This is a genomic window from Vibrio algivorus (assembly GCF_030161215.1).
GTDB lineage: Bacteria > Pseudomonadota > Gammaproteobacteria > Enterobacterales > Vibrionaceae > Vibrio > Vibrio algivorus.
The window spans coordinates 115,343-230,685 of sequence record NZ_BSPV01000001.1 but is presented as its reverse complement, the minus strand read 5'-3'; the positions used below and the strand labels follow the sequence as shown (position 1 = coordinate 230,685).

The window sequence follows — 115,343 nt, the reverse complement described above, 5'->3', positions numbered from 1 at the left end:
AGAGCAATCAATTAATTGTAAAGGCTCTAAATCTCTTACCACTTGACCAACTACAATCTGTTCAGCAGGCTTACCTAAAATAATACCACCATACTTACCTCTTGTTGCTTGAATATAACCAAGCTGTGCAAGTTTATTTATGATTTTAATTAGGTGATTTTTGGGAATAGAAAATCGCTCACTCACCGATTGTATATTAGAACGTTCCCCCTCAGGCAACGCCGCTAAATAAAGTAATGACCTCAAACCATAATCAGTAAAAGATGTTAATTGCATATCTACTCCCAACTTCGAATTACAACATTATATACCCAAATGACTTCAAGATGCAGAATTCAGAGCTATCATCCAAACCTTTAGGCAAGAAAGATTGGCGAAGGAATGTAAGCACCTTTCAAACCAATCTAACGCGGCATAAAGGTTTGGATGAAGCTCCCGAAGGGCAAGTTAAAACAAGCTTTATGCCGCGTTAAATTGAGTAGAGATAGAATAACTATGATCATATTCAATTTGCCTTGCCTAAAGCTTGTTTTATTCTTGCTGAAACACGCATCTTGAAGTCACTTGGGTATATACCCAAGTGACTTCAAGATGCAGAATTCAGAACTATCAGCCATGCTTTTTTTCGAAGAAGAGTGAATACCTTAAAGTTATTTGATAAGTATTAGATTGACTGAATGATACGTTTAGATAACAATAAAGATGCATTTAAAATACAACTTTAAAAAGGTACGGATATGTTAAGTCAATCAACCATCGATATCGTCAAGTCTACCGCTCCACTTATCGCGGAAGCGGGCCCTTCAATGACCGCTCACTTTTATGATCGTATGTTCAAGCATCATCCTGAACTAAAAGATGTATTTAATCTTACCCATCAAGATACAGGCCGTCAGCGTGAGGCTCTATTTAATGCAGTTTATGGCTACGCTGCCAATATCGATAATATTGAAGTCTTGCTACCTGTAGTTGAAAAGATCGCACAAAAACATACAAGCTTTAACATTACAGCAGCACAATACGACATTGTTGGTACACACCTACTAGCAACAATTGATGAATTAATGAGCCCAGGACAAGCCGTCCTCGATGCTTGGGCTGAAGCCTATGGTTTACTCGCAACCATATTCATCAACCGAGAAGAAGAGATTTACCAACAAAACGAACAAGAAACTGGAGGCTGGCGTGGAACCCGTGAGTTTAAAGTCATTGAAAAAACACCTGAAAGCAATGTGATCACCAGCTTTGTTTTTGAACCAACTGATGGACAAGGTGTGATTGGTTACAAACCTGGACAATACATTGGCATTTATCTCAACTCAGACAAACTAGCAAACCAAGAAATCCGTCAATATAGCTTATCAGATGCACCAAATGGTAAGACTTACCGTATATCGGTAAAAAGAGAGGACCAAGGCGTAGCATCTAATCACATTCACAATGAAATCCAAGTCGGCGATACCGTTCAGCTTGCCGCCCCTGCCGGTGACTTCTTCTTTACTAGTGAAAGTGATAAACCTATAACCTTAATTTCAGCCGGTGTAGGATTAACGCCAATGCTAGCAATCTTAGAGAGCATTAAAGATACACATAATGCCAATATTCATTGGTTACACGCGACAGAAAACACAGAACGACATGCTTTTGCTAAAACTGTTTCTGATTATGCCGAACAACAAGAAAATTTAACTCAGCAGATTTGGTACAAAGATCAACAGGGTCTTATGGATTTAAATGAAGTGAATTCAATTGATTGGCAAGCGACTGATTTCTATTTATGTGGCCCAGTTGAGTTCATGCAATTCATAGCTAAACAATTAATCGAAAAACAAGTACCTGAAGCCAACATTCACTACGAATGCTTTGGCCCTCATAAAGTACTGTAATACTAATATACCCAAGTAACACGCAACAAAAAGCCGACGGTGAAGTCGGCTTTTTTATAGCTCAATTTAATTCACAATTAAGAATTAAATGGGTGAACCTTAATAATAGTCTCATTACGATCTGGACCGGTTGAAATAATATCAACTGGTACACCCGTTAGATCTTCAATTCGCTTGATGTAATCAAGAGCCGCTTGAGGAAGCTCATCAATAGATTTAGCACCGAAAGTATTTTCAGACCAACCTGGCATTGTTTCGTAAACTGGTGTCGCTCTTTCGAAATCATCAGCTGACATTGGAGACACTTCTACAATAGAGCCGTCATCCATTTTGTAGCTAGTACAGATTTTAATTTCTTCTAAGCCATCAAGTACATCAAGCTTAGTTAGGCAGAAACCAGATAATGAGTTAATTTGAATAGCACGACGCATAGCAACTGCATCAAACCAACCTGTACGACGTAAGCGACCAGTGGTTGCACCAAATTCATTACCAACAGTACCTAAGTGCTTACCAACAGGATCTTGCTTCTCTAAGCCATCGTATAACTCAGTTGGAAATGGACCTGAACCCACACGAGTACAATAAGCTTTAGCAATACCTAAGATGTAACCTAAGTGGCGAGGACCAAAGCCAGAACCTGCCGCAACACCACCAGCAGTCGTATTTGAAGAGGTTACATAAGGATAAGTACCGTGGTCGATATCAAGCAATGTACCTTGTGCGCCTTCAAACATGATTTTATCACCACGTTTACGAGCAGAATCAAGCTCATCGGTCACATCAATCACAAGTGAAGTCAGTAATTCAGCATAACCTTTTACTTGCTCCAGCACTTCTTCATAGTTCACTTCATCTACTTTGTAGTAGTTCACTAATTGGAAGTTATGATATTCCATCACTTCTTTTAGCTTTTGCGCGAAAGATTCCATGTCGAACAGATCGCCGACACGTAAACCGCGACGAGAAACTTTATCTTCATAAGCTGGACCGATACCACGACCAGTTGTACCAATTGCTTTTTTGCCACGAGCTAATTCACGAGCTTGATCTAAAGCAATATGATAAGGAAGAATTAGAGGACAAGCTTCAGAAATGTATAAGCGTTCGCGAACTGGAATGCCACGCTCTTCAAGCGGTTTCATTTCTTTTAATAAAGCGTCAGGTGAAAGTACTACGCCATTACCGATAATGCATTTTACATTTTCGCGTAGAATACCTGATGGAATTAAGTGAAGAACGGTTTTTTCACCGTCAATGACTAGAGTGTGACCTGCATTGTGACCACCTTGATAGCGAACCACATATTTTGCATCTTCAGTTAAAAGGTCAACTATTTTACCTTTACCTTCGTCACCCCATTGGGTGCCCAGAACGACTACGTTATTTCCCATCTTTCTAAGTCTGCTTGCTAGTTAAAAAAGGATTCTAGCATAGCCTAATAGCATCTTGCAGTCATTTTTTAGATGATTTTTTATGCAAGTTGATTTTGCGACAAATATTGCATGCTAAGTTTTACAAAATTGAAGTGTAGAGCTTAGCTCACCACCAATAATACAATAGCAGCACCAACCAGAATCAAACTGGTGCCAATACGCTTTAATTGCTGATCTGGTTGCTGAGCCATTTGACTCACCATATCACGCCACATTTTTGGAAATAATGCAGGCCCCATCCCTTCAAAAATCAACAATAGACCAATTGCGATCATTAGTGCGGTCATCTTCAACCTCTATTCTTTGTATCCAAAAACAAGAAAGACCCACGAAGGGCCTTTCAAATCTTACAACCGAATAAGTTCAATCAACTTATTTTCGGCCATTGCTGTCATTCATGTACTTAAAGAAATCACTTTTAGGATCAAGTACTAACAAATCACTCTTATTGCTAAATGACTTCTCATACGCCTTCAATGAACGTAAGAAGCTATAAAACTCAGGTGACTGTGTATAAGCTTTTGAGTAAATATTCGCAGCAGTTGCATCAGCGTCACCTCGTGTTACACGAGCGGTTTTATCAGCTTCTGCAAGAATAGTCGCCACTTCTAACTCAGCTTGAGCTCGAATGATCTCTGCTTTTTCACGACCTTGAGAGCGGTGTTTACGAGCAACAGACTCACGCTCTGCACGCATACGGCGGTAAATAGACTCACTGATTTCATCAGGTAAGTTGATTTTCTTCATACGGAAATCAACTACTTCAACGCCCAGATCTTTCATCGCACTACCACGAGTATCTTCCAATACATCTTGCATGATTTGATCACGTTCGCCATCGATTTCAAGTGCTTCTTTCGCTGATTCAGGCAGTACTTCATTATCATCGATAGAATCTACCGCAACAACATCACTACTTGGTCCAGAAACAATTTGCTTAATTTCACGCGAACCAATTTCAGAACGAAGTACATCTGTCACTTTACGCTCTAATAGAGTTTCAGCAGTAAGAGTGTTACCACCACCCGTTGCTAGGTAGTACTGACCAAAGTCACTGATTTTCCACTTCACATAGGTATCAATAATAACGTCTTTTTTCTCTGAAGTTACGAAACGGTCAGAGCGGCCATCCATGGTTTGGATTCGCGCATCTAACGTTCTTACACTATCAAAGAAAGGCATTTTAATGTGTAACCCTGGTGGGTAAATCTTAGAGATTTCATTAGTATCTTTAAGTACACGACCAAAACGGATCACGATACCACGCTCGCCTTCCGGGATCACGAACACCGACATTAACGAAACGACAATTAAAATCGCAACTAAAGGGATAATTAACTTACGCATGCTTAGAATCTCCCTTGACGTGTAGATGTTGAGTTAGTGCCTGAATCTTGAGATTCACTGCTGTTTTGTGGATCCAACTGAATACCATCATAGGTTGGTTGCGTTTTATCTTTAGCACGAGTTGAACTGTTGTTTTGCTTAGATTCTGAAATCAACTTATCAATTGGCAGATATAACATGTTGCCTGATGAGTCAGAGTCAATCAGCACTTTCGAGCTATGAGAATAAATCTTCTCCATTGAATCTAAGTACAAACGATCACGAGTGACACCTGGTGCTGCATTATATTCAGGAAGTAATTTCTCAAACTGAGCAACTTGACCTAATGCTTCATTTACCGTGCGTTCAGTATAACCTTGCGCTTCTTTCTTCAAACGTTCAGCTCGACCGGTTGCTTTCGGTAAAATTTCATTTTTATAAGCTTCTGCTTCACGGATGAAACGCTCTTCATCTTCTCGAGCGGCAATCGCATCATCAAACGCATCTTTTACTTGCTCAGGAGGACGAGATGATTGGAAGTTCACATCAATAACCGTTAAGCCCATATCGTACTTATCGATAATTTGATTCAAGGTTTTTTCTGTTTCTTGACGAATCGCCTGACGACCACTAGTCAAAATACTATCCATTAATGAATCACCAATCACAGCACGTAATGCAGAATCGGTTGCTTGACGTAAGCTATCGTCAGCATTCGTCACACGGTACAGGTATTTATATGGGTCTGATACGCGATATTGAACACCCATTTCAACGGTAACCACATTTTCATCTTTAGTCAGCATCAAACCGGATGCTCGTAAAGAACGAATAGCTTGTACGTTTACTGCAGACACTTCATCAATAAATCGAGGACGCCAGTTTAGACCAGGGTCAACCATACGCTCATATTTACCTAAGCGTAAAACTACGCCTCTTTCTGCTTCACCGATAGTGTAGAAACCAGAGAACACCCAAATTAAAATGGCAATAATTGCAATGGCACCAAAGCCCATTACACCGCCACCACCAAAAGAAGGCCCTTTACCGCCCCCTTTCTTACCAAATTTTCCGCCTAACTTTTGGCTGAGTTTATTAAACACCTCATCCAAATCAGGTGGACCTTGTTCACGACCGCCACGATTATTGTTCTTACCCCAAGGGTCATTATCGCGGCCGTTATTGTCGTTATTATTTCCAGGCTCATTCCACGCCATTAGAAAGCTCCATCGTATAGATATGACGTTATATCAATCTGTCTCGTAATAATTGATATCATACTGTAGCAGTGATGTCTGTGACGATAAAGTCACTCATTACTGCCCCTTCTCTTTTCACTAATCTTAACCAATCAACTTGTTGCATTCTAATATCAATCAATAAATTGCCTTTTTCATCATACTCTTCGGTTTGAATTGCATTCAATTGGAAAAATAGGCTACGAATTCTCCCTTGATTCATAGGAGGAATACACAACTGATATTGAACAATTTGAGTTGCTAAACGTTCTGTCAGTGCAGCAAATAGCAAATCAATGCCTTGCCCTTCCATCGCTGACACCCACACTGTGCGAGGTCTACCTTCATCATCACGGTCGATTCTTGGTTTCTGACCGTCCATGCTATCAATCTTGTTCATCACCAATAGCGATGGAACCTCATGGGCATCGATCTCTTCAAGAACTTCGTTTACCGCATGAATATTCTCACGAAAACGGTCATCACTTGCATCAACAACATGTAACAAAATGTCAGCTTCTTGCGTTTCTTGCAAGGTCGCTTTAAATGCAGCGACTAAGTCGTGTGGAAGGTGACGAATAAAACCAACGGTATCCGCTAAAATTGCCCCACCAACATCCTCTAACTCAATCTTACGCAAAGTCGGATCTAGCGTCGCAAACAGTTGATCTGCTGCGTAAACCCCTGCCTCGGTAATACGGTTAAACAATGTAGATTTCCCCGCATTGGTATAACCCACTAATGAGATAGTTGGTATTTCTGCACGTTGACGAGCCTTACGCCCTTGCTCACGCTGTTTAGCCACTTTCGCTAAACGACGTAAAATGGCTTTAATACGTTCACGCAATAATCGTCTATCGGTTTCAAGCTGAGTTTCCCCCGGCCCTCTTAAACCAATACCACCTTTTTGACGCTCCAAGTGCGTCCAACCACGAATCAATCGAGTAGAAAGATGGCGTAATTGCGCCAGCTCTACTTGCAATTTACCTTCATGGGTTCGAGCTCGTTGGGCGAAGATATCGAGAATTAACCCAGTACGGTCCAACACGCGACATTGACACAAATACTCTAAGTTCCGCTCTTGAGCAGGGCTTAAAGCATGATTGAAAATGACAATTTCAGCCCCGAGAGCTTTAACTGTATCTGCGATTTCTTGAGCTTTACCGGTTCCGACATAGTATTTTGTGTGCGGAGATTGGCGGCTACCTGTTACAACTTGTAGCGATGTGACGCCAGCGGAAGATACCAGCATTTCAAACTCGCTGAGATCTTCCCACTCACCTTCTTGTGTGAAGTTGATATGAACAAGTACAGCCTGCTCACCGGCTTCATAACGGTCAAACAAGCAGCTCGCTCCTTAGTGATTGATAGTTCAAAATTAGATAGATATTAATCTTCAGAATTCTCTTGTTGAGGACGCTCCGTACGCTCACCTTGTGGGCGTTCAGCCGTATGATGGCTAACCGCACGAGCAGGAACGACGGTAGAAATTGCATGCTTATAAACCATTTGGTTTACTGTGTTTTTCAATAAGATCACAAATTGATCAAATGATTCAATTTGGCCTTGTAGCTTAATGCCATTCACGAGATAGATTGATACTGGGATACGCTCGCGACGTAACGCATTTAAGAACGGGTCTTGTAAAGATTGCCCCTTAGCCATTTTATATTCCTTATATTTGTTGTTTATTTTATTTTTAGCTAACTTTCTCTTTTTACTACCTTCCAAATTGGACATAGAGTAGAAATCAAAAGTACTTACTTACACAAAAAGCAGTGCCAATTCTTATCCATAGTGCTTGTTTCTAAGACTAAGAAATAAGTCATGCATTAACGGGTGAATTCACCCGACTGCTAAAGTTTCTTTTATACCAATCAATATAAGTAAATGATCTAAATTAGCGTAGGAAAAAAGCTTGATAACAAGGCATAAAATTTCTGTTAGTAGTGGTTCTACATACAAATTTTATAACGTAGTTAGCGAGTTTTTTAACAAGCTAAGATGATCAGTTACTTATTGCGATTGGTACTATATAGCGATTTCAACCTTGAAGTCGCTTTAACATACGCAAAGTACTTGAGTACAAAGAGTATGAGCAATTACAGTATATACTCAAACTTATTCAAGATGCTTGCATCAATCAGAATTTACTTACAATTTGATTGAGAAACCCAAGTCACTGAGTATAAAGCTATCAATGTGAATAATGTTCAATTTCAGCCGAAATAATCTTAACCCCCGAATCGATATCTTCACTATCTAACCAAGTTAAGTTACTCCAACTGCGTAACCAAGTGATTTGTCGCTTGGCCAATTGACGTGTGGCACAAACCCCACGGAAGATGGCCTCATCCAATGTACCATTGCCATCTAAATATTCCCACACTTGTCGATAGCCTACACAACGAATAGAAGGAAGATCAAGATGTAGATCACCTCTAGCATGCAAAGCTTTCACTTCATCTTCAAATCCGGCGGCTATCATTTTTTCAAATCGCAGTTCAATCCGGCGGTGTAGCTCTGTACGCTCTTTTGGCATAATTGCGAATTGTTTCACTTGGTAAGGTAAGGCCTCACCCTTTTGTTCTGTCAACTCAGTTAGGCTTTTTCCTGAAATACGAAACACTTCTAATGCACGAGACAAACGTTGTGGATCGTTAGGGTGAATACGCTTAGCGGAAACAGGATCAATTTCACTTAACTGTTGATGCATTACATCCCAGCCTTTCTCGTTGGCTTCTTGTTCTATCTGCTGGCGAATATCCGGATCGGCTGCTGGCAATGGTGATAACCCTTCCAGTAAAGCTTTGTAGTACAGCATCGTCCCGCCAACCAACAATGGGATTTTACCTTGAGAGACGATTTCATCCATCTGCTGCAACGCATCACGACGAAAATCCGCAGCCGAATAAGCTTCACTAGGATCAAGAATATCAATCAATCGATGTGGTGCGAGTGATAATTCCTGTGCGTCAGGTTTAGCTGTACCAATATCCATGCCTTTATAAATTAACGCAGAATCAACACTGATGATCTCAACCGGATATTTTTGCCTTAAACGAATCGCTAGCTCAGTTTTACCTGATGCGGTTGGGCCCATTAAAAATAATGCGAGAGGTAATGGTTTTTTCATGATTGTAGCGCCGCTATTGATTCTGAGAAATTCACAGGTTGAATCCAGTTATATTGATGGTAAGGCAAATAAGCACCCCAGATTTGTTCAAGTTCTGCGACCAACTGAATCGCTTCAGAAAGACTATATTTGGGTTTTGCTACCACAATCTTGCTTGTGAGCCATTGAGTTATCAAGGGTAGTTCAATATTTTGTTCTTTTTGTAATTCAGCCAATAGGTCTGGTATTAACTGCTGTAAATTTTGCTGACGTAATGGTTGCGGTACCCCCATCACCATCACACTACTTTTCCCTTTCGCTTTTAATTCAATTCCTAGGGTAAGTAATCGTTTCTGATAAGTTGTTAAAGTTTCAATATCTCCAGCCGACATTGGTATATTTAAAGGGATCAATAAAGGCTGTGCTTTCAGCATATCCCCATTTATAAGGTTAAATTGGCCTTGAACACGTAGCGCCTCTGCTTTATTTAAATCAACCAAATGACAACCTTGTTCATTTTGCATCAACAAATAAACATCTTGAATCACCGTTAATGCTTTACCTAGGTTGGTGATACTAGTCTCTGAACTCTCATGCGTGCTGTCATATAAACCTGAAGCGGGTGCAATAGCTGTATCAGCTTCTTGATGAGAGGCATCTAGCTCAAGCTCCTCATTCGACTTATCAACAACACTCGCCAAGGGTTCAAATAAAGCACGATAAGCATCGGTTTGCTTTTTCTGTACCACGGAAGATGGACGCGAGCTTGGATAAGAGGTAGGAGAAGACGATCGCGAATGTCCCGATGAGACACGAGATGAATCCCACGCTTGAGTGCTAGCACTAGAGTTAGATCTTGTATGCTGAGGTTGATGGACTGGCGCTGACTCTCGAATCGAGTAGTCATCACTTCCAACGGGCTCAGTTGCGTACGCCGATTTAGATATTGATGGTTTAACGATCTCAATACTTTGCGCCAGTGCATCACTTAACGCTTGATAAATAAAGTCGTGAACTAAACGGGCATGATGAAAACGTACTTCATGCTTGGCGGGGTGAACATTAACATCGACTTGATGTGGATCGACTTCAATAAACAACACATAAGTGGCAAATTGCTCGGGACGCAGTGCATTTTCATAACTTTGACGGATCGCATGATTAATTAACTTATCACGCATCATTCTCCCATTCACATAACAATATTGGAGATCACTTTGGCTACGTGCGCCATCCGGTGTGGTGATCCAACCTTTAAGCTTTAAATCATCATGTTTAAGTTCAATTGAAACCGCATGCTCCATAAAGTTATTACCGCACACCGCTGCCACTCGCTTTTCAATTTGTAATTCTGTCTTGGCTGAGCGATATTGGCGTATGACTTTTCCGTTATGGCGTAAAGTAATTGAAACAGAAAAACAGCTCAACGCAATACGTTTAAGCAGTTCATCAATATGAGAAAACTCGGTCTTTTCAGTACGTAGAAATTTACGCCGAGCAGGAGTATTAAAGAAGAGATCGACTACTTCAACAGTAGTTCCAATCGGGTGAGCAGCAGGCGTTAATTGTACCGCCATATCTCGACCTTCAGCATACGCTGCCCATGCTTCAGCTTGAGTTGCAGTACGAGAGGTCAAGGTTAAACGAGAAACCGAACTGATACTGGCCAGCGCTTCACCACGAAAACCAAGGCTAAGAATGGCTTCAAGATCATCAAGAGAATGAATTTTCGAGGTAGCATGACGACTTAGCGCCAAGCCTAACTCATCTTTTTCAATACCCGAGCCGTTATCACGTACTCGAATAAGTTTGCTGCCCCCTTTTTCAATATCAACATCAATACGCGTGGCACCTGAATCGATACTATTTTCAACCAGCTCTTTCACCACCGATGCAGGGCGCTCAACTACTTCACCTGCCGCAATTTGGTTGGCTAATCGAGCGGGTAAAATTTTTATCGCCATAACGCTACTACACCATTTAATCGATTGAAATTAAGAGTGAACTTAAGATTGAGGTATGGTCAACTTTTGCCCAACTGCTAGGCTATCGGATCTCAAATTATTAGCTTTACGAATATCAGAAATACTGACGCCATATTGGTCAGCGATCTTACCTAAAAAGTCACCGCTTTTTACTTGATAGACCGTGGTTTTTACCGGAACACTTATTTGTAATTTCTGGCCAACTTTTAACGTATTGGAACGCAAGTTATTCTGCTGCTTGATACTGCTAACCGATACTGAATATTGCTCGGCAATTTTGCCTAGGTAGTCACCACTTTTAACCACATGAGTCACGACCGTATTACTGGTACTACCGGAAGTCGTTGAACCACTATGACTAGATGTGGCGCTCGGTGAGGCAACTTTCAACTCTTGGCCAATAAATACCGTCGAACTTTTTAAGTTATTCCACTTCATCAAATTTGCAGTGGTGGTGCCATAATTATGAGCAATCACCGAAAGAGACTCGCCACTTTTCACTTTATGCGTCGAACCTGACGATTGATTCACGACAATCATACCTTCTGGTGGATTGGCTCTAAAGTACTCAACTACCGCATTTGAAATTGCATCTGCCAATTTATTTTGATGGTAGTTCTGAAATAATAGCTTCTCTTCTTGTGGGTTAGAAATAAAGCCCGTTTCGACTAATATTGATGGAATATCTGGAGACTTCAATACCGCAAGGCTGGCATAAACTGGCTTAGAGGTGTGCATACGAGTCACTTGTTTTAACTCTTGGATCACCTTCAGCGCGAGTTTATTCCCTTCTGTCTGCGAGTGACTAAATTGCAAATCTAATACCGTTTGGCTAACGTTTTTATCATTGCTATTTTTCGATAACAGAACACCGCCACCACCTAGAAGTTCAGATTGCTCTTCTTTTTTGACCACCCAACGACCAATTTCGGTATTGGCACGACGAGTACTTAATACGAAAACTGAAGCACCGCGAGGCCCTGACGTCGTATAACTATCCGCGTGAATCGAAATCAATAATAAAGATTTATTTTTACGGGCAATTTCCGAACGTTTATTCAAGTTAACGTAGTAATCACCAGTACGAGTTAAGACCGCATGAATATTGGATGTTGAATTCAGCTTAGCCGCTACTTTTTTAGCAATAGTTAATGTGGCGTGCTTTTCATATTTACGCGTTGGTCCAATAGAACCAGGGTCTTCTCCCCCATGACCGGGATCAATCGCCACTACAATTTTAGAGGGTGGAATCGCGCGTGTTGTAACCGCTGGAGCGGATGCTTTTTGAGGAGCACTTTTCGCAGCAGTAGCATTTTTAGCAGCGATAGCATTTGATAATGTCGAGGTCGTTTCTTCATGTTTAAAATCAACCACTAACCTATGCCCATATTGACCATCTGCGGTTGGCGCTAGTGTGAATATTTCTGGTTTTTGTGCTGATTTCAATTCAAATACTAAGCGATAACTTGATGATTCAGCTGGTGTGCTATGACGAATTTTAGTCAATACCGGGCTATCTTTGATAACAATAGGTAACTTGGTTTTAAGTTGAGTTTGCTTTAAATCAAGCACCAAGCGATCTGGCCCACTTAAAGTGAAATAACTAAATTTAGCCTCGCTTGCCATATCCATCACCACGCGCGTGTCATGAGGGGAAGGCCAGACTCGAATACTATTTAAAGAGTTGGCATTAGCACTAGAAAGAGCACCAAGCCATAACATCATGAGCAAACACAGCGCTCGAAAATAAGAATGTTTCAACACAGCTCCAACTTACTTACCAAAGATTGCCCATATTCATTATTCGCCGAGATCACAACCTGACGTTGCACATCGACATAACGTAATTCTATATCCAAATCCGCTCGAGGAAGCAAACCTTGACCTTTTTCTGGCCATTCCACCAAACAAATTGCATCAGGGGTAAAATAATCTCGGATCCCCATAAATTCGAGCTCTTCAGGATCCGCAAGACGGTACAAATCAAAGTGATAAACTTGCCAGTTATCTAACTGATACGGTTCAACCAAAGTATACGTTGGGCTCTTTACATTTCCTTCATGGCCTAAAGCACGAATGAAACCTCGGCTAAAGGTCGTTTTCCCCGCACCAAGATCTCCATGTAAGTAAATAGTAGTTTGTTGAGAGCATAACTTAGCAAGTTGTGTTCCAAGCGCGATGGTCGCTGATTCATCACTTAACATAGCTTGCTTTATCATCTGCTTGGTCGTCATAAAGTTTCGTCATCCGTAAAATAAATGGCCTATCGGCAGTTTATCATTTCATAGAAAAAAATAGTAAACAGACTGAGTCAAAAGCCGCAAGACTCAGTTGTCTATTATTCTATATATTGACGATAAATTCTAAACAAAGTGTCAAAAAGAAATAGAAACTTAGTCAAAATTACGTTATTAGCTGAATAGAGATCATAGTTACTACTGAATAGCACTCCTAACTCATGCTAGAATTCTACTATAAATCTTACCGAAATAGCCCGTCTAACATGAACTATCAAGAACTTGCTAATAAAATCAAACTATGGGGTAAAGAGCTCGGCTTTCAGCAAGTTGGGATCACCGATGTTGACCTCTCGGAACATGAAGCCCAATTACAGCGCTGGCTTGATGCCGGTTTCCATGGTTCTATGGATTGGATGGCGCGACACGGCATGATGCGAGCACGCCCCCAAGAACTCCACCCTGGTACAATCCGTGTGATCAGTGTTCGTATGGACTACCTGCCTCCAAAGGCACAGTTTGCTTCAAACCTATCCGATCCCACTCAAGCTTATATTAGTCGTTATTCACTAGGGCGTGACTACCATAAACTCATCCGTAATCAATTAAAAAAACTCGGGCAACGGATTGAAGAAGAAGTAGGTAAATTAGGTTATCGACCTTTTGTTGATTCCGCGCCTATTTTAGAGCGCCCCTTAGCACAAAAAGCAGGATTAGGTTGGGCAGGAAAGCATTCCCTCATTCTTGATAAGCAGGCAGGATCTTGGTTTTTTCTCGGCGAACTATTGGTTGATATTCCCCTTCCTATTGATGAACCGCAAACCGATCAATGTGGCCAATGTAGAGCTTGCATGACATCTTGCCCAACAGGAGCGATTGTCGAAGAAGGAGTTGTTGATGCTCGTCTATGCATTTCCTACCTCACCATTGAGCTTAATGGCGTTATCCCCGAAGAACTACGTTCAAAAATAGGCAATCGAATTTATGGTTGCGATGATTGCCAGTTGGTATGTCCATGGAACCGAGCGGCAGAAGTCACTAATGAAGCAAGTTTCCATCGACGTGACATATTCAATGATGCTGACCTCATCCATTTATTTCAGTGGAACGAACTTCAATTTTTAAAAAATATGGAAGGCTCTGCTATTCGTCGTATTGGTCATATTCAGTGGTTACGTAATATTTCAGTTGCCTTAGGTAATGCACCCTATGAATCAGCGATCTTAGAGGTATTAACTGCCCGCCTGGGATTAGATGATAATTTAGATATTCATATTCAGTGGGCGATAGAGCAGCAAAATAAAAAGAAGAATGCTATTGAAACTAATACAGCACGAAATACTAAATTAGAAAGGCTAGTTAGAATTATAGGAAAAGGCTTACCAAGAGACGCTTAGTGATACTTATCCCAAAAAATATTAGAAATGTGGAAAAAGTGACAAAAGTGGGAGCGTGACAGGGCGTAACAAAAAGTTAAGCACATTCAAAAGAAATGATAAAGATCAAGTAAAAATCAAATAAAGATCCTTACGTGGTACTGTTCTTCCATACAGTAAAACCACAAAGACAAACAAAAACAACAAGTTACAGATTTGTCATTTAATTTGTGATTTTAATCAACTTTAGATGATCCATTTAAAATGGATTTTATTACAACTAAAAAACAACTTACACACCAAGTTATCCACAAAAAAAACATGTGGATAAGTTTGTAGATAATTATAGATTTTAGTTAGATCGAGCCTGTAAGAACACCAGAAAAGCTTCGATGTTAAGCCGCCGAACTGAGTTGGGAAATATAAACTGTAGCAATCAAAGAGCAGAAATCCAGTAAAACTAGATTTATTGTTGAATCGTGACGCCAATAATATCCATCACTGAATTACAAAGAATAAAAAACGATCTCCAAAGAGATCGTTTTTTATATATTTGAAGGAAGTTAGAATTTTAATTCCTAACCTCTAGGGTTCCAATTATCGACACCTAGAAACTAGGGGTCATAAACTAGAAACCTTCTTTATTTGGAGCGACACACGAGGTTCGAACTCGTGACCTCAACCTTGGCAAGGTTGCGCTCTACCAGCTGAGCTAGTGTCGCATTGAGGAAGCTAGGATTCGAGTTCCTAGTCCCTAGGTTTTTAGTTTTCCCTAGTAACTAGGGACCATAAACCAGAAACCTTTTTAATTTGGTTGCGGGAGCAGGATTTGAACCTACGACCTTCGGGTTATGAGCCCGACGAGCTACCAAGCTGCTCCATCCCGCGTCCGTGTTTTAGGTTGCTAGGATTTTAGTTCCTAGTCCCTAGGGTTCCAATTTTCGACACCTAGAAACTAGGGACTATTAACTAGAAACCTTTATAATTTGGAGCGACACACGAGGTTCGAACTCGTGACCTCAACCTTGGCAAGGTTGCGCTCTACCAGCTGAGCTAGTGTCGCATTGAGGAAGCTAGGATTCGAGTTCCTAGTCCCTAGGTTTTTAGTTTTCCCTAGTAACTAGGGACCATAAACCAGAAACCTTTTTAATTTGGTTGCGGGAGCAGGATTTGAACCTACGACCTTCGGGTTATGAGCCCGACGAGCTACCAAGCTGCTCCATCCCGCGTCCGTGTTTTAGGTTGCTAGGATTTTACTTCCTAGTCCCTAGGATTCCAATTTTCGACACCTAGAAACTAGGGACTTTAAACTAGAAACCTTTAAAATTTGGAGCGACACACGAGGTTCGAACTCGTGACCTCAACCTTGGCAAGGTTGCGCTCTACCAGCTGAGCTAGTGTCGCTTTGCGTTTCTCGTGGTCATAAACTTCACACTTCGAGAATCGTCAGCCTGAACGTCTTTCGTTGTTCAGGGCTGCGAATTATAAGAGCATTTTTTTTTGATGCAAGTACTACTTTCAAAAAAGTGCAAATATCCATTCAATCGTCGAAAAATAAATCAACCTGCGGTTTATAACCGCACTTTTTATAGCAACCAACTGAGAATTATTAGATTTTAAATACGCTTGAACGATAATACTGCAATTCTGCAATCGACTCACGAATGTCATCAAGTGCTAAATGACTACCTGATTTAGAAAAACCATCAAGTACTTCTGGCTGCCAGCGACGAGTTAATTCTTTAATTGTGCTGACATCAACGTAGCGATAATGGAAATACTCTTCAAGTAATGGCATATGCTTATATAAAAAACGACGGTCTTGACCAATACTATTGCCACAAATTGGCGACTTACCCTTTGGTACCCATTGCTCTAAAAATGCAATAGTTTGAGCAACCGCATCATCTTCTGAAACCGTACTCTCTTGAACACGTTTAACTAAACCACTATTAGTATGTGTATTGGTGCACCAGTCATCCATCTTAGCCAATTCAGATCCTGACTGATGAATAGCAAGCACAGGTCCTTCAGCTAAAATATTCAATTCACTGTCAGTCACAATGGAAGCGATTTCAATGATTTTATGTGTTTCAGGATCAAGTCCTGTCATTTCTAAGTCGACCCAAATTAAGTTTTGGTCACTGAAAGACGCATTTGACATAGATCTTTGCCTTTTTTATCTAGAAAAGAGGTATCATACTCTGCTTATATACCCAAGCAACTCCAAGATACAGAATTCAGAGCTATCATCCAAAGGGCAAGTTACTTGGGTAAATAGAAAAAACATACGTAGAGTATCCAATAGGGAATAAGTATAACCTGTGGCAAAAAAGAAAAAACTCACTAAAGGCCAAGTTCGCCGAGTTCGAACCAATCAAAAAAAACGTCTGACTCAAGAAGATTCCATCCAATGGGATGAAAATATGTTGGGTGGTATGCAAAAAGGCTTAGTGATCTCTCGCTTTGGGCAACATGCCGATATTGAAGATCTTGAAACTGGCGGCATTCAACGCTGTAATTTACGTCGAGGCATTGAAAGTCTAGTCTCTGGCGATCGCGTTATTTGGCGTCCGGGCCTTGAATCTATGGCTGGCATTTCAGGTGTGGTTGAAGCAGTTGAACCCCGTAGTTCTGTACTTGTTCGTCCCGATTACTACGATGGTGTAAAGCCGGTTGCTTCCAACGTTAACCAAATGGTGATCGTATCATCTGTATTGCCAGAGTTATCACTTAACATTATTGACCGTTATTTGATTGCAGCTGAAACACTCAAGATTGCCCCACTCATCGTATTAAATAAAACAGATTTAATTCCTAAGGGCGAAGAACAACAATATCGCCACGCGCTTAGCCACTACAAAAAAATTGGCTATGACGTTTTATTTGTCAGTCGTGAAACCGAAGATGGCCTAGTAAAATTGCAAGAAGCGCTCAAAGATCGTTTAAGTATCTTCGTTGGTCAATCCGGTGTAGGTAAATCAAGCTTAGTCAATGCCTTAATGCCGGAACTGAAAGTACTCGAAGGTGATGTATCGGAAAACTCAGGCTTAGGTCAACACACCACCACCACGGCTCGTTTATACCACTTCCCGAAAGGAGGCGATCTTATCGACTCTCCAGGAGTTCGTGAGTTTGGCTTATGGCATTTAGAACCAGAAGAAGTGACGCAAGCTTTTGTGGAGTTTCGCTCTTATCTTGGCGGCTGTAAATTTCGTGACTGCAAGCATAATGACGACCCAGGTTGCTTATTGCGAGAAGCGGTAGAAAATGGTGAGATCACTCAAGTACGCTTTGAGAATTATCATCGCATCATTGAAAGCATGACAGAAAACAAAGCCAACCGACAATTCTCTAAGAATAAGAAAGACTTATAAAACTAAGCCAACACTCTATTTCAAAAGCTGACAACGAGTTCGCTTTTAAGTAAAATCGGCTACCTTTTTCGTAACTCAGACGAAATGTTCAACCAAAACGGATATTCACGTGATAGATAAAATTAAAGTGACTCTGCAATATTGGCTCCCACAGCACGGCTTAACTCGCCTGATGGGCAAGTTGGCCTCCGCCAAAATGGGTAGCCTCACTACCGCCGTTATTCGCTGGTTCATTAAGCAATATAACGTCAACATGGATGATGCTGTACATTCCGATCCGGCTTACTTCAATAGCTTTAACGAATTTTTTGTTCGTGAATTAAAAGAAGATATTCGCCCGATTGCCGAAGGTGAAAACGTATTAGTTCATCCTGCTGATGCACGCACCAGCCAATTTGGCCCGATAGCTAATGGCCGTTTAATTCAAGCAAAAGGCCATGATTTTTCAGCCAAAGAATTACTTGGCGGTGATGAGACATTAGCACAAGAATTTACTGATGGTGAGTTTGCGACTTTATACCTATCACCAAGTGATTATCACCGTGTTCACATGCCTTGTGATGGCACGCTACGTCAGATGATTTATGTTCCTGGCGATCTATTTTCAGTTAACCCACTAACAGCAGCGAACGTACCTAATCTATTTGCTCGTAACGAACGTGTGGTATGTATTTTTGATACTGAATTCGGCCCAATGGCACAAGTACTTGTTGGTGCAACTATTGTGGGTAGTATCGAAGTTATTTGGGGCGGCACCATTACGCCACCAACAGGCTCATCGGTACACCGCTGGAACTACGAAACCACTGGTGATAAAGCGATTCATATCAAAAAAGGTGAGGAAATGGGTCGTTTTAAACTTGGTTCAACTGTGATTAACCTATTTGCCAAAGATCAGATTCGTTTCGATTCAACCATGGCTGAAGGTGAAAAAACAGTTCTCGGTACCGCTTATGCGCATCGCTTAAATGCCGATAATCAACAAGAGTCACACTCTGTGGAAACAGAATAAGAGTAGATACTCACCCTATCCCCCTCAGGGCAGTGAGATTTCTTACTGCCCTTTTGTATGTCTAAAATTTACTGGCTATCCGAATAGTCGCTGATTACTATAGCAATTCATCCATCCAAAGGGCCATGTCTATGCTTATCATCGCACACCGAGGTGCTCGCTCCACTCACCCAGAAAATACCTTATCAGCCATTCAAGCGGCTATAGATTTGGGTTGCAAAGCGATTGAAATAGATGTGCATGAACATGATGGCCAATTTTGGGTCATTCATGATAAATGGCTTAACCGTACTACGGATCATATAGGCAAGTTGCATTGGATGAGTGCCGATAAACTCAAACGTGTGAGAGTCGAGAAAACCGAACCCTTACCCACTTTATTAGATGTCTTGAAGTTGATGAAAGGTCAATGTGCATTAAATATCGAGCTCAAAGGAATTCAACATTTTGATTTTCTCTATCACCACCTGCAATTTGCCATTGAATCGTGTCAGTTTGAACATAAGCAGCTAATTATCTCTTCGTTCAATCACGATTGGTTACACACCATCAAGCAAGAGCAACCTCAATGGCTCATTGGTGCATTAACTGCCTCGAAAGGCATTGAAAAATCGATGTTTGCGAAAAACCTTGCCGCCACCAGCTTAAATTTAGATATTGATGTCGTAGATGAAGATTATGTACAACATGCCAAATCGCTAGGGCTAGCGGTGTATGTGTATACGGTTAATCGCCCAGAAGATTGGCAATGGCTTAATGATATCGGTGTAGACGGTGTATTTTGTGATAGTCCAGCTGAGGCTATTGCACTCTACCCGCAAGCTGAAACCTTTCATTGGTAACCTAACTTTTACTCTCAAAACGGAACGATATGAGTAATACATTATGAGCTACGAATGGTTTGCGCTTGCCGCTGCTGCATTATGGGCAATATCCAGCCTGATTTCAGTCACTCCAGCTCGTCACTTAGGCGCATTTGCTTACAGTCGATGGCGTATGGGTTGCACAGCACTAATGCTCAGCAGCATGGCGTGGGCGGTAGGTGGCTGGCAAACCGTCGATACATCACATGTTTTGCCAATGGCGCTATCGGGTTTTATTGGTATTTTTATCGGTGACACGGCTTTATTTGCCTGTATGAATCGGATGGGGCCTCGTATGGCTGGTCTACTTTTTTCCTGCCACGCGGTTTTTTCCGCCCTACTCGGCTATTGGTTGTTCCATGAAAGCTTAAAAGGCTTTGAATTAATTGGCGCTATTTTGGTTTTTTCAGGTGTGGTAATCGCTATTTTCTTTGGCCGAAAACAAGCCAATCAACATACTTGGGAAGTGGTACAAGGCAAACTTTCTATCGCCATCGGATTAGGTTTATTGGCGGCATTTTGCCAAGCGATGGGTGGGATCATTGCCAAACCTGTCATGCAAACGGCGGTCGACCCTATCGCAGCCTCTGCCATTCGGATGATCACTGCATTTTGCGCCCATTCATTACTACGTCTCAGTGGTGCACACATCGCGAAACCAGTACAGATCATCAACCTAAAAATATTAGGCATCACTGCTTTAAACGGTTTTCTTGCCATGGCAGTGGGGATGACTTTCATTCTTTATGCACTGCAAAAAGGTCATGTCGGAATGGTGGCACTTCTTTCCTCTACCACGCCAATTATGATTTTACCTTTATTGTGGCTCTACACGAAACAACGCCCTTCCCCTTTTGCTTGGTTAGGCGCATTATTAGCAGTGATTGGCACCGGAATTGTCGTGAGTGTGTAAGACCATCATGCCCTTGGAAAGGGAAATGCCGTCACCTGATCAATATGATCTGCACCGATCGCCAACATCACTAAGCGATCAATCCCTAATGCAACCCCTGCACATGGAGGCAATCCTACTTCTAACGCAGCAATCAAATGATGATCAATCGGTTGTGGTTGTAATCCCATTTCTACCCGCTGCTGATTATCTTGCTCAAAGCGTGCCAGCTGCTCTTTAGCATCATCTAACTCATGAAAACCATTGGCCAGTTCAATACCTTGAAAATACACCTCAAAGCGATCAGCGACTCGTGGATCTTGTTGACTAATCTTGGCTAAGGCAGCTTGCGATGCAGGAAAGTCATAAACCATCACTGGTACTTGTTGGCCAATATGCGGTTCAATCCCAACACTGAATAACAATTGTAGTAAAGTGTCACGATTCTCTTCTGATTCAGCAATATCGGATAAACCTAACGTCGTTGCCACTTCTTTTAATTGCCTCATTGTCGACTCTAACGGACAAATATCGAGTACTCGCAGAAAAGCTTGTTGGTAAGTGATTTTTTCGCAAGCTTCACAGCCAAGCACCATTTGTAAAAGTGCATCCATTTCAGACATTAAATCATGGTGATCAAAACCAACACGGTACCACTCCAACATGGTGAATTCTGGATTGTGATAGCGACCATTTTCTTCATTACGAAATGCTTTGTTGATTTGATAAATCGAACCACTTCCTGCCGCTAATAAGCGTTTCATGTGAAATTCAGGGCTCGTCATCAAAAATACGCTTTTTCCAAATGCGTATTCTGGACCAATAAACTCTGTTTTAAATGTATGTAAATGCACATCAGTCACAGTGGCGTGACTCATTGCTGGGGTATCCACTTCTAACACATTACGTTGAGCAAAAAATTGACGAATTGACGCCATAATCACAGCACGCTGCGCTAATTGTTCAATGGAAGCAGAAGGTTGCCAAAGATCCATATTGTTCTCGATTTCAACCAAAGAGATAAATAACAGTGTGCTCAGTTTAATCAAACCCAAATGAATAACCAACTTTTTAAGATGGATTATTCCTTGTCTCACGAACTGAATGAAAATCATTCTTAAAAAGGCACTTCTTATTTAAAAACAGGGGAATAGTTCAACTCACATTCTACTACTTTAGAGGGATAAAGTTGGGGTTTACCCTTGTTAGATCAATTTATTATTCAGCATTATTTCCTACACTAAATGTGCACAAATTAATAATTACTATTTTTCCAATCGTGCTCGTGAAACAAAGCTCTTATGAGCACACCTACTCTGGAGGATAACTGTGAAAGTCATAACCACAGATATCGCAGTCATCGGCGCTGGCGGCGCTGGTTTACGTACTGCAATTGCGGCAGCAGAAGCAAACCCTGAACTTGAAATTGCATTGATTTCAAAAGTGTACCCTATGCGTTCACACACGGTTGCTGCCGAAGGCGGTTCAGCGGCAGTTATCAAGGAAGAAGACAGCTTAGATAATCACTTCAACGATACCGTTGGTGGTGGTGACTGGCTATGTGAACAGGATGTTGTTGAATACTTCGTAGCAAACTCAACCCGTGAAATGATCCAAATGGAGCAATGGGGTTGTCCATGGAGCCGTAAAGAAAATGGCGACGTCAACGTTCGTCGCTTTGGTGGCATGAAAATCGAACGTACTTGGTTTGCGGCCGATAAAACGGGCTTCCATATGCTACACACCCTTTTCCAAACCTCTATTAAATATTCAAACATCAAACGCTTTGATGAGTACTTCGTGGTTGACCTATTAGTTGACGGTGAAGGCGATACGAAAGAGGCGCAAGGTATCGTGGCAATCCACATGTCTGAAGGTGAGTTAGTGGCGATCAAAGCGAAATCAGTGGTACTTGCCACCGGTGGTGCAGGTCGTGTTTACAACACTAACACTAACGGAGGTATCGTAACCGGCGATGGTATGGCAATGGCTTACCGTCACGGCGTGCCACTACGTGATATGGAATTTGTTCAATATCACCCAACCGGACTACCTGGTACCGGCATTCTCATGACTGAAGGTTGTCGTGGTGAAGGCGGTATTATCGTCAACAAAAATGGCTACCGTTACTTGCAAGACTACGGGATGGGTCCTGAAACACCTGTTGGCGAGCCTAAAAACAAGTACATGGAACTCGGTCCACGTGACAAAGTGTCTCAAGCGTTCTGGCACGAGCAACAAAAAGGCAACACCATCAAGCACCCACTTGGTGATGTGGTGCATTTAGATCTTCGTCACTTAGGTGAAGAATACCTACAAGAGCGCTTACCGTTTATCTGTGAACTAGCAAAAGCTTACGTAAACGTTGACCCAGCGAAAGAGCCAATCCCAATTCGTCCAACGGTCCACTACACCATGGGTGGTATTGAAACGGATGGTCAATGTGAAACTCGCATTAAAGGTCTATTCGCTGTGGGTGAATGTGCGTCAGTTGGCCTGCATGGTGCGAACCGCCTAGGTTCAAACTCATTAGCTGAATTTGTGGTATTTGGTCGCGTCGCTGGTGAAAACGCCGCTGAACGTGCTAAAGCATTCAAAGGCTGGAATGAAGACAACATCAAACGTCAAATCAGCGATGTAGAAGCTCGGATTCAAGCACTATTAGACAACGATGGTACTGAAAGCTGGTCTGATATTCGTACAGAAATGGGTCACACCATGGAAGCAGGTTGTGGTATCTACCGCAAAGAAAACTTAATGCAAACGACGATCGATAAGCTCACTGAACTTAAAGCACGCTACAAAAAAGTGGGTATTAAAGATAAAGGCAAAGTGTTCAACACTGACCTACTTTACGCTATCGAAGTGGGCTATGGGTTAGAAGTTGCAGAAGCGATGGCACAATCAGCCATTCGTCGTAAAGAATCGCGCGGTGCACACCAACGTTTAGACGAAGGCTGCACAACACGTGATGATGAGAACTTCTTGAAGCATACACTATCTTTCTACCAAGAAGATGCCGCTCCTGTGATCGATTACAGCTCAGTTAAGATCACTAAGTCTCAACCAAAAGCTCGCTTGTACGGTGCAGCGGCTGATGAAGCTGCCGCCAAAGAAGCAGCCGAACAACAAGCGCAGGAGAAATAATCATGTCTGCGACTGCAATTAATTCACCAAGAGAAGCTCGTATCCAAAAAGTCAGCATTCTGCGTTACAACCCAGAGACTGACAAAGAACCTTATTTACAAACGTTCGACGTACCTTGTGATGACACTACATCCATCCTAGATGCGATTGGTTATATCAAAGATCACCTAGACAAAAATCTGTCTTACCGTTGGTCTTGTCGTATGGCAATATGTGGTTCATGCGGCATCATGGTTGACAACGTACCAACGTTGGCTTGTAAGAGCTTTATGCGTGACTACCCAAATGGCGTGACCATCGAGCCTCTTGCTAACTTCCCTATCGAGAAAGATCTTATCGTTGATATGACACCTTTCATCGAGCGTTTGGAAGCAATCAAGCCATACATCATTGGTAACGACCGCAAACCAGAAGACGGCACTAACAAGCAAACCCCAGCGCAAATGGCGAAATACAAACAATTCGCTGGCTGCATCAACTGTGGTCTTTGCTACGCAGCTTGTCCTCAATTCGGTTTAAACCCCGAGTTTATCGGCCCTGCTGCATTAACGCTTGCACACCGTTACAACTTAGATACTCGTGATAATGGTAAAGCTGAACGTATGAAGCTTATCAACAGTGATAATGGTGCTTGGGGTTGTACTTTTGTCGGTTACTGCTCAAAAGTGTGTCCTAAGCACGTTGATCCAGCAGCAGCGGTAAACCAAGGGAAAGTGGAGTCTTCAATGGATTTCGTGATCTCTATGTTCAAATCACAGGAGATCTAGAATGAGCAATCGTAAACCTTACGTTCGTCCTATGAATCGTACTTGGTGGAGCAAGCATCCGTTCTACCGTTTTTACATGCTTCGTGAAGCAACGGTATTGCCGTTAATTCTGTTTACCTTATTCATGCTTTGTGGTCTAGCAAGCTTAGTAAAAGGACCTGTAGCTTGGCTAGAATGGCAACACTTTATGCAAAACCCACTAGTCATCGCGATTAACATCGTGGCACTAGCGGGTAGCTTATTCCATGCGGCCACTTTCTTTAGCATGATGCCACAAGTGATGCCAATTAAAGTCGCTGGAAAAAAAGTCGAGCCGAAAATGATTATTACCGCACAATGGGGCGCAGTTGCTGTGATCTCACTGATTGTATTGGTATTGGTGTAGGAGAAAAGAGATGATTAATCCAAACCCTAGACGTTCTGATGAGCCAATTTGGTGGTCACTATTTGGTGCTGGCGGTACTTGGTTTGCCATGATCACCCCTGTCACTGTTTTAGTGCTGGGTATCTTAATGCCGTTAGGTGTATTTGATGCCGATACTTTTAACTTTGTACGCGTTCATGCCTTTGCAAGTAGCATTATTGGTGGGCTATTTATTATCGCCTCAATTGCACTACCAATGTGGCATGCAATGCACCGTGTTCACCACGGCATGCACGACCTAAAATTCCACACTGGAATCGTCGGTAAAATTGCTTGTTACGCAATTGCCGCAATCATTTCGGTATTAGCTATCGCTTATATTTTCCTTCTGTAATAGGAATTTATAACTTATTGAAAAGCCAGCAGTCCTTGCTGGCTTTTTTGTTTTAGGGGGAAGAATTTTCGGATGGCGTGGCTCGACCGCTGCACTGCTCGTGGCTAGGAAAAGATACAAGAGCAGAAGCTGAGCCGGGGTTCAGGGATGCTACACTCGAGAGCCAAAAGGCATTATCGTTTATCGGTATTCGGCCGCGTTGCTACTCGTGATTCGAAAAGGACTTAATCTCCTAGCTTTTAACTGAACCGTCATCCTGAAAAGCGACGTAGGAGCGCAGTTCAGGATCTCCTAAAACGTATTGATATTTAATGGTTTTAAAGAAGTCACGAGCTGTTGGAGATCCTGAACTACGTTCGTGCCTCACTATTCAGGATGACGATCCATTTTTTATTCTGGCTCTAATCTTTTACTTTTATTCTTCTCGACTCTCGCAACATCTTTTCTACCAAATAAAAAAACGGGCCGCTGAATGATCAGCGGCCCATTTATTATTCTTCGAGTGTTACCTTTCGAGCTACGAGCAGCGAAGCGGCCCGAGCGACGAGAAACGTAACTTATTTTACTCGACCTACATACTCACCAGTACGAGTATCGACTTTCACTACTTCACCAATTGCAATAAATAGTGGAACGCGAACAACTGCACCTGTGCTCAATGTTGCAGGTTTGCCGCCTGTTCCTTGAGTATCACCTTTAAGGCCTGGGTCGGTTTCTGTTACTTCAAGCTCAACAAAGTTTGGCGGAGTCACAGAGATAGGGTTATCATTCCACAACGTTAGAGTACAAACGTCATTTTCAACTAACCATTTAGCCATATCGCCGACGGCTTTAACGTCTGCGGCAATTTGCTCAAAAGTTTCGTTGTTCATGAAATGGTAGAATTCACCATCGCTATATAGATAACCTAGTTCTACATCAACTACGTCAGCCAGTTCAAAGCTTTCACCTGACTTGAACGTTTTCTCTAACGTTTTTCCAGACAAAAGTTTGCGAAGCTTAACGCGGTTAAACGCTTGCCCTTTACCAGGCTTAACGTATTCATTTTCGATGATTGAGCAAGGCTCATTATCCAACATGAATTTTAAACCACCTTTGAATTCATTGGTGCTAACTGTCGCCATGATTTCCTCTATTATTCTTCGAGTTCAATTTAATGCCCGATATGATAACCCGAAAAGTCATTTCTGTTGAGCAAAAGTGGCGTAAAACCTCGCCAAATACCCGACAAAATGATCCAACTCGACAAAATTCTTGGTTAACCGAATTAGCACAGGCGATTTCAGATCCCATGCAATTGCTTGAATTATTGGAAATTGACCCTACGCCGTGGTTATCAGGGTTGAAAGCACGTCAGCTATTTTCCCAACGTGTCCCTAGAAGTTTTGTCGATAGAATGGAAAAAGGCAATCCACACGATCCTTTATTGCGCCAAGTATTACCTTTAAATGAAGAATTTAAAGTGCATAACGGATACTCAACTGATCCCCTAGATGAGCAAGACAATGTACTGCCCGGTTTATTACATAAGTACACTAGTCGAGTACTGATGATCGTAAAAGGCGGTTGTGCGATAAATTGTCGCTATTGTTTCCGTCGCCATTTTCCTTATCAGGACAATAAGGGCAATAAAACCACTTGGCAGCAAAGCCTTAACTACATTCTCGAGCATCCTGAATTAGATGAAGTGATTTTATCTGGTGGCGATCCGTTAATGGCCAAAGACAGTGAACTGCAGTGGCTTATCGAAAATATCGCTCAAATAAAACATATCAAAACGCTACGAATTCATAGTCGTTTACCGGTAGTGATCCCATCGAGAATTACTGATGACTTATGCAAAATCCTCCAGCGTACTCACTTAAATGTTGTACTAGTGACGCATATTAATCACGCGAATGAAATTGATGATGAACTAAATATTAACTTAAGCAAGCTGCGCCAAGTTGGTGTGCACTTACTTAATCAAAGCGTATTATTAAAAGGGATTAATGATTCGGTAGAGGCTCAAGCAGCATTAAGTCACGCTTTATTTAATGCTGGTGTCCTACCTTATTACTTACACTTATTGGATAAAGTACAAGGTGCTGCTCACTTTTATGTGTCAGATGAGAAAGCAAGACAGATCATGTCTGAATTACTCAAGCAAGTATCAGGGTACCTAGTCCCTAAACTGGCACGAGAAATTGGTGGTGAGGAGAGTAAAACACCAATCGATCTCCATCTATCTTAATAAGGCATCATTATGGAATTGGAAGATATTTATCGCCGTGATCTTAACTTACTTATTGCCTTACGTGTATTAATTGAAGAAGGCTCTGTAAGCAAAGCAGCTCAGCGTCTTAACCTTAGTCAATCAGCTATGAGCCGAGTTCTAGGTCGCTTACGAGTGTTACTCGACGATCCTTTATTTACTCGCCAAGGGCAACATCTCATTCCCACTCAGAAAGCCTTAGATTTTGATCAATCTCTTACTCAACCACTTGAGAATATCCGCGATATCTTATCCCCTCAAGAATTTGAACCCAAAGCGTGCCGCCAAAAATTCACTATTGCCACCACTGACTATGCGATGCAAACCATTCTACCGTTTGCTTTGCCGCGTATTTATCAAGAAGCACCAAACCTGCAACTTGAGCTAGTGCCATTGCAACATAATAACCTCGCCCACCAGCTGACGACGCAAGGTGCCGACATAGCAATCTGCCGTCCCACTTATTCGGTGGCCCCGTTGCATAGTGATATCCTCGGCAAAGTCAGTGTCTTTTGCTTATTGTCGAGTAATCATCCATTAGCCAATGTTGAACTGACATTGGATGATTACTTAAATAGTCGTCATGCCATGATTGCGATCAGTGATGGCGTTAAAGCGCTGATTGATGAGGCGCTTTCTGACTACCCTAGCCCTAATTTAGTTCTGCGTTCTTATCATCTAGAAGCGGCATTAGCGGTAATGGATACTCTACCTTTGATTGTCACTGTACCCGCCGATCTTGCCTACTTAGTCGCAAAGCGCTACAACCTAGTGATTAAGCAACTACCTTTTAACTTAACCCCATTCGATTACTCGCTAATTTGGCACTCTCGTTGTGATCATTCCGCCTCACAACAATGGCTTAGAGGAGTATTAAAACAAGAATGCGGTAAATTAATTTCGGAGCGAATTAAAGTGATGGGAATAGAGTAAGGAATTAAAAGTTTCTGGGAAAAGAATATAGTGGCTCGGGCGCTTCGCTGATCGTGACTCGAAAAAATAAAAATCCCTAAGCTGAGATCGCTATTACTTTCACATATCACTAACAGCAAAACCTCGTTCAAATAGCATAATTTTTAATCTATGATACACTTTGTGTGAATAGTTAACACAAGGTAAATCCCATGGGACGAACAACAAGTGTCACAATCGGCGAATCACTCAATAGCTTTATTGAACGTATGGTACAAAGTGGCCGTTACGGCTCAACCAGTGAAGTAATGAGAAGTGCCTTACGTTTATTGGAGCAACAAGAAAACCAGCAAAATATGCTACGCAATGCGATTGAGGAAGGTGAACAAAGTGGTGAAAGCAACTTATCTTTAAAGCAGATTGCTGTGCAGCGCAAGGCTAAATTGAGTGTATAAATTATCCAAAAAAGCCGAAGAAGATTTTGGGGCAATATATGACTACACTTGGCTAAATTTTGGTGAAGATCAGGCGGATGACTACACCGATGATATGGAACGCTGCTTACTTATTCTATCTGAAGCGCCTTTGCTTGGCCGCGATTACAGTCAGCTCAAACAGGGAATAAGAAGACATGATTATAAAAAACACACTATTTTCTATCGAATAAGAGAACAGGATATTTTCATTCTGCGCATTTTACATCAACAAATGAGCCCTATGCTTCACCTATAAAAAAAGCCAAGCAGCGACTCATGTCAAAGCACTGCAAGGCTTTAGTTTTTTTTCTAGGTACTAGGAACTAGCCCGCTAGCTCCCTTATTTCTTTTAAATCTTAACGACTACTCGGCCAGTTACTTGACCATTAGTAATGTCTTCAGCGTATTGTGGTACTTCTTCTAACGTAATTTCTGAACAGGCTTGTTCAAAGTAACTTGCTGGAAGAATCTCAACTAATTTATTCCATGCGGCAATACGCTTCTCTGCTGGGCAATTGACTGAATCAATACCTTGTAGACGCACATTGCGTAAGATGAAAGGCATCACTGTTGTCGGTAAGTCAAAGCCAGCAGCTAGACCACATGCAGCAACGGTAGAATCGTAATCCATCTGGGCCAACACTTTAGCTAAAACTTTACTACCAGCGGTATCAATCGCACCAACCCACACTTGTTTTTCAAGCGGACGAGCGGGTTCTTCAAATTCTGAACGGTCAATAATACGAGATGCACCACGAGCTTCAAGCCAAGGGCCGTTTGTTTCTACACGCCCTGTAACGGCAGCCACTTTATAACCAAGTTGGCTTAATAAAGTAACAGAAACCGAACCAACACCACCACTTGCGCCAGTCACTAAGATCTCACCATCTTCAGGTTTTACACCCGAATCTAAAATGGCTTGTACACATAACATGGCAGTGAAACCTGCGGTACCAATCATCATCGCTTGTTTTGGATCAAAGCCTTGTGGTAATGGTACTAGCCAATCGGCTTTTAGGCGTGCTTTTTCAGCCATACCGCCCCAGTGATTTTCACCAACCCCCCAACCGGTTAGAACGACTTTATCGCCTTCAGAATAACGGTCATCTTGAGATTCTAAAACCGTACCGGCGAAGTCAATGCCAGGAACCATTGGAAAGTTACGAATAATTTTGCCTTTACCTGTTACAGCGAGGCCATCTTTGTAGTTAATTGAAGAGTAATCAACCGCAACCAGTACTTCACCTTCCGGCAATTGGTTTTCATCTAAAGTTTCGATATTTGCAATCGTACGTTTGTCTTCTTGGTTTAACACTAAAGCTTTAAACATAACATCTCCAACGTGTGGGTGAGCCATTCGACTTAATATGTTGGCAGTATAGGTAATAAACCTTAATAAAAACAGTGATAACAACGCATACATATTATGTATAAAACGCATACTTAAATTAAGTAACAATGTGTTTAAGTCATTACAAATAAACTAACGATGATAAAAACTATTTACCTTAGAGATAAAAAAATATCATCAAAAATCAACTAGATCTCTTATTCAAAAATCATCATATTCCAACTTCTTACCACACCTCTTTTGTTATCAATTTCATTAACGAATTAATAAGGACGAAACACTCCAATGTACCCTGAATGGCTTAATATCGACCCCTTTGATTGGTGGTCTCTCGCGGCCTGTGCGATTAATGGCACTTTAATTGGTTTAGAGCGTCAGCTTCGTGGCAAACCTGTCGGTATTCGCACCGCGATATTAATTATTTCCGGTACTTACTTATTTATGGCGATGGCCGTGTCTCTGTCTCCGAATACGCTCGATCAAGCTCGGGTATTAGGGCAAATTATTACCGGTGTCGGCTTTTTAGGTGCCGGTGTAATGATGACTATGGATGGCAAAATTCATGGCGTGACTTCTGCAGCCGTGATTTGGGTTCTAGCAGCACTAGGATTAATGATTGGCCTTGGCCATGAAACTCAATCCATCATATTTACCGCTTTAGCACTCACCGTGTTATTGGGGGTAGATAAAGTCGAAAAAAGCTTTCAAAGCCTACGTCGCGGAGTTCATCAAACCATGCAAAAACGCCGTCGACCTAAGACGATTAATATGAATAGAGTAATAGCTAAAGAAGAACAAAGTAGCGAAGATTAAATGAATGGCAAAGATTAGCTTATAAAATAAAAATGAGCGTCGTAACGTAAACTTGCTTCTATAACATTGCCCCAAGTAACCCGCAAATTCTGTATGCAGGGTTACTTGGGGATATATCAAAGCGTCTTTATTTCAACTTGGTATCCCATATCTGAACTACCAACAAAATCCACATAGTTACGGATCGCCGGCAGTGCATCATCGCTATGATGAGAGACATACAAAAGTTGGCTCAAGTTTTCTTGCGCTATCATATTAAGCGTATTCATCACCAGTTTACGGTTAATAAAATCTAACCCTTGATATGGTTCATCGAGAATCAATAACACCGGTTGTTTAATCAACGCGCGCCCAATTAACAACAAACGCTGCTGACCATAGTCGAGTTGTTTAAAACTGGTTTTCTCAAATTGGCTCATATGCAAAATCGCCAGCCAATCTTTCGCTAAATCCATCTGTTTTTTACTTGGTTTTTGGTAGAGTCCTATCGAATCGAAGAAACCGGAAAGCAAAACTTCCATAGCGCTACAATTAACTCGATATTGCAAATGTAAGGCGGATGACACAATGCCGATTTGCTCTTTTACTTGCCAAATGGTTTCACCACTACCACGAGGCTTACCAAACAAGGTAATGTCATTACTATAACACTGTGGGTGATCGCCGAGAATCAAACCGAGCAAGGTACTCTTACCACAACCATTCGGGCCACGCACTTGCCAATGCTCACCATTATTGATTCGCCAATTTACCTCTTTGAAAATTAAACCATCGGTGTATTCAACTTTGCCATTTTTAAGCTCCATTAAAGGATCCGAATATTTAGCTTTATAGCGCTGCTGTTTAATTAATTCGAGTACTTGTTGGCTACGTTGCTGCGAGAGCGCATTGAGCTGAGCCATGACGGGATGATCATTCCATTCACTGATAGTCATAGGCTCACTTAGGCGATGGATGATATTACTATCGTTATCTGTCTTAGTATTAAGCACGCCTGTCTTAGTAACTTCTACGTTAAACATCGCCACATGAGTAATACAGTCCGGTAATTCATCTTCACGGGAAGTAATAATCAACAATTGAATGGACTTCGACAGTGTTTGCAGTAATTGCGATAATTGCTGTTGATGAGCAATATCAAGCCCAGCGTAGGGTTCATCGAGTACCAGCAATTCTGGTTCAATTGCGAGCGCCCGAGCTAACATTACCCGACGGGTTTCTCCTGTTGAAAGCTGACGAAAACCACGCTGACGTAAATGAACGAGATCAGTTAAAGCTAACAGACTCTCTAATTGCTCAGGATCTGTGCACATTTCAGACACCAGAGATTCGACACTCGAACCATAATCAAAACGGTCCATGAAATCAGTATCATCATCCGCCAGCTCTTTTTCGAGCAACTGCTGTTGAAGGTACAAAGAGACCCAACCTACTTTGTTGGGTCTACCTTCAATTAATGCCTGTTCTAGTTTGAGATCACCGGCTAATAAACGACCCAGCAAAGATCCGGCATGACTATAGGTTGAAAATATCCCCCAATGTTGGCCTACTTCCATCGTCCAATCGTCAATTCGCAATCCATAACAATTATCAATAAGGTTTTTTATTCGCATCGCCAAAATAATTTCATCCCTATAAAAACAAACACCAACGCAGCACGCACAAACAAAAAATTAACACAAAAAACACATCATTGAACTATCTTTTATTCATCGCTAAATCAAGACAATAAATGACATTAACTTTACATGCCTCCTTAATTTTGGAGTAAGTTACCCCTCATTATCTACTCAAATATACAGGTATTTATCATGTTAAAACGCACTCTTGTACTATCACTCGCTATTGCCTCTACTTTTGCTTCTGCGGCAACACTTACAGACAAGCAACAGAAAAACATTGATGATATCAACGCCCAACTACAACAAGTTGAAGCGACAGCGGCTTCAAATATCGAATCTTTAACTAAAGATCTTGATGTTGCAACTGAGAAAAAAGACCAAATGAAGCTCAATGCTCAAATTAAACTAAATGAACAAGCAAAAGCGAACGCTGAAAGACAATAAAAGCAAATGGAAGAGTTTACAGCTAAAATTGAAAACTTAACGGATGACCAAGTAAAAGACATCCAAAACAAAATGGACGAAATGAAAGAAAAAGCAGACAAAATCGCAGAAGATCTAAAATGATTCGCGATTTAAGATAAAAAACTTATAACAGACATCCTCTTACGCTGATAAAAGCATAAGGGGATTTTTTTGCTTGTGAATCGGCAGATAACCTCAGATTTAGATAACTAGAGCGACTCAATACCGTAACTAAACTTAATAAAAAAAGGCTCACAACCTTAGCTGTGAGCCTCAATACTTTGAGCTATGAATCTAGATAGCTAGTGATCGGTTGATCACATCATGCCACCCATACCGCCCATTCCACCCATGCCGCCCATATCAGGCATTGGCGCTGCATCTTGTGGCTTATCTGTCACCATCGCTTCAGTTGTGATCATAAGACCGGCAACAGATGCTGCAAATTGTAGTGCAGAACGAGTTACTTTAGTTGGATCCAAAATACCCATTGCGATCATGTCACCGTATTCGCCTGTTGCCGCGTTGTAACCGTAGTTACCTTCGCCAGCGCGTACATTGTTAGCAACCACTGATTCTTCATCACCTGCGTTCTTAGTGATTTGACGAATTGGAGATTCCATTGCACGAAGCGCGACGCGGATACCTACGTTTTGCTCTTCGTTGTCACCTTCAAGGCCTACCACTTTAGAAGCGGCGCGAATCAATGCAACACCACCACCGGCAACGATACCTTCTTCAACCGCTGCGCGAGTTGCATGAAGTGCATCTTCAACACGGTCTTTCTTCTCTTTCATTTCAACTTCAGTCGCTGCGCCAACTTTGATGACTGCAACACCACCAGCTAGTTTCGCTACGCGTTCTTGAAGTTTTTCTTTGTCGTAATCTGATGTTGCATCTTCGATTTGTTGACGAATTTGCGCCACACGACCTTGAATCATGTCTTCTTCGCCAGAGCCATCAATGATAGTTGTCGCTTCTTTGGTAATAGTCACGCGTTTCGCTTGGCCAAGATCTTCTAGTGTTGCTTTTTCTAGCTCAAGACCGATTTCTTCAGAAATCACAGTACCAGCCGTTAGAACCGCGATGTCTTGTAGCATTGCTTTACGACGGTCACCGAAACCAGGTGCTTTCACTGCAGCTACTTTCACGATACCGCGCATGTTGTTCACAACAAGAGTAGCTAGCGCTTCACCTTCAAGATCTTCTGCAATGATCAATAGAGGGCGAGATGCTTTTGCAACTGCTTCTAATGTAGGAAGCAATTCACGGATATTTGATACTTTCTTATCAACCAAAAGGATGAATGGGTTATCAAGATCGACACTACCCGCTTCTTGGTTGTTGATGAAATAAGGAGATAGGTAACCGCGGTCAAACTGCATACCTTCTACTACGTCTAACTCATCTTGTAGAGCTTGACCTTCTTCAACAGTAATAACGCCATCACGACCTACTTTTTCCATCGCCTCAGCAATGATTTTACCAACAGAGCTGTCAGAGTTTGCAGAGATAGTCGCGACTTGCTCAATCTCAGTACTGCTTGAACAATCTTTAGACAAACCTTTTAACTCTTCAACTGCCGCTGTTACTGCTTTATCAATACCGCGCTTAAGGTCCATTGGGTTCATACCTGCAGCAACCGCTTTAAGACCTTCAGTAATAATTGATTGTGCAAGAACGGTTGCGGTAGTGGTACCGTCACCCGCTACATCGTTCGCTTGAGAAGCGACTTGCTTAACCATTTGTGCGCCCATGTTTTGGAATTTGTCTTCCAATTCAATTTCACGAGCAACAGACACACCATCTTTAGTGATAGTCGGTGCGCCGTAAGATTTGTCTAGTACTACGTTACGACCTTTAGGGCCTAATGTTACTTTTACTGCGTCTGCTAAGATGTTTACACCTTCAAGCATTTTTACGCGAGCGTCATTACCAAATTTTACGTCTTTTGCTGCCATGTTCTTATTCCTTATAAAATCTATTGAATGCGTTTGGTTTTGAATTCAGAAGTGAATAAGTCGGTGCTTACTCAATAATTGCTAAAATGTCATTCTCAGACAAGATTAGAACTTCTTTACCATCGATTTTTTCAGACTTAGTGCCATAGCCTTCAGCAAAGATCACAGTATCACCTACTTTTACGTCAAGTGGTTGTACTGTGCCATTTTCTAAAATACGACCTTTGCCGACAGCTAGAACTTTGCCGCGAGTAGATTTTTCCGCAGCTGAACCAGTTAATACGATGCCACCAGCAGACTTTGATTCTACTTCTTGGCGCTCAACGATAACTCGGTCATGTAAAGGACGAATGTTCATCTGTGCATCTCTCCTGATTAGATGTTCATGGAAATATTTAAAGATACCGAGTAATTCTCTCGGTCTGTTTGGATATGTGGGGTGAAGATGATCAAAACCCAAGGGGGAACGTGAAAAAAATGTGATAAAGATCAGAATAAAGGAAGTTGCGAGAGCCGAGTACGCTTCGCTCCGTGTTGCGAGTAAAAGCAAATGCGGAGCTCGAGTCTCGGTCGCTACGAGAAACGAGAAACGAAATCAACTCCTAGTCACCAGTAACAAAAAGGCTTATCCTAACCACTTCATCATCAGCGAATCATTTCCATGCAAGACAAACACGGCTTATTGACTGGCCCCATACCCAAAGTATTGCAAACTATGACCTTACCTATGGTGGTTGGGTTATTGGCGATCTTAACCTTCAACTTAGTCGATACCTTTTTTATCTCACTACTTGGTACTCATGCACTGGCCGCTATCAGCTTTACTTTCCCTGTCACTTTTGGTGTTAGCTGTATTACATTAGGTATCGGTATGGGCTTATCCGCCAATGTTGGTCGCTTGCTTGGTCAAGGTGATACTCGTAATGCCGCGCGATTTTCCACTCATGGGCTTATTCTCGCTATTTTATTAGTCACGTTCGCCTCGACGCTTGGATTGCTGACTATCGAACCGCTATTTCTCATGCTAGGTGCGACAGACGATTTACTTCCGCTAATCAAACAATACATGCAAATCTGGTACTTCACTATTCCATTATTAGTCATTCCGATGGCTGGTAATAGTGTAATTCGCTCAACTGGCGATACCAAAACCCCTGCGAAAATCATGATGACTGCCGGTTTCATTAATGGTGTGCTCGATCCTTTACTAATTTTTGGTTACGGCCCATTTCCAGAATTAGGGATTCAAGGTGCGGCAATTGCCAGTGCGGTCAGTTGGTTCGGTGCTTTATGTGCAGCGTTATTTATCTTAATCAAACGAGAGAAACTAGTCGCGCCTCCACAAATAAAACGAATTTGGCAAGACTGGACTCAGATATTAAAAATTGGCACACCGGCGGCTTTTTCAAGTGCCATGAACCCACTTTCAGGAGCAGTATTAATGATCATGCTCGCCAATTTCGGTAATGAAGCAGTGGCAGCTTATGGTGCAGCCCAGCGAGTAGAGTCGATTATGATTATTGTATTAATGTCATTGGGCTCAGTCCTCACTCCATTCATTGCCCAAAATATCGGAGCCAACAATCAAGAGCGTAGCTTTAGTGCTTTATTTCTTGCGATGCGGTTTGCGGTCATTTTTCAATTTGGGTTATTTATCTTGATGGTGCCATTAAGCATGCCAATTGCCTCCGTCTTTAGCCAGGAGCAAAGCGTGCAAGACTTCTTATGGCACTTCTTGATTGTGGTCCCAATAAGCTATGGTTTTCAAGGGATAGTCATGATGTTGGTCAGTTGCTTAAATGCGATGCATCTACCCGTTAAAGCTTTCTTATGGAACTTCTCTCGCTTGTTTATTTTTACCCTACCTTGCGCTTGGGTAGGTAGCCTGATGAGTGGCGTTGAAGGTTTGTTTATTGGTATTGCACTTGGCAATGTGATTGGTGGGATATTGGCATATGGGTATGCGGTGAGGATGAGGAAAGACAGTTACGAGAATCGAGAGCGCTTCGCTTCGAGTTGCGAGAAAAATCAAAGTAGATACTAAGCCCAAAGAGCGTCATCCTGAATAGTGAGGTACGAACGTAGTTCAGGATCTCCTATCACACGTTACTTCCCAACAATACCCTTTCAACCTCAACACGCCTTGGGAGATCCTGAACTGCGCTCCTACGTCGCTTTTCAGGATGACTGTTACCATTTAGCGCTCGCTGTTACAAGCAACTCACAAACACGAAACCCACAACTAGCTACAATCTTCCCGAGTCACGAACAGCGAAGCGCCCTAGACTCGAGAAACAAATCTATCTTAAATCCCCGCTCCATCAATAAGTTTATGACCATTACCGTTAAACGCTTGGTCCATATCTTCCGATGGTTTGTCACTTTGTGGACGACCGACAATTTTAGCTGGAACACCAGCAACCGTCGTGTGAGGAGGAACAGCTTGAAGTACCACAGAACACGAACCTATCTTCGCCCCTTCGCCCACTTCAATATTACCGAGAATTTTCGCGCCTGCGCCAATCATCACCCCTTCACGGATCTTAGGATGACGGTCACCACATTCTTTACCAGTACCACCTAACGTCACATCTTGTAGGATAGACACATCATTTTCGACTACGGCAGTTTCACCAATCACGATTCCGGTTGCATGGTCGAGCATGATACCTTGACCAATACGTGCCGCAGGATGGATATCAACCTGACAGGCTACCGAGATCTGATTTTGTAGATAAGTCGCTAAAGCGAAACGACCTTGTTTCCATAACCAGTTAGCGACACGATAGCCTTGTAATGCATGATAACCTTTTAAGTACAAAAGTGGTGTCGAATACATTGAAACAGCTGGATCGCGGTTTACGATCGCACAAATATCACAAGCTGCACTGTCAGTGATAGAAGGATCATCTTTAAAGGCCTCTTCTACGACTTCACGTACCGTCATTGGTGGCATGGTCGCAGTTCTCAGCTTATTGGCTAAGATATAACTCAGTGATGCCCCAAGACTATCGTGATTAATGATCGTCGAGTGATAAAAGCTCGCCAGCATAGGCTCTTGTTCAGCCTGACGTCTTGCTTCATCTACAATCGTATTCCAGACTTTTTGTTTTTCGCAGTGTTTCATATATGTTCCTAGATACTGGTCCCTAGTAGAGAATTCATCCTTGAGCGTCTCGCTTAATAAATTGTTGCGGGTTGCGTGAACGCTTCACTCCGAGTTGCGAGTAAAAGATACAAGTGAGTACGAGAAAAATAAACTCCGTCATCCTGAATAGTGAGGCACGAACATAGTTCAGGATCTCCTACTGCACGTTACTCACCAAAGGAATGATTCAATCTCAACACGAGTTGGGAGATCCTGAACTGCGCTCCTACGTCGCTTTTCAGGATGACAGCTAACTTTTAGTGTGTGCCTTTACTCGCCACACGCAACTCGCAGCAATCTTTCTTTAACGATTTTCGGTTCTCGAACGTAGCGTCCCCGTATCTCAGATCTGCTTTTGCTTCTGATCTTACACGCAACTCGAAACACGTAACTCGCTACCGTCTTTTCGGTTCTCGAGCGAAACGCCCAAGAACCGAGGATAGCTATTTACCCTTCCGCTTTCTTTTGTCGTGCTAACAAATCTTGCGCCGCGAGACGAGCATCTTTTCCTTGATACAACACTTGATAGATTTGTTCAACAATCGGCATTTCAACACCCATTCTGTTGGCTAATAGCCAAACTTCTTTGGTATTTCGGTAGCCTTCCACTACTTGGCCAATTTCAAGCTGAGCAGTATCGACATCTTTACCTTTACCTAATGCTAAACCAAAGCGACGATTTCGTGATTGGTTATCGGTACAAGTCAACACTAAGTCACCTAGACCAGCCATTCCCATAAAGGTTTCAGGCTGGGCGCCTAATGCTGCGCCTAAACGACACATTTCTGCAAGGCCGCGAGTAATTAATGCGGTACGAGCATTAGCACCGAAACCAATACCATCAGACATTCCGGCACCAATTGCGATGACATTCTTAACTGCACCGCCAAGTTGCATACCAATAAAGTCATTGTTGGCATACACACGAAGAGATTTACTGCAGTGAATGGTTTCTTGAAGATCTTTTACAAACTCAGCATCAGGTGATGCGACCGCAATCGCTGTTGGCATACCTGCGGCCAATTCTTTGGCAAACGTTGGACCTGACAACACTGCAAGAGGCACTTGTTCACCGATCACATCATGTGCGACATCTTTTAATAAGCGGCCAGTTTCAGGCTCTAAGCCTTTGGTTGCCCAACAAATACGAGTATCACTACGCAAATGAGGCTTTAAGTTGTTTAATACAATACCAAATACATGACTCGGTACCACCACCAGCAAGTCGCGGCTCGCAGTAACCGCTTTCGACAAATCCGATTCAATAATCAATGACTCGGGAAAATCAATACCAGGTAGGAATTCTTCATTAGAGCGGTCTTGTTCTAAAGCCGCCATATGCGAAGGATCATGCCCCCACAAAATGACTTTAGAGCCATTACGAGCTAAAGCAATCGCTAACGAAGTACCATATGAACCAGCACCGATCACTGTCATTACGACATCATTATTGGCAGTTGAATTTGTCATGGTTAGGACCTTTAAATAGTTAATAGCGTTGCTCGGGCGCTTCGCTGTTCGTTGCTCGTATTTAGAAAAAGACAAGAGCGATAACTTTGCTATTACACGCAACTCGTCATACGAAACAAGCTGCTTTTGCTGCATGTTACGAGAACGCTTCATATGCGAGGAAAGAGCATTCGAATCACGCAAGGAGCTCCTGAACTACGCTCCTACGTCGCTATTCAGGATGACAAGTAACGTCTAACGATTGCTGTTACACACAACCCGCTTCCGTCTTTTCGGCTCTCTCTTCCGCTTTTTCGAGTTACGAGAAGCGCAGCGCCCTAGTAACAAGAAACGAATAACGAGTAACGAACCTTTAATCACAAAGAGCGAGACACTGCTGTCTTCGCTCTTTAGTTTAATCTGAGATTAAAAGCAATATTATGCTTCTTGTGGTGCTTGTTCAGCTTGTTGCTGTAGGTAGTTCATGAACAAAGCATCAAAGTTAACTGGAGCTAGGTTCAATTGTGGGAACGTACCTTTCACTACTAAACTAGAAACCGTTTCACGAGCGTATGGGAATAGGATGTTCGGGCAGAATGCACCTAGGCAATGTGCTAGTTGACCTTGTTCCATATTCTCAGCAGTGAAGATACCACCTTGCTGAATTTCACATAAGAAAGCCACTTCTTCAGCGTTTTTAACCGTAACGGTTAAGCGAAGAACCACTTCATAAACATTCTCACCTAACTCACGGCTTTGAGTGTCTAAGTCTAACTTCACATCAGGTTCCCATTCTTTTTGGAACATTTGTGGCGCTGTTGGTGCTTCAAAAGAAAGATCTTTCAGGAAGATACGTTGAATTGTGAAGTTCTGTTGTTCTTGAGGTGCTGCTTCAGCCATGATGGGTTTATCCTTATTAATTAAAATTGGTTTCTAGTTACTAGTTCCTGGTCCCTAGACAATGCGAAGCCATAAATAATGGTCACACGAGATAAGAGAGCACTTCGCTTCGAGTCACGGGAAAGCTTTTCCACGTAACCCAAAGCAATGTTTAAACTTTTCGCTTTTTGTCTTTTCCTAGAAACTAGGGACTAGCAACCTAGGGTCTAAATTACTTCTTACCTTTCTTACTTGCTGGCTTATCAGAAACCAAAGGTAAGTTATTTTCATTCCAAGCCGTCATACCGTTTTTCAGCATGTTCACTTTTTCAAAGCCGGCTTTCGCTAACAGGTTAGCACTTTCGTGTGATGTTTGACCTGTCTTGCATACCACAATGATTGGGGCTGCTTTGTATTTTTCAATGCTAGTAATGGCACCCGATTTAATTTCAGATGGCAAAATGTGAACTGAGCCCGCAATATGGCCACGTTTAAACTCATCGTTAGTGCGAATATCAATCACAACACCATCTTCACGGTTGATAAGATGCGTTAATTCACTGGCACCAATTGTTTTATATTTAGCGGTTGATGACTTAAAAATAGTCGCGATCAGAGCCGCTAACACCGCCACCCAAACTAAAGACAAAATCATGTTCTGTTGAAAAAAATCGATATATTCTTGCATGCCCTACACTCATAAATGCACTAGCTGGGAACATCCACAGCCAAATATTAGAAAGGCCAGAGTATAACGGGCAAAGCAGCGAGTGGCGAGAGTAAAGGTAGAAAAGACGATTTGGATAACAAAAAACTGAGAAGAAGTTCCTAGTCCCTAGTTTATTAGTTCCTAGAAAGAGCGATTCCGCGATCGCTTGCCATTACACGCTACTCGCTACCTTTTGTTGCGGGTTGCGCGAACGCTTCGCTTCGAGTTGCGAGGAACAGATAAAAGCGAAAGCGGTACGAAACAAACCATCATTCCAGACGAGCCTTAGCGAGAGCGGGAATATCATGCCGGGCGCTGTAAACTATTATGAACTTAACGATTCAGCGCGCTTTGAATAAATCCCCTATCTTCTTCGATTAGGCTCATGTAGGGGATGACGGTATTTTTGATTCTTCCTATCACTTTACTCGCCACACGCAACTCGAAACCATCTTTCACGCTTTCGGCTCCCAAGCGCGGCGTCCCCGCACCTCGGCTCTTTTCTGCTTTTCTGCTTTTCTGCTTTTCGCTTTTTGCTCTTCCACGCTACACGCAACTCGAAACTCGCCCCGCTCTACCACCTATTAATCTCATAGCTCAATTCGATTTTCATCTAGACTAATTATTAGGCATAATGCGCTCATAGCTTGAAAATTAGCACCAGATAAATGTGACACCAAAGGGATGAGACCAGTTAAATTGATCTTACCCTACAGTTTAGAGCGAAAATTGTAGTAAAATTACGCTCAGTTTAGATTCTAAATTAGAAGAATTTTTTAAATTAAACGAGGTTTGAACATGTCAAATAAAAAGCCAATGGCTCTAGTGATTCTTGATGGTTGGGGTTACCGCGAAGACAACAGCGACAACGCTATCGCAAATGCAAACACACCAGTACTTGATGGTCTATTTGCTAACCAACCAAATACCCTAATCTCTGCATCAGGTTTCGATGTTGGTTTACCTGACGGTCAAATGGGTAACTCTGAAGTGGGTCACACAAACATCGGTGCAGGCCGCGTGGTTTACCAAGACTTAACTCGTATTACGAAATCTATTGCTGACGGTGAGTTCAAAGACACTCCAGCGCTAGCAAATGCGATTGATAAAGCCGTAGCAGCAGACAAAGCAGTTCACATCATGGGGCTTATGTCTCCAGGTGGCGTACACAGCCATGAAGACCACATCTATGCGGCAGTACAAATGGCAGCCGAGCGTGGCGCTAAAAAAGTTTATGTTCACGCTTTTCTTGATGGTCGTGACACGCCGCCACGTAGCGCAAACCATTCACTACAACGCTTCCAAGATTTATTTGCTGAGTTAAACCTAGAAGAAGGCCGCATTGCGTCTTTAATTGGTCGTTACTTTGCAATGGACCGTGATAACAACTGGGATCGTGTACAGAAATCTTACGATCTATTAACTCAAGCGAAAGCGGAGTTCACTTTTGACTCTGCAACAGCAGGTCTTGAAGCAGCTTATGCTCGTGAAGAAAACGATGAGTTCGTTCAAGCGACTGAAATCCGTGCTGAAGGCCAAGCTAGTGCCGCTATTGTTGATGGTGATGCAGTTATCTTCATGAACTACCGGGCTGACCGTGCGCGTGAAATCACTCGTACTTTCGTACCTGATTTTAGCGACTTTGAGCGCGAAATTTTCCCAAGCATCGACTTTGTAATGCTGACTCAATACTCAGCAGACATTCCGCTACTTTGCGCATTCCCACCAGCATCACTAGAAAACACTTACGGTGAGTGGTTATCTAAATGCGGCAAAACTCAGCTACGTATTTCTGAAACGGAAAAATACGCACACGTTACTTTCTTCTTCAATGGCGGTAAAGAAAACGAATTTGAAGGCGAAGAGCGTCAATTAGTAGCTTCTCCAAAAGTCGCCACTTACGACATGCAACCTGAAATGAGTGCACCAGAGCTAACCGACAAGCTAGTCGCTGCTATCAAATCAGGTAAGTTTGATACTATCATCTGTAACTACCCGAATGGCGACATGGTTGGCCACACTGGTGTTTATGATGCAGCAGTAAAAGCTTGTGAAGCGGTAGATGAGTGCATCGGTCGTGTGGTTGAAGCGATTAAAGAAGTCGATGGTCAGCTATTAATCACTGCCGATCACGGTAATGCTGAAATGATGATCGATCCTGAAACAGGTGGCGTTCACACCGCTCACACCAATCTTCCTGTTCCACTAGTTTACGTGGGCAATAAAGATCTTGAGTTCAAACAAGGTGGTAAGCTATCAGATCTAGCACCAACTATGCTTGAATTAACCGGTATGGAAATCCCTGCAGAAATGACAGGTCAGGTTATTGTTAATCTAAAATAATCCCTATCAATTGTATGTTTGTCTGATATATCATTACCCTTCATCAGGCTTTCTATACAATTTGTACCCAAAGAATTGCCTTAACTTAGCTCTTCTTTTAGGTATAGAACAAGGCTCATCAACACGGTGAGCCTCATTCTTGGGAAATGTTTCATTTATGACAATAACTTCGTCAGTATCTCATTCAAGCGCCAGCTTACGGGTTTCGTTTTCTGGCGCTTTTCTCTGCGCTCTAGTTAGCTGTTTTTCTCTTTTCACCACTTTTGCATACTCAGCCTCTAAAGAAGAGTTAAAAGGTGTATCCGATGAAATATCTCGCCAAACCTCATCGCTAAGCTCTCAGCAAAAAAAACTAAACCAATTACAAAGCGAACTTAAAAAACACGAAGTTGCCATCTCAAAGCTAGGCCAAGAAATCCGCAGTAACGAACGAGAACTATCACAAGTTCAAGCCAACTTAACCGAATTAACCTCTCAAAAACGTCAGCTAGAACAAACTAAACAACAGCAAACTGATACGCTCGAACAACTCATCAAAACTTACTATCTCACCAGCCGTAGCAATAACCTGCCACAAATTATACAAGGTGGGGATGCTGAAAAGATGGACCGCATTAGTCAGTACTTTCAACACTTGGCTCAAGCACGAACTGAAGCAATTGAAGCTCTAGCAAAAACACAGAGTGAATTAACTGAAAAAGAGCAGCAACTTTCAGAAGAAGAAAACCGCCAATCTACCCTGCTTGCCAACAAAAAAGCCAAACGCGATGATTTGGTCAAAGCACAAAGCCAGCGTAAAGGTACTGTTAATAAAATTCAGGGCAACATTCGTAGCAACCAAAGTAAACTTGCCGAATTACGTCGCAACGAAAACCGCTTAAAAGCTGAAATAGCCAAAGCTGCCAAACGGAATATCTCTCCAATGAATGGTTTAGGCTCATACCGAGGTAAGCTTCCTTGGCCATTGAGAGGCAGTATTCTACATAACTACGGCACCTCCCAAAGCGGACAAATTACCTGGAAAGGGATCGTAATCAACGCCAAACAAGGCGAAGCAGTCAAAGCGGTACATTCAGGAAAAGTGGTATTTGCCGAGTGGCTACGTGGGTACGGTTTAGTACTTCTGATCGACCATGGTAAAGGTGATATGACATTATATGGCTATAACCAAACCTTATTGAAGAAAGATGGCGATCAGGTTGCAGCCGGAGAAACCATCGCACTTGCAGGTAACACAGGTGGCCAGTCTCGCCCTTCTTTATACTTTGAAATACGCCGAAATAGCCAAGCACAAAACCCGAGACGTTGGTTAAAGTAACCTATACCTACTATTAACAGTCTACAACGACCATCACTTGTCTATAGCCAAAGTGAGTGGAGTTGCAGTGAGATGACAAGTGAGCGAGACCTCATGAGCATAACTCGCCTATGTGATTGGGACGAATATACCCAAGTAACTTCAAGATGCGAGTTTCAGCAAGATTAAAACAAGTTTTAGGCAAGGCAAATTGAATATGATCATAGTGATTCTATCTCTATTTAATTTAACGCCGCATAAAGCTTGTTTTAACTTGCCCTTCGGGAGCTTCATCCATGCCTTTACACTGCGTCAGATTCGTTTGAAAGGTAGATTACATTCCTGTACGAATCTTTCTTGTTTAAAGACTTGGATGATAGCTCTGAATTCTGCATCTTGAAGTCACTTGGGTATAAACGTTGTCAACAAAGCTTCAGTTTCAAAGACGTAGGTTATATAAAATCGCCACCTTGTTTTATATAACCCCTTCTCTTTTAGTGTTTTTATTTCCACCCCATCAGCATATACTCAATTAAGTGATTTCATAGCCATTCATATTTTAGGTGAATACAACCTTATGCCTCAGCTAGATACGACTTTTTCTCGTTTAGAAGATGATGAACTAAAAGATAAACGTGTACAAACCAACATCTTAAAACGCTTTAGCCTCATTTGGATTGTGTTTAGTCTCGCTTGCTTAGGCTTAGGTGTTTATTGGTATAACACCTATACACAAAGCCTAGAAAATAAATTACTCGCACAAGAAGAAGCCTTTGTTGCGACAACTAAAAATGCTCTACAAAAAGAGATGAAGGTGCAACTCACCGTCTTACACATGGTGTCCAAATCTAAAGTCATTACTGATTATATGGACCACCCGACAGAACAAGACAGCAAAAATATCGCAACATTATTTTCTAACTTAACTCAAGCATTTCAATATTATGATCAAATTAGACTTTTTGATCTCCAAGGTAACGAACTGATTCGTGTCGATTATGATGACGACATTTCTACCCAGGCAAATGTTAGCCAATTACAAAACAAAAGCCTTCGATACTACTTTGAGGAATCATTATCCTTAAAACCTAAAGAGATTTATGTATCTAAAATGGATCTCAATGTAGAAAACGGCAACATCGAAATCCCTTATAAACCGACATTACGATTTGCGACCCAAGTGTTAGATAAAAATGGAAAGCCCATTGCCATCGTCATGCTCAACTATATGGCTAATGACCTACTTGAAAACTTTCGTCACCAAAGTAAATTACGTATTAATGGTCAGGGAATGATTATTGATGCTCAAGGCTATTGGTTAAGTAATCATGACCGTAGTAATGAATGGGGACATAGCCTAGGAGAGCCAGGAAAAGATTTCGAACAACGTTACCCACTAGCTTGGCCCGCTATTTCCGCTAATGACAGTGGATTACTAAAAACACGCAAAGGCTTATTCCGTTATCAAAATATTGAGCCATTGGATTTCAGTGCCATTGAAACGCCGGAACTTAACACTTTAACCTCACAAAGTTTTCCAGTGTCTGAAAGTTCCATCGCTAACACCAATTGGAAGTTAGTCATCTTCCTACCTAATGAAACGATTCATGAAAATTCACTTTTCTATAATCCGGTTTGGCAACTGATCTTATGCTTACTCTACTTCTTAAGCTCCCTGTTAATCTTTCTTTTGATTAGCTACTCAGAGCAGAAGAAATTTCGCCGTAAAAAGCACCGTCGCATCAGCGTTGAACTTCATGATTTATATGAAAATGCTCCTTGCGGTTACCATTCTTTAAATGACAATGGGATCATTACGCGTATCAACAATACCGAGCTGAAATGGCTTGGTTATGAACGTGATGAAGTGCTAGGGTATTCTTATAAAAAGTTCTTAACTCCTGCAAGCCAAGCCATATTTGATAAGTTCTTGACCACCTTAATCAATAAACAAAGCATTGAAAACGCAGTGCTTGAAATTCAAACTAAAAGTGGCAAAACCTTCTTTGCCTCAACCTCTGCTGTTGCCTTGCTGAATAAAGGTAATTTCGCTCTAGCACGCGCCTCAACATTTGATATTTCCGATCGCATTCAACTTGAAAAGCGCTTAGAATTTTTGGCTAATACCGATGTGTTAACCGGGATCAGCAACCGACGCCACTTCTTTGAACAAGTCGAACCATTATTTGAAACGACTCATCCTAAACCACTTTCATTATTAATGATGGATGTTGATCATTTCAAAAAGGTCAATGACAACTACGGTCATGACGCTGGTGATGTCGTTTTGAAGCACATCGCCAGCACCATTTCTCAACATTTAAAGCCTGATGATATTTTTGCTCGCTTAGGTGGGGAAGAGTTTGTTGTATTGTCTTCAATGGATAGGGAACAATCTACCTTACTTGCTGAAACAGTAAGAAAATCGATTGAGCAAGCCTCTATCTGTGTGACATCGACACTCACTTTGAAGATCACACTATCAATTGGCTTATCGACCCAACTCAACCATGAAGCTGATATTGATGAGATGCTTAAACAAGCCGACATTGCGCTTTATCAAGCGAAAGAAAATGGTAGGAATCGTGTAGAAGTGGTGGAATAGGAAGTAAAGTCTCTAGCCCCTAGTTTCTGGTTTTTAGGAAAAGCAAACAGCGATCGCTTTGCTTTTCTACGCTACACGCAACTCGAAACTCACCACTATCTTTTTAGCTCTTAAACCGTTTATCCATCGCCTGAATAAACAATTCAAGATCCTCAAGAGAAAGCGCATTAATTCCCGCGGCCGCACGTCTTCCACCACCAGTTTCAAACTGACCGCATACTTCATCGGCTCCTTCACGGCGATTTAATGGCGCTCGCACACTCACGGTATAAGTTGATTCATCTGGATTAAGTGTTACCACTGCACACGCTTTATCTGGCTCTTGGTTAGCAAGTTGATTACCAAATACCCCGCTAATACGGCGAGCCCAAGCTATATTTGGTAGCAAGTATATTTGGTAGTATTCCGAACTTTGATAAGGAGAAATAGACTGCAGTTGTTGGAAATCCGCTTGATAACCTGATTGCAGTGAATAAAAAATAGAATTGGGATCTTGTTGCAATACAAATGGATCGGGGAAAGGCAAAAGTGCTTGGAATAAATCGGCAGGAGCAACATGTAAATCATCCAAACTCGCACCATAACCATTGTAATTAAGCAAAGTGCCGAGCTCTTTTAAAAACGACACTTGGACTTCTGATAAGCCGCTTTGCGAAGATAGAGAAAGTGCTCGTTTGGTCATGTTATCACCAAAGGCACCAGCAATCGCCCAAGTCTGAAATTGCCCTTTTAAGTGCTGATTAATCAACAAACTGGTGCAAGTTTCAGAATCAAGATTAATTAAGGAAGTCAGATAAGGAGATTGTGGGATCTCACCACTTTGGTGATGGTCACAATAAAAGATTGGAATGCCACGCTCTAATAGACAGATTAGCGCAGATCGATTTTTATCGAGTGAGATATCTAAAACTGTTACCGAGGTAATGTCCGTTTTTTCTGCAACTTGAGATAACAACTGAATGTCGCGCTTCACACCCGTTATCAACTGGCTATCTTTAGGCTCTGCAAGACGTAATTGCAATAAAGCAATAATGCCATCCGCATCACCATTGAACACATCGTAATGCATGAAAATCCTTTTTAAAACAATGTTGCGAGTTGCGAGTTCCTCGTTCCTAGGAAAAGCGCTTTTAAGATCGCTTTGTTTTTACCAAATAAACCGTCATTCCTGCCGAGCCTTAACGAGAGCGGGAATCTACTCACCTAAAAATCCGTCATCCTTGAGGAGCCTAGGCGACATCAGGGATCTACTCATCACTCGTTGTAAATCCAATTGATTCAGCGCGCTTTAAGTAGATTCCGGATAGTTCGTCCCTCACTTCCAGAATGACGATTTTTTACTTTTGCTCCTTGGCTCTGCTCTTAGCTTTTCCACGCTACACGCAACTCGAAACACGCAACCATCTTTTTGCTTTTAGTCTGACCCAAACAAATCACGGGTATACACTTTATCTGCGACATCGGCTAGCTCTTCAACCATGCGGTTAGAAACAATTACATCAGACATTTGCGTAAATTCATTGAAGTCACGGATCACTCGTGAATTAAAGAAAGTCTCTTCCTTCATCACAGGCTCATAAATCACCACTTCAATGCCCTTCGCTTTCAAGCGCTTCATGATTCCTTGAATGCTTGAAGCACGGAAGTTATCCGAGCCAGCCTTCATAATTAAGCGATAAATTCCGACCACTTGTGGGTTACGACTCATAATAGAATCAGCCACAAAGTCTTTACGTGTACGGTTAGCATCCACAATCGCTCCGATAATATTATTCGGTACCGATTCATAGTTAGCCAATAATTGCTTAGTATCTTTCGGTAAACAATAACCACCATAACCAAACGACGGGTTGTTATAGTGAGTACCAATGCGAGGATCTAATCCAACCCCTTCAATGATCTGGCGAGAATCTAAACCATGAGCCTCTGCATAAGAATCAAGCTCATTAAAGTAAGCCACACGTAGAGCAAGGTAAGTATTCGAAAACAACTTAACTGCTTCTGCTTCAGTCGAGTTAGTAAACAAAACAGAAATATCTTGCTTCTCAGCACCTTCAACCAACAAATCAGCAAATAATTTCGCACGATCTGATTGCTCACCAACAATAATGCGTGATGGATGCAAGTTGTCATACAAAGCGCGACCTTCACGTAAAAATTCAGGTGAGAACATCAAATTCTCACATTGCATTTGTTTTTTAATCTCCGCTGTGTAACCCACTGGTACCGTTGATTTAATGACCATGACCGCATTCGGGTTAATAGCCATCACATCACGAATCACCGCTTCAACCGATGAAGTATTAAAGTAATTGGTTTGTGGGTCGTAATCGGTTGGGGTCGCAATCACCACATATTCAGCATCTTTATAGGCGGCTTCTTTATCTAACGTCGCAGTAAGATTGAGCTCTTTTTCCGCTAGAAACTGTTCAATCTCAGCATCAACGATCGGAGATTTTTTATTGTTAATCATCTCCACTTTTTCATGGATGATATCGACCGCAACTACCTCATGGTTTTGAGATAAAAGAACGGCATTTGATAGGCCAACATAGCCCGTACCTGCGATGGCGATTTTCATAATTTATCCCACAATAATAATTTTAAATTATATTTATCACTTGAATATGACATAACTATACATCAATCAAGAAGAGCTATACTTGCTAAAAAATACGAATCGCACATGTATCGTAGAAAGTATCCACGAGCAGTATTGGCTAATCTTTCGACTTTTCATTACTATCAATTTAGTATGTTATTTATATTAGGGTTAATAAAAATTAGTTATCAGATAATAGAGTATAAACTTAGTTTACTTACCATTGATAATATTAGTAATTGCATTGACATATTTCTGAATAACTATATCTTCATCAAACTCTTGTTCAACTTTACGCCGACTATTTAATCCAAACTCTACTCTTTTTGAGTAACTAAGCTTAGCCATTTTATCCATACATTTAGTAAGACTAACCGTATCTTGAGGCTCACATAAATAACCATTCACTTCGTGATCAACAGTCTCTTTACAGCCGACACTATTTGTCGTGATTATAGGTTTTCCCATTGCAGCAGCCTCCAATAAAGATTTTGGAACCCCCTCACGATAGAATGATGGCAATACAATACAGTCTATTTTTGCTATTTCTTCCTCTACTTTATCGGAAGTACCTAAGTACTTCACAATGCCTTCTTCATCCCATAATTTCATTTGTTCTTTTGATATTGCATTAGGATTATTAACATTTAAAAAACCAAGTAAGTAGAATTCAATATTTTCCCCATGTTCATTTTTTAGTGTGCGAGCTGCATCTACATAATGTTTTACACCTTTATCATAGAGCATCCTGGCTAACAATAAAAATCGCACTATACCATCATCTGGTGCAAGACTAACTTTAAACCTAGCAAGATCAACACCTGAACCAGGTAACCTTTCAGTATTGTTCATTGAGGCAATATTGTTACACCTAAACAATTCACGATCGTCTTCATTTTGAAAAAATATTTTCGTCGCTTTTCTTTGGCTTACTTTATATAGATACTTAGCAATTTTAGATGATATGGTTTCTTTAACAAACAATAAACCTAATCCTGCAATATTATTAATTGTTGGTACATTCAACATACTCGCAGCAATAGTACTATAAATATTATTTTTAGGCGTGAAATTTAACACACAGCTTACTCGTATTACTCTATAAACCCTAAAAAATGAAATAAGTGTTTTTAAATCTCTAAAAGGATTAGTACCGCCTGCATCAATATCAATTGATAAAAATTTAGCTCCAATCTCTTCTAGTTTATCTGAATACTCATCTTTAGGAGCTAGAGCAATTACATCATAACCCTCCTTAATTAAACGATAAATAGTATTTCTTCTAAAATTATAAAGATACCAACTAGAATTTGCACTGATCGCGATTCTTTTCATAATTAACCATTAATTTATGATCGGACTTAATTGCCACACAATAAAGTAACATAAGTAATTGAGTAACGCCCTGTGATGTAAACAAGTAAATATCTTTTAAGTTACCAATTATAAATGCCAACAGACAAATATAAAACATAAACTTATAAATCCTTTTCGATCCTGACATCACCACAGAAAGATATAATAATACCAACGCTAAAAAGAATAAAATCAAACCACTTAAGCCAGAATAATATATTATTTGAATAAAACCTAAATCACTATCAACAGAGGCTATATTAGAATGCCGACCATACACGCCATCCCCAAATAAAATATCTTTAGGAAATATGAACATTCTGGAATAATTACTATCAGAAAAGAAATTAATCAATTTATCAGTATCCTGAAAAAACTCAAATGCCCAGTTAATCAACACTGAAATATTATCGCCATAAGTAGAAATAACAACAATTAAAAACAAAAGAAACAAAGCACTCGATAAAATCAAAAGCTTTTTATTTATATATGAAAATTTATAAGGAAGAAATAAAGAGATCATCAGAACTGACAACATAAAAAAAACCCCTAAGCGACCAGATATAAAAATGCATAAAGCAAGTATTCCGATAGCTGAAAGATTCAATATCTTGCGTATATTGCTATCACCTTCTCGATACATCATCATTAAAATAATGACTAGTAATGAATTAAAAATAGATAGTATTGAACCGCCAAAATAAAAAAGCCCGGAACTTCTTCTACCAGATTCTATATGAACTAAATTTTTTGGATCAGTATCAACAATAAAATATAGAGCATCTGAAAAACTTGGCATCAATAATGTAACAATCATTATCAAACCATTAATACAACCAATATAAACAATTGTTTTTAATATTGCTTTCTTATAGTCTATATAATAAACCTTGTGAAGAAAAACCAAAAAAAATGATAAAAAACTCAATACAACTGATAAGAGTGAAACCTTTATTAAGGTCGTTTCAAATGTTGTATTTAATGAAGCGTAAAAAACACTAAAAACAACATATGACATACAAAACAGTGGTAAATATAGATCTTCCTTTGTAAAAACAAAACTTTTCCCAGTTATCCCACCATAAAAGCATATAAAAAATATTATCAAACCTGAAAAATAATATGTTGACACTCCAAACAGTGACATTGGAATTAGAAATAGAAGTGTAGCCAAAAACAAAAACAATCTAATTAGTTGATATATCATTATAGACTTTATCCCAAAATTCTTTGCGTCTCGTATTCAACATTTCAAAGTTATAATTTTTACTTTCTTCTAAACTTCTTTTAGATTCTTCAGCGTACACTTTTTTATTACTCAGCATAATTATTTTACGTGACAATGCTTTACTGTCATTTTTTGACACCAAGAAATTTTCGTGTACTAACTCAGGAATTCCTCCAACAGCTGTTCCTATAATAGGCAGGCTAACACTCATAGCTTCAATCATGGCCCTAGGTAGTCCTTCCTGAAGAGATGGTTGTATATAAATATCTTGATTTGATAACCAATTTAATACTTCTTCACCAGAAGATAAGCTACCACAGAAATTTACATAACTTTCAGTTTCAGGATATTTTTGTTGCCATTCACTCGATGAACCAGGCCCAAGAATATTTAAAATATAATGAATCCCTGATTCATTAAGTAACTTGGTAGATTCGATTGCTGTATCAATTCCTTTATGTGGTGATGATAGGGAACCAATTAGGGCTAAATGAATAGGGTCAACTTTATCGAGCGTCTTTATTTCAGAAGAGCCGGTATTACTTAATATCACATCAGATACACCGCTATTGAAGCCTTTCGTGGGGTATCGTTTTTGTAAAAATGAAGACGTAACGTAAGTAACGTAATCAGCGCCCATAGTCGCGGATCTATTCCTAAAGTAGTATAATGGAGCATATATTCTTCCTTGTAAGGAGCCGTAGTTCCATAAACCATCCCAAGGACAAGCTACAAATTCAATAGCATAAGGAATACCTAAATCTTTAGCTGCAGAAATAGCCAATAAACCAATTTCGCTTGGTAAGCGAGAAATTACTAGATCGAACCCTTTAATTATTTCTTTCATTAACTCCTTGTTATAGCTAAACTTTAAAAGTTCCTTAGGATTTGATAGGTTCTTAAATGGAGAAAAAGAAATGTAATCATTATTAATCAATTTTTCACTATCGTAATCAACTAATTCACTATCACATCTTGCAACTACTTTTATAGTATCAAAATAATCCAGATAAATTTCAAACATTGCTTTAGTGATTTTTCCATTAGAATAGAAGTTTTGATGTTCATCTAGCTTAAAACAATGGTCATGCGCAAATATTGCTTTCATATTATTTCACTTAGTTTAACGCTTTCTTTACTTTACTAGGCACTCCAGCAATTAAAACATTACCTTCAAAAGCCTTGTTAACTATTGAACCAGCTGCAACTACAGTACGATTACTGAGTGATGCACCCGCCAGTATCCGTACACCACACCCTATCCACACATCATCACCTATTGTTATCTTCTTTAAAACCAAAGGGTTATACTTTATTGGTGTTGTTATATCAGCCCAGGAATGTTCAAAACAAACAATTGATGAATTATGAGCGATAGAAACATTGTTTCCGATTTCTAATCCACCATTAGCATCAATAAAACAATTTTCATGTATAGATACATTATCTCCTAAAACCATATACTCTGGATTCTTAATTGTTACATTAGTTGCAATATATATATTATTACCTGATTTACTCAAAGTTCTTATGAGAATTAATCGAATAAAAATGCCAAGCCTCCATGGAATAAACCGAGATAAGTCATAAACTATACGCAAAATAAACTGAGGAAATAATCTAGTAATAAAGATGAAAACTTTTAATAATGGCTCTAAGAGAGAAAGTAAGTCGCGACCTTTCATATTATTTATGAATTCCTGCTATTGTATATAAACAAAATAAAACATTCATAAAACTATTTCTTTTGAACCTGTTCACTCGACGTATATAGTTTAGCCTATTGAATAAATTTGAACTTATCCCATAAAATAATTCATTAGCTTCTTGTCTTATTTCCTTATCCTCGGTTAGCTGCAGTACTGCTCTAAATTCTTTAATATTTGCTCTTTGATTATCTAAACCAAATCTGTGTGTGATAAAAGAGTTGACTTTTGAAAAAATATTCACCTTAGCTCCAACAACATTGTTCGCGTGTTGTCTATATAGGATACCTGCATAATCATCATGTTTATGTATAACAGTTCTGTTAATTGACGCTATTTTAATAAACAAGCTATCGTGCATAATTACATCTGAGGCTTGAATATTATCTAGTACCTTAAGAGCAAGGGTACGAAATTTATCATTAAATGCCATAGTACACCCCGTACCAACGGCTTCTACTAATGAATTTTCATAGTTAAGATTAGAATATTCATTTATCAACTTAAGGAAATTGAGTTCATGATCAACTACTTTCAAAGCAGACGAATATAACGCAGGCTCAGTAGTTGACAAAAACTGACAAGCTCTCTCAACTTTATCTTCTAACCAAACATCATCTTGATCACAAAAGAAATATGCTTCATAGCCCTTAACACGAGTAACTAAATCGAAAAAACTCTTAATAACACCTACATTAGGACTAGGAAATATTTGAACAGATTCATACTCTTCTAGAATAGATAAGGTCGCATCCGATGAACCATCATCTCGCACAAAAACGTCTATATTAGCGCTAGATTTTTGATTAAAGATAGAGTCAAGTTCATCTTTTAGATATTGCTCACCATTATAAGTGGACAATAAAATGGCTACCTTTTTAATCAAACCAACCCCTTAATTTTTCTCTTTATCCAAGAAAGTATACAACTTTTTCTCAATGCGAACTTCAACTCATGAAAATTGCGACAAGACAACATTCCGATTGTATCAAATCTAAAGTCGCTTTTCTTGAATAAGTAATCTACAAATGAGGCTGAAAAAGTATCAAGATACACACTCTTATTTGATTTCATTAGAGCCATAAGGGCTATTTGATGAGATTGATTATTAGAAACTCGCACTAATTGATCATGATACATTATATAAGATTTGTTACTAAGTCTTAAACCATTTCCCATCTTATTTGACAAACGAATCCAACAATCCCAATCTTGATATTTTTTCAGAGACTCATCAAAACCACCAATACTTCGTAGGTATTCTAACTTGGTGAAAATTTGATTTGAGCAAATGTTTTCTAAAAGTAACTGCTTTAAAGTAATTACCTTAGGCTGATCTGATTTATAAAATTGAGAGCATGAGCCATCCTCGGAGATTTCTAGAAAATTATCGCATAAAAACGCATAATGATCGTCCCAAGACTCAACAAACCTTTGTACACGACACTCCAAAAACTCATCATCATCATCCAAGCCTGTTATAAATTCACCTTTCGCTCTTTTAATTGCCAAGTTTCTAGCATGATTTGCTCCCTTTGGAACGTCACTTCTAATAAAGCGAAGATTAGAGTATTGCTTGACAAGCTGCTCCATCAATTCCTTCGTACCATCACTCGAACCATCATCTGAGACTATTATTTCAATATTCTGATACGTTTGATTTAACACCGAGTCAATCGCTCGCTTTAATTTCACTCCGCGATTATGTGTTGTAATATAAACACTTACTAAAGTTTCAGTACAATTAGCATTCATATTCCAACTCTATAAATTGTTTAATAGAAATCCCTACTTGATCTTTACCTGATAATATTGGAGCAGAACCTCCTATAGGCCAGTCTATATCTAAAGTATTATCATCCCAAGCAATCGTAATTTCAGCGTGTGGATTGTAGTAATCGGTGCATTTATAAACAAATTCAGCTTCTTCTGAAATAACAAGAAAACCATGAGCGAACCCCTCTGGGATCCAGAGTTGACGCTTATTTTCTGAAGACAAATATACCCCTACCCATTGACCAAATGTTACAGACTCTTTTCTTAAATCGACAGCCACATCAAATACTTCACCCGATGTAACTCTTACTAACTTACCTTGAGTATTTTCAACTTGAATATGTAGGCCTCGTAAAATACCTTTTTTAGATTTTGAATGATTATCTTGAACAAAATTCGTTGCTCGACCGGTTACCAACTCTTCAAACTTACTCTGTTGCCAAGTTTCCATGAAAAAGCCACGCTCATCACCGAAGATAGCAGGCTCGATAATTTTCACATCAGCAATTTTGGTATCGATAACTTTCATTTAATAGTCCAAATACTTCTCTAGGGTCTGTAGCTCTTCTTTCCATTGGCTAGCTTTTATACCAAATATAGATTGAATCTTTTCACAGCATAATTTTGAGTTCATTGGGCGAGTGGCTTTAGTGGGATATTCTGCCGACGTAATGTCTAGTACTGAAATGTGCCCTAATATCCTCTGTTTCTCTGCCATATTAAAAATTGATTTGGCAAATTGCGCCCAACTAACATAAGGCTCCCCAGAGAAATGATAAATACCAAAAATGTTCAGGTCTTCACTATGCAACACAGAATTTACCATCGTAATAATTGCATCAGCAATATCTCCAGCATAAGTAGGACTACCGACTTGATCCGCTACTACCGATAAAGAATCTCTAGTCTTTGCGGCTCGAAGAATGGTTTTAAGAAAATTATTTCCGTACTCACTAAAAACCCAAGACGTACGCAGTATAAAAGTCTTTCGATTTAGTTTTAGAGCGGCGGCCTCACCGGCTAACTTACTTTTCCCATACACTCCTAATGGAACTGGTAAGTCCGTTTCCTTATAAGGCGATTTAGAAGTTCCATCAAAAACATAGTCCGTTGATATATGAAAAAATATTGCCCCCACCAAATCACTCGCTTCCGCAAGGTATGCTGGTCCCATCTTATTGACACTAAATGCGACATCTATTTCATCTTCAGCTTTATCAACTGCGTTGTAGGCAGATGCATTAATAACCACATCGGGTTTATACAGTGAAACAAGAGAAATAACTTTATCCTTATCTGTTACATCCAGCTTATATCGATCAAGTGCATTCAGATCACATTTTCCTTCAAGTTTCTGAACCAAGCTTTTGCCAACTTGTCCATTGGCACCTATCAATAAAACTCTCACTTCTAATCCTCTTCAGCAATTCGTTTTAAATATTGCCCGTAGTCATTTTTCATCATAGGCTTCGCTAATTCCAACAGCTGTTCTTTAGTTAGCCAACCATTTCGATATGCAATTTCTTCTAAACAAGCCACTTTGAGACCCTGCACATGCTCAATGGTTTGAACAAATGAAGAAGCCTCGTGAAGGCTTTCATGAGTACCAGTATCAAGCCACGCAAACCCTCTTCCAAGCAATTCAACATTAAGAGTATTATCTTGGAGATACATATCATTAAGGGCTGTTATTTCTAGTTCACCACGCTCAGACGGTTTCACTTTTCTAGCAAAATCAACAACTCTATTATCATAAAAATACAGACCAGTGACTGCATAATTTGACTTAGGTTCGAGTGGTTTCTCCTCAATAGAAATCGCCTTCATGTTTTTATCAAACTCAACAACACCAAAGCGCTCAGGATCTTTGACTTGGTAGCCGAACACTGTAGCGCCATTTTCTCTAACTGAGGCCTCTTTCAATGCTTCAGTAAATCTCTGTCCATAGAAAATATTATCCCCTAAAATCAAACAACACTTGTCATCACCAATAAACTTCTCACCGATGACAAAAGCTTGTGCTAACCCTTCGGGATTCGGTTGGACCTCATATTTAAGATTAATGCCAAAGTCTTTACCATCACCGAGCAAGCGCTGAAAGCTTGACTGATCTTCTGGAGTGGTTATGAGCAATATATCTCGAATGTCGGCCAACATTAATACAGAGATTGGATAATAAATCATAGGTTTATCGTAAAGAGGTAACAATTGTTTTGACACCCCTCTAGTAATAGGGTACAAGCGGGTTCCCGCACCTCCAGCTAAAACTATTCCTTTCATATTATTGCTTCCCAGTACCTAGTCGCTCACCAGCATAAGAGCCATCTAAGACACGAGACCACCAAGCTTTATTTTGTAAAAACCACTCAACAGTTTTTTTTATTCCTGACTCAAACGTTTCTTCAGGTTTCCAACCAAGATCTCGTTCGATCTTCCCTGCATCTATAGCATAACGAACATCATGACCTGGTCGATCGGCAACATGAACAATAAGATCAGCGTACTTCTCAACACCCTTTGGCTTTTCAGGCACTAACTCGTCAAGTAGTTGGCAAATAATTTTTACAACCTCAATATTGGCTTTTTCGTTATGTCCACCAACGTTATAAGTTTCTCCAACCTCACCCTTTGTAATAACACAATAAAGAGCACGAGCATGATCTTCTACATACAACCAATCTCGGATCTGAAGTCCATTACCGTAAACAGGTAAATCCTTCCCATCTAAAGCGTTTAAGATCATTAATGGAATCAATTTCTCAGGAAAATGATAAGGCCCATAGTTGTTCGAACAGTTCGTAACTATTGTTGGCAAACTAAAGGTTCTGTTCCAAGCTCTTACCAAATGATCACTGGAAGCTTTTGATGCTGAATAAGGACTGGAAGGCTCATAGCGAGTTTCTTCATTAAATAACATATTTGTATCTTCGAGGTCTCCATATACTTCATCAGTAGAAATATGATGGAATCGGAACTTAGACTTATCTGACAATCTAGCACAATAGCAACGTGATGCTTCCAGAAGGGTATATGTGCCTAGAATGTTAGTTTCAATAAACGACATAGGACTATCAATAGACCTATCAACATGAGATTCTGCGGCTAAGTGCATCACAGCATCAGGCTTGTGTTGTTCAAAGACTCGATCTAATTCTGCACGATCGCAGATATCTACCTTTTCGAATACGTAGCGGTCACTATTTTCAATATCTGCTAACGACTCTAAATTACCAGCATAAGTGAGCTTATCTACATTAACCACAGAGTCGTTGGTCTCTCCGATAACGTATCGAATCAGTGCCGAGCCTATAAACCCTGCACCACCGGTTACAAGAATCTTCATTTTTTCCCTTTATTCGATTGATAACACTCAACAACCTCAACGATCAATTCCCAGAGGTTTTCTGTTTCTAACTTAAACTTTTGTGCGCAATCAGTAACTTTGGATTTCAAACAGCTTTCTGAAAGAATAGAATATTCAACAATTTTCTTAAGCTCTTCATTACTCATATCAGGTGACAGCAACAAATCTTGTGCACTATAAGAATCATACAAGCAATTATACTTATGACTCCAACTAGTTCCCAAGCAAGGGATTCCGTTTGACAACGCACTAATACAACCATGAAAACGAGAACAAAATACTGCAGAGGCTTGTGAAATAGCGCCTTTCACCTCTAACGGATCTGAATATTCAAGTACTGGTAAAGGAATCTCTAATTGAGCATTGATTTTATCGATAAGAGCACGATCATCAGGACCTTCATGGTTCAAGAAATATGGCGAAAGGCCACATTTTTTATAAAGTCCGATGATTTGCTTCACAATACGCTCATAGTTTTCAGCCCACCCCTTCACAGAATTCTTTTTACTCACCATATTCTTGTTTACTATAATACAAGCTGCATTGACTCTAGGAATATCCTCTGGGATCTTGCCAGAAATTGCATTGGTAAAATCACCATAGATCTTAAGATTATCTGTCTCACCAAAAATTTCAGATAAGTACTCATAAGTTTGAGACTCTCGAGCGCAAACCAAAGCCGCCTTGGGAAAACTGTCACGAATTTGTTTTCTCACCTTTTCTTGACTGAATGGCCCCATGGCTTGAGGCATAAAAATATATGGTTTACCATGCTTTGCGTAACGGTTAATTTCACCGGCTAAATGGCGAACAGTGATTTTTGGGGACCATTGATCTGAGTATGCAAAGCCCGATGCATCAATCACTACATCTATATCAGCTTCCGTCACTACCCCCCATTTTCTCAAGAGTCGCTTAACACTATTTGGGAACATATACGTAAGTTCGTTCAGATCAAAATAAAGTTTACGGAAACTAAACTTTTGCCATGCACCAATACTAGCTCGTTGTTGATAACTCGCATTTACAGTAGGAAGCATAGCTATCTCTGCTTCTGGCCAATAGCGCTCTACCCGCTCAATAATAACCCTAAGCATTAGTTCAGCACCTTTGTTCTCGAACTCGACGCCCTTCAATTCAATTATCATTTACTAAATATCCTGTTTCAACAAATCTATGCCTTTCTTTTGAGAGAAAGGAATTTTGCCACTTTTATCTGCATAACCAACAGCAATCAACATTATAGGTCTAATATGTTTAGACAAACCGAGGCGGTCTTCCATTTTCTGTTCCAAATGCTCTATATCCGGCCAGTTTACGATACAAGAACTGACCTCCATAGTCTCTAAAGCTAATACTAATTGCATACTAGCTAATGAGGCATCTATATATATTACGTGACGATCTCTTTCATAGGGGTAGCATGAAAGATCACCCGTAACTACTATAACACTCTGAAAGTTACTCGAGAATCCTGCAGTTCCCATAGGAATAGCACCAACCTCTTTGGCAACTTTTTTATCTGTAGTTGTATAAAACTTAAAAGGCTGCCTATTACAAGCACTGGGAGCCAAGCTAGCGGCTCTTATCGCTTTATTTATTATTTCTTCAGGCACAGGGGTTTGTTGAAACCATCTTACCGATCGCCTCTGCTTAAAAAGCATAAGTAACTGATTGTATGAAACCCCTGATGTCTCGTTATCCTCTCTGAAGTATGGAGAGTAACTACCCTTGTTAGGTTGATAAATATCATGTTCAAAACTAATTACAGTATCTTTAATGGCTTTCTCATACTTTCTTCTTAATTCATCAACCAACTTTGAAGTGCCAATATCAATGGTTTCAAAGTACTCAGATAAAACATCTGTCGCCCACTTCAATTCTTGATGAGAAACCTTGTTTACTTCTACTTCTTTTACATAAGCGTGAACTGTCTCTTCAATGAAACCCAATCCAAAAACAGATCTCCTAGGTCTCATTATCAAACCTTTTTCAATACGATGAATGTTACGCCTTAATAAGACATTCGATTTATTACTATCTTGTATTGCACTCTCATATTGTAAGCGTCCATTCAGTACGCTTTGATTTTCACGTCTAAAACTCTTGTTAAACAGAAAGTAGTAAGCTGACGAGAGAAAAGCAGATTTTGAACAACACTTTGCAATCTTAAAGTTAATTCTGTTAAGGTATGTTTTAACACTCGATCTCAAATCTTGAGGCAGCGCTCTCTTCAAAATAATTTTCATTTCGTTCTCAGTATAAAATTACTTAAATTTCAAAAATCTTATTGGATAAACCATGGAATTAATCATTATAATAGCTATGGGCCTTGTCTGCTTAAAGGCAAGAAAAACAAAAAAAGATGCACACGCATAGCTTATAAGAGTTGCAAGTGCGGCCCCAACAGGTCCATAAAGAGGTATCAAAATCCAGTTTATGGCAACGTTGATTACAGCTCCTGCGAATTGTGTGATAAATGAAAACTTAAGGAGGTTCTCAACAAGTATCCATTTGCTGACTAAAGCTCGCATAAAGATAAATACACCGGCCCAAATATGGACAACTAATACTGATGAAGAGTCTGCATAATTACTACCGAAGGCAATATTGACAATAGAGTTGGAGAACAAAGTAATTACCAATGCCAAGATAAAAGCCAAACCAAAAAGAAGATCACACAATTTCTGTAATGAATTTTGATAAGATATTTTGCTTAGATTCTTGTTATTAAGTAGAGATGGGAAATAAGATGTAACGATTGCCACTGGAACAAAATACCAAACTTCGGATAAACGTGCGGCAACGGAATAAATACCCACAGCTGAATCATTAACCAAATATCCAAGCATTATCTGATCAATTTTCAAATAAACTACAGCAGCAATACCAGATAACAATAACATCCATGATTGTTTAATCAATCTTGTAGACTCTGTCTTACAAAATTTTAACGATTCCCTACTTTTTCTCTTTACTAAATAAATAAAATACATGGATAAAGATAATGTCGCTAACTCTAGCGCAAAGACGATAATAAAAAAGTCAAGATTGTTATCTAAATAAATGCCGACTAATTTAATTGCGGAGAAAGTTAACCGAATAACCGTGCGAATTTTGGCAGCTAATTGGTTCAACATTTCTGCATTAACCCAAAACTCAAACACACCAAAAGAGGTAAAGAAATTAGCAAACAATAGTAAGAGAAATTCAGTTTGAAAATTTGGATCAATGAATACACTAGAAGCAAGATACATTGTACCAATAAGAATTAATGAAATTGTCAATCGTATACTCAGTGAACTGCCGAGAATAGTAACTGTATCTTGTTTTCGATTAAGTAATTCACGAGTTATAATACTGTTGAGACCAAATGCAGTAAAAGGACCTAGTAATGTCACTATCGAGATGAGATAGTTATACTGACCAAAGGCACTAGGTAACAAATGCCTTGCTAATAGTGCAGTTACAAGAAAAGATGCCCCCAACACGAACACTTTCTCAAACAATAACCATATGACGCTTTTTTTTGCAGACAATTTCAATTCCAAATTAATTATAATAAAAAGATAAATGAAAATTAACTATAGCTAAAGGAGTTTCCTTTAAGCTTTAACTCCAACATCTAAAATAGAAAACTGAAATATTAATACCTTTTCAGAAGATAACTCCCTTAAAAATAAAACTACTTAATGACAGTCTGAAAATAGCATATTTTAGATATAGACACCTCATACCTAATATTTTCATCATTTAGAGTTACTCTTAAAGCCACGAAATTTCGTTGTTATTTTCCAAACATTAGAAAGCAATAAAGTATATATAACAAAACATATGATAAATAAGTAAAACATGACATACTCAGGAATACCAATAATTTCACCATAAATCCCAAAAGCTGCAAATAAAATAGCAATCAAACAAATAATACAAAGAGTATAATGTGAATTTAAGCCTAACCTCTGGAATATATGATGTAGATGTTCTCGATCAGGTTTAAACGGTGAACTTCCTCTGCGAATGCGTCGAATCATAATAGCTGCCATATCGATTAGTGGCACAGCTATTAACCATAAAGCCGTAACGGGCCTAAGTGGAGGCTTTGTTCCATTTTGACTGGCAACTAACAAAAACCAAATTACAGTAAAACCAATCACCATACTGCCCGCATCTCCCATAAATATTTTGCGTTTTCGGCCAAAAACACCTAAATTAAGCAATATGTAAGGCAGGATAATGACAACCAACACCAAACAAAGATAAGAAAGTTTATTCTGTCCATCGTGCAACAACATAAAACCAAGCCCACCAAAAGTGACTATTGACAAGCCACCTAAAAGGCCATCTATTCCGTCCACCATATTGAAAGCATTAATAGCTCCAATAACAGCAAGCACCGTAATCACATGCCCCAAGATACCTAAATCAACGTTACCAAAACCAAAAACATTACCTATAGTATGTAAATGTAGATTAGCAACTTGCATCACCACTACAGATAGTAGTGCTTGTACAGCAAAACGTAACTTAAAACTAATATCATACTTATCATCTAAGACGCCAACAAAGACTAAAATAAGAACTGACAGAGCATAGAGCTCGACTTGATAAAGAAGCGTAGCGTTATTAAATAAAAAATATAAAAAAGTAACCGTTATCGATATACCTCCTACCAAAGGAATTGCTCCATCGTGTAGCTTGCGTGCGTTAGGTTTATCGACCAAGTCGATTTTTTTTGCCCATTTTCTTAAAATAAAAAGAATTGATAATGAGATAAAAAAAGTAAAAATCAACTCAATGATATATGACATGAAAAACCTTAGTAATAGAACTCATTGAAAAATCTAGTGATGTAAAATGACAATTATTATATTAAATACAAATTTCAACAATTAAAAAACCGGTTACCCATATGAATACTACAGGACAACAGACTTAGAACCTCATCCCATTAATTTACACACTCATATAATACATTTAAACATTTAAATATTGAATAATTTAAAAACACAAACATAATCATCGCTCTTGCTGAAACAACTCCAAACACCTAATTCATACAATAGCAAATAACAATTCCCTCTAATCATTTACTTTTAAATCTTACATTAGACACTTAATATATTGGTTCAACCAACAATTAAACCCCTTTAAAAGACTTCTCTCTTATCAATTAAAACTTTTCTTTATTAAATAAAAATCGTACCAATACTAACCCACAACCAATCATACCACCAAGCAATAAGCTCAGTAACGCAATTAAAGCTCTCTTCGGCTTATCCCTAGAAATTTCTCTTTCAGGTTGATCTAGATAACGGTAAGCTAAAAACTTCACATTATTATCAATTCCAAGTTGCTCAATTTGTTGCAACTTGGAGTTTAACTGCTCTAATCGTGGCTCAATAACACTAAGATTTTTTACCTTAGTAAGCGCATCGAGTTTAGCTTTAATGGCATCAGAGCCTAAGTTGATGGCAAAAATTTCTTTTTCACCAAAATTTTGTAGTGGTTTAGCTACGCCAGCTGCTTGTGCAATACTTAATGCATATTCACTACGCTCTTTTTCTACCAACAAACGTTGTTCTGCTTGCTTACTTAACATGACTAATTGCTGCTTTAACTCATATTTTTTAGATTTAATCATCGCAGCTAAGTTATTTAATGTTTTGTTGTGAACTTTTGCATCTACAAATGAAATATAGTTATTAAGCATGTTAAAGCTATCCTGTGATGTTTCTGCACTCACAGTAATAATATAAGCGCCATCGATTCGCTTAGAGTCTTCAGGTTTGATAGTAAGCATCTGATACCAATTACTGTAAAGCCTACGTAAAGCATCTTCATTTTCAGGGTTTTCTAATAATGCTTTATTTTTTTGGAATACTACTGAATTTTCTAAAAAAGCTTTCTTGTTACTTGAAGAGTTAAATTCATCAATGAATAAGTCATAAAGTTTTTCTTCATCTGCCAGTTTATCTAACGCTTTACTGATTAAGATCGTACCGTCTTCTTGGTACACATCAAAAATCGGTTGGAATTGCATAACCTGATTTTGATATTCACTGTAATCACTAAGTTGTGGTTTTGATATTTTAGCGGTTGATGACCACTGCTCTTTTGCTGTTAATGCATAAGCGATCGCTAGTACAGTACAAATAATCGTGCAAGCAATAATAATCCACTTTCCTTGCCATAACGCAGCAAACAATTGGCGTAAATCGATCTCATCATCTTGCGGTTGTTGATAGTAATAATGCGGCGGCAATTGCGGTTGCTGCGCAGATTGATGCTGCGGCAATTGCGGTTGCTGCGCAGATTGATGCTGCGACGGTGAAGAAGGTGACTGTGGCTGGCTCACATGAACTCCTGAAAATTGATACGCTACCGCCCAGAGGTTAGACGCATCCCCAAGGCGTTATTCCAAAAAGAAAGTAAAAAATGTGCGCGGATTCTACCACTAAGCTCACACTTTCGCGAGCTTAGTGAGGACAAATCTTAGTCAATACCGCGTTCTTAGTTGTGATACATACATAACATTTATAAATAAAAACAGTTAACTACATCGAAAGCATGGTTGGTTGCGCGAACTTTACACATTGTACACGTTATTCTGTATTCTCATTTTCCATTAATGAGTGATTATCAGCATGACTTCAAAATTATTCCAACTTCATGATCAGCATGACTATTATCTTATCCACCATGGCGCAAAAGATACGGTAACCGGCTCTTGCCATGAATTGCGAATAGGAGGCCTAAGTCTGCTCGTCGATTGCGGCTTATTCCAAGGTAAAGATAGTCAACCACTTCCGATTGAGTTTCCAATCGACCATATTGACGCTTTACTTATTATTCATGCGCACATTGATCATATTGGTCGCCTACCTTGGTTACTGGCAGCCGGATTTAATAAACCGATTTATTGCACCCAAGCAACTGCCGAACTCATTCCTCTAATGTTAGATGATGGATTGAAATTGCAGCTAGGTTTAAATCAAAAACAGCGTGAAAAAGTACTTAATCATATCAAAAAGTTGATTGTGCCTTTGGAATACGGAAAAAGACAAAGTATCGAGTTGCGTGATCGCTTCGCTCCGTGTTGCGAGGAAAAGCAAAAAGACAAAAACAAAAAAGCAGGTGCAAAAGCCTAAAAGGCTTTATTTTCTACTCGAGACACGTTACTCGAAACACGCAACAGTCTTTCTATCCGTTTCCAACCTGCTGGGCATATTCTTGGTTCGGCTTATATTGAAATCACGCTACCAAATGATGAAGTGATCGTGTTCTCTGGTGACTTAGGCCCGCGTAATACGCCTCTGCTGCCCGATCCTATTTCGCCGAAACGTGCTGATTATTTAGTAATTGAAACTACCTATGGCAATAAGCAACACGATGATATTGCGACTCGCTCTCGGCGCTTAGAAACGATTGTAGAAAAAGCATTAAGAGATGGTGGCGTTATTCTTATTCCGGCGTTTAGTGTGGGCCGAACTCAGGAGTTGTTGTTTAATATTGAGCGACTTATCGAACATAGCATTGAAACGGAATCAACCGACGACGATTATTGGCAGCAACTACCGATTATTCTGGATTCACCATTGGCTATCGAAGTCACCGACCAATATATGAAATTTCAAGAACTTTGGGACAAGGAAGCGCAACAAGGTTTGGCTATTGGTAGAAAGCGCCATCCCTTAGCTTTTGAACAGTTTGTAACCGTTGATTCTCATAAAGATCATATGAGATTAGTAAACCGCCTTGCTTCAACTAATGAACCCGCGATTGTAGTAGCTGCCAGTGGTATGTGTAATGGTGGTCGGATTATGAATTATTTAGAAGCACTACTTCCCGATAAACGCACTGATGTCATTCTAGCGGGCTATCAAGCTCAAGGTACACTAGGTCGAGAGCTGCAAGATGGACACAGTTATGTTGAAATTGATGGCGATCAAGTAGAAGTAAAGGCTCACATTCATTCTATGTCGGGTTATTCAGCCCATGCGGATCGGGAAGATTTGCTGGCGTTCATTGATGGGATCGACTCGGACATTAAGCAGATTCATTTGATTCATTTGATTCATGGGGAGCCGCAGGTTAAGGCTGAGTTTGCTGAAATTATAGCACACCAAAGTGAGGCAACGGTTGTGATTTAGTGTTGCGTGTTGCGTGTTGCGTGTTGCGTGTTGCGTGTTGCGTGTTGCGTGTTGCGTGTTGCGTGTTGCGTGTTGCGTGTTGCGTGTTGCGTGTTGCGTGTTGCGTGTTGCGTGTTGCGTGTTGCGTTAAGGATTATGTTTTCTCAATTTATTATGTCAATAAAAGTGCCTCCTAATTATGAAATATGAAGATCTGAAAGTCTGGAAACTTAGTATCAATCTTAGTTGTCATATTTATCAACTAATGAAAACTAATAAGGATTTTGGTTTTAAAGATCAAATATGTAGAAGTGCCGTATCTATACCTAGCAATATCGCAGAGGGATGTGAACGAATACATATAAAGGAAACCATCAATTTCCTATCTATTGCAAAGGGCTCTGTTGGTGAATTAAAAACTCAGATCATTATCGGCCAGAAAATCAGATACCTTCCCCATGAAAACGCTGAGTCCCTCAAGCGAGAGTGTGATCATATAGGACGAATGCTAGGTTCTTTAATTAAAAGTTTACGAGCTACAAAACTAAATAGTGTTTAGATATAATTCGAATCTATAACAGATCGGTATCGGCATTTTCTTTTTCTCGTAACACGACACACGCTACTCGCAACTGTTCTTATCTTTACCATTTCCTCTCCTAATCAATCTTCTGTTATACTCCACGAGTCTTTGTTTCAAACCTTTAGGAAGTGAATATGATTATCGTTACTGGCGGTGCTGGCATGATTGGCAGCAACATTGTTAAAGCATTAAATCAAGCTGGTTATAACGACATTCTTGTGGTCGACAACCTTAAAAACGGTAAGAAATTCGTAAATTTAGTCGACCTTGATATCACTGACTATATGGATCGAGATGACTTCCTGACTCAAATTATGGCTGGTGATGATTTTGGCCCAATTGACGCTGTTTTCCACGAAGGCGCTTGTTCTGCCACTACTGAGTGGGATGGCAAATACATGATGCTCAACAATTACGAATATTCAAAAGAATTGCTTCACTACTGCGTTGAGCGTCAAATTCCATTCCTTTATGCCTCTTCTGCTGCAACTTATGGCTCACAAGACAAAGAATTTATTGAAGAACGTGAATACGAAGGTGCGCTAAACGTTTACGGCTATTCTAAACAACAATTTGATAACTACGTGCGTCGCCTATGGGCTGATGCTGAAGCTCATGGTGAAAAGCTCTCACAAATTACTGGCTTCCGTTATTTCAATGTTTACGGCCCTCGCGAACAACACAAAGGTAGCATGGCTTCTGTGGCTTTCCATTTAAATAATCAATTACTTGCTGGCGAAAATGCCAAACTCTTTGAAGGTAGCGATGAGTTCAGACGTGACTTCATCTACGTGGGTGATGCTTGTAAAGTGAACCTTTGGTTTATGGAAAACGGTGTGTCTGGCATTTTCAACTGTGGTACTGGCAAAGCCGAACCTTTCCGTGCTGTTGCAGAAGCCGTCGTAAAACATCACGGTAAAGGTACTATCGAGTCGATTCCTTTTCCTGAGCACTTAAAAGGTGCTTATCAAGAATACACACAAGCCAATTTAGATAACTTACGCGCAGCAGGTTGTGATGTTGAGTTTAAAACGGTGGCGGAAGGTGTCGCTGAGTACTTGGCAGAAATCAATAAGTAACTAAAAGAATAAAAAATATTAACCACGAGTAATGCATTATGATTACTCGTTAATTTCTGTAGAGTTGTATGCCTTCTTACCTTAAAAGTTACACACTAAAGTTACTAAATATACTTATTTATTTACCCTTTATATGGTTAGGAACCGGCCTTTGCTTAGTTGAAGGTGGCCGTTCTATTATGACCAAATTAATGGTGATAGCAGTCGTCTCTCTTCTCATTTTATATAAAAAACAAGCCTGGTCTTGGGTATATAAGACTCGCCAACAACTGTATACCTCCACTGCTATACTCTCTTTCGTAGTTTATTTGGCTCTACTACAAGCATATCATGGTGCAGATGAAGGACTGATTCGAACCCTTGGTCTACTCACCCTATATTATTATTTATTCCCTTTACACTTGTTCAATAACCGATGGATAGTAGTCGCACTACTCCTCAATGCCATTGGTTTAGGCTATCTTATTTATCAAAATGCTTACCTAGTTAATGTTAACCGGCTAGTTGTTGATGCAAAATTAATGAACCCTATTCCATTTGCAACCTACTGCATGGTAGCGGCGATTACTCAAATTTACTATGCTATCAAAATACAATCTGTTTATTTAAAAATATTATGCTTGATGGCCTCTATTGTTTCTATCACAGGTATGCTGCTCACCGACACTCGAGGAGTTGCTCTAGCGCTAGCTATTATCGCAGTGCTGATTGTAATAAAATTATTAATATCAAGATCGAAAGCTTTGATTACTATCTCGATATTACTTTTTACCCTGTCAACCATTCTAATTGGTATATTGCTGAAAAATACCTTCATAAATCGATATCATCAAACTCAGTATGAAATACACCAAATTCAAAAAGGTAACTTAAATACTTCTATTGGTATTAGATTTCAAATCTGGAATAGTGGTACTCATACCTTGCTCGAACACCCTTTCATTGGTATAGGCAGTAAGAACTTTCGTCCAGAATTTAAAAAGCACTTTGAGCAAGGAATTATAACTAAAAATATAATGTATTTTAATCCTATGCATTACCATAATCAGTTTATCGATATGGCTGTGAAAAATGGCTTAATAGGGTTAGTTTTATTTTTAGGAATATTTTTTGTTTTTTTACTTAAACAAAGAAAAGTCACCATATATTCACTTTCGAGTGTTTATGTTATTGTGATTTTTATTTGTGGCTTAACAGATGTACCATTTTCTCATCTAAGTATTACCTACTTTTTCATGCTACTGCTTTTATTCTCTAGTAACACAAAGTCAGACTCTTTTGCTAAAAGCTATAATGAATTAAATGTTGATAACAATCGTTGGTAAACCTGTTGATTAGAAAAAGGCAAATAACCTGACTCTGAAATTTGCTCTTTAGAGTCTTCTAACACTTGTTGAATTTTATGAGCAATCACTTGTTCATCATAAGAGTTGATCAAGTATTTAGATAATTCACCAGTCAGAATTTCACTCGGCCCAGAAGGACAATCAACACTCACCACAGGCGTTCCAATAGATAAAGCTTCAATTAAAACTGTAGGTAATCCTTCAAAATCAGAAGTTAATGCTAAAAGGCGAGCTTTACGAATCCAAGGGTATGGATTTTCAACAAAATCATGGAAAAATACTTGTTTTTGTAAACCTAATTTATTCACTTGTCGTTGAATATCAGCTTTTAAATCACCTTCACCTAAAATCATCAACTGCATATTAGAATTATTCAATAAAGAAAATGCATTAACTAAACGATCCAAGCGTTTTTGCTTTTCAATTCTTCCAACAAAAATAATATAGTTATCAGGACAAGGTTCTAGTATCGATTCTTTAGACTTTTTCTGGATGCTATCAAAATCAAAAGGGTTATAAATAGTATGTATTGAACGAAGGTTTTGCTCACCACAACATTTTTTTACAAACTGATTAATACGGTCTGAAACACAAAAAACGTGTTTATTTTTCAATTTTCTTTTTAATTTAAATCGATATTTATATTGCTTAAATATATTTCTTGACAAATATGAATATTCATCGGAATTATGAATGTAAGAGATTAATCGTGGATCATTGAACTTGGAAATCAGCTTAATCGTTTCACTATGTGAGGCGATCAAAAAATCAAAAGAAGGCGATGAGTGATACCAATTCAAAAATGCCTGATTAATTAATTTATTCTTTTCTTTTGAATTATCAGATTTCTGTATTGCTAAAGTGTAAATAGGGACCGTTCCATCAAGTGGCAACTGGATATCTTCAAATAAGGTCACCACCTCTACATCATGTCCATGATCTACCAGTAACTTAGCCATCCTCAAAGTCACAACCTGAACGCCTTCAACTTTCAAATCACGTATCAGAAATTTTATTTTCATTAGTTACTCTTTGTATAACGGGCTTAGTTAAGAAGTATTTTAATCAATCAGTATCTGTTTAGCTTTGTTTTAAAACAGACTTTGTGATTGTCTTACATCCAGCGGTGACTTACAATTTGTTCATGATGTTATTTCGAAGCATTTAACCTGCATGGCTAATCGCTAAGTACCAAAATCTAGGTTAATTAAAATAATTCGAGTGTCATATTGACTCTCAACAAAGTGAACTGGTGGTAATTAATTACATGACTCAACAACGCAATGATTTTGATGAAATTGCCTATAACCCTCAGTTTCAACTTAACTTTTTGGCCCCCAAATACTGGTCAACTTGGCTAGGTATTTTTGTTATTTGCTTAACCAGCTGTTTACCTAAATGTATTCAGTCCTGTATAGCTAAAGGCTTAACCTCAATTGCCATCAGGTTAAAATCAGGGGCAGCCAAACGAGCTCGTATTAATTTAGCAATGTGCTTCCCAGAAAAAACAGAAAAAGAACGAGAAAGTATCCTTGCCCAAATGTATCTCACTTCAGTGATGTTCATGATGAATTTTGCCTCATTAAGCCTTCGTAATAAAAACTGGCTTGAACGTCATACAACAATTCGTGGGTTTGGTAACATTCAAGAGGTTCTTGATGCCGATGAAAAAGTGATATTACTCGTACCCCATACCTGGGCAATTGATATACCTGCCGTTTTATTTGCCTCTAGAGGCTTCCCAGTATCCGCTATGGCGAAAAGCCAAAAAAATCTTTTGGCTGATTGGTTGATGCATAAACAGCGAGTGCAGTACGGTGGTCGAGTCTACGATAGAAGCGCTGGTATCAAACCTTTTATTAAATCTATTAGAAAGGACAACTATTTAGGCTACTACTTGCCTGATGAAGATCTTGGCAAAGAGCATAGCGTTTTTGTTGATTTCTTTGCTACCCAAAAGGCCACTATTTCTGGGTTAGGGCGATTATCTAAACTGAGTAAAGCGAAAATAGTTCCTTTATTCGCTATGTTCAATAGTGAAACTGGTCAGTTTGAACTGGATGTTTATCCTGCACTCCCTTTTCCAACAGGTGATGAATATAGCGATGCTCGAATGATGAATGAATGCATCGAAAGTTATGTCAACGCTCGCCCGGAACAATATATGTGGATTCTTCGCCTGTTAAAAACTCGGCCAAAAGATGGAAAAAACCCTTATAAGTAAAATAAATATCATTAGTGCATTAGTGATATCTTTATCTGCTTTAAAATATTTTATATGCTCAACAGTCAAAGGTTTTTAACTCAATGAATATTCTGATTTTCAGTTCCTATAAAGATTCATGGAATAGTGTTCGTCCTGAAGCAGAAATGTTCATTGAGATGACCAAGTTAGGGCATAATGTGACAATTGTTACACAAGGATATGCTAAGTACATTTCTCGCTTTAAAGAAAATGGCATCAAAATCATCGATTGCTACCCAACAAGAAAAGTATGCTACCGAACCATTAAAACTCTACGTAAAGAGTTATCTTCAACTCATTACGATATCGTTTATGCTATGAACTCTAAAACGATTCCTAATGCTGCATTTGCATGTATAGGTTTTAAAAAGACCAGAATGGTCACTTATCGAGGTACCGTGGGAGGCTTGTATCGACATGATCCTAGTGCTTACTTAACCCACTTACACCCACGTGTTGATGGAATTAGTTGTGTCGCTCAAGCCGTAACCGATGATGTGAAAAAACATGTTTGGATTGACTCAGATAAGGTCGAAACTATCTATAAAGGGCACGATCTCGCTTGGTACCAAGCGAGAGCTATTCCTCGTTTAAAGCTAAACCTTCCGAGTGATGCAATTGTTGCCACTTGCATAGCCAATGCCCGCCCAAGTAAAGGGATTCATGTTTTATTAGAAAGCGCATCCGAGCTATCTGATATCGAAAAATTACATATTTTACTCATTGGCCGTAATATGGATACTGAAGCCAATCTAGCTCTAGCAAAAGCCAGTGGTATGGAAGAGCGTATTCATTTTCTAGGTTACCGAAAAGACGTCCCAGAAATTCTAGCGACTAGTGATATGCAAATTCAACCTTCAATTAGTGGAGAAGGTTTACCTAAAACCATAATAGAGGCAATGGCAATGGCTATTCCTTCTATAGTAACTACCACTGGTGGCAGCAAAGAATTGCTCATTAATGGTGAATCTGGTTATGTCGTTCCGGTTAATAATAGTAATGCTATTGCAGACAAAATACGTTTATTGTGCACGTCAAAAGAAAATCGTCAAAAAATGGGATTACTTGCTCAGCAGCGAATGATTAGTGAATTTTCAGTTCAAAAAACAGCTCAACAACATATCCATTTTTTTCAAACCTTACTCCAACAATGAATAATGGCGTTTTTCTATAATGATAAAAACTCTTAAAGCCCAAAATCGTGCCATTAGGAACAAAATTAAAGCCTGGAAACTGCATCGTATTTCACAAAAGTACGATAAGGATCCTCTTGCTGGAAATCCACCTAACATTGCAAATGTTCGCTCTATCGCCATATTACGCTGGGATAACAAACTCGGTGATGCCATTATGTGTGGTGTTTTTATTCAAGCCTTACAACAATACCGACCAGATATCAAAATCACCCTTATTTCACCTAAATTGTGTGCTGATTGGGTAAAAAAAGCGACTCATTGTGAAATCCTTTTATGTGATAAAAGAAGCCAAAAAACCGCACTCAATTTCAAGCAGTACCAAGGAAGGTTCGATGCTGTTATCGAGCTGGGCAGCAGCTTTGACTTTAAAGAATTGACCGCTCTACATCAGATCGGTGCACCAATTAATATTGGCTATAACAAATCATCCCACCCAATTTTTAATATTAATATTGACTCAAATGCGGTTCATTTTAAAAACCGCTATTTAACGGCAGCTCAGCTGTTTTGTCGAGATGCGCAATTGACAGATGTGACGATTCCAGTCATTCCATTTAGAGAGCAAGTAGCCTTACCGACTCTGTCAAACTCTCACAATATTGCGATCAACCTTTTTGGCTCAAGTAAATACCGCCAATTCTCTGAAGCAGAAGCCATTAAGCTACTTACCTATTGGTTAACAGAATTTTCAAATGATCATCTTTACCTGATGCCTGTTCCTGATAAAGTCCCTGTATTAAAAAGCATCGTTAAGCAAATCAATCACGATAGACTTTCGCTTATCTCTGACACTCCTTCACTTGAGTTAACATTAAAATTACTCTCTGAGGTTGATCTATGCTTTACTCCAGATACATCGGTTGTTCATATGGCTAGTGCCTTAAATACACCGACACTAGCAATTTACGCCGATGATCCTAAAAATTTAAAAGAATGGCACCCTTTATCATCACAATATGAATTGCTATTAAACCCGAAGGCAAAAGATAGTAACGATCGCGTCTATGTTTATGATTTCAAATGGCAAGACTTAAAAGAAAAACGCCTAAAACTTTTACAAAAATAACTGGATTACTTTATGAGAATTCTAATCATCGGCCCTTCTTGGGTGGGCGATATGGTGATGTCGCAATCATTATACATTACGTTAAAACAACAACACCCTGAAGCTTTAATTGATGTATTAGCCCCAGCTTGGTGTAAACCAATTCTAGAGCGAATGCCTGAAGTCCATCGAGCTATTGAAATGCCGCTTGGTCATGGTGAGTTCAATATACTAGGCCGTCGTGCATTAGGAAAAGAGCTTAAACATCAAGATTATACTCATGCTTTTGTATTACCTAATTCAGCAAAATCAGCTTTAATCCCTTGGTTTGCCGGTATCCCAGTTCGTACGGGTTGGAAAGGTGAAATGCGCTATGGCTTGCTAAACGACCTGCGTCCTAATAAAAAATCTTTTCAATATATGATTGAACGCTATGTTGCATTAGCTCATCCAAAACAAAATATGGTTGATTCCTCCTCACTGCCTGGGCTAGAGGACCTACCGAAACCTAAGCTTCATATTGATGCTTTCACTCAAAAAAATACCATCGAGAAGTTTGAACTAAACCAAAATAGAAGTATTATCGGTTTGTGCCCAGGGGCTGAATTTGGCCCAGCAAAGCAATGGCCAGTAGAGCACTATGCTGCAGTAGCTGAACAAATGATTAATGATGGCAAACAAATCTGGTTATTTGGCTCACCTAAAGATCAACCAACAACCGCTGCTATCAAGCAAGCAATCACAGCTGAAAATCAACAATATAGTTTTGATCTTGCTGGCAAAACAAGTTTAATTGAAGCGGTCGACTTACTGGGCGCATGTGAAACAGTGATCAGTAATGACTCTGGTTTAATGCATGTTGCAGCAGCGGTTGATTGTAAAGTTATCGGAGTCTATGGTTCGACCTCCCCTCAATATACTCCGCCATTAGCAAAAAAGCTGGCCATTGTTCATACCAACATTGAATGCCGACCATGTTTTAAGCGTGAGTGCCCACTCGGACATTTAAAATGCTTAAAAGATCTCGCTCCCCAGCGTGTGCTTGATGCATATAAAACCTTGTAAGGTGTGTTTGTGATTCGTTATTTCTATACTTTATTGCTCTTTTTATTATCTCCGGTTTTATTACTGACTTTATATAAAAAGAAACCAGGCAAACCTCGTTTTGGTGCTCGTTGGAAAGAGCATTTTGGCTTTACGCCTGCTTTAGAGAATCAATCACAACGCCCTATTTGGATTCACACTGTTTCGGTAGGAGAAACTATTGCAGCAACGCCATTTATTCGAGCACTTAAGCAAAAATATCCCAACACTCCTATTGTTATTACCACGACGACAAGTACTGGTGCAGAACAAGCATATAGGCTAACTGATATAGCAGAGCATCGTTATATGCCGATTGATTTACCATTTGCGGTGAAAGGCTTTATAAAGAAAATCCGACCTCAAGCTATGCTGATAATGGAAACCGAGTTATGGCCAAATACTCTGCACTATGTGGCTCAATCTGGCTGCCCTATTACTGTGATTAACGCCCGCTTATCGGAACGTTCTGCGGTGCGTTATAACAAATTTCAATCCATTTTCAATTTGTTATCTAAAAATCTAAACCAGGTGTTATGCCAACATCAAGATGATGCAGAACGATTTATCCGTTTAGGTGTTGGTTCTGATCGAGTAAAAATAACTGGCAGCCTAAAGTTTGATATAACAGTGTCAAAAGAATCTTTAGAGTTTGGGGCTCAGTTACGCTCACAGTTAGGTAAAAGCCGACCAATATGGATTGCTGCTAGCACACACCAAGGAGAAGATGAGCAATTGCTTGATGCTCATAAATCATTATTAAAAAAACACCCTGAAGCACTATTAATATTAGTACCACGCCATCCTGAACGATTTAACGATGTATACCAATTAACTATTTCTAGTGGATTTATTACTCATCGTCGCACCGATGAATCTCATAGATCATTTAAAGACACTCAAGTTTACTTAGCTGATACTATGGGAGAAATGATAATACTGCTTGCCGCTAGTGATGTTTGCTTTATGGGAGGCAGCTTGATTGGAGATAAGGTTGGAGGGCATAATGTTCTGGAACCAGCCGCTTTAGCAAAACCAATCATTATTGGACCTAGCTATTATAATTTCTCTGATATGACAAATAGCTTAAAAAATCAAAAATCTTTATTCATAATAGAAAAGCCTTATGAAATATATGAAAAACTAGACTGGATGATTTCAAATGATATCGCCTATGAATTAGGAGTAAACTCAAAACTGTTTATCGAAAAAAATAAAGGCGCTATTAAAAGAACGGTGGATTTAATAAATGAAGTCATTTAAATCGAAACTTAATAATAAAAAAATAATTATCAGAAGAAAGATAATTAAGCAGTTTTTTAAGTTAACAAAACCTAAAGAAATGAAAGAAACCTCGGATTATTGGCCAGATATGCGCTATATTGATGATATTCTTACATTTAAAGGAAAGGAAATAAAAACTGTTCCTATAAATGACTTTTTATCAAAAGAAACATACTCAGAAATAAACATTATTGGTTCAGGACCATCCGTCAATGATTTAGACAAGTCCCTATTAAAAGATAAGGGGAATATATTTTTAAATGGTGCCATCAACATTGCAACAGAAAACAAACTCCCGGTGCTTTGCTTAATCATCATGGATGCGACATTTGTAAGAAACCGATTTGATTTAATTAGAGACATAAAAGAACCATGTCATCTATTTCTTAACTTAGGATCTGCTTGTGCCATCGCAGAAAGAGACATTTCACTATTAAAAAAACATAAAATAACCATATTTAAAATATCAAAAGGTAATAATTTAAATTTTTTTAACGATGAGAAAAGCTATTTTTCAAAAAGCCTTAATCATGGTATTTTTGATGGAGGAACTGTAATGTCTGTAGCAATACAACTAGCCTTTCACCTTTCACCTAAAACGGTATATTTGCTAGGCTTAGATATCAATAATTCTAAAGAGCCTAGATTCTACGAAACAAAAACCAATAAACTGAAAAGCGGACTATTGAAAGATTACGAAACTAAGATATTACCGTTCATGATACTAGCTAGAAAATGCTATGAAAGTAAAAAAATCTCATTATTTAACTGCTCACCGATTAGCAAACTACCTTATAACGTAATCAAATATAGTGATATTTATGAAAAAGCTAATACCAATTAGACTCATCATACATTAACTCAACATTATTTTTTATTTTTTCATCACTCCAGTTCCACCACTTCTCGGAAACCAAGAATGCTATTTTTTCGGGAGAGAACCTATACTTGATAACTTTTGCGGGGACTCCTCCTACAATTGAGTATGGGGGGATATCGTTAATAACAACTGCACCAGCAGCAATTATGGCACCATCCCCTATATTGACTCCAGGTAAGATAGTCACATTAGTCCCTACCCATACATCATTTCCTATTTTTACTTTTTCATTATTACAAAACGGCTTTATGTCTTTATTTTCAAGAATAAATCCATCATTCTTTCGATATAAAAATGCATGTGTAGATTTGAATTTTATCGGATGGTTTCCGGCAGCTATCATAACATTGGGGGCAAATGAACAAAATGCACCAATACTATCTAGCAATCGAAGGCCATTTTGCCTAACACTCCAAAATTGCTCATAACCCTTACTGTATTTTCCAACACGAAAACCAAAAAATCGCTCACTTATATACAGATTGGCTAACCTTTTCTTTTTTTCACTAAAAATACCTCTAAGGATAATTACTACTATTTGCTTATGTGGCTGAAATGAATTTTCATCAACCCTTTTTTTTGCGAGATATTTACCACAATAGTTTAGTAGTATTTTGTCGAACCAATTTAAATGCATATTATTTCCTAAACCTACTAATCTGTTCTAAAGCCTGCTGAACATATTGATAATTCGGTGAACCTTCTTTAAGGTGGTTTGTGGTATCCATAAAATGAGATTGCCCGGTAGCTCCCACTTCTAAAATCGAATCTTTTGATACGATGCCATATCCACTATAACTTGAAACAAGTACCCACGGGCGATCTTTTACTGCTGCGAATATATCGACACCCGTTGAATAATCATCCGTTTTATTGTCCACACCTAAATAGTTACTCATTAACGTCGGGACAATATCTTCATGACTGGTGAATTCATCCCCCCATTGCTGCCCTATATTTTTTGGTACTTTCGGGCCAACGACAATAAACGGCACCTTAGTTTGAGCTGGAGTAAAGTTACTGTTATGACCCCAATAGTTTAACTTATTATCATTCAGTTCTTGTGCATGGTCACCAGTAATGATCAGCACTGTATTCTTTAAATCACCCGTTTCTTTCAATTTATCAATCACTTGCTTAGCTAAACTATCAGTAAAATGCACACTGGTTTTATAGCGATTCATAAATGGCTTAACGTCTGTTTCGTTATTAAGCTCTAAATAATTGATGTTTTTTAGCATCGGTGTGTATTGATGCGGGTAACCTTCAGGAAAATCATACGCATGGGGTGCATCATAAAATAAGAATGAAAATACCGGTTTCGACGGATCACGTTTGTCGTACCAGTTTTTCCAATCTTGGGTCAAATTAATGTCCCTTTCTGGAGAGGTATTACCTTCCGAACGAATTCTTAAATTTTTAACATTAGCAAACACGGTTTGATCAAATTCTGGCGAGCTCAATTTAGCAGAAGCAAACAAGCCAAGTTGATAATCCATTTGTTGTAAGCGGTCTATAAAGACAGGTGATTTATGATTCGCTAAAAAACTATGCCAATAAGTACCAGGTAATCCATAAAACATACCGAAAATGCCTGTTCGTGTAGCATTACCTGTAGAAACATGGTTTTCAAAACTTTCACCTTGCTGAGCTAATGCCCATAAGTTCGGCGCATTATCTTGGTTAAAGGTATCAAAGCGCCATGAATCCACTACTAAAAACATGATGTTCACTGGCTTATCGACTTGATGAGTAGTTAGCGGAGATAGTGGATAATTTAGGTTACTATTGCCTTTTAAAGCCATCGACTTTTGCTGCGCAATGGCTTCTTCGTTTAGCCACCCATGCTTTCTCATAAAGCTGTTGGCCGTAGCTGGTTGAAAAAGCGGCAAATATTGCTTAACAATACTGATGGGTTGATAAGCATTGGCGGCGGCCCAGATGTGTAAGCCGTTGCAAACCAGCGCCATAATAATCGTTAGATAAGTAAATTTACGTCCTAGACGCTTAGACATAAAGGCAGGTTTACTTTCTAATTTAGTAATTAACCAAAACTCAATGGCTACCAATAACGCTACCGCAACCACGCTCATCAACCAAGTCACTAAAGGAAAGTCAACGACATCTCCTGAGAAAACCAATTCAACGACTACTGCATTCATATGAAAGCGATATTGCGCAAACACAAAAGTATCAATGATCAGAACACATAGAGTCAAAGAGGCAGTAATTGCGATACTGGCGCGACGAGCCGTTGTTGGCAATACTAATAGAGGAATCGTGACTAAGCCTATCACTGCGGTAAGCAAGGTCATTTGGCTCCATAGGCCGGAGGCAATGAAGCCTAAACTAAGCCCATCGCTCGGAAAAGAAGGAAGATAAACAAAATAACGTAAAGCAATCAGAATAGCCAAAATCGCATTGATCAATATAAACCAACCATGACTATGAAGCTTTTGCTTGAACGTCAGATTATTCGATGCAAATGAACCGGAATGTGTCGCTGTACTCAAGAGAATGCCTGCTTAAATAAGAATAAATTATTGATGGTATCCAGCTTCTAAAGCAGACCAATCGGTGCTCTGAACCCAGTTGATATGTCTTTTACCTAACTCTTTTTGAAAAGAACGCAGTAAACGATCTAAGTTCGATTTTTGCCAAACACTAAAATTGGTTTCTCCGAGATCGAGCTCAATACGGCATTTATCAAAATCGATAATCCAAACCTTATTATCATTATCTAACAAAATGTTGTGGATATTGAGGTCGGTATGATTGACGCTTGCTCGATGCAAATGGCGAATTTGTTCACCAATTAATACATAGGTTTCTCGCTCCAATGAGCGTTTTTGCAAAATCCCAACGAGATCTTCTGCTCCTTCAACTTTTTGCGTCAAAATATCGGCTTGATAACAAAGTGTTCGCTTTATTGCTCTTGCCGCAATAGGCTTTGGAACATTCACCCCCGAATCAACTAGGTGCTGTAATAGTTGAAACTCTTCGTAACTACGAGTCTTATGCCATTGGCTAAACCAATAATGATCTTTGACTAGCTTACCAAACAGACCACCACGGCGATAATGACGTAAAGCCGCTGGTAATTGTTCTGTTTGCACAAACCACGTCGTTCCACGGCCTTGTGCTGAACCAATTACCTTTCCTTGAGCGTACCAATATTCAGGCTCAAATATTTGCTCGATAGAATCGGTAATTAAAGTCTCGTCATACCAAATGACTTGTTTATAAGAAGTGAGTGTTTTCATCTGCGTAGAATACCGTGTCTCGTGTTTCGTGTCTCGTGTTTCGTGTTTCGTGTTTCGTGTTTCGTGTTTCGTGTTTCGTGTTTCGTGTTTCGTGTTTCGTGTTTCGTGTTTCGTGTTTCGTGTTTCGTGTTTCGTGTTTCGTGTTTCGTGTTTCGTGTTTCGTGTTTCGTGTTTCGTGTTTCGTGTTTCGTGTTTCGTGTTTCGTGTTTCGTGTTTCGTGTTTCGTGTTTCGTGTTTCGTGTTTCGTGTTTCGTGTTTCGTGTTTCGTGTTTCGTGTTTCGTGTTTCGTGTTTCGTGTTTCGTGTTTCGTGTTTCGTGTTTCGTGTTTCGTGTTTCGTGTTTCGTGTTTCGTGTTTCGTGTTTCGTGTTTCGTGTTTCGTGTTTCGTGTTTCGTGTTTCGTGTTTCGTGTTTCGTGTTTCGTGTTTCGTGTTTCGTGTTTCGTGTTTCGTGTTTCGTGTTTCGTGTTTCGTGTTTCGTGTTTCGTGTTTCGTGTTTCGTGTTTCGTGTTTCGTGTTTCGTGTTTCGTGTTTCGTGTTTCGTGTTTCGTGTTTCGTGTTTCGTGTTTCGTGTTTCGTGTTTCGTGTTTCGTGTTTCGTGTTTCGTGTTTCGTGTTTCGTGTTTCGTGTTTCGTGTTTCGTGTTTCGTGTTTCGTGTTTCGTGTTTCGTGTTTCGTGTTTCGTGTTTCGTGTTTCGTGTTTCGTGTTTCGTGTTTCGTGTTTCGTGTTTCGTGTTTCGTGTTTCGTGTTTCGTGTTTCGTGTTTCGTGTTTCGTGTTTCGTGTTTCGTGTTTCGTGTTTCGTGTTTCGTGTTTCGTGTTTCGTGTTTCGTGTTTCGTGTTTCGTGTTTCGTGTTTCGTGTTTCGTGTTTCGTGTTTCGTGTTTCGTGTTTCGTGTTTCGTGTTTCGTGTTTCGTGTTTCGTGTTTCGTGAGGAGGTTTAATTTTCTTATATCGCAAGTCAAACTAAATGTCGTATTTTCTCGCAACTCGAAGCGAAGCGCTCACGTAACTCGTAACGATCAACAAGATACTTTTTTCTATTCCACCATTCCCCTATAATCACAGCAACTTTTCTCCACAATAGTGATTCTATGCCATTATTTACCTCCGCCCCTAGTTCATTGTGCTTTTTACGTTTATCGGCGATTGGCGATGTTTGTCACGCGGTAGCCGCTGTACAAGCAGTACAACGTTATTGGCCAGAAACCAAAATCACTTGGATCATCGGTAAAGTAGAAGCCCAATTGCTAGAAGACTTAGACGGTATTGAATTCATTATTTTTGATAAAAAAGCTGGCTATGCAGGCATGAGATCGGTTTGGCAAAAGCTCAAAGATCGCCGTTTTGATGCCTTAATTCATATGCAGCTTGCATTACGCGCAAGCCTTCTCACAGTCGGTATCAAAGCAAAATATAAAGTTGGATTTAATAAACAACGCGCTAAAGAAGGCCAGTGGCTATTTACCAATAAAAAAATTGATGATGTTGAATCTCAACATGTTTTAGATAGCTTTTTGGCATTTATTGACTACTTAGGGGTTTCTAAGCAAGCACCAAAGTGGGATATGCCCATTTCACAACAGGACGCGAGTTGGGTAAATAAACGAATTACAACGCAAAAAAAATTACTCGTTATCAGCCCTGCTGCGAGCAAAGATGAAAGAAATTGGCTTACTGAACGATATGCTCAATTCGCAGACTATGCAATTGAACAAGGCTACCAAGTGGCACTCTGTGGATCACCAAGCGAGCGTGAAATACAACTCGGTAAGGATATCAGTCAATTAATGTCTTATGCTGCAATTAACCTTATTGGTGAAACATCACTTAAACAATTGCTTGCCGTTTTAAACCGTGCCGATGTAGTGCTTGCACCTGATTCTGGCCCTGCTCACATGGCGACTACTCAAGGCACCCCGGTCATTGGTTTATATGCTCACAGCAACCCTAAACGCACGGGGCCTTATTTAAGCCTAGATACTACTGTTAGTGTTTATGAGGAATCGATTCTTGCGCAACATGGCAAATCAAGTTCAGAGCTACCTTGGGGAACGCGAGTGAAAGGCTCAGATTTAATGAAAAAAGTTACTTTAGAATCCGCCATTGATCAATTTCAAGCACTTACTCACATATAAAAGGTTGAGGTTTTATGAATGCTCCTACACTGGCCGTTGCATTAATTGTCAAAAATGAAGAAAAACACTTAGCTGCTTGTTTAGATACAGTAAAAGGTTGGGTAGATGAAATTATTATTCTCGATTCAGGTAGTAGTGATAGAACTGAAGAAATTGCTCGACAATATACCGATAAATTTCATGTCAATATTGAATGGCCGGGTTTTGGGGCACAACGCCGTTTAGCACAAAGCTACATCACTAGTGATTATGTATTATGGTTAGATGCTGATGAACAAGTCACTCCTGAACTGAAACAGCAGATTCAACAAGCTGTCCAAGAAAATAAAGACAACTGTGTTTATAAAATTGATCGTCTCAGCACCGCTTTTGGCAAGCAAATTAAACATTCAGGCTGGTCTCCCGATTGGGTGACTCGTTTATATAAAACCCAAGATACACAATATAACCAAGCCCTTGTGCATGAAAATGTCGAAATACCTAGTTCTCACAAAGTAATAGAACTTAAAGGCAAACTACTACACAACACCTTTGATGAATTAAACCAATATACCCGAAAAACGGCTATGTATATGAAGTCATGGGCTGATCAGCATGAAGGAAAAAAGAAAAGCTCTCTTTTTTCAGCTATCTCACATGCTTTTTTCCGTTTTATCAAAATGTATTTCATTAAACTCGGCTTTCTAGATGGGCGTCACGGCTTATTACTAGCAATATTAAGTGCTAATACAACCTTCACACGCTACGCCGATTTATGGCTACGTGATTATCAAAAAATAAAAAATAAAAAATAAAAATATTTATCGATACTTCTCATAATTAAGGGACCAATAACGGTCCCTTATTACTTTGTACTTTGGTTAAAGCGTCACCAAATCAGACCTTATAAAACTCTCGGTACCACTCCACAAAGTTCGTCACACCTTGCTTCACTGACATCGATGGCTTATAGCCAGTCACATCAAACAAGTCTTGTGTATCAGCGTAAGTGGCATAAACATCACCAGGCTGCATTGGCATGAAGTTTTTGTTGGCTTCTATGCCCAGAGAGCCTTCCAACGCTTCAATGAATTCCATCAGTTTGACTGGGTTGCCATTACCAATGTTGTAAATTTTATATGGCGCAGAGCTGGTTGCAGGTGACCCGGTTTCGACTGTCCATTCTGGATTTTGTTGTGGGATCACATCTTGAATACGGATCACGCCTTCAACGATGTCGTCGATGTAGGTAAAGTCACGCTGCATATTACCGTTGTTGTAAACATCAATTTGCTTACCTTCAACAATGGCTTTGGTGAACTTAAAGAGCGCCATATCTGGGCGTCCCCACGGACCATACACGGTAAAGAAACGCAGACCGGTCGTTGGTACGCCATACAAATGAGAATACGTGTGTGCCATCATCTCATTCGATTTTTTAGTGGCTGCATACAGAGAAATCGGGTGGTCAACACTGTCGGCAGTATCAAATGGCATTTTCTGGTTCAGGCCATACACCGAGCTTGAAGATGCATACACTAAATGCTCAATCTTATGGTGGCGACAACCTTCTAAAATAGTTAAATGACCAACTAAGTTGCTGTCTGCATACGCCATTGGGTTATCAATAGAATAACGAACCCCTGCTTGAGCGGCTAAATGAATTACCCGTTGAAAGCCTTGCTCAGCAAACAACGCAGCTACGCCTTCACGGTCAGCTAAATCCAGCTCAATAAAGGTAAAATTTTGATGTTTAGCGCGATCTAAACGAGCCTGCTTAAGCTCAACAGAGTAATAGCCATTTAAGTTATCAATGCCCACCACTTGGTGACCTGCTTGACACAAACGCTCAACTACCACAGAACCAATAAAGCCCGCCGCTCCCGTTACTAAATATTTCATATTCAATTCAACCTATTCATTTGGATGGCCTAATTTTATGCCACTCTGCCATCAAAGACTACCTACAAAAAATCTTAAAACAATAAATCCATTAATACCGATAGATTTACTCCGTGGGTTTTGAAATACTAGCAAACTACTTCTAACTTAAATTTGTGCCCATAATCGATGAATATTTGCCATGTTAACCTTGCCTCTGGATTCAGCGGTGGCGAAAGACAAACCTTACAATTGATTAAACAACAGGTCAGAGAAGGCTACCAACTCACCGTAGTCATGAACCCGAAAAGCGATTTAGTCAAAGAAGTGCGTAAACTCGGATGTAAAATCATTCTTGCAAAGCATTTCACCAAAATGCATAGCAAAAAAATCACTCAGAATTGCTCTTTAATTCATGTACATGAAGGGAGAGCTATTTATTGGGCCTTAATCCAACACTTACTGCATGGCACTCCCTACATAATCACTCGTCGCATTGATAATCCATTAAAGAATAAATGGCTGTCTAACCTTGCTTATCGAAAAGCCACCGCCTTAGTTGGGTTAAGCCATGAAATTGTCAGTAAGCTCGCTGAACATCATAGTTCGGAAAAAATATTTAAGATCCCAAGCTCACCCGTGAGTTACCCGGTTGATCAAAATAAAATCGATCAAATATGGAACCAGTTTAAAGGAAAGTTTATTGTCATCCATGCTGCCAATATTCTCAAACATAAGGGGTTTGACGTAACCGTAGCAGCAGCTAAATTGCTTGGTGTCAAAAATCCTCGAGTGCAGTTTCTATTATTAGGCGATGGACCTGAGCGCGAAGAGTTAGAGCGACAAACACAAGGGTTAACTAATATACGCTTCATGGGTAAGCAAAAAGATATGGGTTCTTGGTTTGCAGCTGCAGATTTATTAATCCATCCTTCATACTCAGAAGGATTAGGTTCTGTAATTTTAGAGGCTATGGTGGCAGGTTTACCCGTGATTGGTAGTAATGCTGGCGGTATTCCAGATATTATTGAGCATGATGTTTCGGGTCTATTATGTGAAGCAGGCGATGGTAAACAATTAGCCCAGCAAATCGATCTGTTAGAGAATGACAAAATATTACGACGTAGACTGCAAGCTGGCGGTAAAGAGAAACTCAAACAGTTCGATATTGCTTATACCGCTTCTTTATATAAAGACCTTTACACACAAATAGCGAGCAAATCAGTATGACGAAGCTAACAACCCCTGCGATTTACCCAGGAACTTTTGATCCAATTACTAACGGTCACTTTGATTTAATTAAACGCAGTGCTCGCTTGTTTGATAGTGTCGTTGTTGCCGTTGCCGAAAGCCCTAGTAAAAGCACCATGTTTAGTCTGCAAGAACGGGTAGATATGGTAAAAGAAGTCACTAAAGATTTGAACAATGTCACTGCTGTAGGGTTTTCTGGCTTACTAGTCGATTTTGCCAAACAGCAACAAACGAATATTTTGATCCGCGGTTTACGCACTACCGTCGATTATGAGTATGAATTTGGCTTAACCAGCATGTACCGAAAGTTAATGCCAGAGCTAGAGAGTGTTTTCCTTACTCCAACCGAAGAGTTTGCTTTCCTGTCTTCCACTATTGTTCGTGAAGTGGCGATTCATGGTGGGAATGTTGACCAGTTTTTGCATCCGTATGTGGTAGAGAAGGTTAAAGCAAGAACGTGACTCGTTTATCGGGCGCTTCGCTGCTCGTGGATCGAGTGAAAGTCCCTAGTTCCTAGGAAGAGCAAATTGTGGTCGCTTTTACTCTTTCTCACAGCACAAAACACGATACTCGCTACTTTTTTTGTTACGTGATGCGTGAACGCTTCGCTCCGAGTTCCGAAGAGCTAATTTGTAGTCGCTTTTACTCTTTCTCGCAACACGAAACACGCTACTCGCAACATCTTTTTCTTTTCGGCTCCCGAGCGCAGCGTCCCCAGCTCTCGTCTTTGCTCTAGAAACTAGGATCTAGCAACACTTTATGTTTGGCAGCCTTCACAATAAAAACTATTCCTTTGCCCGATCTTTTCTTCTCTAATCAATTCATTACAAACTGGACAAGGCTTTCCGGCTTTTCCATATACCAATAGTTCTTGAGCAAAATAACCCGGCTTACCATCTGCCTGATTAAAGTCTTTAAGCGTAGTACCTCCTTGAGTAATCGCTCTCGCCAATACTTTTTTAATTTCATCTACCAGTATGGTTATTTGCTCTAACGTCAATGTACTAGCTATTGCTTTAGGATGAATTCTGGCACCAAATAAAGATTCACTAGCATAAATGTTACCAACCCCAACCACGACTTTATTATCCATGATGAATTGCTTCGTCACCACTTTACGCTTCTGAGCTTTTTCAAATAGATATTGCGCATTGAAGTCATCAGTTAAAGGTTCTGGGCCAAGGTGACTCATTACGTCGTGCTCTGTGCCTGTTTCACACCACAACCAAGCCCCGAAACGACGAGGATCGTGATAACGCAGAACTTTGCCATTAGTTAAAGTAAGATCGACATGATCGTGTTTATTTGGCTCGATCCATTGATCTAATACTCGCAAATTACCCGACATGCCTAAGTGGATAATGGCTGTACCTTGATCGGTTTCTATCAGTAAATATTTTGCCCGACGTCGAATCGAGCGGATCACTTGCCCTTGAAGTAAAAAGATTTCTTCTGGTACAGGCCAACGTAATTTAGGCTGTCTAACATCAATTTTTTTAATGGTTTGATTGAGAAGATGTGGGGTAATCCCCATTCGACTAACTTCAACTTCGGGTAGTTCGGGCATGATATATCCGGGTAAATAGTTTCTGGTTCCTAGTCCCTAGAAAAAGATTAGAGACAATCTAATTGTTGAAAGTGCATTAAAGCTAATATCAAGTCAAGGAGGATATGGGTTTCTAGAACCTAGTTTCTGGTCTCTAGAAAGAGCAAACTACGATCGCTTTCTTTTACTTGAAATAAACAAATCTCAAAAAATAAGCCGCCATTCCTGCCGAGCCTTAGCGAGAGCCGGAATCTACTTACCGCGCGTTGTATATAGATCCTCGATGTCGCTTAGTCTCTTAAAGGATGACAACTTTAATGTCGTGGTACAAAAAATACTCAGCCATCTTTTCTCAATACAGCAACTAACAAAATTATTTTTCTTACTACAATTTTTCAGCGTCCACCTCTAGGGACCAGGGACCAGGGACTTTCTTTTGAAATAAAAAAAACCCAGCCTACCGAAGTAGTCTGGGTTTTCAATTTCTAAAGAGGAAAACCAATTACTTGATTTTAGCTTCTTTGTATATAACGTGCTGGCGAACTACTGGATCAAATTTCTTGATCTCAAATTTACCTGGCATGTTACGTTTGTTTTTGTCAGTTGTGTAGAAGTGACCTGTTCCAGCAGATGATACTAGACGGATTTTCTCACGAATGCCTTTAGCCATTGTTCAATTCCTCTTATACGTTCTCGCCACGAGCACGGATATCAACAAGAACAGCATCGATGCCTTTCTTATCAATAATACGCATACCCTTAGCAGTTAGACGTAGTTTAACAAAGCGTTTTTCGCTTTCGACCCAAAAACGGTGAGTTTGTAGGTTCGGCAGAAAACGACGCTTGGTAGCATTTCGTGCGTGTGAACGGTTGTTACCCGTTACAGGACGCTTACCAGTTACTTGGCATACTCGGGACATGAATGTCTTCTCCAAATCGTTTCAGCTCGATATCACCTTGGGGCAAAAACCGCTATGGAAAAACCATACCAAGGCTATCAAAGGTCGCGCATTATACTAACTTGACATGCATTGCTCAAGACCTGTGCAGATCCTTTTTAGGAAAAACACGATCTTTTTTGAACAGAGCAGTTTTTAAACGCTTTTTTTTGCACAAGAACACAGAGCTGAATAAGGTTCTATAAAATTAGTGCGCGGATTGTAGCAGATTTTGACCGACTAACAAGAAAAAAGGAAGTCTAATTTTGATTCAACAGTCAATTTAGAAATAAGTTCCTAGTTCCTAGTTCCTGGTCCCCAGAAAAAGCAACAGCAACACTTTGTTTGTATTAGATATCTCCCTTAACCTCTACTTAACTGAATAGACTCTTGATTTTATTAACCCAGCCAACATTCGACTAACCTGCAAGATATCTTGTTGCAATAACTTATATTACTTCTCTTCAAGATAGCCAAACTCTTTTGCTAATAATATTTGGGTATATAATTCTCCAGTCGATCCTTTTGCTATATATAAAAACCGCACTGATTCCTTCACAGTTTCACGCTCTTCACCTTCCGCAATATTTGATGGAATCGAAACGGCAGACCGTGTGATCTGATCTTTAAATCCGTAATCTTTACAATACTTAAAGCTTGTATGAATCAGAAGCGCAACACTCATACTTTTTCGCCACACTTCTAATTTTTCATAATTCATCTTCCATCCTTCTTTATTAACTCGAATCCTTACAACACGCTCAGATCTCTAATTTCAAACTGGAATATCAGAAACGTTTTTCTTTTCCTAAAAACTAGGAACTAGAAACCTTCTTTTTCCGCGCGAAGCGCTATTCACATCCACCCCCTCTCTGCAAACGACACGACTTCACCATCACCAATGACAAAGTGATCGAGTATTCGTATATCCACTAACCCCATCGCCTCAACTAAGCGGCGTGTTATTCTTCGATCGGCATCGCTCGGTTCGGCAATACCAGATGGATGATTATGGGCGAGAATTAATGCAGCAGCGTTGTGGTGCATGGCTCGCTTAACCACTTCTCTTGGATACACAGACGCTGCATCAATCGTGCCTTCAAACATCACTTCATCACTGATCACGCGGTTCTGGTTGTCTAGAAACAATACATAAAAGGCTTCTCGGTGACGGTCTCGTAACACGCTACTGAGGTAATGTTTGGTATGTTCCGGGCTAGTTAAAGCATCACCACGTTTAATCGTTTCAGCTAAATAACGCTTAGTCATCTCAACGACCGCTTGCAGCTGAGCGAACTTGGCACTACCTAACCCTTTATGGGAGCAGAATTGTTGTTGCGAGGAAGAAAGCAGAGCACGTAGTGAACCAAATTCTTTTAATAAATGGTCAGCAAGTTCTATTGCGTTCATACCTTGTAAGCCAGTACGCAGAAAAATCGCTAATAATTCTGCATCCGATAATGATTGGGGGCCTCGTGCAAGTAACTTTTCACGAGGACGAGATTCTTCAGGCAATAGTTTTAAAGACATGATAAAGGCTTATATTGAGCAAAACTCGATAACATCAACCTTTCTCTCATCATTCAAATAGATAAAACGAAAAAACCGATAAGATCTTAACAATGGATGAACTAAAAGCAGGTTACAATCAAAATGTTAATTGGCTCGAAGTTACCTAAAGCAAGTTTATCGACACTGAATTATTCTCAATTTATAAACTTATGGTAACTTATAGCCATCGACTTCATGGTGGCACTCCCTTTTATGGCTTTTTATTTAACAAATTGTAGAAAGGCAAAAGACGTAAATCGTGTCAATTGAAGCCTAATCTCTTTTAAATCAGGTACGGTTATTGTGATTGAACAAAGCTTAGCAGGAAAAAAAATCCTATTAGGAATCAGTGGTGGTATTGCGGCTTACAAGTGTGCTGATCTCACCCGTCGTCTAATTGAACGCGGCGCACAGGTTCAAGTTGTAATGACGCCGGCGGCCAAAGAATTTATTACACCACTGACCATGCAAGCCGTTTCAGGTCGCCCAGTATCTGATAGTTTGTTAGATCCGGCTGCGGAAGCTTCAATGGGCCATATTGAATTAGCCAAATGGGCCGATTTGATTTTACTCGCCCCTGCCACTGCCGATTTAATTGCCCGAATGCGCTCGGGAATGGGTAATGATTTACTCACCACCTTGATTCTAGCCTCTAACGCTCCGATAGCAGTTGCTCCTGCGATGAACCAACAAATGTATGCCAATGTTGCTACCCAAGAGAATCTGTCGGTTTTAACTCAGCGTGGCATGATGATTTGGGGCCCGGCTGCAGGACAACAGGCTTGTGGTGATATTGGCTACGGCCGAATGCTCGAGCCAATGGAACTCGTTGCCCATTGTGAAGCCTTCTTTGGCCCTAAGGCGCTGCAGAATATTAAGATTGCCGTTACCGCAGGCCCGACTCGTGAAGCCATCGATCCAGTGCGTTATATCTCCAACCACAGCTCAGGAAAAATGGGCTTTGCGATTGCAGAGGCCGCTGCCAATATGGGAGCTGACGTCACATTAATTAGTGGCCCAGTTGCATTAGCAACGCCAGCCAACGTCACCCGTATTGATGTTGAAAGCGCCGAACAAATGCATAAAGTTGCGATGGAACATGCAATCACTAATCACATTTTTATCGGCTGTGCGGCGGTTGCCGATTATCGCCCAAGTAACGTCGCGTCGCAGAAAATCAAAAAAACGTCCGATAACGATCATATGCAGATTAATATGCTGAAAAACCCCGATATTGTTGCCTCGGTTGCCGCGCTAACAAAACAACGCCCCTTTACCGTAGGCTTTGCCGCTGAAACTCAAGATGTTGAACAATATGCTCGCGGTAAGCTGAAAAAGAAAAATTTAGATCTCATCTGCGCCAATGATGTTTCCGTCGCAGGGTTAGGCTTTAACAGTAATGACAACGCCTTACATTTATATTGGAATGGTGGCGAGCAAGCCTTAGCAACCGCAAGCAAAACGCAATTAGCCAAGCAACTACTTAACATTATTGCCGAACAATTTAATCAGTAACAGAAGACATTAAACATGACTAAGAAGATTGATTTAAAAGTATTAGATAGCCGTATCGGCAAGCAATTTCCACTACCGGCCTACGCAACTGAAGGCTCTGCTGGCTTAGATTTACGCGCTTGTTTAGATGAAGCGCTGATCGTCGAACCAGGACAAACTCACCTCATTCCAACCGGCCTTGCAATTCATATTAATGATTCTAGTCTAGCCGCGACTATCCTTCCTCGTTCTGGTTTAGGCCATAAACATGGTATTGTCCTTGGCAATTTAGTTGGCTTAATCGATTCTGACTACCAAGGTCAATTAATGGTTTCAGTCTGGAATCGCGGCCAAGATACTTTTACTATTGAACCTGGCGACCGCATTGCGCAATTGGTTTTTGTGCCAGTCGTGCAAGCTGAATTTAATATCGTCGAAGATTTTGATGCCACCGAACGCGGTGAAGGCGGATTTGGGCATTCGGGGAAGAAATAAAGAAAGTTACGAGTAGCGAGTACGCTTCGCTTCGTGTTGCGAGGAAGAGCTTTTCTACGCTTCTCGTATCACGCAACTCGAACCAATTGTTTTCGCTTTTCGGCTCTCAAGCGTAGAGTCCCGGAACTAGGAACTAAATTTACATCAAGACTGAAAAAAATAATCACCATAAAATAAACCAATTATTAATAACGCTTCAAACAAGGAAAAACCATGGCAGGGCCAAAAAAACATAATCGTCGTGAAGAGATCCTTCAGGCACTGGCGCAAATGTTAGAGTCAACAGATGGTGCCTCACGTATTACGACTGCGAAATTGGCGAAACAAGTTGGAGTTTCAGAAGCGGCGCTTTATCGTCACTTTCCAAGTAAAGCTCGTATGTTTGAAGGCTTAATTGAATTTATTGAAGATGCGTTATTATCCCGTATCAACCGAATTCTAGCTGAAGAAAAAGACACCTTGAAGCGTATTCGTTTGGTTCTACAATTATTATTAGCCTTTGCTGAACGCAACCCAGGCTTATCTCGTATCATGTCTGGTCACGCATTAATGTTTGAAAATGAGCGTCTACGTAGCCGTATTAATCAATTGTTTGATCGGATTGAAACTCAACTGCGCCAAATTCTGCGTGAACGCCAAATTCGTGAAGGCAAAAGCTTTCCTGTTGATGAATCAATTTTAGCGGCTCAATTGTTAGGTCAAGTTGAAGGGAGTTTAAATCGCTTCGTTCGTTCTGATTTTAAATACCAACCAACAGAAAACTTTGAGCAATATTGGGCGCTGCTAAAAGCGCAGATGGAATAAAAGAGCGAGACTCGTTACTCGGCCGCTGCGCTGCTTGTTTCTCGAAAAAGAAACAATTGCGAAAGCCGAAATCATTTCGAGTCACGAGAAACGAAGTGCCCGAGATTCGTAAATCTTTTAACCATCAATACGCATAATTTTAGAGAGAAATAAATGACCAATAAAAATACATCCCAAAAAGAGGAATCTCTGGTCAATTTTGTACCACCAAAGTTTTCACTTAGTTTGTTGCACCCTAAATATTGGGGGGTTTGGTTTGGCTTTGGCTTTATCGCTTTGATCGTCAATGTTTTACCGTATCGTGTTCTGTATTGTATTGGCCGTTCACTAGGCTACTTGTCGATGTTTATCGTTAAGAAACGTGTAAAAGTTGCCCAGCGTAACCTTGAGTTATGCTTTCCAGAAATTAGTGAAACGCGCCGAGATCATGTCGTTAAAGAAAATTTTAAAAATACTGGCTTTGCGATCTTTGAAAGTGCCATTGCTTGGTTCTGGCCAGATTGGCGTTTAAAGAAACGTGTAGGCTACTATCACGTTGATCGTTTAACTAAGTTTGAGAAAGAAGGTCGTGGGACACTCATTTGTGGTGTGCATGCCTTAAATGTGGAATTAACCGCTCGTTGCTGTGCTTTATTTTCACCGGGTTATGGGGTTTATCGCCCACATAACAACCCTGCTTATAACTTTATCCAGCATTGGGGCCGTACCCGTAGCGGCAATATCATGGTCGACCGAAAAGATGTAAAAGGCATGCTGAAAGTGCTGCGTAAAGGCAAAAAATTATTCTACTTACCAGATCATGACTATGGCTCTAGAAAAGCCGTATTTGTACCATTCTTTGCCGTGCCGGATGCCTGTACAACAACTGGCACAAGCATTTTAGTCGATGCCAGCAAATGTGCGGTATTGCCTGTTTCTTGTTTCCGTGTCGGTTTCCGTTATGACTTCCGAATTGAGCAAGATATTAGTGAAGACTTCCCACACCGAGATCCAGAAGGTGCGGCCATTCTAATGAACAAAACCATAGAAAAACTCATCTTACGTGGTGGTGATCAATGGATGTGGCTACATAAGCGTTTTAAAACCATGCCCGATGGACAGAATAAAGGGATTAGGTATAAGGACTAGAAGCGAAAGTATTGTTGCGTGATGCGTGAACGCTTCGCTCCGTGTTGCGAGAAAAGCAAGAGCGTATATCGTATTTCGAGCGCTACGCTGCTCGCATCACGCAACTCGAAACGGCTCTTTCGCTTTTTGGCTCCCGAGCGTAGCGTCCTCGCTAATAAGCGTCATTCCAGCCGAGCCTAAGCGAGAGCAGGAATCTACTAACAACCGCGCTGGACATAGATCCCTGATAGCTCCTCCGTCGCTTCAGGGATGACGGACATTTAGGTTAAGGTATCGATTTTCTAGTCTCCATAAACTAACAACGAGAAACGACATGCAGCCAAAAATCCTTTCATCTATCCCTTTAACTTCGCTTTCTGGTGTTGGGGCTAAGGTGGCTGAAAAATTAGCTAAGATAGGTTTGCATTCGATCCAAGATTTGTTGTTTCATTTGCCTCTGCGATACGAAGACCGTACTCGCATCTATCCTATTGCCAAATTACATGCTGGATTATTTGTCGCAATTCAAGGCCACGTAATGAGTTGCGATACTCACTTTGGTCGCAAAAAAATGCTGACCGTCAAAGTGAGCGATGGCAATGGTACTCTGACTTTACGCTTTTTCAATTTCAATGCTGGGATGAAAAACAGCTTTGCTGAAGGTCGCCCTCTCTACGCTTATGGTGAAATCAAACGCGGCAATATGGGGCTTGAAATCATGCACCCTGATTACCATTTTTTAAATAGTAGCGATGCACCTGCGTTAGAACAAAGCTTAACCCCGATTTATCCAACCACCGATGGCTTACGTCAAAACACACTCAAGAATTTAACCGACCAAGCACTCGACTTATTAGATAGTTCTGCGGTGACTGAATTACTACCAAATGGCTTGTACGATCATCAACTTACCTTAAGCCAAGCATTGCATATTATTCATCGCCCTTCGCCTGAAATTGATATGCAACAATTTGAATTAGGTAAACACCCGGCTCAACGACGCTTAATTATTGAAGAGTTGCTCGCACAAAACCTTTCCATGTTGGATGTGCGTAGTAAAGGACAACAAGATCAAGCTTTACCACTCAGTTGTACTGGCCACCTTAAACAGCAGCTACTCGCCACTCTGCCTTTTACACCAACCAATGCTCAAGCTCGTGTAGTAGGTGAAATTGAAAAAGACATACAACAATCACATCCAATGATGAGATTAGTGCAAGGTGATGTGGGTTCAGGTAAAACACTAGTTGCAGTGTTAGCAGCTACTCACGCTTTAGAGCAAGGTTATCAAGTAGCATTAATGGCACCGACCGAGTTACTAGCTGAACAACACGCAATTAATTTTGCCCAATGGCTAGAACCACTGGGTATTTCTGTCGGATGGTTAGCAGGAAAACTCACTGGAAAAGCTAAACAAACTCAGTTAGAACGTATAGCGTCTGGTAAAGCTAAAATGATAGTAGGTACTCACGCACTTTTTCAACAACACGTTGAGTTTTCGCACCTCGCATTAGTTATCATCGATGAACAACATCGCTTTGGTGTTCACCAACGTTTAGAGTTACGTGAAAAAGGAAAAAGGCAAGGTAGTTACCCTCATCAGCTGATCATGACAGCCACACCGATTCCACGCACCCTCGCCATGACCGCTTATGCCGATTTAGAAACTTCGATTATTGATGAGCTGCCTCCCGGCCGAACACCGATTCAAACCGTCGCGATTGCTGATACTCGCCGAAACGATATTATCGAACGCGTTAGAATTGCTTGTGCCCAAGAAGGCAAGCAAGCTTATTGGGTATGCACCTTAATTGATGAATCAGAAGTATTAGAAGCTCAAGCGGCAGCCGATACCGCGGAAGAATTGCAACGCCAACTACCGGAACTCAAAATTGGTTTGGTACATGGACGCATGAAACCCTCGGAAAAACAACAAGTCATGCAGCAATTTAAATCCGGTGAATTACACTTGTTAGTCGCCACTACCGTGATTGAAGTTGGAGTCGATGTACCTAATGCCAGTTTGATGATCATCGAAAACCCTGAACGTTTAGGGTTGGCCCAACTTCATCAGCTACGTGGACGGGTTGGACGAGGGTCAGTAGCCAGCTCTTGTGTACTGTTGTATCACGCGCCGCTTTCAAAGACCGCACAAAAACGTCTCGGTGTGTTACGTGAAAGTAACGATGGCTTTGTCATTGCTCAAAAAGATCTCGAAATCCGCGGCCCCGGTGAAGTCCTTGGCACCAAACAAACAGGCTTAGCGGATTTTAAAATAGCGGACTTACTGCGTGACCAATATTTAATTCCTGAAGTACAACGCATCGCGCGCCACATTCATCAGCAATATCCAAGCAATGCCAAAGCGATTATTGAGCGTTGGTTAAAACAAAAAAAACAATACCTTAAAGCCTAAAATTAGAAACAATTCAATTCAAATGTTACTCGATAAAATTTTTGTGTTCTCATATTGAGCAGTTAAATAAGAGAATTCACTCCCTTCTTCGTTGTCTGAAATTTCCACTTCATGAACAACATTCTTATAGCCTAATGTATATTGTATTTTACTGTTGTTAATCTCTATATTGGCCTTTTCGGGTACCAAGTTAGCTCTAACACCAACAAACACAACATTTTGAGAAACTGAAGCAATCGCACTACTACAAAAAAACATGATGACACATCCAAATGTCATAAGTTTAAACGTCTTGCACATAAGCACCTCCCGCTTATGAATTCCCATTAGCCTCAAGAATAACCCCGAAAAAAGCATCATTCCGCCAAATAAGTCACAAAACAAAAGCCCCATTCTGCAAAATGAGTCACAAAAAAAAGTCTTCTTTAATATTAATGAACATAAATTAACCTCTATTTATAGTCCCCTTTCTTTTTTCATAACAGACAGAGGTATTATTTAATAGAGCGCACTGATCTTTTTTGATTGAGTTTTGTTCAAGATAAAAGCGTTTTAGGTAAGGCAAGTCGATTGTAGTTATGCTAAGTAAATGAGACTTAACGAAGAGGATACGGAATCTCCTACCGCGATGTACTCACTCAATGGCTACTGGAGATCCTGAACTGCGCTCCTACGTCGCTTTTCAGGATGACGCGTCACTTTTAACTTCCGTTTTTACACGCAACACGAAACACGCCACCCGCAACCGTCTCTTTCCCTTCGGCTTTCGAGCCACGAGAAGTGAAACGCCCTAGACTCGATAATCGCTTACGCGCAAACGTTTGCTTTCTTTGTCCAACCTTTTATAATATGCGCAAAATTCTTGACGTATCAGTCAACAAATATTTGGATAATAAGGGAAATTATGAGCGCTTCACAAGCACCTCGTCCAACCGAGTTAGTGTACCAATTAAACGACCGTCCACCGTTACCTCAAACTGTTTTTGCTGCTCTACAGCACCTACTTGCGATGTTTGTTGCCGTCATTACTCCTTCCCTTATTATTTGCCAATCTTTAGGCGTTCCTGCCGAGCAAACCAATACCATTATCAGTATGTCACTGTTTGCTTCGGGTATTTGTTCATTTATCCAAATCCGCACTATTGGTCCTATTGGTTCTGGTTTACTTTCCATTCAAGGCACCAGTTTTAACTTTCTCGGGCCAATCATTGGGGCGGGTTTATCTTTAAAAGCTGGAGGAGCCTCGATTGAAACCATGATGGCTGCGATTTTCGGCACTATTTTGGTCGCATCGAGTGCGGAAATCTTCTTATCTCGAATTTTACAGTACGCACAAAAAATCATTACTCCACTCGTGTCTGGCATCGTTGTGACTTTAATTGGCTTAACGCTGATCCAAATTGGCTTGGTATCGATTGGTGGTGGTTATGGTGCAATGGAAAACAACACCTTCGGCAGTTTAGATAACCTAGCACTTGCAGGTGTAGTGTTAGGTTTAATCGTGATTTTAAACCGAGCAAAAAACCCATACTTGCGAGTTGCTTCTATTGTGATTGCTATGTTTGTGGGTTGTATTGTGGCTTATTTCATGGGAATGCTTGATCTCAGCCAAACGGCTCATACCGAGGTAGTCGCTTTACCGATTCCAATGCAATTTGGATTAGGGTTTGATTGGTCGTTATTTATTCCTTTAGTACTGATCTTCCTGATCACGGCACTAGAAGCAATTGGGGATATTACTGCCACTTCAGAAGTTTCAGGAGAGCCTGTTGATGGCCCTGTTTATCTAAAACGTATTAAAGGTGGCGTATTGGCAGATGGTTTGAACTCAGCGATTGCCGCCGTATTTAATAGCTTCCCGAACTCAACCTTCAGCCAAAACAACGGCATCATTATGCTAACAGGGGTGGCAAGTCGTTATGTGGGTTATTTTATTTCTGGCATGCTGATTATTCTCGGTTTATTCCCTAGTGTCGCAAGCTTTGTTCAGCTCATTCCAGAACCTGTACTTGGTGGTGCTACCATCGTAATGTTCGGTACGATTGCCGCGGCAGGGGTTCGTATTATTTCTCGAGTCGATCTAGACCGCCGCGCAATTTTAATTATGGCATTGTCATTTTCGATGGGATTAGGTATTGCACAAAAGCCTGAAATTCTGCAATTTATGCCAGAGTTTATTAAAAGTATTTTCTCATCAGGTGTTGCAGCAGGTGGGATCACAGCGATTGTGCTAAGTATGATACTGCCGGCGAGTAAAGAAGATTAAAAGGCGGAGCGAATCTCGTTTATCGGGCGCTTCGCTGCTCGTTACTCGGAAAAGATTAAAGGCTCCTAGTCCCTAGTCCCTAGTTTCTGGTTCCTAGGAAGAGCCGCTCAGCGATCGCTGTGGCTTTTACATACACGAAACACACAAAAAAATGTCATCCCTGAGGAGCCGCAAGGTGACATCAGGGATCTAGTGAAAGCCTGCTATAGATCCCGGATAACTCGTCCCTCGTTTCCGGGATGACAACTTTTCCTGTTAAATCAATCTCTAATAGTACATTTTCTTCTATTCCTAACCCCGAGAAGTGAAACGTACTAAAACCTAGCACCATAACCGCTTTTCCTCGAAACTAGGTACTAGGAACTCGTATCCTGCTCCTACCCCTTTTTCTTCTTAGCGGTTGGAATACTGATCTGTACTTTCAAACCACCTTCGGTACGATTGGTTACTACGATCGAGCCTTGATGCTGACTGACAATACGCTTAACAATGGCAAGGCCTAACCCTGCACCTTCACTACTACCTCGCGCGGTATCACCTCGGGTAAAAGGTTCAAATAACGATGCCAGTTGGGCTTTATCAATACCGGGGCCATTATCTTCAACGGTTACCCAAACTAACTTATTATCCGCCGTCATCCCGGTAGATACTTTAATCCAACCATTACCATAACGTAATGCGTTCACGATTAAGTTAGACACCACTCGCTTAATTGCTACTGCCTCACCTAAAGCATAACGAATCCCTTCGGTAACCGTTAATTCAAAATCGGTACTATGTTTATCTTGCTCTGCAATCACCACTTCCGAGACAATTTGATTTAAGTTTACTGCTTGATGGTCTTTGGTATGTGCAGGTTTAAGGTAATCCATAAACTGGCTAATAATTTCATTACACTCTTCGGTGTCTTTAATCATGCTTTCCGCGAGGTAGTCATCTTGTGGTGACATCATTTCAGTGGCTAAACGAATACGCGTTAACGGGGTGCGTAAATCATGACTAATACCCGACATCAATAAAGAACGATCTTCTTCTAGGGCTTGAATACCTTTTGACATTTGGTTAAACGCTTTGGTTACCGCTAAAATTTCTGACGCGCCTTTTTCTGGTACGGGATCAGGAATTTCCCCTTTACCCACTTTCTTCGCCGCTTCCTCTAGTGCCACTAGCGGCCTATTTTGTAGGCGCATGAAAAACCACATTCCTGCAATTAATAACAAGGCAATTAACAAGCTATTGCGGAACAATGGTGCAAAATCTTTTTCAGTTAATTCGGTTAACGGAATCCGGATCAGGTGATCTGGTAAAGCATCAACTTTAAGCCATAGAACATAACTTTCAGCACCCAGAACTAAACGGACTTCCGTCGGAGAGCCTACTTCATCGCCCATTTCTTCGCTTAAAAAATCGATAACAGAAGCAACTTGAAATTCTTTGGCCTGTGGAGAATCTTCCGGGTAAATTGACACTCCAAGTTCCGCCAACAGTTCACGACGAAATGGTCGTTCTTGTTCACCAGTTTGTTTCAGCATATCTTCTTCGTCTAACATCAGACGAACTTCATGTGAAAGAATCCGGTTAAACTGCTTAAGACTAGGTAGTAACGCGTAGTTAAACACGATCATATAGGACAAAACTTGGCTAGCGATCAGAAGAACCACTAAGAAGAAAACGGTTTGAGTACGAGAACTGCGAAAGCGAAGCATGGGGAAGTACCGATAAAATAAGAAATAGAAAGGTTACTGATAATTACAAAGAAGTTTGATAGTTATTAGAGTAACCGTCAATAAGTTCACGTATATCGAGTTTAGGGCGCTTCGCTTCTCGTAACTAGACAAAACAAAGAGAGCTTCCTCAATACCTTACCGATAGTTATTCCAATAATACAAATTATCTGATTAGTGTAATTTACTATTAAAATAAAAGCGCGTTGCTTTACAGCTCTGCGCTTTTTCGAGTAACGAGCGACGATCCGTATTAAACCTTCTTCCCATCAGGAACAAAGACGTAACCTAAACCCCAAACCGTTTGAATATAACGAGGGTGGCTTGGATCTTCTTCTAACATGCGGCGCAGACGAGAGATTTGCACATCAATTGAACGCTCCATCGCAGAGTATTCACGACCACGCGCCATATTCATTAACTTATCGCGAGACATTGGTGTGCGAGCGTGAGTAACCAAAATCTTCAATACCGCAAATTCACCAGAAGTGAGTGGCATTGGCTCTTCACCACGGAACATTTCACGTGTACCTAGGTTTAAAGTAAATTCACCAAATTTAACGATTTCTTCATCTGAGCTAGGTGCACCCGGTGCTTCAACCGACTGACGACGCAATACTGCACGCAAACGTGCCAGTAATTCACGAGGGTTAAATGGTTTTGGCAAGTAATCATCCGCACCAACTTCGAGCCCTACAATACGATCGATTTCATCGCCTTTCGCGGTTAGCATCACAATCGGTAATTGATTATTATCTTTGCGTAAACGCTGGCAAATCGATAAACCATCTTCGCCAGGTAACATTAAATCGAGCACCATTAAGTGAAAATTTTCACGAGTTAATAAACGATCCATTTGTTCAGCATTAGCCACACTACGTACTTGAAAACCCTGCTCTGATAAATAACGCTCAAGCAATGAACGTAGGCGAGCATCGTCATCGACCACTAGAATTTTATAATTTTCTTGTTGCATTGAATTCTTCCTATTCACTATCTATGGTGATTTTCATCAATATACCCTATACCCAAGTGACTTCAAGAATACTTGGCTATAGATCGGGCCGAACATACACCTAATCGAAACTTTATTCAGAATACTTAAATATAAAGCTAATTGTCTTTAACTAAGTACCAGTTTGTAACAAATACATACCTTTTTTATGGCTTTATGCCCAATAACCTCAAAATATGAATTTCAATACTTGGAAATTACTTGCTGATATACCCAAGTGACTTCAAGATGCAGGTTTCAGCAAGAATAAAACAAGCTTTAGGTAAGGCAAATTGAACATGATCATAGTCATTCTATCTCTGTTCAATTTAACGCAGCATAAAGCTTGTTTTAACTTGCCCTTCGGGAGCTTCATCCAAACCTTTATGCTGCGTCAGATTGGTTCGAAAGGTGCTTACATTCCTTCGCCAATCTTTCTTGCCTAAAGGTTTGGATGATAGCTCTGAATTCTGCACCTTGAAGTCACTTGGGTATATATCGAATAGAATTCACACACCACTCTTTATCACCATCGGGAGTTTTCACTACCACTTCATCGTCTACTTCTTTTTTCAACAATGCTCGCGCCATTGGCGAATCAATCGAAATATAATCTTTAGCATCGCCGTAAATTTCTTCAGGGCCGACAATGCGAAATGACTTCACATCACCAGCTTCATTTTCAATTTCAACCCAGGCGCCAAAAAATACTTTGCCTTCTTGCTGAGGTGAGTAATCAACAATTGTTACCTCTGGTAGAAACTTACGTAAAAAGCGCACTCGACGGTCAATTTGGCGTAATAGTCTCTTATTGAAAGTGTAATCAGCATTTTCACTTCGGTCACCAAGGCTGGCTGCCCAAGTCACAATCTTGGTAATCTCTGGGCGTTTTTCATGCCACAAATGATCATGCTCAGCTTTTAATTTATTATAGCCCTCTCGGGTAATCAGTTTGGTTTTCACATCAATATCCTGAAAGTAACAGCAATTAAATGTTAATGAAGTCAATTATACTGCAAAGCCGATTGTTAATTTATCACTAACTCAAGATAATCCCTTGCTCCCTAGTCGATTAGCTTGCAGAATCCTAACCAACAGTAAGCATTATAAAGAGAGAAACCATGAGCCAACAGAACCAAATCTGTCAGATCATCGCTCAAGAATTAAATGTTCGGGTTGAACAAGTTCTTGCCACGGTCACTTTAATCGACGATGGCAACACTGTACCTTTTATCGCGCGTTATCGTAAAGAAGTCACTGGAGGGCTAGATGATACCCAACTGCGTAATTTAGATAGCCGCTTATCTTACCTACGTGAGCTTGAAGATCGTCGTCAAACTATTCTCAAATCGATCAAAGACCAAGATAAACTCACGCCAGAACTTGAAAAAGAAATCCTCGCTACCGACAGCAAAACCCGTTTAGAAGATCTTTACCTGCCATACAAACCAAAACGCCGCACCAAAGGGCAAATCGCAATTGAAGCTGGTCTTGAACCACTCGCCGATACGTTATGGCAAAACCCGCAACTCGATCCTGAACTAGAAGCCGCCAAGTACATTAAAGATTCGATTGCCGATACCAAAACCGCGCTTGATGGCGCTCGCGCTATTCTTATGGAGCGTATGGCAGAAGATGCGGACCTTTTAGACAAAGTGCGTACTTACTTACAAAAACATGCCGAGCTTCAATCTCGCGTAGTCAACGGTAAAGAACAAGAAGGTGAAAAGTTTAAAGACTACTTTGAGCATAATGAACTGATCAGCCGCGTGCCTTCTCACCGTGCATTAGCGATGTTGCGTGGCCGTAATGAAGGCTTTTTACAATTAAGTTTAAATGCCGATCCGGCACAAGAAGATGGCGTGCGTGGTTCCTATTGTGAAACCATTATTGCCGATCATTACCGCATTAATTTTAACAATGCACCCGCTGACAATTGGCGCAAACAAGTGATCAGTTGGGCGTGGCGCATTAAAATTTCAATGCACCTTGAAACCGAATTAATGGGCGCAATGAAAGAACGCTCTGAAATCGAAGCAATTGAAGTGTTCGCCACTAACCTAAAAGACTTATTGATGGCGGCACCCGCTGGCCCTCGTGCTACTTTGGGTCTAGATCCTGGATTGCGTACAGGTTCAAAAATTGCCGTGGTCGATGCCACTGGTAAAGTATTGGCGACCGAGACGATTTACCCACATCAACCGCATAATAAAATCGAAGCCTCAGCCAATACCATTTTAAAGCTAGTCAAAGCACACAATGTCGATTTGATTGCGATTGGTAACGGTACCGCTTCTCGTGAAACCGATACTTTTGTGGCAGACATTATCAAGCGTAATAACTTGAAAGTGCAGAAAATCATGGTCAGCGAAGCTGGCGCCTCAGTATATTCCGCTTCCGAGTTAGCCGCTAAAGAATTCCCGAATATGGATGTATCATTGCGTGGCGCAGTTTCAATTGCTCGTCGCTTGCAAGATCCTCTGGCGGAGCTTGTGAAGATTGATCCAAAATCCATTGGTGTTGGTCAATATCAGCACGATGTGAGTCAAAGCATGCTGGCTAAACGTCTTGATGCGGTGGTCGAAGACTGTGTAAACGCCGTTGGTGTGGATGTGAATATGGCTTCAGCGGCGCTTCTTACTCGCGTGGCCGGTTTATCCACCACCATTGCGCAAAATATTATTGATTATCGTAATGAACAAGGTCGTTTTGAATCGCGTACCGCTTTGAAAAAAGTGCCACGTTTAGGGCCTAAAGCGTTTGAGCAGTGTGCTGGTTTCTTACGTATTATGAATGGTAAAAACCCACTCGATGCTTCATCGGTTCACCCAGAAGCCTACCCTGTAGTCAAAAAAATTGCCGAACAAACTGGTAAAGCGACGAAAGCATTACTAGGTGATAGCGAGTTCTTACGTAATCTACGTGCGACTGATTATACCGATGAAACTTTTGGTCTACCGACCGTCACCGACATCATTAAAGAGCTCGATAAACCTGGCCGAGATCCTCGCCCTGAATTTAAAACCGCGACTTTTGCTGAAGGTGTTAATGAGGTTAAAGATCTCGAAATTGGCATGATTTTGGAAGGGGTAGTCTCGAATGTCGCCAACTTTGGTGCGTTTGTCGATATTGGCGTGCATCAAGATGGCTTAGTACATATCTCAGCCTTAACGGATCGCTTTGTTGCTGACCCGCGTGAAGTGGTTAAAGCCGGTGATATAGTCAAAGTAAAAGTGATGGAAGTGGATATTCAGCGTAAGCGTATCGCTCTTACCATGCGTTTAACTGATGAACCGGGTGAGCAAAACTCGCAACGTAGTGCTAAGCCGAACAATGATCGTCGTTCAGCACCTCGTCAAGCTCAGCGTCAGAGCAAACCTGAACCAACAAATGCAGCCATGGGTGGTGCGTTTGCGGCGGCGTTTGCTAAAGCGAAGAAGTAGATAATAGGTAGCGAGTTCCTAGTTTCGAGTTGCTAGGAAAAGCAAAAACTGGAGCAAGGTGCGTGAACACTTTGCTCCATGTTGCGAGAAAAGGCTTTTCCACGCTTCTCGTATTACGCAACACAAAACCGCTCTTTCGCTTTTCGGCTCCCGAGCGCAACGTACCCGCCGTATCCCGGCTCTTCTGCTATTGCTTTTCCACGCTACACGTTACAGTTTCTTTCTCTTTTCCTAGCAACCAGGAACTAGGAACTAGAAGCTGCTCTTATCTCTTTCAAATTCATTCCCCCCGTCAATCCCCTGTCAATAAATGTCAAATTAAGGCTGTCTCTATTAACATTTTTATCACAACACCTACAATTAAGCTTAAACACTCTAAAAACAAATACATGAGGGAATCATGAAATATTTAGCAGCAGTGGCAGCAGCGTCGGCTTTAATTCTTAGTGGTTGTGGCGGTTCAGATTCATCAGATAACAGTACGCAAAAAACCGCTAATGTATCTTTTGCCATATCCGATGCTCCAGTAGATGATGCTCAATCAGTCACCATCGCATTTACTCAAGTAGAGCTAATTCGTCAAAATGGTGAACGTATTATGCTCGATGTCGAGCCGGAATCTCCTGGAGTAGATTACCAACAGCTAGACTTACTCGATTACCAAGGTGCTGATTCTGAATTAATCATCACAGAAAAACCGATTCCTGTCGGCGAATATAAAAACTTAATTTTGCACATCAGCTCAGAGTCTAATGTTAACTTCGTGGTTGATAACAACGGTACCCAACCTCTGAAACAACCGAGCAATAAGCTACAACTCGGCGGCTTTACCGTTACTGAAGATGCCACTCAAGCGTTTACCATTGAGTTTGATTTACGTAAGTCACTTGTATTACGAGGCAACTCCAATAACAACAATGGTTACATCCTCAAACCACATGGCGTTTCTATTATTGATAATGAAAGTGCCGCCACGCTAAATGGTGCTATCACGACTATCACAGATACCTGTCTCGCGACAGAAGATAATTTTGTCTACCTTTATCAAGGTTCAGGTTTAGATAGTGCTAAGCTAGGTGATTTGTACGATGAAGGTGACGAAGAATTTAGTTCAACAGTACCAGAAGGCACCATTGCACCTTACGCAACTACCAAACTTGATGATGCAGGTACCTATGAATTTGGTTTCCTACCAAGTGGTGACTACACCCTGGCTTTATATTGTGCCGGTGAAGAGGATAACTCTATCCAGTTTGATGGTTTAACAATTCCTCAACCAACTGGCCAAGTGAAAGAAACCACTTTGGTTGAAGGCGAAACGACTACCGTTGATTTTTAAAACGTCATTCGTTGCACGAAAAAACTGATGTGAGGTGAGAGAGCGCTTCGCTTCGGGTTGTGAGAAAGAGCATGAACGTGACTCGGTCTTCGGGCGCGTTGCAGCTCCTTTCTCGAAAAAACGAAAAAACTGGAGCAAGGTGTGTGAACACTTTGCTCCATGTTGCGAGAAAAGGCTTTTCCACGCTTCTCGTATCACGCAACACGAAACAAGCTACTCGTAACAATCTCTTTTCGCTTTTCAGCGCCCGGGGCTCGTTATCTCTACTCCTCAATCCAGCCTTTGGCACATTCAACAGCACGCTTCCAACCATTATGACGGCGTTCACGCTTGCCATCATCTGCACATGGTTGGAATGAACGATCGAGCACTGATTTGTGTTTCAACTCATCAATACTGCCCCAAAAACCTACTGCAAGACCAGCAAGATAGGCTGCGCCTAAAGCGGTCACTTCAGTGACGACTGGGCGCTGCACTTCGGTATTCAATACATCCGATTGGAACTGCATTAGGAAGTTATTGGCCACTGCGCCACCATCAACTTTTAAGAAATCCAGCTTGATACCTGAATCGGCTTGCATTGCTGAAATCACATCCAGTGATTGATAAGCAATACTTTCCAATGTTGCACGGATAATGTGGTTACGGTTAACACCACGAGTTAAACCGACAATTGCGCCACGGGCATACGGGTCCCAATGCGGAGCACCTAAGCCAGTGAAAGCCGGCACCACATAAGCACCATTCGAGGTTTCAACTTTAGTTGCAAAGTATTCAGTATCAGCGGCATCGCCAATTAATTGCAGTTCATCACGTAGCCATTGAATCGATGCCCCCCCCATAAATACTGCGCCTTCCAGTGCGTAGCTCACCTCACCTTTTGGTCCACAAGCCAGCGTAGTAAGAAGACCGTTGCGTGAAGTCACTTTCTTTTCACCAGTATTCATTAATAAGAAACAACCTGTACCGTAGGTGTTTTTTGCTTGCCCTGCTTCAACACACATTTGGCCAAATAACGCAGCTTGTTGATCGCCGGCAATCCCTGCGATTGGAATACGAGTTCCGCCTTTACCACCAATGTTGGTTTGCGCGTACACTTCTGATGATGACTTCACTTTTGGCATCATTGACTTTGGAATGCCAAGCGCATCCAGTAATTTTTCATCCCATTCAAGCGTATTGATGTTAAATAACATGGTACGGCTAGCATTCGTTGGGTCAGTGACGTGAGTACGACCTTGTGTCATATTCCAAATTAACCATGAATCTACTGTTCCGAAAGCAAGCTCGCCTTTTTCAGCTTGCTGGCGAGCCCCTTCAACATTATCCAGAATCCATTTCACTTTGGTGCCTGAGAAGTATGGATCCACCACTAGGCCAGTATTTTCTAGAATGTACTCTTCCAGCCCTGCTTTTTTAAGCTCTTCACAAATGCTAGCAGTACGACGGCACTGCCAAACAATCGCATTATAAATAGGTTTACCAGTAGTACGATTCCATACAATGGTGGTTTCACGTTGGTTAGTAATACCAATGCCGGCGATTTCGTCTGAATGCAAACCACCCTTGGCTAATGCTTCAACTAAGGTTGAACTTTGCGTTGCCCAAATTTCCAATGGATCATGCTCAACCCAGCCGGCTTGCGGATAGATCTGAGTAAACTCACGCTGCGCACTGCAAACAATATTGGCATCACGATCGAGTACCACTGCGCGAGAACTGGTTGTGCCTTGATCTAAAGCGACGATGTATTTCTTTTCCATAATATTTTCCTACTTTATTCGTTTATTATTGTGCTAATTAAACATTCGTTGGTACTTGAGGTGATTGTTCAGCGGGATCATTAATCTCTTGTGGATCATTATTCAGGTAGAAGCCAATCACTTTTGGATATAACCAACCACCAAATGAAGCACCGAAGATTGGAGCAAGAATAGGCACAATAAAGTACGGTATATCTTTACCACCAGTTAACGCCATATCACCCCAGCCAGCAAGATAAGCAAAAAATTTCGGCCCAAAGTCACGCGCAGGGTTCATAGCAAAACCCGTTAATGGCCCTAGAGAACCACCAATTATCGCAATCAATAGACCGATTAATAACGGAGTAACTGCACCATTTGGAGCACCATTACGATCATCCCCTAACGCAAGAATCACAAACATTAAGACTGCCGTAATCACAAATTCGACGGCAAACGCACCACCAAAGCTTAACAATGGATTAGGGTAAGTAGAGAAGATGCCTGCTAACGCTAAACTTTCTTGTGAGCCGCGCACCATATTGTGAGCAAGTTCATAGTCAGTAAATAAGTTGCTATATAAGGCATAGATTAAAGCGGCAGAACTGAATGCCCCTAAAAGTTGAGAGCCGATATAAGGCAATACTTTTCGTTTCTCAAAACCATGAAATAAGGTTAAAGCAATCGTAACCGCTGGGTTAAGGTGTGCCCCCGACACGCCTCCAGCGCAGTAAATAGCAATCGCGACCCCTAAGCCCCAAATGATACTAATTTCCCATTGGCCAAAGCTTGCTCCTGTTAACACTAAAGCAGCCACACACCCGACCCCGAAAAAAATCAGTAGGCCAGTACCGATAAATTCCGACAAACATTCCCCGAGCAATTGTTTTCTATTATTTGTAGACATATTGACGACCCATTCTTATTTTTTAGTAGTGTTAGAGCCAATTGACCCTAGTTATTGGAAGAATTCGCTGCTAAACCTACAATATGTTTCATTTATGTAAACAAACAATCACCATAAATGTGCGTACGCTCATACTTTTAATTATTCGAACAAAAACGAACGGCAATAGATTTCAAAAATCACTAATAAAAATCAACAACATATGAATTTCAAATAATTAAAACCAAAATATCAGCAATAATAAACCAATCAAAAACAATAACTTGACTATAAAAAGGACAGATATTTGTACAAAAAATATTAAAATAGATCTGGACAGAAATTTTATTTTCGGTAAATTAAACCAAAATGCTCGAACGAACATTTAATCGCTAAATTCGAACAGAGGTTAAGATGAACAAGCCAGAAAATGTAAATACAGTGTTAGACATCATTGTTGTCGGTGGTGGGATCAATGGCGCAGGAATCGCTGTCGATGCTGCAGGTAGAAACTTAAAAGTCGGTCTTTATGAATCAAGTGACTTTGCTTCTGCCACTTCGTCTGCCAGTTCGAAATTAATTCATGGCGGCTTACGCTACCTAGAGCATTATGAATTTCGTTTGGTATCAGAATCGCTCGCTGAACGTGAAGTATTACTGAAAAAAGCCCCACATATCGCTAAACCTATGCGTTTCCGCTTGCCTCATCGCCCATTCTTACGCCCTGCATGGATGATCCGTGCAGGCTTATTCCTTTACGATAATTTAGGCAAACGTGGCTTATTTACTAAAAATGAAACGCTTAAAGGTAGTCATGGCGTAGATTTTCGCTCGACCAATGTTTTAAAAGAAGAAATGGTCAAAGGATTTGAATACTCAGATTGCTGGGTCGATGATGCGCGTTTAGTACTCCTCAACATTCAACAAGCGGAGCAATATGGTGCAGAAATCAAGAACTATTGCCATGTAGAAAAAGCCGAGCGCGTCGGAGATTTATGGCATGTCACCTTATTAGATAAACGAACTAATACTCGCTTTACGCGCCAATCTCACGCATTGGTGAATGCAACTGGCCCTTGGGTTCGTAGCTTCATTACCGAAAATATGGACGCTCAATCGCCTTATGGAATTCGCTTGATCAAAGGCTCCCATATCATTGTGCCGAAGATCCACAGTGAAGAACAAGCTTACATCTTACAAAACGATGATCAACGCATTGTGTTTGTGATCCCTTATCTTGAAGACTACTCATTGATTGGCACCACTGATGTCGAATATAAAGGCGATCCTCGCCAAGTAGCGATTGATGAGCAAGAAATTAACTACTTAATCGACGTAGTGAATAAACACTTTATTCATCAAATATCGCCAGAAGATGTGGTTTCAACTTACAGTGGTGTACGTCCATTATGCGATGATGAATCAGATTCACCACAAGCCATCACACGTGACTACACATTATCTCTTGAACAAGAAGGGGAAGAAGCACCATTACTGTCTATTTTTGGCGGCAAGTTAACCACTTATCGTAAACTCGCAGAATCAGCAATGACACAACTGTCACCTTTCTTCCCTCAAATGAGCGACAGCTGGACGGCAGAATCAGTATTACCTGGCGGAGTCGGCTACGATGAGAACTTATTGGCAATGAAACTGCGTCAGCAATGCCCTTGGATGAATGACAAAACCTTACGTCGTTATTGCCATCAATATGGTGTACAAGCCCAAGAAATGCTTAAAGGTATTACGTCTGAATCCGAGATGGGACAACACTTTGGTCAAGGGGTTTATCAATGTGAAATTGATTATTTGTTTGAACATGAATATGCCTATACCGCCGAGGATATTTTATGGCGTCGAACTAAGTTAGGTGTCGTGTTATCTCAAGTTGAGCAAGCATTAATCAATGATTACATTGAGCGAGCAACTCAATCGAATTTATCTCACGAAACACATGATAAAATGCTCGATTGCGCACAGAAGATGGGATAATTATAACATTTTGAACATTACTTGAGTGTATACAATCGGATAAATTGCCTTTCATAGAGCGAATCACGTAAACTAGTTTTTCATATTTTAGTGGCTAGGGTTAGAAGGAAAACAGCGTGAAAGCGAGTGAAAGGCATAAAAAAATCATCGAACTAGTCAAAGCTCAAGGCTATGTCAGTACCGATGATTTAGTAGAAATGTTTGATGTGAGCCCTCAGACTATTCGCCGCGATCTAAATGAATTAGCTGATGCCAACAAAATTCGCCGTAATCATGGTGGCGCAACAATGACGAATAGTGCGGAGAATTCGCCTTATAGTGATCGAAAAGTAATGAATCAAAATGAAAAAAATAATATCGCTCGCGCACTGGTCAAACACATTCCTGATGGCTCGACTCTATTCATTGATATTGGTACTACGCCAGAATCCGTCGCTAAAGCTTTACTTGAAAGCCACCAGCAACTACGGATCGTAACGAATAATATTAACGCTGCGATTATTTTGATGAGTAAACCGGATTTCAAAGTTATTTTAGCTGGCGGTGAAGTACGCAATAAAGATGGTGGCGTAACCGGTGAAGCGACACTTGATTTTATTTCTCAATTTCGTTTAGATTTCGGTATCTTAGGTATCAGTGGCGTCGACTTTGATGGCTCACTACTCGATTTTGACTACCACGAGGTGCGAGTAAAACGTGCGATTATCGAAAACAGTCGCGCGGTATTCCTACCCATTGATCATTCTAAATTTGGCCGTAATGCGATGGTTAATTTGGGGAAAATTGAAGATGTCGATTTGATTGTCACCAACCAAAATCCACCGCAAGAAATCACGGCTTTGATTAAAGATTTAGATATTAAGATTGAAGTAATAAAGGCATAAGAGTTTAAGGTTGTTGGTTTCTAGAAAGAGCGATCTCTCGATCGTTGAGGCTTTAGATACAACGCAAAACTAGATAGATACGCACGACTTTTTTGTTGCGTGTTACGTGAACGCTTCGCTCCGAGTTGCGAGAAAAATCAAAGCAGATACTCAGCCCAAAGAGCGTCATCCTGAACGGCGCTCCTACGTCGCTTTTCAGGATGACAATGTTTTATTCTGTCTTGCTTCTGCTAGAAACTAAGAACCAGAGACTAGAAACCTTCTTTTCCATCACTCAAAACTTGTGCTTGTTGAACCAACCACAAACTCCGTCACCTTCTCACAAAATAACTCATTCTCAGTCATAAAAGGCGCATGAGACGACGATTGAAAAATATAGTTCTGACTATTCGGTGCGTATTCACCCACTAAATCCGCTACTTTCTTTGGTACTAATCCATCTAAACGGCCATACAAACGCAACATTGGAGCTTGAATATCCGATAGTGCGGGACGTAAATCGACACTCGCCAAAATATCTAACCCAATGGCTAACGCTTCAGGGTTGGGCATCGGACGTGAAAAGACCTGCTTTTTAATTGCTTTGACGTCTTGCCTTGCCGATGGACTACCTAAAGCTTGCAAGGTCATAAAGCCTTCGATGGTTAGCTTAAAATTATTGGTCAGTTGTTCGGTAAAGTCAGTTAGTACTTTAGGCATAATGCCTCGCCAACCTTTTTCGGAGGCAAACTTTGGTGAACTGGCTAACGTGATCAGCTTATCGACTCGCTCAGGATGCTTTAATGCAATATTGGTTGCCACCAACCCACCAAGAGACCAACCAAGATAGACCGCTGTTTTCGGTGCTTGGGCTAACACTTGATGGCAAATATCATCAAGATCATCTGCGCTTGCTTCATGGCTTAATCCATAACCGGGTAAATCAACACTATGGACGCGAAATTGTACCGATAACACATCTATTGTTTGTTGCCATACCGCGCCATTCATTCCCCACCCGTGGATAAGAACGATATCTTGCCCTTCACCTTGCGATTGCCAATGCAGTCGTGTCATTGCCTTTTCCTACTAATTTCATACCTAGTCGATAGTGTTCTGGTTGATGATGACATCATTGATTCACTTTTTCATTTTTAACTTAAATAAAAAGACGCCAATGAAATTACTCGAACGCATAAAACGAGGATTACCTCGCCAATGTCATTTATGTCGCTTAACCATCAAACCACAAGATGCGCATCCATTACATAGTTTATGGTGCCAACATTGTGTTGAACGTTTTATCGATACCACTCCTCGCTGTCAACGTTGTGGCCTGAAAACCGTTACTCGAGTAGAACAATGCGGTCAATGCTTGGCGCAACCTCCCAAATGGGATCGCTTATACTGCATTAACGATTATCAAGCGCCACTAAAAGGTTACATTCAAAAGTTAAAATATCGTCGCCAGTTTTGGTTAGCTAACGATCTTGCCTTGTTACTTGATCCCGTGATTACAGAACCTTGCCATGAACTCATTCCAGTCCCGCTACATTGGCGTAGACAGTGGTCACGCGGCTTTAATCAAAGCTTTGAAATTGCTCAACAACTTGCAAGGCATTGGCGAAAAAGAGAATTTAATTGCCAAGTAAACCATGGTGTTTTTCGGCGAATTAAGGCAACCCCACAACAAAAAGGATTAAGTAAAATTGAGCGTCGGCGTAATACTAAACGTGCCTTTTTACTACGTGAAGCGCCCTTAACTCAACATGTAGCATTGGTTGATGATGTCGTCACGACAGGAAGTACTTTAGAGCCGTTATGCCTATTACTCAAAAAAGCAGGCGTGAAACGGATTGATGTGTATTGCTTATCTCGAACACCCACACCGAATTAATTAAGCTTTCTCTAGCTAGATCAAGTTTGTAGAAATTATCAGTAAATTGGTTTGATCCATGCGGTAAGAGGAGTAAAATAGCCGAAAAGCCCACTAAAATAGTCAGGTATTAGCCGTGTCAGATACAATTACTATTACAGAAAGTGCTCAAGAGCATTTTGCAAAACTACTGGAACAACAATCTAATGAAACTCATATTCGAGTTTTTGTGGTAAACCCTGGTACACCTAACGCAGAGTGTGGCGTATCTTACTGTCCACCTGAGTCGGTTGAATCATCAGATACCATCTTTGAATTCAAAGGCTTCAACGCTTACGTTGATGAACTGAGCCTACCATTTTTAGAAGAAGCAGAGATCGACTTTGTAACCGATAAAATGGGCTCACAGTTAACGCTAAAAGCGCCAAATGCGAAAATGCGTAAACTGGATGACGATGCCCCACTAATGGCTCGTGTTGAATATGCGATTCAAACCCAAGTTAACCCACAACTAGCAAGCCACGGCGGCCATGTTAGCCTAATCAGTATTTCTGATGATGGTGTTGCACTGGTTCAGTTTGGCGGCGGTTGTAACGGTTGTTCAATGGTGGATGTCACGCTAAAAGAAGGCATTGAAAAGCAATTAGTTGAACAGTTCGCAGGTGAATTAACGGCTGTACGTGATTCAACAGAACACCAATCAGGTGAACACTCGTATATGTAAGACGAATATCGTTTCTAGGGCGCTGCGCTTCTC

At 40.4% G+C, this 115,343-nt stretch carries 102 protein-coding genes, 5 tRNA genes and 1 pseudogene (1 of these 108 cut by a window edge); 47 read left to right on the top strand and 61 right to left on the bottom strand.

What is annotated here, in order from left to right; genetic code table 11:
• Positions 1–276, bottom strand: partial view of a nitric oxide-sensing transcriptional repressor NsrR gene (gene nsrR / locus QQJ93_RS01020; RefSeq protein WP_089124583.1) — the 5' portion only. The gene continues 150 nt to the left of window position 1, outside the view; only the first 276 of its 426 coding nucleotides appear in the window; its start codon is at positions 274–276; its stop codon lies off the left edge, out of view.
• A gap of 461 nt (positions 277–737) precedes the next feature.
• Between nsrR and hmpA the strand changes: the two genes are divergently transcribed.
• Positions 738–1,886 (top strand): NO-inducible flavohemoprotein, encoded by a 1,149-nt coding sequence (gene hmpA, locus QQJ93_RS01015; RefSeq protein WP_089124584.1) that lies wholly within the window; start codon positions 738–740, stop codon positions 1,884–1,886.
• Positions 1,887–1,963: 77 nt separating this feature from the next.
• Here the strand turns inward: hmpA and QQJ93_RS01010 are convergent, their stop codons facing one another.
• The 10 genes from QQJ93_RS01010 to tsaE all read right to left on the bottom strand — a co-directional run bounded on the left by QQJ93_RS01010 (position 1,964) and on the right by tsaE (position 13,220).
• Positions 1,964–3,280, bottom strand: a complete 1,317-nt coding sequence (locus QQJ93_RS01010) for an adenylosuccinate synthase (RefSeq protein ID WP_089124585.1) — start codon at positions 3,278–3,280, stop codon at positions 1,964–1,966.
• 143 nt (positions 3,281–3,423) lie between these two features.
• Positions 3,424–3,609 carry a DUF2065 domain-containing protein gene (locus QQJ93_RS01005; protein ID WP_244943790.1) on the bottom strand — a complete coding sequence of 62 codons (186 nt, stop codon included), beginning with the start codon at positions 3,607–3,609 and terminating at the stop codon, positions 3,424–3,426.
• Positions 3,610–3,694: 85 nt separating this feature from the next.
• Complete coding sequence (hflC, locus tag QQJ93_RS01000) at positions 3,695–4,669, bottom strand: protease modulator HflC (RefSeq protein WP_089124586.1); 975 nt, start codon at positions 4,667–4,669, stop codon at positions 3,695–3,697.
• Between the two features lie 2 nt (positions 4,670–4,671).
• A complete protein-coding gene (hflK, locus tag QQJ93_RS00995; RefSeq protein WP_089124587.1) occupies positions 4,672–5,865 on the bottom strand; it encodes an FtsH protease activity modulator HflK in 1,194 nt (397 codons plus the stop codon).
• A 58-nt stretch (positions 5,866–5,923) separates the two neighbouring features.
• Positions 5,924–7,231, bottom strand: a complete 1,308-nt coding sequence (gene hflX, locus QQJ93_RS00990) for a ribosome rescue GTPase HflX (protein ID WP_089124588.1) — start codon at positions 7,229–7,231, stop codon at positions 5,924–5,926.
• A gap of 44 nt (positions 7,232–7,275) precedes the next feature.
• Positions 7,276–7,551 carry an RNA chaperone Hfq gene (gene hfq / locus QQJ93_RS00985; RefSeq protein WP_027695392.1) on the bottom strand — a complete coding sequence of 92 codons (276 nt, stop codon included), beginning with the start codon at positions 7,549–7,551 and terminating at the stop codon, positions 7,276–7,278.
• A 532-nt stretch (positions 7,552–8,083) separates the two neighbouring features.
• The gene (miaA, locus tag QQJ93_RS00980) at positions 8,084–9,022 is read right to left on the bottom strand and encodes a tRNA (adenosine(37)-N6)-dimethylallyltransferase MiaA (RefSeq protein WP_089124589.1); all 939 of its coding nucleotides are present in this window, start codon (positions 9,020–9,022) and stop codon (positions 8,084–8,086) included.
• The gene (gene mutL, locus QQJ93_RS00975) at positions 9,019–10,965 is read right to left on the bottom strand and encodes a DNA mismatch repair endonuclease MutL (protein WP_089124590.1); all 1,947 of its coding nucleotides are present in this window, start codon (positions 10,963–10,965) and stop codon (positions 9,019–9,021) included. The genes miaA and mutL overlap by 4 nt, the downstream gene beginning before the upstream one ends.
• 42 nt (positions 10,966–11,007) lie before the next feature.
• Positions 11,008–12,711 (bottom strand): LysM peptidoglycan-binding domain-containing protein, encoded by a 1,704-nt coding sequence (locus QQJ93_RS00970; protein ID WP_089124758.1) that lies wholly within the window; start codon positions 12,709–12,711, stop codon positions 11,008–11,010.
• 32 nt (positions 12,712–12,743) lie between these two features.
• Positions 12,744–13,220: a tRNA (adenosine(37)-N6)-threonylcarbamoyltransferase complex ATPase subunit type 1 TsaE gene (gene tsaE / locus QQJ93_RS00965; protein WP_089124591.1), complete on the bottom strand. Its 477-nt coding sequence runs from the start codon at positions 13,218–13,220 to the stop codon at positions 12,744–12,746.
• 269 nt (positions 13,221–13,489) lie between these two features.
• Between tsaE and queG the strand changes: the two genes are divergently transcribed.
• The gene (gene queG / locus QQJ93_RS00960) at positions 13,490–14,620 is read left to right on the top strand and encodes a tRNA epoxyqueuosine(34) reductase QueG (RefSeq protein WP_089124759.1); all 1,131 of its coding nucleotides are present in this window, start codon (positions 13,490–13,492) and stop codon (positions 14,618–14,620) included.
• 625 nt (positions 14,621–15,245) lie between these two features.
• Here the strand turns inward: queG and QQJ93_RS00955 are convergent.
• The 6 genes from QQJ93_RS00955 to orn all read right to left on the bottom strand — a co-directional run bounded on the left by QQJ93_RS00955 (position 15,246) and on the right by orn (position 16,763).
• Positions 15,246–15,321: transfer RNA gene (locus QQJ93_RS00955), tRNA-Gly, on the bottom strand.
• An 89-nt stretch (positions 15,322–15,410) separates the two neighbouring features.
• Positions 15,411–15,487, bottom strand: a tRNA-Met gene (locus tag QQJ93_RS00950).
• A gap of 99 nt (positions 15,488–15,586) precedes the next feature.
• Positions 15,587–15,662, bottom strand: a tRNA-Gly gene (locus QQJ93_RS00945).
• A gap of 89 nt (positions 15,663–15,751) precedes the next feature.
• Positions 15,752–15,828 (bottom strand) — tRNA-Met (locus QQJ93_RS00940).
• 99 nt (positions 15,829–15,927) lie between these two features.
• Positions 15,928–16,003: transfer RNA gene (locus QQJ93_RS00935), tRNA-Gly, on the bottom strand.
• A gap of 205 nt (positions 16,004–16,208) precedes the next feature.
• Positions 16,209–16,763: an oligoribonuclease gene (orn, locus tag QQJ93_RS00930; protein ID WP_089124592.1), complete on the bottom strand. Its 555-nt coding sequence runs from the start codon at positions 16,761–16,763 to the stop codon at positions 16,209–16,211.
• Between the two features lie 160 nt (positions 16,764–16,923).
• On the opposite strand from orn, the gene rsgA reads away from it, so the two are divergent.
• From rsgA to QQJ93_RS00910, 4 genes are all read left to right on the top strand, one after another.
• Positions 16,924–17,976, top strand: a complete 1,053-nt coding sequence (rsgA, locus tag QQJ93_RS00925; RefSeq protein ID WP_089124593.1) for a small ribosomal subunit biogenesis GTPase RsgA — start codon at positions 16,924–16,926, stop codon at positions 17,974–17,976.
• 112 nt (positions 17,977–18,088) lie between these two features.
• Positions 18,089–18,988, top strand: coding sequence for an archaetidylserine decarboxylase (asd, locus tag QQJ93_RS00920; RefSeq protein WP_089124760.1), 900 nt, complete (start codon positions 18,089–18,091; stop codon positions 18,986–18,988).
• Positions 18,989–19,119: 131 nt separating this feature from the next.
• Positions 19,120–19,830 (top strand): glycerophosphodiester phosphodiesterase, encoded by a 711-nt coding sequence (locus QQJ93_RS00915; RefSeq protein WP_089124594.1) that lies wholly within the window; start codon positions 19,120–19,122, stop codon positions 19,828–19,830.
• A 43-nt stretch (positions 19,831–19,873) separates the two neighbouring features.
• The gene (locus QQJ93_RS00910) at positions 19,874–20,764 is read left to right on the top strand and encodes a DMT family transporter (RefSeq protein ID WP_160117490.1); all 891 of its coding nucleotides are present in this window, start codon (positions 19,874–19,876) and stop codon (positions 20,762–20,764) included.
• 5 nt (positions 20,765–20,769) lie between these two features.
• On the opposite strand, the gene epmA is transcribed toward QQJ93_RS00910, so the two are convergent.
• A complete protein-coding gene (epmA, locus tag QQJ93_RS00905; protein WP_089124761.1) occupies positions 20,770–21,738 on the bottom strand; it encodes an elongation factor P--(R)-beta-lysine ligase in 969 nt (322 codons plus the stop codon).
• 334 nt (positions 21,739–22,072) lie between these two features.
• Here epmA and frdA point away from each other — a divergent pair, with 334 nt between their 5' ends.
• From frdA to frdD, 4 genes are read left to right on the top strand one after another with little or no spacing between them, the layout of a single operon-like run.
• Entirely contained in the window at positions 22,073–23,890 is a 1,818-nt protein-coding gene (frdA, locus tag QQJ93_RS00900; protein ID WP_089124596.1) for a fumarate reductase (quinol) flavoprotein subunit, read from the top strand.
• 2 nt (positions 23,891–23,892) lie between these two features.
• Positions 23,893–24,657 carry a succinate dehydrogenase/fumarate reductase iron-sulfur subunit gene (locus tag QQJ93_RS00895; RefSeq protein ID WP_089124597.1) on the top strand — a complete coding sequence of 255 codons (765 nt, stop codon included), beginning with the start codon at positions 23,893–23,895 and terminating at the stop codon, positions 24,655–24,657.
• Between the two features lies 1 nt (position 24,658).
• The gene (gene frdC / locus QQJ93_RS00890; protein ID WP_089124598.1) at positions 24,659–25,042 is read left to right on the top strand and encodes a fumarate reductase subunit FrdC; all 384 of its coding nucleotides are present in this window, start codon (positions 24,659–24,661) and stop codon (positions 25,040–25,042) included.
• A 10-nt stretch (positions 25,043–25,052) separates the two neighbouring features.
• The gene (gene frdD / locus QQJ93_RS00885; protein ID WP_089124599.1) at positions 25,053–25,415 is read left to right on the top strand and encodes a fumarate reductase subunit FrdD; all 363 of its coding nucleotides are present in this window, start codon (positions 25,053–25,055) and stop codon (positions 25,413–25,415) included.
• Positions 25,416–25,972: 557 nt separating this feature from the next.
• On the opposite strand, the gene efp is transcribed toward frdD, so the two are convergent.
• On the bottom strand, positions 25,973–26,539 hold the full coding sequence (gene efp / locus QQJ93_RS00880) for an elongation factor P (protein WP_089124600.1): 567 nt from the start codon (positions 26,537–26,539) through the stop codon (positions 25,973–25,975).
• 32 nt (positions 26,540–26,571) lie between these two features.
• Here efp and epmB point away from each other — a divergent pair, with 32 nt between their 5' ends.
• The 4 genes from epmB to QQJ93_RS00860 all read left to right on the top strand — a co-directional run bounded on the left by epmB (position 26,572) and on the right by QQJ93_RS00860 (position 29,313).
• Entirely contained in the window at positions 26,572–27,648 is a 1,077-nt protein-coding gene (gene epmB / locus QQJ93_RS00875; RefSeq protein WP_089124601.1) for an EF-P beta-lysylation protein EpmB, read from the top strand.
• A 12-nt stretch (positions 27,649–27,660) separates the two neighbouring features.
• The gene (locus tag QQJ93_RS00870; RefSeq protein WP_089124602.1) at positions 27,661–28,602 is read left to right on the top strand and encodes a LysR family transcriptional regulator; all 942 of its coding nucleotides are present in this window, start codon (positions 27,661–27,663) and stop codon (positions 28,600–28,602) included.
• Between the two features lie 191 nt (positions 28,603–28,793).
• Positions 28,794–29,036 (top strand): type II toxin-antitoxin system ParD family antitoxin, encoded by a 243-nt coding sequence (locus QQJ93_RS00865; RefSeq protein WP_089124603.1) that lies wholly within the window; start codon positions 28,794–28,796, stop codon positions 29,034–29,036.
• Positions 29,029–29,313 (top strand): type II toxin-antitoxin system RelE/ParE family toxin, encoded by a 285-nt coding sequence (locus tag QQJ93_RS00860; RefSeq protein ID WP_089124604.1) that lies wholly within the window; start codon positions 29,029–29,031, stop codon positions 29,311–29,313. Before QQJ93_RS00865 ends, QQJ93_RS00860 begins: the two co-directional genes overlap by 8 nt.
• A 93-nt stretch (positions 29,314–29,406) precedes the next feature.
• On the opposite strand, the gene acuI is transcribed toward QQJ93_RS00860, so the two are convergent.
• On the bottom strand, positions 29,407–30,387 hold the full coding sequence (gene acuI, locus QQJ93_RS00855; RefSeq protein WP_089124605.1) for an acrylyl-CoA reductase (NADPH): 981 nt from the start codon (positions 30,385–30,387) through the stop codon (positions 29,407–29,409).
• Positions 30,388–30,693: 306 nt separating this feature from the next.
• On the opposite strand from acuI, the gene QQJ93_RS00850 reads away from it, so the two are divergent.
• Complete coding sequence (locus QQJ93_RS00850; protein WP_089124606.1) at positions 30,694–31,221, top strand: MgtC/SapB family protein; 528 nt, start codon at positions 30,694–30,696, stop codon at positions 31,219–31,221.
• A 116-nt stretch (positions 31,222–31,337) separates the two neighbouring features.
• Here the strand turns inward: QQJ93_RS00850 and QQJ93_RS00845 are convergent, their stop codons facing one another.
• Positions 31,338–32,834 (bottom strand): ATP-binding cassette domain-containing protein, encoded by a 1,497-nt coding sequence (locus QQJ93_RS00845; RefSeq protein ID WP_089124607.1) that lies wholly within the window; start codon positions 32,832–32,834, stop codon positions 31,338–31,340.
• 198 nt (positions 32,835–33,032) lie between these two features.
• On the opposite strand from QQJ93_RS00845, the gene QQJ93_RS00840 reads away from it, so the two are divergent.
• Positions 33,033–33,287 (top strand): hypothetical protein, encoded by a 255-nt coding sequence (locus tag QQJ93_RS00840; RefSeq protein WP_089124608.1) that lies wholly within the window; start codon positions 33,033–33,035, stop codon positions 33,285–33,287.
• Positions 33,288–33,625: 338 nt separating this feature from the next.
• Here QQJ93_RS00840 and groL read toward each other — a convergent pair whose 3' ends face one another.
• Positions 33,626–35,269: a chaperonin GroEL gene (groL, locus tag QQJ93_RS00835; RefSeq protein ID WP_089124609.1), complete on the bottom strand. Its 1,644-nt coding sequence runs from the start codon at positions 35,267–35,269 to the stop codon at positions 33,626–33,628.
• Positions 35,270–35,336: 67 nt separating this feature from the next.
• A complete protein-coding gene (locus QQJ93_RS00830; RefSeq protein WP_089124610.1) occupies positions 35,337–35,627 on the bottom strand; it encodes a co-chaperone GroES in 291 nt (96 codons plus the stop codon).
• Between the two features lie 303 nt (positions 35,628–35,930).
• Between QQJ93_RS00830 and QQJ93_RS00825 the strand changes: the two genes are divergently transcribed.
• Positions 35,931–37,313: an MATE family efflux transporter gene (locus QQJ93_RS00825; protein ID WP_179949216.1), complete on the top strand. Its 1,383-nt coding sequence runs from the start codon at positions 35,931–35,933 to the stop codon at positions 37,311–37,313.
• A gap of 261 nt (positions 37,314–37,574) precedes the next feature.
• Here the strand turns inward: QQJ93_RS00825 and cysE are convergent, their stop codons facing one another.
• The 4 genes from cysE to QQJ93_RS00805 form a co-directional block, all read right to left on the bottom strand.
• The gene (gene cysE / locus QQJ93_RS00820) at positions 37,575–38,396 is read right to left on the bottom strand and encodes a serine O-acetyltransferase (RefSeq protein WP_089124612.1); all 822 of its coding nucleotides are present in this window, start codon (positions 38,394–38,396) and stop codon (positions 37,575–37,577) included.
• Between the two features lie 468 nt (positions 38,397–38,864).
• Positions 38,865–39,887, bottom strand: a complete 1,023-nt coding sequence (gene gpsA, locus QQJ93_RS00815; RefSeq protein WP_089124762.1) for an NAD(P)H-dependent glycerol-3-phosphate dehydrogenase — start codon at positions 39,885–39,887, stop codon at positions 38,865–38,867.
• A gap of 417 nt (positions 39,888–40,304) precedes the next feature.
• Positions 40,305–40,766 carry a protein-export chaperone SecB gene (gene secB / locus QQJ93_RS00810; RefSeq protein ID WP_089124613.1) on the bottom strand — a complete coding sequence of 154 codons (462 nt, stop codon included), beginning with the start codon at positions 40,764–40,766 and terminating at the stop codon, positions 40,305–40,307.
• 211 nt (positions 40,767–40,977) lie between these two features.
• Positions 40,978–41,433 carry a rhodanese-like domain-containing protein gene (locus QQJ93_RS00805; RefSeq protein WP_089124614.1) on the bottom strand — a complete coding sequence of 152 codons (456 nt, stop codon included), beginning with the start codon at positions 41,431–41,433 and terminating at the stop codon, positions 40,978–40,980.
• Positions 41,434–42,252: 819 nt separating this feature from the next.
• Between QQJ93_RS00805 and gpmM the strand changes: the two genes are divergently transcribed.
• The 3 genes from gpmM to QQJ93_RS00790 all read left to right on the top strand — a co-directional run bounded on the left by gpmM (position 42,253) and on the right by QQJ93_RS00790 (position 47,699).
• Positions 42,253–43,797 (top strand): 2,3-bisphosphoglycerate-independent phosphoglycerate mutase, encoded by a 1,545-nt coding sequence (gpmM, locus tag QQJ93_RS00800; protein WP_089124615.1) that lies wholly within the window; start codon positions 42,253–42,255, stop codon positions 43,795–43,797.
• Between the two features lie 157 nt (positions 43,798–43,954).
• Positions 43,955–45,115: a murein hydrolase activator EnvC family protein gene (locus QQJ93_RS00795; RefSeq protein ID WP_089124616.1), complete on the top strand. Its 1,161-nt coding sequence runs from the start codon at positions 43,955–43,957 to the stop codon at positions 45,113–45,115.
• Between the two features lie 556 nt (positions 45,116–45,671).
• Entirely contained in the window at positions 45,672–47,699 is a 2,028-nt protein-coding gene (locus QQJ93_RS00790) for a sensor domain-containing diguanylate cyclase (RefSeq protein ID WP_089124617.1), read from the top strand.
• 103 nt (positions 47,700–47,802) lie between these two features.
• Here the strand turns inward: QQJ93_RS00790 and QQJ93_RS00785 are convergent, their stop codons facing one another.
• The 17 genes from QQJ93_RS00785 to QQJ93_RS00705 form a co-directional block, all read right to left on the bottom strand.
• The gene (locus tag QQJ93_RS00785; protein ID WP_089124618.1) at positions 47,803–48,768 is read right to left on the bottom strand and encodes a DHH family phosphoesterase; all 966 of its coding nucleotides are present in this window, start codon (positions 48,766–48,768) and stop codon (positions 47,803–47,805) included.
• Between the two features lie 345 nt (positions 48,769–49,113).
• Complete coding sequence (locus QQJ93_RS00780) at positions 49,114–50,280, bottom strand: nucleotide sugar dehydrogenase (protein ID WP_089124619.1); 1,167 nt, start codon at positions 50,278–50,280, stop codon at positions 49,114–49,116.
• A 234-nt stretch (positions 50,281–50,514) separates the two neighbouring features.
• Positions 50,515–51,636 (bottom strand): glycosyltransferase family 4 protein, encoded by a 1,122-nt coding sequence (locus QQJ93_RS00775; RefSeq protein WP_089124620.1) that lies wholly within the window; start codon positions 51,634–51,636, stop codon positions 50,515–50,517.
• A complete protein-coding gene (locus tag QQJ93_RS00770; RefSeq protein WP_145981757.1) occupies positions 51,605–52,474 on the bottom strand; it encodes a hypothetical protein in 870 nt (289 codons plus the stop codon). The genes QQJ93_RS00775 and QQJ93_RS00770 overlap by 32 nt, the downstream gene beginning before the upstream one ends.
• Before the next feature lie 370 nt (positions 52,475–52,844).
• Positions 52,845–53,993 carry a glycosyltransferase gene (locus QQJ93_RS00765; protein WP_089124622.1) on the bottom strand — a complete coding sequence of 383 codons (1,149 nt, stop codon included), beginning with the start codon at positions 53,991–53,993 and terminating at the stop codon, positions 52,845–52,847.
• Between the two features lie 10 nt (positions 53,994–54,003).
• Positions 54,004–54,570 (bottom strand): acyltransferase, encoded by a 567-nt coding sequence (locus QQJ93_RS00760; protein WP_089124623.1) that lies wholly within the window; start codon positions 54,568–54,570, stop codon positions 54,004–54,006.
• A 1-nt stretch (position 54,571) separates the two neighbouring features.
• Positions 54,572–55,477 carry a glycosyltransferase gene (locus QQJ93_RS00755; protein WP_089124624.1) on the bottom strand — a complete coding sequence of 302 codons (906 nt, stop codon included), beginning with the start codon at positions 55,475–55,477 and terminating at the stop codon, positions 54,572–54,574.
• Positions 55,474–56,346 carry a glycosyltransferase family 2 protein gene (locus tag QQJ93_RS00750; protein ID WP_089124625.1) on the bottom strand — a complete coding sequence of 291 codons (873 nt, stop codon included), beginning with the start codon at positions 56,344–56,346 and terminating at the stop codon, positions 55,474–55,476. Before QQJ93_RS00750 ends, QQJ93_RS00755 begins: the two co-directional genes overlap by 4 nt.
• Positions 56,336–56,896, bottom strand: coding sequence for a dTDP-4-dehydrorhamnose 3,5-epimerase (gene rfbC, locus QQJ93_RS00745; RefSeq protein WP_089124626.1), 561 nt, complete (start codon positions 56,894–56,896; stop codon positions 56,336–56,338). The genes QQJ93_RS00750 and rfbC overlap by 11 nt, the downstream gene beginning before the upstream one ends.
• Complete coding sequence (gene rfbD / locus QQJ93_RS00740) at positions 56,897–57,775, bottom strand: dTDP-4-dehydrorhamnose reductase (protein WP_089124627.1); 879 nt, start codon at positions 57,773–57,775, stop codon at positions 56,897–56,899.
• Positions 57,776–57,777: 2 nt separating this feature from the next.
• Positions 57,778–58,647, bottom strand: coding sequence for a glucose-1-phosphate thymidylyltransferase RfbA (rfbA, locus tag QQJ93_RS00735; RefSeq protein WP_089124628.1), 870 nt, complete (start codon positions 58,645–58,647; stop codon positions 57,778–57,780).
• Position 58,648: 1 nt separating this feature from the next.
• Complete coding sequence (gene rfbB, locus QQJ93_RS00730; RefSeq protein WP_089124629.1) at positions 58,649–59,710, bottom strand: dTDP-glucose 4,6-dehydratase; 1,062 nt, start codon at positions 59,708–59,710, stop codon at positions 58,649–58,651.
• The gene (locus tag QQJ93_RS00725; RefSeq protein ID WP_089124630.1) at positions 59,707–60,879 is read right to left on the bottom strand and encodes a polysaccharide pyruvyl transferase family protein; all 1,173 of its coding nucleotides are present in this window, start codon (positions 60,877–60,879) and stop codon (positions 59,707–59,709) included. Before QQJ93_RS00725 ends, rfbB begins: the two co-directional genes overlap by 4 nt.
• Positions 60,880–60,882: 3 nt before the next feature.
• Positions 60,883–61,980: a nitroreductase family protein gene (locus tag QQJ93_RS00720; protein ID WP_089124631.1), complete on the bottom strand. Its 1,098-nt coding sequence runs from the start codon at positions 61,978–61,980 to the stop codon at positions 60,883–60,885.
• Positions 61,981–61,998: 18 nt separating this feature from the next.
• On the bottom strand, positions 61,999–63,270 hold the full coding sequence (locus tag QQJ93_RS00715) for a flippase (protein ID WP_145981758.1): 1,272 nt from the start codon (positions 63,268–63,270) through the stop codon (positions 61,999–62,001).
• Positions 63,271–63,480: 210 nt separating this feature from the next.
• Positions 63,481–64,542, bottom strand: coding sequence for a UDP-N-acetylglucosamine--undecaprenyl-phosphate N-acetylglucosaminephosphotransferase (gene wecA / locus QQJ93_RS00710; protein WP_089124633.1), 1,062 nt, complete (start codon positions 64,540–64,542; stop codon positions 63,481–63,483).
• A 362-nt stretch (positions 64,543–64,904) separates the two neighbouring features.
• The gene (locus tag QQJ93_RS00705) at positions 64,905–66,089 is read right to left on the bottom strand and encodes an LPS O-antigen chain length determinant protein WzzB (RefSeq protein ID WP_089124634.1); all 1,185 of its coding nucleotides are present in this window, start codon (positions 66,087–66,089) and stop codon (positions 64,905–64,907) included.
• Positions 66,090–66,378: 289 nt separating this feature from the next.
• Between QQJ93_RS00705 and QQJ93_RS00700 the strand changes: the two are divergent.
• From QQJ93_RS00700 to QQJ93_RS00685, 4 genes and pseudogenes are all read left to right on the top strand, one after another.
• Positions 66,379–67,884: pseudogene (locus QQJ93_RS00700) on the top strand (MBL fold metallo-hydrolase RNA specificity domain-containing protein).
• A 178-nt stretch (positions 67,885–68,062) separates the two neighbouring features.
• The gene (locus tag QQJ93_RS00695) at positions 68,063–68,422 is read left to right on the top strand and encodes a four helix bundle protein (RefSeq protein WP_089124637.1); all 360 of its coding nucleotides are present in this window, start codon (positions 68,063–68,065) and stop codon (positions 68,420–68,422) included.
• A 158-nt stretch (positions 68,423–68,580) separates the two neighbouring features.
• Complete coding sequence (gene rfaD, locus QQJ93_RS00690) at positions 68,581–69,525, top strand: ADP-glyceromanno-heptose 6-epimerase (RefSeq protein WP_089124638.1); 945 nt, start codon at positions 68,581–68,583, stop codon at positions 69,523–69,525.
• 179 nt (positions 69,526–69,704) lie between these two features.
• A complete protein-coding gene (locus tag QQJ93_RS00685; protein WP_160117491.1) occupies positions 69,705–70,850 on the top strand; it encodes an O-antigen ligase family protein in 1,146 nt (381 codons plus the stop codon).
• Here QQJ93_RS00685 and QQJ93_RS00680 read toward each other — a convergent pair.
• A complete protein-coding gene (locus QQJ93_RS00680) occupies positions 70,814–71,893 on the bottom strand; it encodes a glycosyltransferase (protein ID WP_089124640.1) in 1,080 nt (359 codons plus the stop codon). The two genes, QQJ93_RS00685 and QQJ93_RS00680, sit on opposite strands and share 37 nt — an antisense overlap.
• Positions 71,894–72,138: 245 nt before the next feature.
• Here QQJ93_RS00680 and lpxM point away from each other — a divergent pair, with 245 nt between their 5' ends.
• The 6 genes from lpxM to QQJ93_RS00650 all read left to right on the top strand — a co-directional run bounded on the left by lpxM (position 72,139) and on the right by QQJ93_RS00650 (position 78,568).
• Positions 72,139–73,095 (top strand): lauroyl-Kdo(2)-lipid IV(A) myristoyltransferase, encoded by a 957-nt coding sequence (lpxM, locus tag QQJ93_RS00675; protein WP_089124641.1) that lies wholly within the window; start codon positions 72,139–72,141, stop codon positions 73,093–73,095.
• Positions 73,096–73,178: 83 nt separating this feature from the next.
• Positions 73,179–74,270: a glycosyltransferase family 4 protein gene (locus tag QQJ93_RS00670; protein WP_089124642.1), complete on the top strand. Its 1,092-nt coding sequence runs from the start codon at positions 73,179–73,181 to the stop codon at positions 74,268–74,270.
• Between the two features lie 19 nt (positions 74,271–74,289).
• Complete coding sequence (locus tag QQJ93_RS00665; RefSeq protein WP_089124643.1) at positions 74,290–75,378, top strand: glycosyltransferase family 9 protein; 1,089 nt, start codon at positions 74,290–74,292, stop codon at positions 75,376–75,378.
• A gap of 12 nt (positions 75,379–75,390) precedes the next feature.
• Complete coding sequence (waaF, locus tag QQJ93_RS00660) at positions 75,391–76,422, top strand: lipopolysaccharide heptosyltransferase II (protein ID WP_089124644.1); 1,032 nt, start codon at positions 75,391–75,393, stop codon at positions 76,420–76,422.
• Between the two features lie 9 nt (positions 76,423–76,431).
• A complete protein-coding gene (gene waaA, locus QQJ93_RS00655) occupies positions 76,432–77,703 on the top strand; it encodes a lipid IV(A) 3-deoxy-D-manno-octulosonic acid transferase (RefSeq protein WP_089124645.1) in 1,272 nt (423 codons plus the stop codon).
• Positions 77,690–78,568 (top strand): hypothetical protein, encoded by an 879-nt coding sequence (locus QQJ93_RS00650; protein ID WP_089124646.1) that lies wholly within the window; start codon positions 77,690–77,692, stop codon positions 78,566–78,568. Before waaA ends, QQJ93_RS00650 begins: the two co-directional genes overlap by 14 nt.
• Here the strand turns inward: QQJ93_RS00650 and QQJ93_RS00645 are convergent.
• From QQJ93_RS00645 to QQJ93_RS00635, 3 genes are all read right to left on the bottom strand, one after another.
• On the bottom strand, positions 78,555–79,241 hold the full coding sequence (locus QQJ93_RS00645) for a CatB-related O-acetyltransferase (RefSeq protein WP_089124647.1): 687 nt from the start codon (positions 79,239–79,241) through the stop codon (positions 78,555–78,557). The two genes, QQJ93_RS00650 and QQJ93_RS00645, sit on opposite strands and share 14 nt — an antisense overlap.
• Before the next feature lies 1 nt (position 79,242).
• Positions 79,243–81,075, bottom strand: coding sequence for a DUF3413 domain-containing protein (locus tag QQJ93_RS00640; protein ID WP_089124763.1), 1,833 nt, complete (start codon positions 81,073–81,075; stop codon positions 79,243–79,245).
• 69 nt (positions 81,076–81,144) lie between these two features.
• A complete protein-coding gene (locus QQJ93_RS00635) occupies positions 81,145–81,867 on the bottom strand; it encodes a 3-deoxy-D-manno-octulosonic acid kinase (protein WP_089124648.1) in 723 nt (240 codons plus the stop codon).
• Between the two features lie 1,088 nt (positions 81,868–82,955).
• On the opposite strand from QQJ93_RS00635, the gene QQJ93_RS00630 reads away from it, so the two are divergent.
• Both QQJ93_RS00630 and QQJ93_RS00625 read left to right on the top strand, forming a co-directional pair.
• The gene (locus tag QQJ93_RS00630; RefSeq protein ID WP_089124649.1) at positions 82,956–83,999 is read left to right on the top strand and encodes a glycosyltransferase family 9 protein; all 1,044 of its coding nucleotides are present in this window, start codon (positions 82,956–82,958) and stop codon (positions 83,997–83,999) included.
• A 14-nt stretch (positions 84,000–84,013) separates the two neighbouring features.
• A complete protein-coding gene (locus QQJ93_RS00625; protein WP_089124650.1) occupies positions 84,014–84,793 on the top strand; it encodes a glycosyltransferase family 2 protein in 780 nt (259 codons plus the stop codon).
• Positions 84,794–84,875: 82 nt separating this feature from the next.
• On the opposite strand, the gene QQJ93_RS00620 is transcribed toward QQJ93_RS00625, so the two are convergent.
• Positions 84,876–85,880, bottom strand: coding sequence for an NAD-dependent epimerase (locus QQJ93_RS00620; protein ID WP_089124651.1), 1,005 nt, complete (start codon positions 85,878–85,880; stop codon positions 84,876–84,878).
• A 168-nt stretch (positions 85,881–86,048) separates the two neighbouring features.
• Here QQJ93_RS00620 and QQJ93_RS00615 point away from each other — a divergent pair, with 168 nt between their 5' ends.
• Together QQJ93_RS00615 and coaD are read left to right on the top strand one after the other, a co-directional pair.
• Positions 86,049–87,089 carry a glycosyltransferase family 4 protein gene (locus QQJ93_RS00615; protein ID WP_089124652.1) on the top strand — a complete coding sequence of 347 codons (1,041 nt, stop codon included), beginning with the start codon at positions 86,049–86,051 and terminating at the stop codon, positions 87,087–87,089.
• On the top strand, positions 87,086–87,571 hold the full coding sequence (coaD, locus tag QQJ93_RS00610; protein ID WP_089124653.1) for a pantetheine-phosphate adenylyltransferase: 486 nt from the start codon (positions 87,086–87,088) through the stop codon (positions 87,569–87,571). Before QQJ93_RS00615 ends, coaD begins: the two co-directional genes overlap by 4 nt.
• A 296-nt stretch (positions 87,572–87,867) precedes the next feature.
• Here coaD and mutM read toward each other — a convergent pair whose 3' ends face one another.
• The 5 genes from mutM to radC form a co-directional block, all read right to left on the bottom strand.
• Positions 87,868–88,677 (bottom strand): bifunctional DNA-formamidopyrimidine glycosylase/DNA-(apurinic or apyrimidinic site) lyase, encoded by an 810-nt coding sequence (gene mutM / locus QQJ93_RS00605; RefSeq protein ID WP_089124654.1) that lies wholly within the window; start codon positions 88,675–88,677, stop codon positions 87,868–87,870.
• Between the two features lie 481 nt (positions 88,678–89,158).
• On the bottom strand, positions 89,159–89,326 hold the full coding sequence (gene rpmG / locus QQJ93_RS00600) for a 50S ribosomal protein L33 (RefSeq protein WP_089124655.1): 168 nt from the start codon (positions 89,324–89,326) through the stop codon (positions 89,159–89,161).
• 13 nt (positions 89,327–89,339) lie between these two features.
• A complete protein-coding gene (rpmB, locus tag QQJ93_RS00595) occupies positions 89,340–89,576 on the bottom strand; it encodes a 50S ribosomal protein L28 (protein ID WP_004728407.1) in 237 nt (78 codons plus the stop codon).
• Between the two features lie 472 nt (positions 89,577–90,048).
• Entirely contained in the window at positions 90,049–90,315 is a 267-nt protein-coding gene (locus QQJ93_RS00590) for a four helix bundle protein (RefSeq protein ID WP_284186011.1), read from the bottom strand.
• Between the two features lie 134 nt (positions 90,316–90,449).
• Complete coding sequence (gene radC / locus QQJ93_RS00585; protein WP_089124656.1) at positions 90,450–91,124, bottom strand: RadC family protein; 675 nt, start codon at positions 91,122–91,124, stop codon at positions 90,450–90,452.
• A 324-nt stretch (positions 91,125–91,448) separates the two neighbouring features.
• Here radC and coaBC point away from each other — a divergent pair, with 324 nt between their 5' ends.
• The 5 genes from coaBC to recG all read left to right on the top strand — a co-directional run bounded on the left by coaBC (position 91,449) and on the right by recG (position 97,461).
• The gene (gene coaBC / locus QQJ93_RS00580) at positions 91,449–92,660 is read left to right on the top strand and encodes a bifunctional phosphopantothenoylcysteine decarboxylase/phosphopantothenate--cysteine ligase CoaBC (protein WP_284186010.1); all 1,212 of its coding nucleotides are present in this window, start codon (positions 91,449–91,451) and stop codon (positions 92,658–92,660) included.
• Positions 92,661–92,675: 15 nt separating this feature from the next.
• A complete protein-coding gene (dut, locus tag QQJ93_RS00575) occupies positions 92,676–93,134 on the top strand; it encodes a dUTP diphosphatase (RefSeq protein WP_089124657.1) in 459 nt (152 codons plus the stop codon).
• Positions 93,135–93,347: 213 nt separating this feature from the next.
• Positions 93,348–93,938 carry a nucleoid occlusion factor SlmA gene (gene slmA, locus QQJ93_RS00570; RefSeq protein ID WP_089124658.1) on the top strand — a complete coding sequence of 197 codons (591 nt, stop codon included), beginning with the start codon at positions 93,348–93,350 and terminating at the stop codon, positions 93,936–93,938.
• Between the two features lie 153 nt (positions 93,939–94,091).
• Positions 94,092–95,066: an LpxL/LpxP family Kdo(2)-lipid IV(A) lauroyl/palmitoleoyl acyltransferase gene (gene lpxL, locus QQJ93_RS00565; RefSeq protein ID WP_089124659.1), complete on the top strand. Its 975-nt coding sequence runs from the start codon at positions 94,092–94,094 to the stop codon at positions 95,064–95,066.
• Between the two features lie 313 nt (positions 95,067–95,379).
• Entirely contained in the window at positions 95,380–97,461 is a 2,082-nt protein-coding gene (recG, locus tag QQJ93_RS00560) for an ATP-dependent DNA helicase RecG (protein ID WP_089124660.1), read from the top strand.
• Between the two features lie 18 nt (positions 97,462–97,479).
• On the opposite strand, the gene QQJ93_RS00555 is transcribed toward recG, so the two are convergent.
• Entirely contained in the window at positions 97,480–97,761 is a 282-nt protein-coding gene (locus tag QQJ93_RS00555) for a hypothetical protein (RefSeq protein ID WP_145981759.1), read from the bottom strand.
• A gap of 604 nt (positions 97,762–98,365) precedes the next feature.
• Here QQJ93_RS00555 and QQJ93_RS00550 point away from each other — a divergent pair.
• Positions 98,366–99,727 (top strand): uracil-xanthine permease family protein, encoded by a 1,362-nt coding sequence (locus QQJ93_RS00550; protein WP_089124662.1) that lies wholly within the window; start codon positions 98,366–98,368, stop codon positions 99,725–99,727.
• A 377-nt stretch (positions 99,728–100,104) separates the two neighbouring features.
• Here QQJ93_RS00550 and envZ read toward each other — a convergent pair whose 3' ends face one another.
• Positions 100,105–101,433 (bottom strand): two-component system sensor histidine kinase EnvZ, encoded by a 1,329-nt coding sequence (envZ, locus tag QQJ93_RS00545; protein ID WP_089124663.1) that lies wholly within the window; start codon positions 101,431–101,433, stop codon positions 100,105–100,107.
• A gap of 271 nt (positions 101,434–101,704) precedes the next feature.
• Positions 101,705–102,427, bottom strand: coding sequence for an osmolarity response regulator transcription factor OmpR (gene ompR / locus QQJ93_RS00540; protein ID WP_089124664.1), 723 nt, complete (start codon positions 102,425–102,427; stop codon positions 101,705–101,707).
• Between the two features lie 317 nt (positions 102,428–102,744).
• Between ompR and QQJ93_RS00535 the strand changes: the two genes are divergently transcribed.
• On the top strand, positions 102,745–102,891 hold the full coding sequence (locus QQJ93_RS00535) for a hypothetical protein (RefSeq protein WP_284186009.1): 147 nt from the start codon (positions 102,745–102,747) through the stop codon (positions 102,889–102,891).
• Positions 102,892–102,928: 37 nt separating this feature from the next.
• Here the strand turns inward: QQJ93_RS00535 and greB are convergent, their stop codons facing one another.
• The gene (greB, locus tag QQJ93_RS00530) at positions 102,929–103,408 is read right to left on the bottom strand and encodes a transcription elongation factor GreB (protein ID WP_089124665.1); all 480 of its coding nucleotides are present in this window, start codon (positions 103,406–103,408) and stop codon (positions 102,929–102,931) included.
• A gap of 158 nt (positions 103,409–103,566) precedes the next feature.
• Between greB and QQJ93_RS00525 the strand changes: the two genes are divergently transcribed.
• On the top strand, positions 103,567–105,888 hold the full coding sequence (locus tag QQJ93_RS00525) for a Tex family protein (protein ID WP_089124666.1): 2,322 nt from the start codon (positions 103,567–103,569) through the stop codon (positions 105,886–105,888).
• 400 nt (positions 105,889–106,288) lie between these two features.
• A complete protein-coding gene (locus tag QQJ93_RS00520) occupies positions 106,289–107,227 on the top strand; it encodes a DUF4382 domain-containing protein (protein ID WP_089124667.1) in 939 nt (312 codons plus the stop codon).
• 263 nt (positions 107,228–107,490) lie between these two features.
• On the opposite strand, the gene glpK is transcribed toward QQJ93_RS00520, so the two are convergent.
• Entirely contained in the window at positions 107,491–108,990 is a 1,500-nt protein-coding gene (gene glpK / locus QQJ93_RS00515; RefSeq protein ID WP_162497277.1) for a glycerol kinase GlpK, read from the bottom strand.
• Positions 108,991–109,027: 37 nt separating this feature from the next.
• Positions 109,028–109,876 carry an MIP/aquaporin family protein gene (locus tag QQJ93_RS00510; RefSeq protein ID WP_089124669.1) on the bottom strand — a complete coding sequence of 283 codons (849 nt, stop codon included), beginning with the start codon at positions 109,874–109,876 and terminating at the stop codon, positions 109,028–109,030.
• Between the two features lie 393 nt (positions 109,877–110,269).
• On the opposite strand from QQJ93_RS00510, the gene glpD reads away from it, so the two are divergent.
• Together glpD and QQJ93_RS00500 are read left to right on the top strand one after the other, a co-directional pair.
• Positions 110,270–111,847: a glycerol-3-phosphate dehydrogenase gene (gene glpD, locus QQJ93_RS00505; protein WP_089124670.1), complete on the top strand. Its 1,578-nt coding sequence runs from the start codon at positions 110,270–110,272 to the stop codon at positions 111,845–111,847.
• 116 nt (positions 111,848–111,963) lie between these two features.
• Entirely contained in the window at positions 111,964–112,731 is a 768-nt protein-coding gene (locus QQJ93_RS00500) for a DeoR/GlpR family transcriptional regulator (protein ID WP_089124671.1), read from the top strand.
• A gap of 270 nt (positions 112,732–113,001) precedes the next feature.
• On the opposite strand, the gene bioH is transcribed toward QQJ93_RS00500, so the two are convergent.
• Positions 113,002–113,787, bottom strand: a complete 786-nt coding sequence (gene bioH, locus QQJ93_RS00495; RefSeq protein ID WP_089124672.1) for a pimeloyl-ACP methyl ester esterase BioH — start codon at positions 113,785–113,787, stop codon at positions 113,002–113,004.
• 100 nt (positions 113,788–113,887) lie between these two features.
• Here bioH and QQJ93_RS00490 point away from each other — a divergent pair, with 100 nt between their 5' ends.
• A complete protein-coding gene (locus QQJ93_RS00490; protein ID WP_089124765.1) occupies positions 113,888–114,607 on the top strand; it encodes a ComF family protein in 720 nt (239 codons plus the stop codon).
• 115 nt (positions 114,608–114,722) lie between these two features.
• The gene (nfuA, locus tag QQJ93_RS00485) at positions 114,723–115,310 is read left to right on the top strand and encodes a Fe-S biogenesis protein NfuA (RefSeq protein ID WP_089124673.1); all 588 of its coding nucleotides are present in this window, start codon (positions 114,723–114,725) and stop codon (positions 115,308–115,310) included.
• The last annotated feature ends 33 nt before the right edge of the window (positions 115,311–115,343 follow it).

Bases quoted from the DNA above. Each gene is read 5' to 3' on its own strand.
- hmpA (WP_089124584.1), top strand. From the start codon at position 738: ATGTTAAGTCAATCAACCATCGATATCGTCAAGTCTACCGCTCCACTT.
- QQJ93_RS01010 (WP_089124585.1), bottom strand. From the start codon at position 3,280: ATGGGAAATAACGTAGTCGTTCTGGGCACCCAATGGGGTGACGAAGGT.
- QQJ93_RS01005 (WP_244943790.1), bottom strand. From the start codon at position 3,609: ATGACCGCACTAATGATCGCAATTGGTCTATTGTTGATTTTTGAAGGG.
- hflC (WP_089124586.1), bottom strand. From the start codon at position 4,669: ATGCGTAAGTTAATTATCCCTTTAGTTGCGATTTTAATTGTCGTTTCG.
- hflK (WP_089124587.1), bottom strand. From the start codon at position 5,865: ATGGCGTGGAATGAGCCTGGAAATAATAACGACAATAACGGCCGCGAT.
- hfq (WP_027695392.1), bottom strand. From the start codon at position 7,551: ATGGCTAAGGGGCAATCTTTACAAGACCCGTTCTTAAATGCGTTACGT.
- miaA (WP_089124589.1), bottom strand. From the start codon at position 9,022: ATGAAAAAACCATTACCTCTCGCATTATTTTTAATGGGCCCAACCGCA.
- mutL (WP_089124590.1), bottom strand. From the start codon at position 10,965: ATGGCGATAAAAATTTTACCCGCTCGATTAGCCAACCAAATTGCGGCA.
- QQJ93_RS00970 (WP_089124758.1), bottom strand. From the start codon at position 12,711: ATGATGTTATGGCTTGGTGCTCTTTCTAGTGCTAATGCCAACTCTTTA.
- tsaE (WP_089124591.1), bottom strand. From the start codon at position 13,220: ATGACGACCAAGCAGATGATAAAGCAAGCTATGTTAAGTGATGAATCA.
- queG (WP_089124759.1), top strand. From the start codon at position 13,490: ATGAACTATCAAGAACTTGCTAATAAAATCAAACTATGGGGTAAAGAG.
- orn (WP_089124592.1), bottom strand. From the start codon at position 16,763: ATGTCAAATGCGTCTTTCAGTGACCAAAACTTAATTTGGGTCGACTTA.
- QQJ93_RS00915 (WP_089124594.1), top strand. From the start codon at position 19,120: ATGCTTATCATCGCACACCGAGGTGCTCGCTCCACTCACCCAGAAAAT.
- QQJ93_RS00910 (WP_160117490.1), top strand. From the start codon at position 19,874: ATGAGCTACGAATGGTTTGCGCTTGCCGCTGCTGCATTATGGGCAATA.
- epmA (WP_089124761.1), bottom strand. From the start codon at position 21,738: ATGGATCTTTGGCAACCTTCTGCTTCCATTGAACAATTAGCGCAGCGT.
- QQJ93_RS00895 (WP_089124597.1), top strand. From the start codon at position 23,893: ATGTCTGCGACTGCAATTAATTCACCAAGAGAAGCTCGTATCCAAAAA.
- frdC (WP_089124598.1), top strand. From the start codon at position 24,659: ATGAGCAATCGTAAACCTTACGTTCGTCCTATGAATCGTACTTGGTGG.
- frdD (WP_089124599.1), top strand. From the start codon at position 25,053: ATGATTAATCCAAACCCTAGACGTTCTGATGAGCCAATTTGGTGGTCA.
- efp (WP_089124600.1), bottom strand. From the start codon at position 26,539: ATGGCGACAGTTAGCACCAATGAATTCAAAGGTGGTTTAAAATTCATG.
- epmB (WP_089124601.1), top strand. From the start codon at position 26,572: ATGCCCGATATGATAACCCGAAAAGTCATTTCTGTTGAGCAAAAGTGG.
- QQJ93_RS00870 (WP_089124602.1), top strand. From the start codon at position 27,661: ATGGAATTGGAAGATATTTATCGCCGTGATCTTAACTTACTTATTGCC.
- QQJ93_RS00865 (WP_089124603.1), top strand. From the start codon at position 28,794: ATGGGACGAACAACAAGTGTCACAATCGGCGAATCACTCAATAGCTTT.
- acuI (WP_089124605.1), bottom strand. From the start codon at position 30,387: ATGTTTAAAGCTTTAGTGTTAAACCAAGAAGACAAACGTACGATTGCA.
- QQJ93_RS00850 (WP_089124606.1), top strand. From the start codon at position 30,694: ATGTACCCTGAATGGCTTAATATCGACCCCTTTGATTGGTGGTCTCTC.
- QQJ93_RS00845 (WP_089124607.1), bottom strand. From the start codon at position 32,834: ATGCGAATAAAAAACCTTATTGATAATTGTTATGGATTGCGAATTGAC.
- QQJ93_RS00840 (WP_089124608.1), top strand. From the start codon at position 33,033: ATGTTAAAACGCACTCTTGTACTATCACTCGCTATTGCCTCTACTTTT.
- groL (WP_089124609.1), bottom strand. From the start codon at position 35,269: ATGGCAGCAAAAGACGTAAAATTTGGTAATGACGCTCGCGTAAAAATG.
- QQJ93_RS00830 (WP_089124610.1), bottom strand. From the start codon at position 35,627: ATGAACATTCGTCCTTTACATGACCGAGTTATCGTTGAGCGCCAAGAA.
- QQJ93_RS00825 (WP_179949216.1), top strand. From the start codon at position 35,931: ATGCAAGACAAACACGGCTTATTGACTGGCCCCATACCCAAAGTATTG.
- cysE (WP_089124612.1), bottom strand. From the start codon at position 38,396: ATGAAACACTGCGAAAAACAAAAAGTCTGGAATACGATTGTAGATGAA.
- gpsA (WP_089124762.1), bottom strand. From the start codon at position 39,887: ATGACAAATTCAACTGCCAATAATGATGTCGTAATGACAGTGATCGGT.
- secB (WP_089124613.1), bottom strand. From the start codon at position 40,766: ATGGCTGAAGCAGCACCTCAAGAACAACAGAACTTCACAATTCAACGT.
- QQJ93_RS00805 (WP_089124614.1), bottom strand. From the start codon at position 41,433: ATGCAAGAATATATCGATTTTTTTCAACAGAACATGATTTTGTCTTTA.
- gpmM (WP_089124615.1), top strand. From the start codon at position 42,253: ATGTCAAATAAAAAGCCAATGGCTCTAGTGATTCTTGATGGTTGGGGT.
- QQJ93_RS00795 (WP_089124616.1), top strand. From the start codon at position 43,955: ATGACAATAACTTCGTCAGTATCTCATTCAAGCGCCAGCTTACGGGTT.
- QQJ93_RS00790 (WP_089124617.1), top strand. From the start codon at position 45,672: ATGCCTCAGCTAGATACGACTTTTTCTCGTTTAGAAGATGATGAACTA.
- QQJ93_RS00785 (WP_089124618.1), bottom strand. From the start codon at position 48,768: ATGCATTACGATGTGTTCAATGGTGATGCGGATGGCATTATTGCTTTA.
- QQJ93_RS00780 (WP_089124619.1), bottom strand. From the start codon at position 50,280: ATGAAAATCGCCATCGCAGGTACGGGCTATGTTGGCCTATCAAATGCC.
- QQJ93_RS00775 (WP_089124620.1), bottom strand. From the start codon at position 51,636: ATGAAAAGAATCGCGATCAGTGCAAATTCTAGTTGGTATCTTTATAAT.
- QQJ93_RS00770 (WP_145981757.1), bottom strand. From the start codon at position 52,474: ATGATTGTTACATTATTGATGCCAAGTTTTTCAGATGCTCTATATTTT.
- QQJ93_RS00765 (WP_089124622.1), bottom strand. From the start codon at position 53,993: ATGAAAGCAATATTTGCGCATGACCATTGTTTTAAGCTAGATGAACAT.
- QQJ93_RS00760 (WP_089124623.1), bottom strand. From the start codon at position 54,570: ATGAAAGGTCGCGACTTACTTTCTCTCTTAGAGCCATTATTAAAAGTT.
- QQJ93_RS00750 (WP_089124625.1), bottom strand. From the start codon at position 56,346: ATGAATGCTAATTGTACTGAAACTTTAGTAAGTGTTTATATTACAACA.
- rfbC (WP_089124626.1), bottom strand. From the start codon at position 56,896: ATGAAAGTTATCGATACCAAAATTGCTGATGTGAAAATTATCGAGCCT.
- rfbA (WP_089124628.1), bottom strand. From the start codon at position 58,647: ATGAAAGGAATAGTTTTAGCTGGAGGTGCGGGAACCCGCTTGTACCCT.
- rfbB (WP_089124629.1), bottom strand. From the start codon at position 59,710: ATGAAGATTCTTGTAACCGGTGGTGCAGGGTTTATAGGCTCGGCACTG.
- QQJ93_RS00725 (WP_089124630.1), bottom strand. From the start codon at position 60,879: ATGATAATTGAATTGAAGGGCGTCGAGTTCGAGAACAAAGGTGCTGAA.
- QQJ93_RS00720 (WP_089124631.1), bottom strand. From the start codon at position 61,980: ATGAAAATTATTTTGAAGAGAGCGCTGCCTCAAGATTTGAGATCGAGT.
- wecA (WP_089124633.1), bottom strand. From the start codon at position 64,542: ATGTCATATATCATTGAGTTGATTTTTACTTTTTTTATCTCATTATCA.
- QQJ93_RS00695 (WP_089124637.1), top strand. From the start codon at position 68,063: ATGAAATATGAAGATCTGAAAGTCTGGAAACTTAGTATCAATCTTAGT.
- rfaD (WP_089124638.1), top strand. From the start codon at position 68,581: ATGATTATCGTTACTGGCGGTGCTGGCATGATTGGCAGCAACATTGTT.
- QQJ93_RS00685 (WP_160117491.1), top strand. From the start codon at position 69,705: ATGACCAAATTAATGGTGATAGCAGTCGTCTCTCTTCTCATTTTATAT.
- QQJ93_RS00680 (WP_089124640.1), bottom strand. From the start codon at position 71,893: ATGAAAATAAAATTTCTGATACGTGATTTGAAAGTTGAAGGCGTTCAG.
- lpxM (WP_089124641.1), top strand. From the start codon at position 72,139: ATGACTCAACAACGCAATGATTTTGATGAAATTGCCTATAACCCTCAG.
- QQJ93_RS00670 (WP_089124642.1), top strand. From the start codon at position 73,179: ATGAATATTCTGATTTTCAGTTCCTATAAAGATTCATGGAATAGTGTT.
- QQJ93_RS00665 (WP_089124643.1), top strand. From the start codon at position 74,290: ATGATAAAAACTCTTAAAGCCCAAAATCGTGCCATTAGGAACAAAATT.
- waaF (WP_089124644.1), top strand. From the start codon at position 75,391: ATGAGAATTCTAATCATCGGCCCTTCTTGGGTGGGCGATATGGTGATG.
- QQJ93_RS00650 (WP_089124646.1), top strand. From the start codon at position 77,690: ATGAAGTCATTTAAATCGAAACTTAATAATAAAAAAATAATTATCAGA.
- QQJ93_RS00645 (WP_089124647.1), bottom strand. From the start codon at position 79,241: ATGCATTTAAATTGGTTCGACAAAATACTACTAAACTATTGTGGTAAA.
- QQJ93_RS00635 (WP_089124648.1), bottom strand. From the start codon at position 81,867: ATGAAAACACTCACTTCTTATAAACAAGTCATTTGGTATGACGAGACT.
- QQJ93_RS00630 (WP_089124649.1), top strand. From the start codon at position 82,956: ATGCCATTATTTACCTCCGCCCCTAGTTCATTGTGCTTTTTACGTTTA.
- QQJ93_RS00625 (WP_089124650.1), top strand. From the start codon at position 84,014: ATGAATGCTCCTACACTGGCCGTTGCATTAATTGTCAAAAATGAAGAA.
- QQJ93_RS00620 (WP_089124651.1), bottom strand. From the start codon at position 85,880: ATGAAATATTTAGTAACGGGAGCGGCGGGCTTTATTGGTTCTGTGGTA.
- QQJ93_RS00615 (WP_089124652.1), top strand. From the start codon at position 86,049: ATGAATATTTGCCATGTTAACCTTGCCTCTGGATTCAGCGGTGGCGAA.
- coaD (WP_089124653.1), top strand. From the start codon at position 87,086: ATGACGAAGCTAACAACCCCTGCGATTTACCCAGGAACTTTTGATCCA.
- mutM (WP_089124654.1), bottom strand. From the start codon at position 88,677: ATGCCCGAACTACCCGAAGTTGAAGTTAGTCGAATGGGGATTACCCCA.
- rpmG (WP_089124655.1), bottom strand. From the start codon at position 89,326: ATGGCTAAAGGCATTCGTGAGAAAATCCGTCTAGTATCATCTGCTGGA.
- rpmB (WP_004728407.1), bottom strand. From the start codon at position 89,576: ATGTCCCGAGTATGCCAAGTAACTGGTAAGCGTCCTGTAACGGGTAAC.
- QQJ93_RS00590 (WP_284186011.1), bottom strand. From the start codon at position 90,315: ATGAATTATGAAAAATTAGAAGTGTGGCGAAAAAGTATGAGTGTTGCG.
- radC (WP_089124656.1), bottom strand. From the start codon at position 91,124: ATGTCTTTAAAACTATTGCCTGAAGAATCTCGTCCTCGTGAAAAGTTA.
- dut (WP_089124657.1), top strand. From the start codon at position 92,676: ATGACTAAGAAGATTGATTTAAAAGTATTAGATAGCCGTATCGGCAAG.
- slmA (WP_089124658.1), top strand. From the start codon at position 93,348: ATGGCAGGGCCAAAAAAACATAATCGTCGTGAAGAGATCCTTCAGGCA.
- lpxL (WP_089124659.1), top strand. From the start codon at position 94,092: ATGACCAATAAAAATACATCCCAAAAAGAGGAATCTCTGGTCAATTTT.
- recG (WP_089124660.1), top strand. From the start codon at position 95,380: ATGCAGCCAAAAATCCTTTCATCTATCCCTTTAACTTCGCTTTCTGGT.
- QQJ93_RS00555 (WP_145981759.1), bottom strand. From the start codon at position 97,761: ATGTGCAAGACGTTTAAACTTATGACATTTGGATGTGTCATCATGTTT.
- QQJ93_RS00550 (WP_089124662.1), top strand. From the start codon at position 98,366: ATGAGCGCTTCACAAGCACCTCGTCCAACCGAGTTAGTGTACCAATTA.
- envZ (WP_089124663.1), bottom strand. From the start codon at position 101,433: ATGCTTCGCTTTCGCAGTTCTCGTACTCAAACCGTTTTCTTCTTAGTG.
- ompR (WP_089124664.1), bottom strand. From the start codon at position 102,427: ATGCAACAAGAAAATTATAAAATTCTAGTGGTCGATGACGATGCTCGC.
- QQJ93_RS00535 (WP_284186009.1), top strand. From the start codon at position 102,745: ATGATCATAGTCATTCTATCTCTGTTCAATTTAACGCAGCATAAAGCT.
- QQJ93_RS00525 (WP_089124666.1), top strand. From the start codon at position 103,567: ATGAGCCAACAGAACCAAATCTGTCAGATCATCGCTCAAGAATTAAAT.
- QQJ93_RS00520 (WP_089124667.1), top strand. From the start codon at position 106,289: ATGAAATATTTAGCAGCAGTGGCAGCAGCGTCGGCTTTAATTCTTAGT.
- glpK (WP_162497277.1), bottom strand. From the start codon at position 108,990: ATGGAAAAGAAATACATCGTCGCTTTAGATCAAGGCACAACCAGTTCT.
- QQJ93_RS00510 (WP_089124669.1), bottom strand. From the start codon at position 109,876: ATGTCTACAAATAATAGAAAACAATTGCTCGGGGAATGTTTGTCGGAA.
- glpD (WP_089124670.1), top strand. From the start codon at position 110,270: ATGAACAAGCCAGAAAATGTAAATACAGTGTTAGACATCATTGTTGTC.
- bioH (WP_089124672.1), bottom strand. From the start codon at position 113,787: ATGACACGACTGCATTGGCAATCGCAAGGTGAAGGGCAAGATATCGTT.
- QQJ93_RS00490 (WP_089124765.1), top strand. From the start codon at position 113,888: ATGAAATTACTCGAACGCATAAAACGAGGATTACCTCGCCAATGTCAT.